This is a genomic window from Serratia sp. AS12 (assembly GCF_000214195.1).
Classification (GTDB): domain Bacteria; phylum Pseudomonadota; class Gammaproteobacteria; order Enterobacterales; family Enterobacteriaceae; genus Serratia; species Serratia plymuthica.
Genome location: NC_015566.1, coordinates 2006273 through 2120474, shown reverse-complemented (window position 1 = coordinate 2120474; position 114202 = coordinate 2006273). Strand labels below are relative to the sequence as shown.

General features: G+C 54.9%; 112 protein-coding genes, 2 tRNA genes and 1 pseudogene (2 of these 115 cut by a window edge). 35 read left to right on the top strand and 80 right to left on the bottom strand.

Translation table 11 applies throughout. The annotated features are described in order from the left end of the window. Positions 1–1056, top strand: the 3' portion of a protein-coding gene (locus SERAS12_RS09900) for a cupin domain-containing protein (RefSeq protein ID WP_013812528.1). Its footprint begins 66 nt before the window's first position; the window shows 1056 of its 1122 coding nt (coding positions 67–1122); the start codon falls outside the window, past its left edge; it ends in the stop codon at positions 1054–1056. 174 nt (positions 1057–1230) lie between these two features. Here SERAS12_RS09900 and SERAS12_RS09895 read toward each other — a convergent pair whose 3' ends face one another. Continuing rightward, a complete protein-coding gene (locus tag SERAS12_RS09895; protein WP_013812527.1) occupies positions 1231–2133 on the bottom strand; it encodes a LysR substrate-binding domain-containing protein in 903 nt (300 codons plus the stop codon). 141 nt (positions 2134–2274) lie between these two features. Here SERAS12_RS09895 and SERAS12_RS09890 point away from each other — a divergent pair, with 141 nt between their 5' ends. Together SERAS12_RS09890 and SERAS12_RS09885 are read left to right on the top strand one after the other, a co-directional pair. Continuing rightward, positions 2275–2820, top strand: a complete 546-nt coding sequence (locus tag SERAS12_RS09890; RefSeq protein ID WP_013812526.1) for a hypothetical protein — start codon at positions 2275–2277, stop codon at positions 2818–2820. Further along, positions 2813–3652, top strand: coding sequence for an MBL fold metallo-hydrolase (locus SERAS12_RS09885; protein ID WP_013812525.1), 840 nt, complete (start codon positions 2813–2815; stop codon positions 3650–3652). Before SERAS12_RS09890 ends, SERAS12_RS09885 begins: the two co-directional genes overlap by 8 nt. 46 nt (positions 3653–3698) lie before the next feature. On the opposite strand, the gene SERAS12_RS09880 is transcribed toward SERAS12_RS09885, so the two are convergent. Beyond that, positions 3699–4787 (bottom strand): malate/lactate/ureidoglycolate dehydrogenase, encoded by a 1089-nt coding sequence (locus tag SERAS12_RS09880; RefSeq protein WP_013812524.1) that lies wholly within the window; start codon positions 4785–4787, stop codon positions 3699–3701. A gap of 81 nt (positions 4788–4868) precedes the next feature. Then, positions 4869–6104, bottom strand: a complete 1236-nt coding sequence (gene pepT, locus SERAS12_RS09875; protein WP_013812523.1) for a peptidase T — start codon at positions 6102–6104, stop codon at positions 4869–4871. Between the two features lie 361 nt (positions 6105–6465). On the opposite strand from pepT, the gene SERAS12_RS09870 reads away from it, so the two are divergent. Together SERAS12_RS09870 and SERAS12_RS09865 are read left to right on the top strand one after the other, a co-directional pair. After that, positions 6466–8025, top strand: a complete 1560-nt coding sequence (locus SERAS12_RS09870; protein WP_013812522.1) for a PTS transporter subunit EIIC — start codon at positions 6466–6468, stop codon at positions 8023–8025. Between the two features lie 25 nt (positions 8026–8050). Then, positions 8051–9436: a glycoside hydrolase gene (locus SERAS12_RS09865; protein WP_013812521.1), complete on the top strand. Its 1386-nt coding sequence runs from the start codon at positions 8051–8053 to the stop codon at positions 9434–9436. Between the two features lie 18 nt (positions 9437–9454). On the opposite strand, the gene SERAS12_RS09860 is transcribed toward SERAS12_RS09865, so the two are convergent. The 7 genes from SERAS12_RS09860 to SERAS12_RS09830 all read right to left on the bottom strand — a co-directional run bounded on the left by SERAS12_RS09860 (position 9455) and on the right by SERAS12_RS09830 (position 15978). Further along, positions 9455–10168, bottom strand: coding sequence for a MurR/RpiR family transcriptional regulator (locus SERAS12_RS09860; RefSeq protein WP_013812520.1), 714 nt, complete (start codon positions 10166–10168; stop codon positions 9455–9457). 83 nt (positions 10169–10251) lie between these two features. Continuing rightward, the gene (gene cobB / locus SERAS12_RS09855) at positions 10252–11088 is read right to left on the bottom strand and encodes a Sir2 family NAD+-dependent deacetylase (RefSeq protein ID WP_013812519.1); all 837 of its coding nucleotides are present in this window, start codon (positions 11086–11088) and stop codon (positions 10252–10254) included. A gap of 11 nt (positions 11089–11099) precedes the next feature. Further along, positions 11100–12017: an N-acetylglucosamine kinase gene (gene nagK, locus SERAS12_RS09850; RefSeq protein WP_013812518.1), complete on the bottom strand. Its 918-nt coding sequence runs from the start codon at positions 12015–12017 to the stop codon at positions 11100–11102. Between the two features lie 55 nt (positions 12018–12072). Continuing rightward, positions 12073–13320 (bottom strand): lipoprotein-releasing ABC transporter permease subunit LolE, encoded by a 1248-nt coding sequence (gene lolE / locus SERAS12_RS09845; protein ID WP_013812517.1) that lies wholly within the window; start codon positions 13318–13320, stop codon positions 12073–12075. Continuing rightward, positions 13320–14024, bottom strand: a complete 705-nt coding sequence (gene lolD / locus SERAS12_RS09840) for a lipoprotein-releasing ABC transporter ATP-binding protein LolD (protein WP_006324815.1) — start codon at positions 14022–14024, stop codon at positions 13320–13322. The genes lolE and lolD overlap by 1 nt, the downstream gene beginning before the upstream one ends. Further along, positions 14017–15219, bottom strand: coding sequence for a lipoprotein-releasing ABC transporter permease subunit LolC (gene lolC, locus SERAS12_RS09835; RefSeq protein ID WP_013812516.1), 1203 nt, complete (start codon positions 15217–15219; stop codon positions 14017–14019). The genes lolD and lolC overlap by 8 nt, the downstream gene beginning before the upstream one ends. A 117-nt stretch (positions 15220–15336) precedes the next feature. Beyond that, positions 15337–15978 (bottom strand): transcriptional regulator, encoded by a 642-nt coding sequence (locus SERAS12_RS09830; protein ID WP_013812515.1) that lies wholly within the window; start codon positions 15976–15978, stop codon positions 15337–15339. Positions 15979–16065: 87 nt separating this feature from the next. Between SERAS12_RS09830 and SERAS12_RS09825 the strand changes: the two genes are divergently transcribed. The 4 genes from SERAS12_RS09825 to dauA all read left to right on the top strand — a co-directional run bounded on the left by SERAS12_RS09825 (position 16066) and on the right by dauA (position 23288). Further along, on the top strand, positions 16066–17049 hold the full coding sequence (locus SERAS12_RS09825) for a threo-3-hydroxy-L-aspartate ammonia-lyase (protein WP_013812514.1): 984 nt from the start codon (positions 16066–16068) through the stop codon (positions 17047–17049). A gap of 234 nt (positions 17050–17283) precedes the next feature. Further along, the gene (mfd, locus tag SERAS12_RS09820; protein WP_013812513.1) at positions 17284–20763 is read left to right on the top strand and encodes a transcription-repair coupling factor; all 3480 of its coding nucleotides are present in this window, start codon (positions 17284–17286) and stop codon (positions 20761–20763) included. A 119-nt stretch (positions 20764–20882) separates the two neighbouring features. After that, positions 20883–21368: a heme-degrading domain-containing protein gene (locus SERAS12_RS09815; protein WP_013812512.1), complete on the top strand. Its 486-nt coding sequence runs from the start codon at positions 20883–20885 to the stop codon at positions 21366–21368. A 231-nt stretch (positions 21369–21599) separates the two neighbouring features. Further along, complete coding sequence (gene dauA / locus SERAS12_RS09810; RefSeq protein ID WP_013812511.1) at positions 21600–23288, top strand: C4-dicarboxylic acid transporter DauA; 1689 nt, start codon at positions 21600–21602, stop codon at positions 23286–23288. Between the two features lie 49 nt (positions 23289–23337). On the opposite strand, the gene kdsA is transcribed toward dauA, so the two are convergent. From kdsA to SERAS12_RS09775, 7 genes are all read right to left on the bottom strand, one after another. After that, positions 23338–24192, bottom strand: coding sequence for a 3-deoxy-8-phosphooctulonate synthase (gene kdsA, locus SERAS12_RS09805; RefSeq protein ID WP_004943235.1), 855 nt, complete (start codon positions 24190–24192; stop codon positions 23338–23340). Positions 24193–24267: 75 nt separating this feature from the next. Continuing rightward, the gene (gene sirB1, locus SERAS12_RS09800; protein WP_004943232.1) at positions 24268–25077 is read right to left on the bottom strand and encodes an invasion regulator SirB1; all 810 of its coding nucleotides are present in this window, start codon (positions 25075–25077) and stop codon (positions 24268–24270) included. Continuing rightward, entirely contained in the window at positions 25074–25472 is a 399-nt protein-coding gene (locus tag SERAS12_RS09795) for a SirB2 family protein (RefSeq protein ID WP_013812510.1), read from the bottom strand. Before SERAS12_RS09795 ends, sirB1 begins: the two co-directional genes overlap by 4 nt. Before the next feature lie 48 nt (positions 25473–25520). Continuing rightward, positions 25521–26354 carry a peptide chain release factor N(5)-glutamine methyltransferase gene (gene prmC, locus SERAS12_RS09790; RefSeq protein ID WP_013812509.1) on the bottom strand — a complete coding sequence of 278 codons (834 nt, stop codon included), beginning with the start codon at positions 26352–26354 and terminating at the stop codon, positions 25521–25523. Beyond that, entirely contained in the window at positions 26354–27439 is a 1086-nt protein-coding gene (prfA, locus tag SERAS12_RS09785) for a peptide chain release factor 1 (protein WP_013812508.1), read from the bottom strand. The genes prmC and prfA overlap by 1 nt, the downstream gene beginning before the upstream one ends. Positions 27440–27470: 31 nt before the next feature. Beyond that, entirely contained in the window at positions 27471–28733 is a 1263-nt protein-coding gene (hemA, locus tag SERAS12_RS09780; protein WP_006324808.1) for a glutamyl-tRNA reductase, read from the bottom strand. A 329-nt stretch (positions 28734–29062) separates the two neighbouring features. After that, complete coding sequence (locus SERAS12_RS09775; protein ID WP_013812507.1) at positions 29063–29815, bottom strand: lytic polysaccharide monooxygenase; 753 nt, start codon at positions 29813–29815, stop codon at positions 29063–29065. 167 nt (positions 29816–29982) lie between these two features. On the opposite strand from SERAS12_RS09775, the gene SERAS12_RS26440 reads away from it, so the two are divergent. From SERAS12_RS26440 to prs, 4 genes are all read left to right on the top strand, one after another. Further along, positions 29983–30216 carry a hypothetical protein gene (locus SERAS12_RS26440; RefSeq protein WP_158307043.1) on the top strand — a complete coding sequence of 78 codons (234 nt, stop codon included), beginning with the start codon at positions 29983–29985 and terminating at the stop codon, positions 30214–30216. Positions 30217–30301: 85 nt separating this feature from the next. Further along, a complete protein-coding gene (lolB, locus tag SERAS12_RS09770; RefSeq protein ID WP_013812506.1) occupies positions 30302–30925 on the top strand; it encodes a lipoprotein insertase outer membrane protein LolB in 624 nt (207 codons plus the stop codon). Continuing rightward, positions 30922–31788: a 4-(cytidine 5'-diphospho)-2-C-methyl-D-erythritol kinase gene (gene ispE, locus SERAS12_RS09765; RefSeq protein ID WP_013812505.1), complete on the top strand. Its 867-nt coding sequence runs from the start codon at positions 30922–30924 to the stop codon at positions 31786–31788. Before lolB ends, ispE begins: the two co-directional genes overlap by 4 nt. A gap of 172 nt (positions 31789–31960) precedes the next feature. Further along, on the top strand, positions 31961–32908 hold the full coding sequence (gene prs, locus SERAS12_RS09760; RefSeq protein ID WP_004943207.1) for a ribose-phosphate diphosphokinase: 948 nt from the start codon (positions 31961–31963) through the stop codon (positions 32906–32908). A gap of 185 nt (positions 32909–33093) precedes the next feature. Here prs and ychH read toward each other — a convergent pair whose 3' ends face one another. Next, a complete protein-coding gene (ychH, locus tag SERAS12_RS09755) occupies positions 33094–33372 on the bottom strand; it encodes a stress-induced protein YchH (protein WP_013812504.1) in 279 nt (92 codons plus the stop codon). 313 nt (positions 33373–33685) lie between these two features. Between ychH and pth the strand changes: the two genes are divergently transcribed. Continuing rightward, entirely contained in the window at positions 33686–34276 is a 591-nt protein-coding gene (pth, locus tag SERAS12_RS09750) for an aminoacyl-tRNA hydrolase (RefSeq protein ID WP_041416052.1), read from the top strand. A 39-nt stretch (positions 34277–34315) separates the two neighbouring features. Here pth and SERAS12_RS09745 read toward each other — a convergent pair whose 3' ends face one another. Further along, entirely contained in the window at positions 34316–35845 is a 1530-nt protein-coding gene (locus tag SERAS12_RS09745; protein ID WP_013812502.1) for a SulP family inorganic anion transporter, read from the bottom strand. A 331-nt stretch (positions 35846–36176) separates the two neighbouring features. Here SERAS12_RS09745 and ychF point away from each other — a divergent pair, with 331 nt between their 5' ends. Beyond that, positions 36177–37268, top strand: coding sequence for a redox-regulated ATPase YchF (gene ychF, locus SERAS12_RS09740; RefSeq protein ID WP_006324802.1), 1092 nt, complete (start codon positions 36177–36179; stop codon positions 37266–37268). A 309-nt stretch (positions 37269–37577) separates the two neighbouring features. Here ychF and SERAS12_RS09735 read toward each other — a convergent pair whose 3' ends face one another. The 10 genes from SERAS12_RS09735 to SERAS12_RS09690 form a co-directional block, all read right to left on the bottom strand. Beyond that, positions 37578–38510 carry a GGDEF domain-containing protein gene (locus tag SERAS12_RS09735; protein WP_013812501.1) on the bottom strand — a complete coding sequence of 311 codons (933 nt, stop codon included), beginning with the start codon at positions 38508–38510 and terminating at the stop codon, positions 37578–37580. Between the two features lie 146 nt (positions 38511–38656). Then, complete coding sequence (locus SERAS12_RS09730) at positions 38657–39250, bottom strand: ATP-dependent Clp protease proteolytic subunit (RefSeq protein WP_013812500.1); 594 nt, start codon at positions 39248–39250, stop codon at positions 38657–38659. Positions 39251–39292: 42 nt separating this feature from the next. Next, positions 39293–39637 (bottom strand): SRPBCC domain-containing protein, encoded by a 345-nt coding sequence (locus SERAS12_RS09725; protein ID WP_013812499.1) that lies wholly within the window; start codon positions 39635–39637, stop codon positions 39293–39295. Next, positions 39634–39948, bottom strand: a complete 315-nt coding sequence (locus SERAS12_RS09720) for a helix-turn-helix transcriptional regulator (RefSeq protein WP_013812498.1) — start codon at positions 39946–39948, stop codon at positions 39634–39636. The genes SERAS12_RS09725 and SERAS12_RS09720 overlap by 4 nt, the downstream gene beginning before the upstream one ends. A gap of 53 nt (positions 39949–40001) precedes the next feature. Further along, on the bottom strand, positions 40002–40475 hold the full coding sequence (locus SERAS12_RS09715; RefSeq protein ID WP_013812497.1) for a DUF1097 domain-containing protein: 474 nt from the start codon (positions 40473–40475) through the stop codon (positions 40002–40004). Continuing rightward, positions 40472–41743, bottom strand: coding sequence for a NupC/NupG family nucleoside CNT transporter (locus SERAS12_RS09710; protein WP_013812496.1), 1272 nt, complete (start codon positions 41741–41743; stop codon positions 40472–40474). The genes SERAS12_RS09715 and SERAS12_RS09710 overlap by 4 nt, the downstream gene beginning before the upstream one ends. Before the next feature lie 184 nt (positions 41744–41927). Beyond that, positions 41928–42866: a pseudouridine-5'-phosphate glycosidase gene (locus SERAS12_RS09705; protein ID WP_004943178.1), complete on the bottom strand. Its 939-nt coding sequence runs from the start codon at positions 42864–42866 to the stop codon at positions 41928–41930. Beyond that, complete coding sequence (locus SERAS12_RS09700) at positions 42863–43981, bottom strand: PfkB family carbohydrate kinase (protein WP_041416049.1); 1119 nt, start codon at positions 43979–43981, stop codon at positions 42863–42865. Before SERAS12_RS09700 ends, SERAS12_RS09705 begins: the two co-directional genes overlap by 4 nt. A gap of 395 nt (positions 43982–44376) precedes the next feature. Further along, positions 44377–44802 carry a universal stress protein gene (locus SERAS12_RS09695; protein WP_013812494.1) on the bottom strand — a complete coding sequence of 142 codons (426 nt, stop codon included), beginning with the start codon at positions 44800–44802 and terminating at the stop codon, positions 44377–44379. A gap of 145 nt (positions 44803–44947) precedes the next feature. Next, a complete protein-coding gene (locus tag SERAS12_RS09690) occupies positions 44948–45478 on the bottom strand; it encodes a hypothetical protein (protein ID WP_013812493.1) in 531 nt (176 codons plus the stop codon). Positions 45479–45753: 275 nt separating this feature from the next. On the opposite strand from SERAS12_RS09690, the gene SERAS12_RS09685 reads away from it, so the two are divergent. Beyond that, positions 45754–46569, top strand: coding sequence for a MetQ/NlpA family lipoprotein (locus SERAS12_RS09685; protein ID WP_013812492.1), 816 nt, complete (start codon positions 45754–45756; stop codon positions 46567–46569). A gap of 55 nt (positions 46570–46624) precedes the next feature. On the opposite strand, the gene SERAS12_RS09680 is transcribed toward SERAS12_RS09685, so the two are convergent. The 5 genes from SERAS12_RS09680 to SERAS12_RS09660 all read right to left on the bottom strand — a co-directional run bounded on the left by SERAS12_RS09680 (position 46625) and on the right by SERAS12_RS09660 (position 53466). Continuing rightward, positions 46625–48727 carry a right-handed parallel beta-helix repeat-containing protein gene (locus SERAS12_RS09680; RefSeq protein ID WP_013812491.1) on the bottom strand — a complete coding sequence of 701 codons (2103 nt, stop codon included), beginning with the start codon at positions 48725–48727 and terminating at the stop codon, positions 46625–46627. A 196-nt stretch (positions 48728–48923) separates the two neighbouring features. Further along, entirely contained in the window at positions 48924–49844 is a 921-nt protein-coding gene (locus SERAS12_RS09675; protein ID WP_013812490.1) for a sugar ABC transporter substrate-binding protein, read from the bottom strand. Positions 49845–49908: 64 nt separating this feature from the next. Continuing rightward, on the bottom strand, positions 49909–50937 hold the full coding sequence (locus tag SERAS12_RS09670) for an ABC transporter permease (RefSeq protein WP_013812489.1): 1029 nt from the start codon (positions 50935–50937) through the stop codon (positions 49909–49911). A gap of 17 nt (positions 50938–50954) precedes the next feature. After that, positions 50955–52439: a sugar ABC transporter ATP-binding protein gene (locus SERAS12_RS09665; protein WP_013812488.1), complete on the bottom strand. Its 1485-nt coding sequence runs from the start codon at positions 52437–52439 to the stop codon at positions 50955–50957. A gap of 97 nt (positions 52440–52536) precedes the next feature. Further along, complete coding sequence (locus SERAS12_RS09660; RefSeq protein ID WP_013812487.1) at positions 52537–53466, bottom strand: sugar ABC transporter substrate-binding protein; 930 nt, start codon at positions 53464–53466, stop codon at positions 52537–52539. A gap of 534 nt (positions 53467–54000) precedes the next feature. Here SERAS12_RS09660 and SERAS12_RS09655 point away from each other — a divergent pair. The 3 genes from SERAS12_RS09655 (at position 54001) to dcuR (ending at position 57292) form a co-directional block, all read left to right on the top strand. Continuing rightward, positions 54001–54843 carry a class I fructose-bisphosphate aldolase gene (locus SERAS12_RS09655; RefSeq protein ID WP_013812486.1) on the top strand — a complete coding sequence of 281 codons (843 nt, stop codon included), beginning with the start codon at positions 54001–54003 and terminating at the stop codon, positions 54841–54843. 123 nt (positions 54844–54966) lie between these two features. Continuing rightward, positions 54967–56568 carry a sensor histidine kinase gene (locus SERAS12_RS09650; protein WP_013812485.1) on the top strand — a complete coding sequence of 534 codons (1602 nt, stop codon included), beginning with the start codon at positions 54967–54969 and terminating at the stop codon, positions 56566–56568. 4 nt (positions 56569–56572) lie between these two features. Beyond that, the gene (dcuR, locus tag SERAS12_RS09645; RefSeq protein WP_004943147.1) at positions 56573–57292 is read left to right on the top strand and encodes a two-component system response regulator DcuR; all 720 of its coding nucleotides are present in this window, start codon (positions 56573–56575) and stop codon (positions 57290–57292) included. Here dcuR and pcaD read toward each other — a convergent pair. After that, positions 57289–58080 (bottom strand): 3-oxoadipate enol-lactonase, encoded by a 792-nt coding sequence (pcaD, locus tag SERAS12_RS09640; RefSeq protein ID WP_013812484.1) that lies wholly within the window; start codon positions 58078–58080, stop codon positions 57289–57291. The two genes, dcuR and pcaD, sit on opposite strands and share 4 nt — an antisense overlap. A gap of 130 nt (positions 58081–58210) precedes the next feature. Between pcaD and SERAS12_RS09635 the strand changes: the two genes are divergently transcribed. After that, the gene (locus tag SERAS12_RS09635) at positions 58211–59131 is read left to right on the top strand and encodes a LysR family transcriptional regulator (protein WP_013812483.1); all 921 of its coding nucleotides are present in this window, start codon (positions 58211–58213) and stop codon (positions 59129–59131) included. Here SERAS12_RS09635 and SERAS12_RS09630 read toward each other — a convergent pair. From SERAS12_RS09630 to fabV, 6 genes are all read right to left on the bottom strand, one after another. Next, positions 59115–59465, bottom strand: a complete 351-nt coding sequence (locus SERAS12_RS09630) for a hypothetical protein (RefSeq protein ID WP_013812482.1) — start codon at positions 59463–59465, stop codon at positions 59115–59117. The two genes, SERAS12_RS09635 and SERAS12_RS09630, sit on opposite strands and share 17 nt — an antisense overlap. A 56-nt stretch (positions 59466–59521) precedes the next feature. Further along, a complete protein-coding gene (locus SERAS12_RS26435) occupies positions 59522–59935 on the bottom strand; it encodes a hypothetical protein (protein ID WP_233527856.1) in 414 nt (137 codons plus the stop codon). A gap of 23 nt (positions 59936–59958) precedes the next feature. Then, entirely contained in the window at positions 59959–60279 is a 321-nt protein-coding gene (locus SERAS12_RS09620; protein ID WP_013812480.1) for a hypothetical protein, read from the bottom strand. A gap of 621 nt (positions 60280–60900) precedes the next feature. Further along, positions 60901–61116, bottom strand: coding sequence for a helix-turn-helix transcriptional regulator (locus SERAS12_RS09610; RefSeq protein WP_013812478.1), 216 nt, complete (start codon positions 61114–61116; stop codon positions 60901–60903). A 7-nt stretch (positions 61117–61123) separates the two neighbouring features. After that, a complete protein-coding gene (locus tag SERAS12_RS09605; RefSeq protein ID WP_013812477.1) occupies positions 61124–61687 on the bottom strand; it encodes a DUF2975 domain-containing protein in 564 nt (187 codons plus the stop codon). Positions 61688–61841: 154 nt separating this feature from the next. Then, on the bottom strand, positions 61842–63041 hold the full coding sequence (fabV, locus tag SERAS12_RS09600) for an enoyl-ACP reductase FabV (protein ID WP_013812476.1): 1200 nt from the start codon (positions 63039–63041) through the stop codon (positions 61842–61844). 149 nt (positions 63042–63190) lie between these two features. Between fabV and SERAS12_RS26590 the strand changes: the two genes are divergently transcribed. The 3 genes from SERAS12_RS26590 (at position 63191) to SERAS12_RS09585 (ending at position 65175) form a co-directional block, all read left to right on the top strand. Further along, positions 63191–63394, top strand: coding sequence for a hypothetical protein (locus tag SERAS12_RS26590; protein ID WP_041416045.1), 204 nt, complete (start codon positions 63191–63193; stop codon positions 63392–63394). A gap of 41 nt (positions 63395–63435) precedes the next feature. After that, positions 63436–63585, top strand: a complete 150-nt coding sequence (locus tag SERAS12_RS26585; protein ID WP_239440992.1) for a phosphotransferase — start codon at positions 63436–63438, stop codon at positions 63583–63585. A gap of 334 nt (positions 63586–63919) precedes the next feature. Then, positions 63920–65175 (top strand): IS3 family transposase gene (locus SERAS12_RS09585; RefSeq protein ID WP_148259213.1). Its coding sequence is split into 2 segments (ribosomal slippage): positions 63920–64271 and positions 64271–65175, totalling 1257 coding nucleotides; the frame shifts between segments, so codons are not numbered across the junction. Positions 65176–65320: 145 nt separating this feature from the next. On the opposite strand, the gene SERAS12_RS09580 is transcribed toward SERAS12_RS09585, so the two are convergent. The 4 genes from SERAS12_RS09580 to SERAS12_RS09565 form a co-directional block, all read right to left on the bottom strand. Beyond that, positions 65321–67819: a DUF4214 domain-containing protein gene (locus tag SERAS12_RS09580; RefSeq protein WP_239440990.1), complete on the bottom strand. Its 2499-nt coding sequence runs from the start codon at positions 67817–67819 to the stop codon at positions 65321–65323. A gap of 777 nt (positions 67820–68596) precedes the next feature. Continuing rightward, positions 68597–68947 (bottom strand): DUF4377 domain-containing protein, encoded by a 351-nt coding sequence (locus SERAS12_RS09575; RefSeq protein ID WP_041416043.1) that lies wholly within the window; start codon positions 68945–68947, stop codon positions 68597–68599. A 115-nt stretch (positions 68948–69062) separates the two neighbouring features. Continuing rightward, positions 69063–69602: a cysteine hydrolase family protein gene (locus tag SERAS12_RS09570; RefSeq protein WP_013812472.1), complete on the bottom strand. Its 540-nt coding sequence runs from the start codon at positions 69600–69602 to the stop codon at positions 69063–69065. 273 nt (positions 69603–69875) lie between these two features. Then, a complete protein-coding gene (locus SERAS12_RS09565) occupies positions 69876–70229 on the bottom strand; it encodes a hypothetical protein (protein WP_013812471.1) in 354 nt (117 codons plus the stop codon). 425 nt (positions 70230–70654) lie between these two features. Here SERAS12_RS09565 and SERAS12_RS09560 point away from each other — a divergent pair, with 425 nt between their 5' ends. Continuing rightward, entirely contained in the window at positions 70655–71395 is a 741-nt protein-coding gene (locus SERAS12_RS09560; protein ID WP_013812470.1) for an alpha/beta fold hydrolase, read from the top strand. 273 nt (positions 71396–71668) lie between these two features. Here the strand turns inward: SERAS12_RS09560 and SERAS12_RS09555 are convergent, their stop codons facing one another. The 5 genes from SERAS12_RS09555 to ftnA all read right to left on the bottom strand — a co-directional run bounded on the left by SERAS12_RS09555 (position 71669) and on the right by ftnA (position 75691). Next, the gene (locus SERAS12_RS09555; RefSeq protein ID WP_013812468.1) at positions 71669–72373 is read right to left on the bottom strand and encodes a hypothetical protein; all 705 of its coding nucleotides are present in this window, start codon (positions 72371–72373) and stop codon (positions 71669–71671) included. Between the two features lie 815 nt (positions 72374–73188). Further along, the gene (locus tag SERAS12_RS09550) at positions 73189–73530 is read right to left on the bottom strand and encodes a YebY family protein (protein WP_013812467.1); all 342 of its coding nucleotides are present in this window, start codon (positions 73528–73530) and stop codon (positions 73189–73191) included. Between the two features lie 69 nt (positions 73531–73599). Continuing rightward, the gene (gene copD, locus SERAS12_RS09545; RefSeq protein ID WP_013812466.1) at positions 73600–74481 is read right to left on the bottom strand and encodes a copper homeostasis membrane protein CopD; all 882 of its coding nucleotides are present in this window, start codon (positions 74479–74481) and stop codon (positions 73600–73602) included. Between the two features lie 3 nt (positions 74482–74484). Then, positions 74485–74868: a CopC domain-containing protein YobA gene (gene yobA, locus SERAS12_RS09540; protein ID WP_013812465.1), complete on the bottom strand. Its 384-nt coding sequence runs from the start codon at positions 74866–74868 to the stop codon at positions 74485–74487. Between the two features lie 304 nt (positions 74869–75172). Beyond that, on the bottom strand, positions 75173–75691 hold the full coding sequence (ftnA, locus tag SERAS12_RS09535) for a non-heme ferritin (RefSeq protein ID WP_013815088.1): 519 nt from the start codon (positions 75689–75691) through the stop codon (positions 75173–75175). A gap of 374 nt (positions 75692–76065) precedes the next feature. Here ftnA and SERAS12_RS09530 point away from each other — a divergent pair, with 374 nt between their 5' ends. After that, positions 76066–76296 carry a DNA polymerase III subunit theta gene (locus SERAS12_RS09530; protein ID WP_013812464.1) on the top strand — a complete coding sequence of 77 codons (231 nt, stop codon included), beginning with the start codon at positions 76066–76068 and terminating at the stop codon, positions 76294–76296. A gap of 28 nt (positions 76297–76324) precedes the next feature. Here the strand turns inward: SERAS12_RS09530 and pip are convergent, their stop codons facing one another. Both pip and SERAS12_RS09520 read right to left on the bottom strand, forming a co-directional pair. Beyond that, positions 76325–77278 (bottom strand): prolyl aminopeptidase, encoded by a 954-nt coding sequence (pip, locus tag SERAS12_RS09525; RefSeq protein ID WP_013812463.1) that lies wholly within the window; start codon positions 77276–77278, stop codon positions 76325–76327. A 168-nt stretch (positions 77279–77446) separates the two neighbouring features. Beyond that, a complete protein-coding gene (locus tag SERAS12_RS09520; protein ID WP_013812462.1) occupies positions 77447–77872 on the bottom strand; it encodes a TraR/DksA C4-type zinc finger protein in 426 nt (141 codons plus the stop codon). A 436-nt stretch (positions 77873–78308) separates the two neighbouring features. Between SERAS12_RS09520 and exoX the strand changes: the two genes are divergently transcribed. Then, positions 78309–78977, top strand: a complete 669-nt coding sequence (gene exoX / locus SERAS12_RS09515) for an exodeoxyribonuclease X (protein WP_004943107.1) — start codon at positions 78309–78311, stop codon at positions 78975–78977. 33 nt (positions 78978–79010) lie between these two features. Here exoX and SERAS12_RS09510 read toward each other — a convergent pair whose 3' ends face one another. The 6 genes from SERAS12_RS09510 to SERAS12_RS09485 all read right to left on the bottom strand — a co-directional run bounded on the left by SERAS12_RS09510 (position 79011) and on the right by SERAS12_RS09485 (position 85911). Continuing rightward, positions 79011–81044, bottom strand: a complete 2034-nt coding sequence (locus SERAS12_RS09510; protein WP_013812461.1) for a S9 family peptidase — start codon at positions 81042–81044, stop codon at positions 79011–79013. A gap of 68 nt (positions 81045–81112) precedes the next feature. Then, a complete protein-coding gene (locus SERAS12_RS09505) occupies positions 81113–81766 on the bottom strand; it encodes a tellurite resistance TerB family protein (protein WP_013812460.1) in 654 nt (217 codons plus the stop codon). Between the two features lie 168 nt (positions 81767–81934). Then, positions 81935–82513: a molecular chaperone gene (locus SERAS12_RS09500; protein ID WP_013812459.1), complete on the bottom strand. Its 579-nt coding sequence runs from the start codon at positions 82511–82513 to the stop codon at positions 81935–81937. 41 nt (positions 82514–82554) lie between these two features. Continuing rightward, positions 82555–83292, bottom strand: a complete 738-nt coding sequence (locus tag SERAS12_RS09495) for a phosphatase (protein WP_004943097.1) — start codon at positions 83290–83292, stop codon at positions 82555–82557. 81 nt (positions 83293–83373) lie between these two features. Beyond that, positions 83374–84315 carry a glyoxylate/hydroxypyruvate reductase GhrA gene (ghrA, locus tag SERAS12_RS09490; protein WP_013812458.1) on the bottom strand — a complete coding sequence of 314 codons (942 nt, stop codon included), beginning with the start codon at positions 84313–84315 and terminating at the stop codon, positions 83374–83376. 129 nt (positions 84316–84444) lie between these two features. Next, positions 84445–85911, bottom strand: a complete 1467-nt coding sequence (locus SERAS12_RS09485) for a peptide MFS transporter (protein WP_013812457.1) — start codon at positions 85909–85911, stop codon at positions 84445–84447. Positions 85912–86420: 509 nt separating this feature from the next. Here SERAS12_RS09485 and SERAS12_RS09480 point away from each other — a divergent pair. Both SERAS12_RS09480 and SERAS12_RS09475 read left to right on the top strand, forming a co-directional pair. Further along, positions 86421–86510 (top strand) — tRNA-Ser (locus SERAS12_RS09480). A 223-nt stretch (positions 86511–86733) separates the two neighbouring features. Further along, positions 86734–86823: transfer RNA gene (locus SERAS12_RS09475), tRNA-Ser, on the top strand. Between the two features lie 56 nt (positions 86824–86879). Here the strand turns inward: SERAS12_RS09475 and SERAS12_RS09470 are convergent. Further along, complete coding sequence (locus tag SERAS12_RS09470) at positions 86880–87236, bottom strand: helix-turn-helix domain-containing protein (protein WP_006324729.1); 357 nt, start codon at positions 87234–87236, stop codon at positions 86880–86882. Between the two features lie 294 nt (positions 87237–87530). Between SERAS12_RS09470 and SERAS12_RS09465 the strand changes: the two genes are divergently transcribed. Then, a complete protein-coding gene (locus SERAS12_RS09465; protein ID WP_013812456.1) occupies positions 87531–88733 on the top strand; it encodes an efflux RND transporter periplasmic adaptor subunit in 1203 nt (400 codons plus the stop codon). A gap of 24 nt (positions 88734–88757) precedes the next feature. Continuing rightward, positions 88758–91901 carry a multidrug efflux RND transporter permease subunit SdeB gene (sdeB, locus tag SERAS12_RS09460; protein WP_013812455.1) on the top strand — a complete coding sequence of 1048 codons (3144 nt, stop codon included), beginning with the start codon at positions 88758–88760 and terminating at the stop codon, positions 91899–91901. Positions 91902–91978: 77 nt separating this feature from the next. Here the strand turns inward: sdeB and SERAS12_RS09455 are convergent, their stop codons facing one another. The 9 genes from SERAS12_RS09455 to hinT all read right to left on the bottom strand — a co-directional run bounded on the left by SERAS12_RS09455 (position 91979) and on the right by hinT (position 99183). Continuing rightward, a complete protein-coding gene (locus SERAS12_RS09455) occupies positions 91979–92464 on the bottom strand; it encodes an Rrf2 family transcriptional regulator (protein ID WP_006322456.1) in 486 nt (161 codons plus the stop codon). 289 nt (positions 92465–92753) lie between these two features. Next, complete coding sequence (locus SERAS12_RS09450) at positions 92754–93290, bottom strand: glycine zipper 2TM domain-containing protein (protein WP_006324726.1); 537 nt, start codon at positions 93288–93290, stop codon at positions 92754–92756. Between the two features lie 361 nt (positions 93291–93651). Beyond that, positions 93652–94956, bottom strand: a complete 1305-nt coding sequence (locus SERAS12_RS09445; RefSeq protein ID WP_013812454.1) for an NAD(P)/FAD-dependent oxidoreductase — start codon at positions 94954–94956, stop codon at positions 93652–93654. Positions 94957–95288: 332 nt separating this feature from the next. Further along, entirely contained in the window at positions 95289–95831 is a 543-nt protein-coding gene (gene ycfP, locus SERAS12_RS09440) for an alpha/beta hydrolase YcfP (protein ID WP_006324724.1), read from the bottom strand. Positions 95832–95906: 75 nt separating this feature from the next. Beyond that, positions 95907–96926 carry a beta-N-acetylhexosaminidase gene (nagZ, locus tag SERAS12_RS09435; RefSeq protein WP_041416041.1) on the bottom strand — a complete coding sequence of 340 codons (1020 nt, stop codon included), beginning with the start codon at positions 96924–96926 and terminating at the stop codon, positions 95907–95909. Positions 96927–96957: 31 nt separating this feature from the next. After that, on the bottom strand, positions 96958–97827 hold the full coding sequence (locus SERAS12_RS09430; protein WP_013812452.1) for a phosphotransferase: 870 nt from the start codon (positions 97825–97827) through the stop codon (positions 96958–96960). Continuing rightward, the gene (gene lpoB, locus SERAS12_RS09425) at positions 97808–98401 is read right to left on the bottom strand and encodes a penicillin-binding protein activator LpoB (RefSeq protein ID WP_013812451.1); all 594 of its coding nucleotides are present in this window, start codon (positions 98399–98401) and stop codon (positions 97808–97810) included. Before lpoB ends, SERAS12_RS09430 begins: the two co-directional genes overlap by 20 nt. 29 nt (positions 98402–98430) lie before the next feature. After that, the gene (locus SERAS12_RS09420; RefSeq protein ID WP_013812450.1) at positions 98431–98820 is read right to left on the bottom strand and encodes a YcfL family protein; all 390 of its coding nucleotides are present in this window, start codon (positions 98818–98820) and stop codon (positions 98431–98433) included. A gap of 12 nt (positions 98821–98832) precedes the next feature. Then, positions 98833–99183 carry a purine nucleoside phosphoramidase gene (hinT, locus tag SERAS12_RS09415; protein WP_004943071.1) on the bottom strand — a complete coding sequence of 117 codons (351 nt, stop codon included), beginning with the start codon at positions 99181–99183 and terminating at the stop codon, positions 98833–98835. Between the two features lie 255 nt (positions 99184–99438). On the opposite strand from hinT, the gene SERAS12_RS09410 reads away from it, so the two are divergent. Next, the gene (locus SERAS12_RS09410; protein WP_013812449.1) at positions 99439–100344 is read left to right on the top strand and encodes a transporter substrate-binding domain-containing protein; all 906 of its coding nucleotides are present in this window, start codon (positions 99439–99441) and stop codon (positions 100342–100344) included. Here SERAS12_RS09410 and SERAS12_RS09405 read toward each other — a convergent pair. Then, entirely contained in the window at positions 100341–100718 is a 378-nt protein-coding gene (locus SERAS12_RS09405) for a helix-turn-helix domain-containing protein (RefSeq protein ID WP_013812448.1), read from the bottom strand. The two genes, SERAS12_RS09410 and SERAS12_RS09405, sit on opposite strands and share 4 nt — an antisense overlap. Positions 100719–100818: 100 nt before the next feature. On the opposite strand from SERAS12_RS09405, the gene SERAS12_RS09400 reads away from it, so the two are divergent. The 3 genes from SERAS12_RS09400 (at position 100819) to SERAS12_RS09395 (ending at position 103048) form a co-directional block, all read left to right on the top strand. Beyond that, complete coding sequence (locus tag SERAS12_RS09400; protein WP_013812447.1) at positions 100819–101565, top strand: SDR family oxidoreductase; 747 nt, start codon at positions 100819–100821, stop codon at positions 101563–101565. A 296-nt stretch (positions 101566–101861) separates the two neighbouring features. Beyond that, the gene (locus SERAS12_RS25495; protein WP_013812446.1) at positions 101862–102434 is read left to right on the top strand and encodes an SH3 domain-containing protein; all 573 of its coding nucleotides are present in this window, start codon (positions 101862–101864) and stop codon (positions 102432–102434) included. A 338-nt stretch (positions 102435–102772) separates the two neighbouring features. Continuing rightward, positions 102773–103048, top strand: a complete 276-nt coding sequence (locus SERAS12_RS09395) for a hypothetical protein (RefSeq protein WP_013812445.1) — start codon at positions 102773–102775, stop codon at positions 103046–103048. A 60-nt stretch (positions 103049–103108) separates the two neighbouring features. On the opposite strand, the gene SERAS12_RS09390 is transcribed toward SERAS12_RS09395, so the two are convergent. Beyond that, entirely contained in the window at positions 103109–104413 is a 1305-nt protein-coding gene (locus SERAS12_RS09390; RefSeq protein ID WP_013812444.1) for an Nramp family divalent metal transporter, read from the bottom strand. Between the two features lie 229 nt (positions 104414–104642). On the opposite strand from SERAS12_RS09390, the gene mntR reads away from it, so the two are divergent. Continuing rightward, positions 104643–105113, top strand: coding sequence for a manganese-binding transcriptional regulator MntR (mntR, locus tag SERAS12_RS09385; RefSeq protein ID WP_013812443.1), 471 nt, complete (start codon positions 104643–104645; stop codon positions 105111–105113). A gap of 56 nt (positions 105114–105169) precedes the next feature. Here mntR and ptsG read toward each other — a convergent pair whose 3' ends face one another. The 10 genes and pseudogenes from ptsG to fabG form a co-directional block, all read right to left on the bottom strand. Continuing rightward, positions 105170–106603, bottom strand: coding sequence for a PTS glucose transporter subunit IIBC (gene ptsG / locus SERAS12_RS09380; RefSeq protein ID WP_013812442.1), 1434 nt, complete (start codon positions 106601–106603; stop codon positions 105170–105172). A 336-nt stretch (positions 106604–106939) separates the two neighbouring features. Continuing rightward, a complete protein-coding gene (locus SERAS12_RS09375; RefSeq protein WP_013812441.1) occupies positions 106940–107716 on the bottom strand; it encodes a metal-dependent hydrolase in 777 nt (258 codons plus the stop codon). 14 nt (positions 107717–107730) lie between these two features. After that, positions 107731–108738 (bottom strand): DNA polymerase III subunit delta', encoded by a 1008-nt coding sequence (holB, locus tag SERAS12_RS09370; protein ID WP_013812440.1) that lies wholly within the window; start codon positions 108736–108738, stop codon positions 107731–107733. Continuing rightward, entirely contained in the window at positions 108738–109373 is a 636-nt protein-coding gene (gene tmk, locus SERAS12_RS09365) for a dTMP kinase (protein ID WP_006324672.1), read from the bottom strand. The genes holB and tmk overlap by 1 nt, the downstream gene beginning before the upstream one ends. Beyond that, positions 109363–110388 carry an endolytic transglycosylase MltG gene (gene mltG / locus SERAS12_RS09360; protein ID WP_013812439.1) on the bottom strand — a complete coding sequence of 342 codons (1026 nt, stop codon included), beginning with the start codon at positions 110386–110388 and terminating at the stop codon, positions 109363–109365. The genes tmk and mltG overlap by 11 nt, the downstream gene beginning before the upstream one ends. Positions 110389–110401: 13 nt before the next feature. Further along, complete coding sequence (gene pabC, locus SERAS12_RS09355; RefSeq protein ID WP_013812438.1) at positions 110402–111199, bottom strand: aminodeoxychorismate lyase; 798 nt, start codon at positions 111197–111199, stop codon at positions 110402–110404. Between the two features lie 30 nt (positions 111200–111229). Continuing rightward, a pseudogene (locus SERAS12_RS09350) lies at positions 111230–111945 on the bottom strand (SDR family oxidoreductase). Between the two features lie 182 nt (positions 111946–112127). After that, entirely contained in the window at positions 112128–113369 is a 1242-nt protein-coding gene (gene fabF / locus SERAS12_RS09345; RefSeq protein ID WP_013812437.1) for a beta-ketoacyl-ACP synthase II, read from the bottom strand. Between the two features lie 82 nt (positions 113370–113451). Beyond that, positions 113452–113688, bottom strand: coding sequence for an acyl carrier protein (gene acpP / locus SERAS12_RS09340; protein ID WP_004719003.1), 237 nt, complete (start codon positions 113686–113688; stop codon positions 113452–113454). Positions 113689–113842: 154 nt separating this feature from the next. Further along, on the bottom strand, positions 113843–114202 hold the 3' portion of the coding sequence (gene fabG, locus SERAS12_RS09335) for a 3-oxoacyl-ACP reductase FabG (protein WP_004943047.1). Its footprint extends 375 nt past the window's final position; only the last 360 of its 735 coding nucleotides appear in the window; the start codon falls outside the window, past its right edge; it ends in the stop codon at positions 113843–113845.

Sequence of the window (114202 nt, the reverse complement as noted above, 5' to 3'; positions counted from 1 at the left end):
ATTCTGAAGCGCGGCTTCAAAAACTTTATCGATCCAATCTCCCCGGATGAGCTGGCCGGGTTGGCGATGGAAAACGAAGTGGATAGCCGCCTGGTCAGCCACCAGGACGGCCGCTGGCAGGTTGCGCACGGTCCCTTCGAGAGCTTTGATCACCTGAGCGAGAACAACTGGTCGCTGCTGGTACAGGCGGTGGACCACTGGCATGAGCCTTCCAGCGCGCTGATGCGTCCGTTCCGCCAACTGCCGGACTGGCGGATGGACGACCTGATGATTTCGTTCTCTGTCCCAGGCGGCGGCGTTGGCCCGCACCTCGATCAGTACGACGTCTTTATCATTCAGGGCACCGGCCGACGCCGCTGGCGCGTAGGCGAGAAGGTGCCGATGAAGCAGCACTGCCCGCATCCGGATCTGCTTCAGGTTGAGCCTTTCGACGCCATTATCGACGAAGAAATGGAACCAGGCGACATTCTGTATATCCCGCCGGGCTTCCCGCATGAAGGCTACGCGCTGGAAAATGCGCTGAATTACTCGGTGGGCTTCCGCGCACCGAACGGCCGCGAGTTGATCAGCGGCTTTGCCGATTACGTGCTGGCACGCGAACTGGGCAGCCAACGTTACAGCGATCCGGACATTCAGTTGCGCGACCAACCGGCGCAGATCTTGCCGCAGGAAGTCGACGCTCTGCGTCAAATGATGTTGGATCTGGTTCAGCAACCGGAACACTTCCAGCACTGGTTTGGTGAGTTTATTTCTCAGACTCGCCACGAGCTGGACGCAGCGCCGCCGGAGCCGCCGTATCAGGCCGGAGAAATCTACGAGCTGCTGCAACAGGGTGAACCCTTGCAACGCCTGGGTGGCCTGCGCGTGCTGCGCGTTGGCGACCGGTGCTTTGTGAATGGCGAGCTGATTGATACCGAACATCTGCAAGCCGCCGACGCGCTGTGTCAGCACTTCAGCGTTAACGCCGCCATGCTGGGCGAAGCCATCGACGATCCGTCGTTCCTGGCCACACTCACCGCGCTGATCAACAGCGGTTACTGGTACTTCAACGACTAAACCCGATAATTGTCGGATAGAGCCACCCGCTTCGGCAGGTGGCTTTTTTTTCATCACGCCTCCAGCACCGAACTGCGTCGAGGGAAATACACAATATTTATCAAAATGTTAATAGCATAAACCTATGCCAGTATTTTCCTGAATTCGAGCTAGTAAAGAGAGGAAAAACATTTCCTACAGCTCAACCTTCGTTCCTTTCTTGGCTTCGCCCAGTATCCATTGAGCAAACGCTTGTATGGGCTCACTGCCTAATCCGATCGACTCAGGAAGAATGAGACAGAAGGTTTTGGCGATCGTTTTCCCCTCGGGCCACGGCGCGACCAGCCTTCCGCGCGCAAGTTCGGTATCAACGTAGAGGCGCGGCACCAACGCAACACCGAGACCGGCCAATGCCGCCTCGATCAACATGGCATGAAGATCGTAGCGTGCCCCCATCGCAGGATGAGTCAAAGGGATCCCCGTCTCCTGAGAGTAGCGTTGCCAAGCCTCGGGGTTCTGTCGACGGTGCAGACGCGGCAGGTTATCCAGTGCGCTTGTCCCCTCGCCTCCCGTCAGAATGTCAGGATGACAAACCGGCACCAGCACCTCATCCAACAGGGGGTAAGTCCGCATTCCCGTCCAGGCCGGATGCTCGAAATGGATTGCAGCATCGAATCCGCTCCCGGCCAGGACAAAGGGTTCCATGCGTTCGGAGAGATGCACAGTGATGTTCGGATGCTGCTGCCGAAAGCGTGACAAGCGAGGAATGAGCCAGCGCATCGCGAAAGTCGGGATGACAGCAATGTCCAGGCTTGCGCCATCGCTCGGCTGTCCTGTCAGGTACTGGCTGTCCCGATCCAGACGGTCAAGCAACTCACGGATTTGGGTCGCATAGCGTGCCCCGTTCGGCAGGAGCCGGACGCGATTGCCGATTCGCTCGAACAGCGTGACGCCAAGGAAGGCTTCCAGGCGACCAATCTGACGGCTGATAGCGCCTTCGGTTAGAGACAGTTCGTTCGCCGCGCGCGCGAAGCTGCCATGACGAGCAGCAGCCTCGAATGCCATCAATGAAGTGTTGCTAGGGATCTTCCGGCGCATAAGCGTTCCTGATTGGGGCCCCGGTGGCTGGCCCACCTTGATTTTCTGTCACTGAAGCATACCGAAAAATCGATTTATTCGCTGCCTTTAGCGCTCTACCATGACTTAACGTCAACAAGGTATCCCGTCGAGAGTGATCTAATGATTTATACAGTCGAATGCGGCTTTGCCGATCCCGCCAGTGAAGCAGAGTGGAATAAGTTTTATAGCCAGGAAAAACTGCCCGCGCTCATTTCGGTGAGCGGGTTCCATACCTCGCAGCGTTTCAAGGCGTTGAGCGCCGGTTGCCCTGCCTACCTCGCCCTTCATTCGATCGACAGTCTCGATGTGCTCCAGGGAGATGAGTATCGTCAGAAAGGCGGCGGCAATTTCGCACGCTGGCAACAGCACATCACCGACTGGCACCGCAATCTTTATGGTGACCTTGATCGTGCCCCGGCCATCGGTGAACACGAACATCTGGTGACGAGTGCAGTCGGCCCGGAACCGCTCGTCGAAATGGGCCTCACGCCTTACCGGATGCAGGCTGTCGCCCTGGAGCGATTCCCTGAAGTTCGGTGGCTGGCGAAGCTGGAACACGCCACTGACCTGGGCTTGGAACCGCTTCCGAAGGGCATCCACCGCTATGTGCCAATGACGAATCAATTGACGAAAGGCAGTATTAGTGAGGAATACGGTGATGAATAACATGACATTTCCAAGCCGGCAGATTGGGGCATTTTCGATCACGGCCATCAGTGACGGATACCTTTCCACGGGTCTCGATTCGCTCTCCAATATCGATCTAAGGGATGCGTCAACATTGCAGCAAGACGCAGGTGTGAAGGATCCCTCTTCTATTCATATTAATTGTTACTTGGTTCGGGGCCGTGGCCGCACGATCTTGATTGACGCGGGGGCTGGGGGATTTAAGCAATGGGGCGGCAAGCTGAAAGCGAATCTTGCACTTGCCGGCGTACAACCCTGCGACATTGACACGATCCTTCTGACTCATGCGCATCCCGATCATGTCGGGGGGCTGGTGGATCCGTCAGGGGAAGCCGCCTTTCCCGATGCAGAGTTAGTGGTCCACCAGCATGAGGTCTCTTTCTGGGAGGACGACAGCAATCTCAGCCGGGCGAGTGAGCGCGCTCGCGGAAATTTTCTGTTTGCGCGCAAGGTATTCGATAAGTATCGGGAGAGGATTCACACGTTTACGGATAATGAAGTTCGCCCTGGCATCAGTGCGATCCCCCTTCTGGGGCATACCGCAGGGCATTCCGGTTATCGCCTCGAATCCGATAGCAGCAGTCTGTTGATTTGGGGGGATATCGTTCATTTCCCCCATATCCAGATTGCTCGCCCCGACGTATCCATTGCATTTGACCAGGATCCGCTGGTTTCCGCCGAAACACGATCAAAGCTGTTGGATGCCGTCAGCTCGGACAAAACGCTTATCGCCGGCATGCACCTGGGGGAGCTCGGCTTTGCACGTATCGAGCGGGCAGGCAAGAGCTACAAAATAGCTTACGAATCTTGAGCGTCATCCCTTCCTCTGCCCGCCGGTGCACGGTCGCGGGCCATTTTTATACCGGCAACGCCTGCGCCAGGTAGCCGTCCAGCTCGTTTTCCGGCATGCCGACCTGTTTCGCTGCCGCGCAAATCTGCCGCCAGGTGTTGTCGTCTATCGGGATCCCCCGCTGCAACCGTGCCTCACGGTTTGCGTCTTCCCATTCGCCCGGTACCTCAATCGGCTTGCCGTCGCTTGGCGGCGAAGCCTTGACCCAGTCGATAAAGGCCTCGGCCTCGGTCTGCATCTCGGGCGCTTCAAAGGCTTCCGGGTTGAGGATGATGGTGGTCATGCAGTTGAAAATGGCGCTGCTGTCGGATTTCAGCCTGGCGTCATGAGTCGTGCGACCGCCGGAGAGCGCACCACCAAGAATTTCGCACAGGGTAGCCAACGCATAGCCTTTATGGGCGCCGAACGGCAGCAGCGATCCGAAAGGTTGTTCGTGCATCACACTGGGTTCCGTGGTCGGCCGGCCTTGTTGATCAATCAGGTAGCCCGGTGCCACGCTCAGGCCTTTGTTGTAGGCTACGCGCGTTTTGCCGTAGGCGATGCCGCTGGTGGCGAAGTCCAGCAGTAGTGGTTTTTTACCCTCACGCGGGAAAATCACGCAAAACGGGTTGGTACCAAAGCGGCGATCGCTGCCGCCGAACGGTGCCACCATAGGATCACCCACCACGTTGACGAAATGAATGGAGATAAAACCGGCGCGCGCGCACTGCTCGGCCCAGTGGCCGATGCGGCCGATATGGTGAGAGTTATGTAAAGCCACCGCCGCCAACCCCAACTGACGGGCGCGTTCGATCCCCGTGTCCATCGCTTCACTGGCCACCACCTGGCCGAATCCCTGGCCGCCGTCAATCGTCAGCACCGCGCCGGCGTCACGCACCACCTGGGCATGAACGTTAAGCTGCAACTGCCCTTCCGCCAGCGACGCCATATAGCTTGGGATCATACCGACGCCATGCGAGTCATGCCCGGCCAGATTGGCCTGCACCAAATGCTCCGCCACCAGCGCGGCCTCCCGCTCCGTGCTGCCGGCATGGCGCCAAATGGCCTGTACAAATTGTTCAAGGCTTTGGCTGTCGATACGGTGTTCGGTGCTCATAATGCAGGTCCTTGCGCTGAAAGATGTTCACAAACACTAGGAGCAAATCGTTGTTGCGGCAAGCAATGATGACAACGGCAATCAACGCTCTCTGGCGCGCTCGGCCGTCAGCGCCGCGATACGCATGATGACTGCTACCGCCTGCTCCATGCCCTCAAGAGAGATGAACTCGTGCTTGCCGTGAAAGTTATAGCCGCCGGTAAACAGGTTCGGGCATGGCAGGCCGCGAAACGACAGCTGCGCCCCGTCGGTGCCGCCGCGAATCGGTTTCATTATCGGTTCGATGTCACAATCACGCATCGCCTGCTGCGCCAACGCGATCACATGCGGATGCTCAGCCACATGCTCGCGCATGTTGTAATAACTGTCTTCGATCGTCACTTCGATGTAGCAATCGCGCGGCAGGCCTTTGCCCACCTGGCGCGCCACTTCAATCATCCGACGTTTGCGCGCTTCAAAACCTTCGCGCTCGAAATCACGCAGGATATAGTGCATTTCGGCACGTTCAACGCTCCCCTTGATGCTGCTGAGGTGGTAGAACCCCTGATAGCCAGCGGTGGTTTCCGGGGTTTCATCCGCCGGTAACGTCTGCTGAATCCGGGTCGCCAGCGACAACGCGTTAACCATCACTCCTTTGGCGCTGCCGGGATGAACGTTGTTGCCGACAATTTTAATGGTCACCGAGGCCGCATTGAAATTTTCGCATTCCAGCTCCCCGACGCCGCCACCGTCGACGGTATAAGCCCACTCGGCGTTGAACTCTTCTACGTCAAACAGCTGTGCCCCTTTACCCACCTCTTCGTCCGGGGTAAAGGCCACGCGTATATCGCCGTGCGGAATGTTGCTCTGTTGCAAGCGCACCATAGCGGTCAGTATTTCGGCAATGCCCGCTTTGTCATCGGCGCCGAGCAGCGTTTTGCCCTCCGCGGTGATCAGCGTCTGCCCCAGCATTTGGTGCAGGATCGGGAACATCACCGGCGACAGCACTTCATCGCCGATGCCCAGGGCAATATCGCCGCCGCGGTAATTTTCGACAATCTGCGGATTAACGTGCTTACCGGTGAAGTCCGGTGAAGTATCCAGATGAGAAATAAATCCAATGGCCGGCACCGGCCAGGCAACGTTGCCTGGTAAAGTCCCCATCACGCAGCCGTGCTCGCTGAGCGACACCCGTTCAAACCCCAGTTCAATCATTTCCTGTTGCAACGCACGCGCCAGCTTCAGTTGCCCGTCGGTACTCGGCACATGTTTGACGTTCGCTTTAGATTGCGTGTCGAAAGAGACGTAGTTAAAAAAGCGATCAAGTAGTTTATTCATGGCATCCGTCCTCAGAATATCGCATTTCATTATGCGGAACCGATCCGGATCAAATATTGAGACAGGTCATTTTTAACCAGAATTAACGGAAATCATTAATTCCCGAGATGTGTGCAATCTCACCGGCAGTCTCCAGCCTGGAGGCCACCGGCGCCCTGATGTGATCCCCTTCACGCCTGGTACCTGTTGTCAGCCGCTGACCACAGGTACCTTTTTCGGGCAACCGATTGCAACGCCAAATCATTCCACCTATAACTAATTCAAGGCAAAGATTACCGCGTTCTTATGCTTTTATTTTCGCCACACCGGGGAGTGTTATCAGCAACGTCGTTATCCACTAAAATATAAAAAAGGAACTGCCATGAAAGGTATTATTGATAATATCTTAAGCAAGCTGCAGACTTTCTCAAAAGCCATGATGGGGCCGATATTCTTTCTGCCGGTGATTGGCTTGATTCTGGCATTAAGTTCTATTCTTACCAACACCACGCTGGTGAATGAAAACTCCGGCGTATTTCATATTGGCAAAATGATCGGGGATACCTTTTGGCCGTTGTTTGGCAACCTCGGGCTCATTTTTTGTATTGGCATCACCTACGGCCTGGCAAAGGATAAAAAAAGCGAAGCGGCGCTGGTTGCCATGATGTGCTTTATTATGTTCCTCGGTGCCAACGCCTCTTATTTGCAGTTGAGCGGCCACGTCGCGCAGAAAATTAACGGGGAATATTACGGCACCGGACAAACCGAGCTACTGGGCTTTACCGTGGTGGATATGGGCATTTTCCTCGGCTTGATCCTCGGTATCACCATCGCCTGGGTGCACAACAAACTGTGCAACGTAGAGCTAAACGGCGTGTTCTCGGTCTACGGCGGTTCCAAACTGGTGCTGATCGCCATGACGCCGGTGATTATGCTCTACGCCGTCGGCTTCAGCTACCTGTGGCCGGCCATTTCACACAGCCTGATCGCCCTGACCGGCTTTATGAAAAGTTCCGGTTCGCTCGGCGTGTTCGTCTACGGTTTCTTCGAGAAATTCCTGATCCCCACCGGGCTGCATCACTTTATCTGGTCGCCGTTTCAGCTCACCAGCATCGGGGGTTCGATAGTTCAGGACGGCCACACGGTGTCCGGTTCACAGGCGATTTTCCTCGCCTATATGCGCGACCCCGGCATCTCTCCGCTGATGAACGAAGCGTTGCGCTTTTCGCAACAGGGCATGGTGACCATCTTCGGTCTGTCCGGCGCGGCGCTGGCCTTCTACCGCACCGCCCGGCCCGAGAAGAAAATGCTGGCCAAAGCCATACTGATCCCGGCCATCACCACCTCTATTCTGGTGGGCATTACCGAACCGATAGAGTTCACCTTTCTGTTCATTTCACCGCTGCTGTGGGTGATCCACGCGGTGCTGACCGCGCTGTCGCAGGTGGCGTGCAATCTGTTCGAAGTACGCCCGTGGGGCGCCAGCGGCCTGATCGAGTTTTTGGTGTATAACCTGCCGCTGCCGGTCGCTCTCACACGCTGGCCACTGTATGTAGTGATTGGTCTGGTGCAGTTCGCCGTGTATTACCTGGTGTTCAAAACCCTGGTGCTGAAACTCAACTTAAAAACCCCGGGGCGTGAGGATGACGATGAGGTCAAACTCTATTCCAAACAGGACTACCAAAATAGCAAAAACCTGCCGAACGAATTAAGCGGCATTATTATTGGCGCCCTCGGCGGCAAGAGCAATATTATTTCCGTCGACAACTGCTTTACCCGGCTGCGGGTAGAATTAAAAGATATGCAACTTATTGACGAGCCCGCATTAAAAAGCACCGGCGCCAAAGGCGTGGTGAAAAATAGAAGTGAAGTCCAGGTGATCTATGGCGTCACCGTCGGCAAGGTAAAGAATCAGGTCGAAAAATATTTAGCGGCATTATAACGTTTTATTCATAGGGAGACGTGTCATGAAATTAACCGTTCTGGGCGGCGGCGGCGTACGTTCGCCGTTCCTGGCCAAATCCATCGCCTATAACGCGCACCGCATTGGCGTGACCGAAGTGGTGTTTATGGATACCGACCGGCAAAAACTCGCCGTTTACGGCGCTATCGCACAGGGAGTGTTCGAGCGCATCCGCAGCGACATCGCCTTCAGCCTGAGCAGCGATGCCCACCAGGCACTGAGCGGTGCCGATTACATCATCACCACGTTGCGCATCGGCGGCGAGGAAGGCCGCATTCATGACGAGCGCATCGCGCTCAACCATCAGGTGTTGGGGCAGGAAACCACCGGCGCGGGCGGTTTCGCCATGGCAATGCGTTCCATTCCAGCCATCATCGATTACTGCCGCCTGATCGAACAGGTGGCATCGCCGAACGCGGTGCTGTTCAACTTCACCAACCCTTCCGGCATGGTGACCGAGGCGATCATCAAATCCGGCTTCAAACGCAAGGTGTACGGCATTTGCGACGCGCCCAGCGAATTTATCCGTGAACTGGCAGCGCTGCTGGGTTGCCGCGAGGCCGAGTTGAGCGTCGACTGTTTTGGGCTGAACCACCTGTCGTGGTTTCGCAACGTGCGGGTCAACGGCCAGGACGTCACAGAGCAATTGCTGGCCGACCCGCGCCTGTACCGCGATACCTGCATGAAATATTTCTCGCCGGAGCTGGTGGCGCTGTCCGACAACCTGATGCTCAACGAGTACCTGTATTATTACTACTACCGCGAACAGGCGATCGCCGCCATCGTCGGTGCCGGGGAAACCCGTGGCGAACAGATTGCGCAGATTAACCGGCAAATGCTGGCGGACCTTGCCGAACTGGACATCCCCCGCCAATTGGATCAGGCCTTCAGCGTGTATTTCAGCCACTATCTGACGCGTGAAAACTCTTATATGCAGCGCGAATCGAGCCAGGGCAAAGTGAAAGAACGTGCGATGCTGACGCTGCAACAGTTTATCGAACAGCCAGACAGCGGCGGTTACGCCGGGGTGGCGATAGACATTCTGGAAGCGGTGAATAACGGCCAGCAAAAACGCGTGGTGGTGTCGATGCAAAACAATGACACGCTCGATTTCCTGCACCCGGAGGACGTGATCGAAATCAGCTGCGAACTGAGCAACGCGGGCATTCACCCGGTGAAAATGCGCGATATCCCCGATACCCAGAAGAACCTGATCGCGCAGGTCAAAGAATACGAGCGCCTGGCGGTCGCGGCCATCCTGGAGGGTAATCGCCAAAAGGCCATCAAAGCGCTGATGGTGCACCCGCTGGTGAATTCCTATTCGCTGGCGAAAACCCTGGTCGAGGAATATCTTCAGGCCCATCACCCGTATGCCAAGCACTGGCGTTAAGCGACGCGGCGCATGCCTTCAGGGGATGCGCCGTTCAAACCAGGCCTTGATCAGGTTTTCAAACCCCAGCAGACAATGGCCGAAAAACGGATTGGGGTAGTAAATATCGTGGTCGTACTTCTGCCGGTCTTCATAAAGAAAGGTCATGTCTGCCTGCCGCGCCAGCGGGCTGTCGCCGTCGCCGCAAAATGCCGCCAGCCGGATGTTGTTGCGCTTTACCGCCTCACTCCAGCTCAGTGCCGAATTGCTGTTGCCTGACTTTGAAATCACAATCACCATATCAAAGCGGAAACGCATCTTCTGATCGAGGATCTCGAAATCCGGCCACAACGACAGATAACTGTCGATCCCCAGCGTCATGAATTTGTTGTACATATACTGCGCCACCAGTTGCGAGAAACCGCTGCCGTGGATCAGGATCTTGCCGCCGTCGAGCATATCGAGAAACTGCGCCTGCTGCTTTTCATCGGCCGGGACAACCTGCTGCAGTTCCCCCTGCAACGCCGGCGCCATCACCAGGTTGAACTTGATGAAATACACCAGTTCCAGATAACCGCGAAAACCGAGTTTCTTTGCCAGCCGCACCAGCGTCGAGGGCGAGCTATGGCAGCGGACGGAAACCGCCCGGATGCCGTCATCGATGCAAGCGTCCGGGTTGTCGAAAATAGCGTTGAGGATGGTGAGATCCGTTTTGCTCAGATCCACCTGGCTGAATACCTGTTTGAAATTCACCGCGCCCCCTGCCCATTCAGTAAAAATAACGGCCGCTCGGCAGGCAAGAGCAGAGCGCAGCGGGCTACGCTCTGAACTGCAGATTAGGGCCGATCGGCCCGTTCGACTTTTCCTACCAGGAATTTATGCACAAAGCGCGGCACCACTTCACTGGCCTGGCCATAGTGTTTTTCATCGAACTGGCTTTCCACCTGGCTGGGTTCCAGATTCAGTTCCATGGTATGCGCCCCGCCCAGCCGGGCCTCGTGCACAAAACCGGCCGCCGGATAAACATGGCCCGAGGTGCCGATAGCGACAAAGAAGTCGGCCTTGGCCAGCGCCTGATAGATTTCGTCCATGCCCAGCGGCATTTCGCCGAACCACACCACGTGCGGGCGCAGCGGGGCCGGGAACTGGCAGCAATGGCAACGATCGTCCACGCTGAGATCTTCCGGCCAATCAAATACTTGCCCGGAACTGGTGCAACGCACTTTCAGCAATTCGCCGTGCATATGCAGCACCCGTTTGCTGCCGGCGCGTTCATGCAGGTTATCGATATTCTGCGTCACCAGCAGGAAGTTATCCCCCAGCCAGGCTTCCAAATCCGCCAGCGCGCGGTGCGCGGCATTAGGCGCGATTTCCGGCGTTTGCAACTGTTGGCGGCGCGCATTGTAAAACGCCTGCACCAGTTGCGGATCGCGCTTATAGCCTTCCGGCGTAGCGACATCCTCCACCTGGTGTTCTTCCCACAGCCCATCCGCAGCGCGGAAGGTGCGGATGCCCGATTCCGCTGAAATCCCAGCCCCGGTCAACACCACCACAAACGGCTTTTTCAGCTCGGCCGCCGCCATGGTGTCGCGATGGAAAATACGTGAACGAAAGCGCTGATGCAGCACATGCTTGCTCTTACGAAACTGACACAACCGATGGCGAGTGTGCATTAACTCTCTCCTTACCTTTCCCTGTTTTCCAAATTGAGGAACGCCGCCCCGCGCACGCCGCCGGCATCGCCATAGCGTGCTTTCTCGATCCGCGGCAGCTTGGCCACGCGCAGCAAGTGCGCCGGCAATCGCTGTGGCAACGCCTGGTAGATCGCTTCAAAATTCGATAACCCGCCGCCGATCACCACCAGATGCGGATCGATAATGGTCAGCAGATTCCCCAGGCATATTGCCAGGACGTCCATAAAACGCTCAACGTGAGCCACCGCCTGCAGCTCGCCTGCCTGATAATGCGCAATGATCTGCTGCGCAGGCAAGTGCTGCTGATAAAAGTGAGCGTACATCCACTCAAAACCGCGGCCCGATATGTAATTTTCGATGCAACCCTGATGACCGCAACCGCAGGCAACGCGAGGTATATCACGCCCCAGTACCTCGAGCGCATCTACCGGCAGGCGGAAGTGGCCAAATTCGCCGGCGATGTAATTGCGCCCGGACACCACTTTGCCCTCCACGATCAGCCCGCCACCCACCCCGGTGCCCAGAATAATGCCCAGCACGGTCGGATAACGGCGGAACTCTTCGTCCCAGGCTTCCGACAGCGCAAAACAGTTGGCATCGTTGTCGACGCGCACGTCGCGGCCAATCAGCGCCGCCAAATCGCGCGGCAGCGGCTGCCCCATCGCCGCCGGTACATTGGAGGTGAACAATGTCCCGTCATCATTGGGCAACCCCGGAATGCCGATACCCACTTTGCCTCGCTGGCCGCAGAACTCATCCGCCTCAAGGGTCAGGTCACGCAGCGTGGTCAGCAATTGCCGGTAATCGTCACGCGGCGTCGGCACCCGTTTTTGCCAGATGCGATTCAGATCCGCATCAAACACGCCCAGCTCAATTTTGGTGCCGCCCATATCGAAACCGTAGTACATAACCCACCCTCAGGCTAAAAAAAGGGGGCGGCGTTTCCGCCACCCCTGATTTTCGTTATTGTCCGCTCAACACGCGCGCCGGATCGATACGGCTGGCGCGCCTGGCCGGATACCAACTGGCCAACAGGCTGAGCACCAATGCGGTCGCCAATACAATCACCACGTCCAGCCAGTGCAGCTCGGAAGGCAGGAAGTCGATGAAGTAGATATCTCCCGACAGGAACGAGTGCCCCATCAGTTTTTCCAATCCTTTGATGATATTGGTCAGTTGCAGCGAGGCGATCACCCCGACCACCACGCCGCTGACGCTGCCCACCAGCCCGGCCAGCAGGCCGTACCAGATGAATATGGCGCGGATAAAACCGTCTTTGGCGCCCAAAGTGCGCAGTACGGCGATATCGCCGCTCTTGTCCTTCACCGCCATCACCAGCGTGGAGACAATGTTGAAACAGGCAACGCCAATCACCAGCACCATCGCCAGATACATAATGGCGCGGATCATCTGGATATCGCGGTACATGTAGCCGTAGGTGCCGATCCAGCTCTTGATGTAGACGTAGGAATTGGTGACTTCGCCCGCGTCGCGCACCAGTTTGTTGGCGGCAAACACGTCGTTAACTTTAATCGCGATACCGGTCACGCTGTCGCCCATGTCCAGATACTGCTGGGCATCGGCCAGCGGTACCATCGCCAGGCTGTGGTCCAGTTGGCCGCTCAGTTGCAGAATGCCGGTGACATGCAGACGGATGCGTTTGGGCTGCAACAGCTTCATTTGCGGATCGCTGTTGGGGATCATTACCGTGACGTAAGCGCCTTGCTTCACGCCCAGCGCATCGGCCACGCCCTTGCCGAGGATCACCTGCTGTTCACCGCTTTTGAAATTGGCCCAGGCATCGCCCTGCACGTATTGCGGCAGTGCGCTGAGCTGGCTTTCCTGTTGCGGATCGACCCCTTTGACGCCAACCGCACGCAGTTGCGCGCCGTTTTCCATCAGGCCGGTAAAGTTGATATAGGGAGCGGCGGCCAGGATACCCGGCACCTTTTCCACCCGCGGCAAGATTGACGACCAGTCTTTGAACGGTTGTTTCACCGGTTCAATCTCACCGTGCGGTACCACCGCCAAAATACGGTTTTTCAGCTCGCGCTCGAAGCCGTTCATCGCGCTCAGCCCGACGATCAACACCGCCACGCCCAGCGCAATGCCAATGGTGGAGATCACCGAAATCAGCGACACCATGCCGCCGCGCTTGCGGCCCCGGCTAAAGCGCAGCGCCGTCAAAAAGGAAAGTGACGCACCCGCCATTACTCGGCTCCCATCAGGGTCAGTTGCGCCTGCAGGTGGCCGTCGGCCATTTCCAGCTGACGGCTGAGACGCTTGGCCAGTTGCAGATCATGGGTCACCACCAGGAAGGCGGTGCCCTGACGCACGTTCAGCTCACCGAGCAGATCAAAGATGCTGTCGGCGGTGCGTTTGTCCAGGTTGCCGGTCGGTTCGTCCGCCAGCACCAGCGACGGGTTATTCACCAACGCACGGGCGATCGCCACGCGTTGACGCTCGCCGCCGGACAGCTCCGAAGGCCGGTGTTTGCTGCGTTTTTCCAGCCCGACCGCCGTCAGCATTTCCAGCGCCTTGTCCTGCGCCTGGGCCGGTTTCATGCCGCCGATCAACAGCGGCATCGCGGCGTTTTCCAACGCGGTAAAGTCCGGTAACAGGTGGTGGAACTGATAGATAAAGCCCAACTGGCGGTTGCGCAGTTCAGCCTTGGCCGCCGACGACAGGGTATTCAGCGACTGGCCTTTGTAGATCACTTCGCCGGAGGTCGGTGAATCCAGCCCGCCCAGCAGGTGCAACAGGGTGCTTTTACCGGAACCCGAGCTGCCGACAATCGCCATCATCTCACCCGGCTGCATGGCAAAGCTGACATTACGCAGTACGTCGGTATGCAGGTTGCCTTCCTGATAGGTCTTGCACAGGTTTTCGCACTGCAGCAAAAGATGGTTACTCATAACGTAGAGCCTCAGCGGGTTGTACGGCGGCAGCGCGCCATGAAGGGTAAAGCGTGGACAACAGGGATACCGCCATCGCCGCCACGGCGATAATCGTCACCTGCAGCGGATCGACCGCCACCGGCAGCGACGCGCCGTCAATCAATGCGCCGAGGATCGGCATCAGGTTATTCAGGTTGGTGGCCAGTAGCACGCCCAGCAGCGTGCCGAGCAGCGAACCGATAATGCCGGCGCTGGCGCCCTGCACCATAAACACCGACATGACCTGTCGGCGCGTCAGGCCCTGGGTTTGCAGAATGGCGACTTCGCCCTGCTTCTCCATCACCAGCAGGCCGAGCGAAGTAATGATGTTAAACGCCGCCACCGCCACGATCAGGCTGAGCAGCAACCCCATCATGTTTTTCTCCATGCGTACCGCCTGGAACAGTTCACCCTTGCGTTCACGCCAGTCTTTCCATTGCGTCCCCTGCGGCAGTTTTTGCTGGCTGAGGGTATCGACCGTCAGCGGCTGTTGCAGGAACAGACGCCAGCCGGTGATATTACCGGCCGGATAGCGCATCAGACGCGAAGCGTCTTGCTGATTGACCAGCATCTGGGTGCCGTCCACTTCACTGTTGGCGTGGAAAGTGCCGACAAGGGTAAACAGGCGCTGGCTGGGGATACGGCCCATCGGCGTGAACTGGCTGGCGCTCGGTACCATCACCCGCAGCTGATCGCCGCGTTTGACGCCCAGTTGCCCGGCAAGCTGCTCGCCGATGATGATGTTGTACTGGCCCGGCTGCAGCTGTTGCTGTTTGACGTTCACCAGATACTGCGTCAGCGGATCGGCTTCGTCCGGGTTCACCCCGAGCATCACGCCGACCGCCACGCTGCGGGCGCTTTGCAGCACCACGTCGCCGGTAGTCAACGGCGCAACGCGGCTGACGCCCTGCAACCCCTGCGCCATCGAGGCCGGGATCTGCTGGGGATTGATCGACCCCTGCGGGCTGGTGATCAACGCCTGCGGCATCAGGCCGAGGATGTTGTTTTCCAGATCTTTTTCAAAACCGTTCATCACCGACAAAACGGTGACCAACGCCATGACCCCCAGCGTAATGCCGATGGTGGACAGCCAGGAGACAAACCGCCCGAAGCGGTCTGAGGCTCGCCCGCGCATGTAGCGCAGGCCAATGAATAACGCGACAGGTTGATACATGAAATCCGTTTTGTTGCCGTAGCTTAAGCAAAGTGATCAAGGATAATAAAGGCTATACCTCGTTTAGGGAACCACCCAGACGCCTTTTATTCCGTCGATCGCGCTTGCGGCAGCACGTCACCCGGCATCCCGCTTTAACAGGTTATAAACCGACACCCGTGAAATACCCAGCGCCTCCGCAGCCATGGTGGCCGCCCCGCGCAGTTGCAGATAGCCCTGCTGCTTCAACAGCTGGATCACCTGAAAACGCTGCTCGGAAGAGAGTGCGCGCGGCGCGGTGGCATGCGAGGCAGCAAAATTGTTGATCACTGAGGCGATGTCCGACAACGAACGCACACCCTCGGCGACCGGTTGAGGCGTGCTCTGCACTACGGCGGTCAATTGCTGCAGGATGGCAGTGACGCTGTTGAAGATCGAGACATCCAGATTCAGGCAAATCGCCGCCACATACGCCCCTTGGCTGTTGCGCAGACCGATCGACGTGCTTTTGGCCGGGCGTCCGTCCGGGAAGGCATTGGCATAGTTTTGCACCACGTCCGGGAAGTCCGGCGAGACAATGCGCTCCAACCCCATTTCACTGGCGGCGTCACCAATGCGGCGGTTCGACAGATTATTGGCGATGGCGACGATAGCATGGTCCGGTTGTGTCAGATCGTGCAATACCACTTCGCAACTGGGGGCAAACATCATGCCCAGCGCCTGGACAATTTTTTCCGCTTCGCGCAGTAACAGCGCATTTTCCTGCCTGAGATCGCTCATTGACTTAACCATTTGACAAAAATTTTACAAAGAGTAAGTTAAAAATTCCGGGTAATCAATCCCCCCTTTCACCAGCGCGAGGTCGCCATGAGTTCAACGCCCCACTGTATCACCGCAGCCGACATCTCTACCGCCGCCGAAATTCTGGCCGGGCATGCCATTCGTACGCCGGTCATGACGTCGCATCAGGCCGACAACCTCACCGGCGCAAAACTGTTCTTCAAATGCGAGAACTTCCAGCGCGTCGGGGCTTTTAAGTTCCGCGGGGCCTACAACGCGATCGCGCAACTGAGCGAGGCGCAGCGCAAGGCCGGAGTGATTGCCTTTTCCTCCGGCAACCACGCGCAGGCCATGGCGCTGGCAGCGCGGGAGCTGGGCGTCAACGTCACCATAGTCATGCCGAACGACGCGCCGGAAACCAAGCTGGCGGCGACACGCGGCTACGGGGCCAACGTGGTGATTTACCAACGCCACAGCGAGAACCGCGAAGAGATTACCCAGCAGCTGGCCGCAGAGCATGGCCTGGCGATCGTCCCCCCCTATGATTACCCGCAGGTGATGGCCGGCCAGGGCACCGCCACCAAAGAGCTGATAGAAGAAGTCGGCCCGCTGGACGTGTTGCTGGTGTCTACCGGTGGCGGCGGCCTGCTTTCCGGCAGTGCGATAGCAGCCCGCCACTGGTCGCCGGGCTGTCGGGTGTACGGCGTGGAGCCGCAGGCAGGCAACGACGTGCAGCAGGCTTTTCGCAGCGGGCAGCCGGTGCGCATTCCGGTGCCGAAAACCATCGCCGATGGCGCGCAAACCCAGCAGGTGGGCACGCTCACCTTCCCGATCATCCAGCAGTACGTAGAGGATATTCTGACGGTCACCGACGCGCAGTTGTGCCGGCAAATGCGCTTCTTTATGGAACGGATGAAAATGGTGGTCGAACCAACCGGGTGCCTGGCCGCAGCGGCGGCAATGAATTCGCTGCTGGATTTGCGCGGTAAAAAAGTCGGGGTGATTGTCAGCGGCGGCAACGTCGATGTGGATAAAATCGCGCAATACCTCGCTATCGGCGCGCAAGAATAATACCTTCAGTGGGTTAACGCTCCCCCTAGCGCCCCGTTCGCCCAAACCCGATAGGGGGGCACGGCATGCTGCGCCCTGGTCATAATGACTCTAACGACGTTGCCGCTTGAAAGACGACGGATATGGCGCTTTTACCTATGTCAGTTTGCTGGCCAGTGGGCTAGTATTACCGGGTAAAGGCGCTTTGTTATTTGTGCCAGGGCGAAATTTAACACATTGATTAAAGATACCTTAATGAGCACCTCCGATAACCGTAACCGTTCTGCATCGCCATCCTCCCGTTATTCCCTGCCCGATCGCGCAGGCGATTTGCGCCAGTTGGGGCAACTAACCGGCGCGGCCTGCGCCGTGGAGTGCGCCGAGATCGTCGAACGTCATAACGGGCCGGTGATGCTGATCGCCCCGGACATGCAGAACGCCCTGCGGCTGCGCGACGAAATCCAGCAGTTTACCGATCAAATGGTGACCACGCTGCCCGACTGGGAAACCCTGCCCTACGACAGTTTCTCGCCGCACCAGGAAATTATCTCCGCCCGTCTGTCGAGCCTGTACCACCTGCCGACCATGGTGCGCGGCGTCATCATTCTGCCGGTCAATACCCTGATGCAGCGCGTTTGTCCGCACGAATTCCTGCACGGCCACGCGCTGGTGATGAAAAAGGGCCAGCGCCTGTCGCGCGAAAAACTGCGCGCCCAGCTGGAACAAGCCGGCTACCGCAGCGTCGATCAGGTGATGGAGCACGGCGAGTTCGCCACCCGCGGCGCGCTGCTCGATCTGTACCCGATGGGCAGCGAAGAGCCTTACCGCATCGATTTCTTCGACGATGAAATCGACAGCCTGCGCATCTTTGACGTCGACACCCAGCGCACGCTGAGCGAAGTCGAGGCCATCAACCTACTGCCGGCCCATGAATTCCCGACCGACAAAACCGCCATCGAGCTGTTCCGCAGCCAGTGGCGCGAACAGTTTGAGGTGCGCCGCGACGCCGAACATATTTACCAGCAGGTGAGCAAAGGCACTTGGCCGGCCGGCATCGAATACTGGCAACCGCTGTTCTTCAGCCAGCCGCTGCCGTCGCTGTTCAGCTACCTGCCGGCCAACACGCTGATCGTCAACACCGGTAACCTGGAGAGCGCCGCCGAGCGCTTCTGGCTGGACGTCAACCAGCGTTACGAAAGCCGCCGCGTCGATCCGATGCGCCCGCTGCTGGCACCGGACAGCCTCTGGCTGCGGGTTGACGCGCTGTTTGGCGAATTGAAAGCCTGGCCGCGCATGGCACTCAAAACCGAAGCGCTGCCAGCCAAAGCCGGCAACACCAATCTGGACTATCGCGCGCTGCCGGATCTGGCTGTGCAAGCCCAGAATAAAGCGCCGCTGGACCAACTGCGCCGCTTTATAGAAAGCTTTGACGGCAGCGTGATTTTCTCGGTCGAGAGCGAGGGCCGCCGCGAAACGCTGCAAGACCTGCTCGGCCGCATCAAACTCGGCACGTCGTTAATTCAACATCTCGATCAGGCGGAACCGGCCGGCCGCTACATGATGGTCGGCGCCTCCGAGCGCGGCTTCCTCGACGGCATGCGCAACCGGGCGCTGATCTGCGAAAGCGATCTGCTCGGCGAACGCGTCAGCCGCCGCCGACAGGACAATCGCCGCACCATCAATACCGATACCCTGATCCGCAACCTGGCGGAGCTGCACCCCGGCCAGCCGGTGGTGCATCTGGAGCACGGCGTCGGGCGTTACGTTGGCCTGACGACGCTGGAAGCCGGCGGCATCAAGGCCGAATACCTGATCTTGTCCTACTCCGGTGAAGACAAACTTTATGTGCCGGTCTCTTCGCTGCACCTGATCAGCCGCTATGCCGGTGGCGCAGATGAAAATGCGCCGCTGCACAAGCTGGGCGGTGACGCCTGGACGCGCGCACGGCAAAAAGCCGCGGAGCGGGTGCGGGACGTGGCGGCCGAGCTGCTGGATATTTACGCCCAGCGCGCCGCCAAATCCGGTTTCGCCTTCAAACACAACCGCGAACAGTATCAGCTGTTCTGCCAGAGCTTCCCGTTTGAAACTACCCCAGACCAGGAACAGGCAATCAACGCTGTGCTGAGCGACATGTGCCAGCCGCTGGCGATGGACAGGCTGGTGTGCGGCGACGTCGGCTTCGGCAAAACCGAAGTGGCGATGCGCGCGGCCTTCCTGGCGGTGGAAAACGGCAAGCAGGTGGCGGTGCTGGTGCCCACTACGCTGTTGGCGCAGCAGCACTTCGACAACTTCCGCGACCGCTTCGCCACCTGGCCGATTCGCATCGAGATGATGTCGCGTTTCCGCAGCGCCAAAGAGCAGCAACAGATCATGGACGACGCCGTCGACGGCAAAGTGGACATTATTATCGGTACCCACAAACTGTTGCAGAGCGATCTGCGCTGGAAAGATCTGGGGCTGCTGATCGTCGATGAAGAACACCGTTTCGGCGTGCGCCACAAAGAACGCATCAAGGCGATGCGCGCCGATGTGGATATCCTGACGCTCACCGCCACGCCGATCCCGCGTACGCTGAATATGGCGATGAGCGGCATGCGCGACCTGTCGATTATCGCGACCCCGCCGGCCCGCCGTCTGGCGGTGAAAACCTTCGTGCGCGAGTACGACAGCCTGGTCATTCGCGAGGCGATCCTGCGTGAAGTGCTGCGCGGCGGCCAGGTTTACTATCTGTACAACGACGTGGAGAACATCGAGAAGGCCGCGGAGAAACTGGCTGAGCTGGTGCCGGAAGCGCGTATCGCCATCGGCCACGGCCAGATGCGCGAGCGCGATCTGGAGCGGGTGATGAACGATTTCCACCACCAGCGTTTTAACGTGCTGGTCTGTACCACCATTATCGAAACCGGCATTGATATTCCCAGCGCCAATACCATTATCATCGAGCGCGCCGATCGCTTCGGGCTGGCGCAGTTGCATCAGTTGCGTGGCCGCGTAGGCCGCTCGCACCATCAGGCCTACGCCTATCTGCTGACGCCGAATCCGAAGGCCATGAGCACCGACGCGCACAAACGGCTGGAAGCCATCGCTTCGCTCGAAGATCTCGGCGCAGGTTTTGCCTTGGCGACCCATGACCTGGAAATCCGCGGCGCGGGCGAGCTGCTGGGTGAAGATCAAAGCGGCCAGATGACCACCGTCGGCTTCTCGCTGTACATGGAACTGCTGGAAAGCGCGGTCGACGCGTTGAAAAACGGCCGCGAGCCGTCGCTGGAAGATCTCACCAGCAACCAAACCGAAGTGGAGCTGCGCATGCCGGCCCTGCTGCCTGACGATTTTATCCCGGACGTAAACACCCGTCTGTCGTTCTATAAACGCATCGCCAGCGCGAAAAACGACGGTGAACTGGAAGAGCTGAAAGTGGAGCTGATTGACCGTTTCGGCCTGCTGCCGGATCCGGCGCGCAACCTGTTGCAAAGCGCGGCGCTGCGCCAACATGCGCAGAAACTGGGGATTAAGCGCATAGAGGGGAACGAGCGCGGTGGGTTTATCGAGTTTGGCGAGAAGAATCGGGTCGATCCGGGTTACCTGATCGGCTTGCTGCAAAGCAATCCGCAAATTTATCGCCTGGATGGACCGACCAAGCTGAAGTTTATGCTGGACCTGACCGATCGACAGAAGCGCCTGAAGTTCACCGAGGAGCTCTTGACCGCATTCCGCGAGCACACGTTGGCGGCCTGACTGTCGGCCCCGGCGGCAGCTATATTGCCCGGCTGCGGTTCTAAGTTATCGCCAAGCTGTCTATCCCGTTTTTTCAGTTCGGGATACTCTGTCCGCAGCCAAGATTAACGGGGGTAGCCATGAATACTGATGATGAGTTGCGTGCGCTCAGCGAACAGGAAGCCACGCTGACCTTTAGCCATTTTGACCATGCGACCGCCTGGGAGCTGGGCACGGCGCTGAAGACCGCCGCAGAGCAACGGCATCTGAGTATCGCCATCGAAATCCAGCTGGCCGGGCAGACGCTGTTCTATTACGCGATGCCCGGCACCACGCCGGATATCGCCGACTGGGTGCGACGCAAACGCAACGTGGTGAATCACTTTCACAAAAGCTCTTACGCGATCGGCCTGCGCTTGCAACAGCGGCAGGCGACGCTGGAGGAGCGCTATGGCCTGAGCGTACGCGACTACTCGGTGCACGGCGGCGCTTTTCCCATCAATCTGGCGGGCATAGGCTGCATCGGCACCCTAAGCATTTCCGGTTCACCGCAGTTGGAGGACCATAATCTGCTGGTCGGCACGCTGGCCCATTTTCTCGGTTTATCCCTGCCCTCGGTGCATTAAGCCGTAAAAGTCTCTTTATATTCTCCCTGTCGGCCGCCTTATCCGCGGCCGGCCTGCTTTTCCCGCTGACCCCACCCAAGCAAAATAGCGCAACTCCGATTTTCTGCGTCCGTTTGATGTATATCTAGGAATCGCCGCCGCAACTGGCGTAGTCTGTCCATCAGCTATTCGAGACGGACCTTACCTGGCCCGCCATTCCGTTCTCTTTTATAGACTTGGTCCGTACCTTAGATGAAAACGCATGAAATTAACGGCATCCGGCCGTTCAGCGCGCTGATTGACGCCTGCTGGCGAGACCCCTATTCCCTGCAACGCCTGCTTAAAGACGCCATCGCCGGCGTCACCGTCGGCATTATCGCCATCCCGCTGGCGATGGCGCTGGCGATCGCCAGCGGCGTGCCCCCTCAGTACGGGCTCTACACCTCGGCGGTCGCCGGCATCGTCATCGCCATCAGCGGCGGTTCGCGCTACAGCGTCTCCGGCCCCACCGCCGCCTTTGTGGTGATCCTCTATCCGGTATCGCAGCAGTTCGGCCTTTCCGGCTTGCTGATCGCTACCCTGCTTTCCGGCGTGTTTCTGGTGATTATGGGGCTGGCTCGCTTCGGCCGTCTGATTGAATATATTCCCCTGTCCGTCACGCTGGGCTTTACCTCCGGGATCGCCATCACCATCGCCACCCTGCAAGTGAAGGATTTCTTCGGCCTGCAACTGGCGACGATGCCGGAAAATTATGTCGGCAAGGTTTACGCCCTGGTGCAGGTGCTGCCGACGCTGGATATCGGCGATACGCTGATCGGCGCAGTCACGCTGCTGATACTGGTGCTCTGGCCGAAGCTCGGCGTGCGAGTGCCCGGCCATCTGCCCGCGCTGCTGGCGGGGATGGCGGTCATGGGCATTCTGGCGCTGTTTGATCACCAGGTGGCGACCATCGGTTCCCGTTTCAGTTACCTGCTGGCCGATGGCAGCCGTGGGCACGGCATCCCGCCGATCTTACCGCAGCTGAGGCTGCCGTGGGATCTGCCGGCCGCTGACGGCAAGCCGATGCCGCTGAGCTGGCAGACTCTCTCTGCCCTGCTGCCGGCGGCGTTTTCCATGGCGATGCTGGGCGCGATTGAATCGCTGCTGTGTGCGGTGGTGCTGGACGGCATGACCGGCAAAAAACACAATTCCAATACCGAACTTATCGGCCAGGGCGCGGGGAATCTCATCGCGCCGTTTTTTGGCGGCATTACCGCCACCGCCGCCATCGCCCGTTCGGCGGCCAACGTGCGCGCCGGTGCTACCTCGCCGGTATCGGCGATTATCCATGCGTTGCTGGTGCTGCTGGCGTTGCTGGTGCTGGCGCCGTGGCTGTCCTGGTTGCCGTTGTCGGCAATGGCGGCGCTGTTGCTGATGGTGGCCTGGAACATGAGCGAAGCGCACAAGGTGGTTTATCTGCTGCGCCGGGCGCCGAAGGACGACATTCTGGTGATGTTGCTGTGCATGTCGCTGACGGTGCTGTTCGATATGGTGATCGCCATTACCGTGGGCATAGTGCTGGCCTCGCTGCTGTTTATGCGCCGCATTGCGCGCATGACCCGGCTGAGCGAACTGAGCGCCGAAAACGGCCGCCTGGTGCTGAGAGTGAACGGCCCGCTGTTCTTCGCTGCCGCCGAGCGCATTTTTAATGAATTGCTGGTGCGCAGTGAAAACTATGACGTGATTGTGCTGCAATGGGACGCGGTGCCGGTGCTGGACGCAGGGGGGTTAACCGCCCTGCAACGTTTTATTGAGGCCTTGCCCGCAGGCAAGCAGTTGGCGATCACCGATATTCCGTTCCAGCCGTTGAAAACGCTGGCGCGGGCGCGGGTGCAACCGATCGAGGGAAAATTGCATTTCTATTCAACGCTGCCGGAAGCGCTGGCAGCGCTGGACGCTTAAAAAAGCAAAAGCCCGACGAGTCGGGCTTTTTTATACGCCGAAAATCGGCTTAGTTGCTGGTATCCAGCTCTGGGAAGCTCTTCACCAGATCGTCGATGGCTTTCATCTGCACCAGGAACGGCTCCAGCTTGTCCAGCGGCAACGCGGATGGGCCGTCGCACTTGGCACTGTTCGGCTCCGGGTGTGCTTCGATAAACAGACCGGCCAGCCCCACCGCCATACCGGCGCGCGCCAGTTCGGCAACCTGCGCACGACGACCGCCGGAAGCGGCGCCAAACGGGTCACGGGTCTGCAGGGCGTGGGTAACGTCGAAGATCACCGGGTGGCCACCGGTCACGTTCTTCATTACGTTGATGCCGAGCATGTCGACCACCAGGTTATCGTAACCAAAGTTGCTGCCGCGATCGCACAGGATCACCTGATCGTTACCGCCTTCCTTGAACTTGTCGACGATGTTGCCCATTTGGCCTGGGCTGACGAACTGTGGCTTCTTGACGTTGATCACCGCGCCGGTTTTCGCCATAGCTTCAACCAGATCGGTCTGGCGCGCCAGGAATGCCGGCAGTTGGATAACATCAACCACTTCGGATACCGGCTGCGCCTGTGACGCTTCGTGCACGTCGGTGATGATTTTCACGCCGAAGGTTTTTTTGATTTCTTCGAAGATTCTCATCCCCTCTTCCAAGCCCGGACCACGGTACGAGTGAATGGAAGAACGGTTGGCTTTATCAAAAGAGGCTTTGAAAACGTAAGGAATGCCCAGTTTTTGCGTCACGGTGACGTAGTGCTCGCAGATGCTCATCGCCAAATCGCGCGATTCCAGCACGTTCATCCCGCCAAACAGCACAAACGGCAGATCGTTCGCTACGTTGATGTCGCCAATGCTAACTACTTTCTGTTTCATGCTTTCGCCTTTGTTGATGTTATACCCGTCGCCTTACAGGCCGCGGCTTGAAATTCACCGGGTATTTTAAATGAATTAATGCAGCGTAACCTGTTTAGGTTCAATCGAGTGGATCTGCACTTTGATCACTTCGCTGACCGGATCTTCAGGACACTGCTCGACAAAATAGTTGAGATCGGAAATCGCGATATGGTTGCATTCCAACTGGGCGTAGATCAGCCCGCGGTCGCGGATCTCGTAAGGATCGTCCGGATCGAAGCACAGCACCGTTTCGCTGGCGCGCAGGGCCAATTCCATCTGTTTTTCTTCCATCAGGGAGGCTTTCAGCGTATCCAGCATTTTACGCACCACCATGACGTTTTCTGATTCATCGAGATCGTCGTCTTCCAGCTCAGCGCCCAGCCCCAGGTTGCCCTTGATCCACACTTCCAACTGATGCTCGTTCAGCGTTTCGCCGTTCAGCGGGTTGATCAGCCACATTTCTTCATCCAGCCAGTCTGCACGCAGGATCAGTTGGGTGGGGAAAATAACCGGCAACAGCGGCAAATCGAGATGATGGGCGATATGCAGGAAAATGGTGCCAAGCGAGACCGGCGTGCCCTGACGCCCCTCCAGCACCTTGTCGAGCCAGATAGCGTCGGACAGGCGATACACGCCGCCTGCGCCACCAAAACCCCAGGTTTTGAAGAACAGCTCAATGAGTGCGTCGAGTTGCTGTTCCTGGTTGAGATCCTGCGGCATGGCCGCGCGCGCGTCGTCGACCAGCTGTTGCAGCTTGCGTTCGACTTCGGCGACGGGGAAATCACGCCGCACCGACTGCGATACCAGGATTACGCCCTCGCTCAGCAGCGAGGTGTTAAATTCAAAATCAGCAATGCTACTCATAAGTATCCCATCAGAAAGGGTAATTTCGTCGTGGCAAGTTTAATTATCAGGTACAGACAGCCCAACGCCAGCACAAACGCCAAAGTGCGCAGGCTCTGGCTTTTGGTCTTCTTGCCCAATGCGACGTAGCCAAGCAGGATATAGATAATAACGCCAAACAGCTTCTCGGTCAGCCATGAGTCCATGCCCAGCAGCGGATACAGCTTGAACATCACCACCAGTGCAATACCGCTGGCGAACAACACCGTATCATTAACGTGCGGCGTTATCTTCACCCAGCGCTTGTTCAGCATGGCCGAATTGCGCCACTTCCAGAAGAAACGCAAAACAAACAAGGTAATACTGAGGGCGACCGTCAACAGATGCAGATTTTTTAACGCCGTGTAGACTGCCATATCGCTTCCTTTTTATTCGCTGTGTGCTTCGTTATTGTTGGTTTTCAGTTACTGCGGCCATTGGCCAAACGTCACGCGATCGTTATCGCCGTAGTCACGGCGGGTAGCGACCGAAATAAAACCGGCAGCCTGCAGCAACGCGCGTACGCTTTCCCCCTGCTGCCAGCCATGTTCAAGCAACAGCCAACCCTGTGGCTGCAGATAATGTGGTGCCTGCTGCACAATGGCGGCCAAATCCGCCAGCCCGTGCCGTTGCGCCACCAGCGCGCTGCTTGGCTCAAAACGCACATCGCCTTGCGCCAGATGCGGGTCAGCGGCGTCGATATAAGGCGGGTTACTGGCGATCAGGGCGAAAGTTTGGCCGGCCAACGGTTCGAACCAACTGCCTTGCAAGAACTGCGCGTTACCGATTGCCAGCTTCTGCGCGTTATGTTGCGCCAGCGCCACCGCTTCCGGCTGTAAATCAACGCCGGTCACCGCGCAATCCGGGCGCTCGCTGGCCAGCGCCAATGCAATGGCGCCGGTGCCGGTGCCCAGATCGAGGATAGTGCAAGGAGAAGGCGGCAAGCGCTCCAGCGCCAGTTCCACCAGGCATTCGGTGTCCGGACGCGGGATCAGGGTTGCGGGTGATACCGACAGCGGCAGCGACCAAAACTCGCGCTCGCCAATCAAATAAGCCACAGGTTCGCCACGTTCGCGGCGCGCCAGCAGCCTTTCCAACTGTTCTTGCTCCTGCAACGTCAAAACGGTTTCACCAAACGCCATCAGGAAGGTCCTGGCCCTGCCGGTCACGAAGCCCAGCAGGATCTCGGCATCACGTCGGGCGCTTTCGCTCTGCGTCAGCCGCGCACTTGCCGCCTTCAGCCAGGATTGATAATCCATTACTCAAGCTCTGCGGACAGCGCAGCGAGCTGATCGGCCTGATATTCCTGCACGATCGGCTGAATCAGCATGTCCAGCTTGCCTTCCATCACCTCGTCCAGACGGTAAATCGTCAGGTTGATGCGGTGATCGGTCACCCTTCCCTGCGGGAAGTTGTAGGTGCGGTTACGGTCGGAACGATCGCCGCTGCCCAACAGGTTGCGACGGGTTGACGCCTCTGCCTGCTGGCGCTTGGCCATTTCGGCAGCACGGATGCGTGCGCCCAGCACCGACATCGCCTTGGCTTTGTTCTTGTGCTGTGAACGCTCATCCTGGCACTCCACCACAATGCCGGTCGGCAAGTGGGTGATACGGATCGCCGAATCGGTGGTGTTGACGTGCTGGCCGCCGGCACCGGAGGAGCGGAAAGTGTCGATTTTTAAATCGCCCGCATTGATCTCCGGTAATTCGGCTTCCGGCACTTCCGGCATCACCGCCACGGTGCAGGCGGAGGTATGAATACGCCCCTGCGACTCGGTTTCGGGTACGCGCTGCACGCGGTGGCCGCCGGACTCAAATTTCAGTTGACCGTAGACGCCGTCGCCGGAGACCTTGGCAATCACTTCTTTATAACCGCCATGTTCGCCTTCGTTGGCGCTCATGATCTCGACGCGCCAGCGGCGCGTTTCAGCATAGCGGCTGTACATGCGGAACAGATCGCCGGCGAAGATCGCCGCTTCGTCACCGCCAGTACCGGCGCGCACTTCCAGGAAGATACCGCGTTCGTCGTCCGGATCTTTCGGCAGCAGCAGCACTTGCAGTTGCTGTTCAAGTTCTTCCGTCGCTGCCTTGGCCTGCTTCATCTCTTCCTGCGCCATCTCGCGCATTTCCGGATCGTCCAGCATCATTTCTGCGGTGGCCAGATCGTCCTGCACCTGACGCCATTCCAGGAAACAGCGGCTGACATCGGTCAGTTGCGAATATTCGCGCGACAGGGCGCGGAACCGATCCTGCTCGGCAATAACGCCGGCATCGCCGAGCAGCGCCTGCACTTCTTCATGGCGCTCTTGTAACGCTTCCAGTTTGGCAACAATAGAAGGCTTCATGCGTGGTATTAAACCCTGTTAAAAGAGAAAACTAATGCTGATCCAGCCCGAGGCTGTCGCGTAATAATTGCAACCGCTCCACGTCGCCATCGCCGGCGGCCTGCTGGAGGGATTTGGTAGGGGCATGAATAAGGCGGTTGGTCAGCCGGTGGGCCAGTTCGTGGATAACCTGTTCCACGTCAGCGCCTTGCGCGATGGCGGCCAGCGCTTTGGCTTCCATTTCGGCACGGATCTGGTCGGCCTGCGAGCGATAGTCGCGGATGGTTTCCACCGCGCCCTGCGAGCGCAGCCAGGCCATAAAGTTGGTGCTTTCCTGCTGAACGATCGTTTCCGCCTGCACCGCCGCGGCTTTGCGCTGCGCCAGGTTGCTTTGAATGATGGCGTGCAGATCGTCCACGCTATACAGATAAGCATTCGCCAGCTTACCCACTTCCGGCTCGATATCGCGCGGCACGGCGATATCCACCAGCAGCATCGGCTGGTTGCGACGCGCTTTCAGGGCACGCTCCACCATCCCTTTACCGATGATCGGCAGCGGGCTGGCGGTAGAACTGATGATGATGTCGGCATCCGCCAGACGTTCGTCGATTTCCGGCAACGTGATCACTTCAGCGCCGACTTCGTCTGCCAGCAACTGGGCGCGTTCGCGGGTACGGTTGGCGATAATCATATGCCGCACTTTATGCTCGCGCAGATGACGCGCCACCAGTTCAATGGTTTCGCCGGCGCCGACCAGCAGCACGTTCAGATCGGCCAGCGATTCGAAGATTTGGCGCGCCAGCGTACAGGCGGCGAAGGCCACGGAAACTGCGCTGGCGCCGATTTCAGTTTCGGTGCGCACGCGTTTGGCGACGGAGAAGGATTTTTGGAACAGACGTTCAAGCTCGCCGGAAAGCGACTGGCCGCGTTGCGACTCGGCGAAGGCTTTTTTCACCTGCCCGAGGATTTGCGGTTCGCCCAATACCAACGAATCCAGCCCGCTGGCTACGCGCATCAGATGGCTCACGGCGTCGTTGCCGTGGTGCCAATACAGGCTTTTGCTCACTTCTTCCGGGCGCAGGTGATGGTATTCACACAGCCAGGCTACCAGCTGTTCGTGAAGGTGTTCCTGTTGCTCCACGCTGAGATAAAGCTCGGTGCGGTTACACGTAGACAACACCACACCGCCCTGCACCAACGGTTGTTGGAGCAAGCTGGTCAGCGCCTGATCGATAGACTCTGGGGAGAAGGTCACCCTTTCACGCAGAGAAACCGGAGCGGTTTTGTGATTTATACCTAACGCCAGCAGGGTCATTGCTTCGAGTAATACTTCTGTTGGTACGGGTTCTCGTTGAACGGCATTCTACTTGATGCGCGGGATCAATAAAAGTAACAACCGCATCTTCCGTTCAATCACTGATATAGCCGAAACCAATCAATGAATAATAATAAATTCAAAAAGTTAAATTATATCCAGATCAATAAGCACACTAAATTTTAGTTTGAAACGCGACGATCCGCACAGTATTCATCAATAAGTTATCCTGATTGAACGGTTATGAACGCCCAAATAGTAAGCAGAGCTCTCTTTATCGCCGGTTAGGGTGCCGGTATGCTGCGCCGGCACCTTAAAGCTGCCGCGGCTTATTTAGCTGCGGAGACCCCGTTGAACCTTACGTCGCTACAGCTGAAAAAGGTTTCTCTCGCTGGGTCCAGCCGCTCCCACTGCACATACAACAGCGCTTGCTTCCCGTCGGCACGATCGGCCGGGATCTTGACGTCAATCTGGTAGACGCCGGCATATTTGACATGGTTGCCTTTGGCCGGCGGCGGAACTATCACTTTAGTCACCTCAAGCGGTGTCAGATCGCTCCATTTCAACTTATCCGTGGCGGCATTGAAACTCGGCTTGGCAAGCGACACCGTCCACTTGCTCGGCTCATGCACCTGGGTGGCGTCGAAGTACAGCGTAGCCTGGCCGTCTTTTACCGAGACGCTGCTCACCTGCCAGTCGGCATGCGGCTGGTCGATGCCTTCAAACCTGGCGATGCCCGCCGAGCAAAGCTGGCCATCGGGGACCTTGTCTGACGGATGCTGGGTACCTTGCAGGTTTTGCGAGTAGGCGGGCCATTCGGTAAACATCTGGCGGCGCTCCCAAATAGGAATGGTTTCCGCTTTGTACAAAAAGGCATTTCTGCAGGCCGCATTAGGAATGTTCGAGCCATCATCCGGGTGGTTGTAGCCGCCGTCCTGCTCACAAATCACCTGACGCGCCTTGGGAATCAAGGTAGCGCCATGCTTTGGCCCGATCGCTTTCGATTCGGTATTCTCGGCGGCATGCGCCGGCATCGTTAATGCAAACAGCATTCCTGCCAACAGAGAAAAACGCTTTTTCATACGAAATACCTTATTTCATTATGTATAGGGGTTGAGATGCCCGCATCGCCTGCGTGACGCAGATGATGCGCAGCAGGATAGCCCTGCTATCCATTTGGCTTTACCAGCATAGACATCCCCTCAGTAAATTGCATAAATAAAATTAATCAATTAGCACGAGCTATCGAATGAAATACACATACATACGCAGTTATTATTCATTAAACATTAATTTAATTGCTAATATATGCTGTTTTGGCACAACGCCGCCGTGGGCTGTAACCGAAGATATTCTTGCGGCCAGCGCAGCACGACCGGGCGATTGTGTTAATCTTATGGCAACCCAAAGCTCAGCCGCCCAGCCGTCAAAGCGCCTGTTATCGCCGCAAAAAGACGGTGATATTCAGAACGGGGCGTGTTGACGCTATCGCGTTCCCCCGCTAGCGTGAACGCTGAAAACAGATTTCGCTGCGCATGCCCGCAAGGACAAAAGGACAAGAGAAAGTTATGCCAATCCGCAAAGTTAGTTTGCTACGTCTGATCCCGCTGGCCAGCCTGGTGCTGGCCGCCTGTACCACCACCAAGCCAAGCGGCCCGGCTACCAGCCCAACCTCACCGCAGTGGCGCGCTCACGAGCAAGCGGTGCAACAGCTCGGGCAATATCAGACCCGTGGATCTTTCGCCTATCTGTCGGACCAGAAAAAAGTCTATGCGCGCTTCTTCTGGCAGCAATATTCGCCGGAACGTTACCGCCTGCTGCTGACCAACCCGCTTGGCAGCACCGAACTTGACCTGAACGTACAGCAAAACGTGGTGCAGTTGACGGACAACCAGGGCAAACGCTATGTCAGCGACAACGCCGAAGAAATGATCCGCAAACTGACCGGCATGGCGATCCCGCTGGATAACCTGCGTCAGTGGATGCTCGGCCTGCCGGGCGAGGCCAATGATTTCACGCTGGATGACCAGTACCGCCTGAGCAAACTGACTTATCAGCAAGGCGGCCAGACCTGGACCGTGGATTACCAGGATTACAACAGCGATCTCAAGCCGCAGCTGCCAAGCCGTCTGGAACTGAAACAGGGCGATCAACGCATCAAACTGAAAATGGATAACTGGACCCTCAAATGATCCGCCAGTGGCCATCTCCCGCTAAACTTAATTTGTTTTTGTACATTACCGGCCGTCGCGAAGACGGCTACCACCTGCTGCAGACGCTGTTCCAGTTTCTGGATTACGGCGATACGCTGACCCTCGACGTGCGGCCCGATGACCGCATCCGCCTGCTGACGCCGGTGGATGGCGTGCCGGACGAGCAAAACCTGATCGTCCGTGCCGCACGCTTGCTGCAACAGCATTGCGATAATCACGGACTGAAAACGCTCCCGCGCGGCGCCGATATCAGTATCGATAAGCGCCTGCCGATGGGCGGAGGACTGGGCGGCGGCTCGTCCAACGCCGCCACAGTGCTGGTGGCGCTGAATGAGCTGTGGCATTGCGGACTGAGCGACGATCAGTTGGCGGAACTGGGGTTGACTCTGGGCGCCGACGTCCCGGTCTTTGTGCGCGGTCATGCGGCGTTTGCCGAAGGCATCGGCGAACGGTTGCAGCCGGCAAACCCGGAGGAAAAGTGGTATCTGGTGGCGCATCCGGGCGTCAGCATCCCTACCCCGGTTATTTTTGGCGACGCGGAATTAAAAAGAAACACCCCGGTTCGCCCGTTAAATGTGCTGTTGCAGGCAACTTACGCAAATGATTGCGAACCAATAGCAAGAAAACGTTTTCGCGAGGTTGAACAGCTTCTTTCTTGGCTGTTAGAATACGCGCCGTCACGCCTGACTGGCACAGGTGCATGTGTGTTTGCTGAATTCGACACAGAAATCGCCGCCCGTCAGGTGTTAAATCAAGCTCCGGAGTGGTTGTGTGGTTTTGTAGCGCGTGGCGTTAACGTCTCTCCACTACATCGCATCCGTTCCGGGCAGATTGAACCGTAGTTCTCGTTTCGCTGCGCAGGGTCATGCACACCTGGCCCTGTAATCCCTGCGCCGCTGCGGTTTCAAGTTAGTTTTTACACACCCGTATGATATTGCGCCGGCATCGTTAACTGCCCCTTAGCGAAGGCCGTACGACAATATCTTCTCTGGACGCATGCCTGAGGTTCTTCTCGTGCCTGATATGAAGCTTTTTGCTGGTAACGCCACCCCGGAACTAGCACAACGTATTGCCAACCGTTTGTACACCAGCCTTGGTGACGCCGCTGTAGGTCGTTTTAGCGACGGCGAAGTGAGCGTGCAAATCAACGAAAATGTACGCGGCGGTGATATTTTCATCATCCAGTCCACCTGTGCCCCTACCAACGACAACCTGATGGAACTGGTTGTTATGGTAGATGCCCTGCGTCGCGCCTCCGCAGGTCGTATTACTGCTGTTATCCCTTACTTCGGTTATGCCCGCCAGGATCGCCGCGTGCGTTCTGCACGTGTGCCAATCACGGCCAAGGTTGTCGCCGATTTCCTCTCCAGCGTAGGGGTTGACCGCGTATTGACGGTGGATCTGCATGCTGAACAGATTCAAGGCTTCTTCGATGTTCCGGTAGATAACGTGTTCGGTAGCCCGATCCTGCTGGAAGACATGCTGCAACAGAATCTGGTGAACCCAATCGTGGTTTCCCCGGACATCGGCGGCGTAGTGCGCGCCCGCGCTATCGCCAAACTGCTGAACGATACCGATATGGCTATCATCGATAAACGCCGCCCGCGTGCGAACGTTTCTCAGGTGATGCACATCATTGGTGACGTGGCAGGCCGTGACTGCGTGCTGGTTGACGACATGATCGACACCGGCGGTACCTTATGTAAAGCGGCTGAAGCGTTGAAAGAACGCGGTGCCAAGCGCGTATTTGCCTACGCGACGCACCCGATCTTCTCCGGCAACGCCGTTGAAAACATCAGGAACTCGGTGATTGATGAAGTGATCGTCTGCGACACCATTCCGTTGTCTGCAGAAATCAAGGCACTGAAAAACGTACGTACTCTGACGCTGTCCGGCATGCTGGCTGAAGCCATCCGCCGTATCAGCAATGAAGAGTCAATCTCTGCGATGTTCGAGCATTAATTCATTTTCTTTTCGGTGCGGCGCCCTGCCGTACCGGAAGAACTTATTGCCCGGCAGCAGATAAAGAAAAACCCGTTGGTGCGCAAGCAGCAACGGGTTTTCTACTCGTAGTCAAACATGACCTTAGACCTGAGTGCGCGGCAGATCTCCTTTGCCGTAATGCCGTTTCCTTTCTGTTTTTTTACTCAATGCGACGAACGATGCTGATTGTCTCGGCAGCGTTTATCGAAGTGTTTTACCCACCAATAACGATCGGCAATCTGCTCGCGGCCGCTGATACGGGCACCGACCAGCCACAACAACGCACCCACGAAAATGCTCATGATGGCGCCATGGGCGAAAAGTTGCGGTAAATCGAGCTGCGATACTTCAGCAAGAATGTTGTATCCGACGCCGCCGATCATCACGACCAACCCCAGCCCCATAAAAAAGTTGCCCATTCTGCACGCGTTTCTACGTTTCATTTGTCACCTCCATTGCGCTCTATGCCAACCGGGATAACTCAGCAAAGGGTTAACCCACTTTGATAAATTAAGTATAGCCCCTGGTCCGACAAGGGGTTTGCGGAGACGATCACAAATGGTAAAGAAAACGTGACAAATCTTTACCTTATCCTGCTTATTAGCCGAGAAATTGAATGGTTTTTCTAATGAATTATTCAATTTTCAGCCTATCTCTGAATCAATACTCAGGGTTGGGCATCAGGATTTTGTCATTCGCGGCGGCGGCAGGTAGACTAATGCCCTTTCCATTATCTCGATCATAGCGAATTTCCCAGTGAGCAGTATTAAATTGATAGTCGGCCTGGCGAATCCGGGCGCTGAATATGCCCAGACGCGGCACAACGCCGGCGCCTGGTACGTAGATTTGCTGGCCCAGCGCCATAACCAGCAGTTGAAGGAAGAGAGCAAGTTCTTCGGCTACACCGCGCGGCTGAACCTTGCAGGTAACGATGTGCGCCTGCTGGTACCGACCACCTTTATGAATCTGAGCGGCAAAGCGGTGCTGGCGATGGCCAATTTCTACCGCATCGAGCCGGACGAAATCCTGGTGGCGCATGATGAGCTGGATATCCCGCCGGGCGTCGCCAAAATCAAACTCGGCGGCGGTAACGGCGGCCACAACGGGCTGAAGGATATTCAGAACAAGTTCGGCAATAATCCGAACTTCTACCGTTTGCGCATTGGCATTGGCCATCCGGGCGATAAAAACAAGGTCGTAGGATTTGTGCTCGGCAAGCCACCGGCCAGCGAGCAAAAAATGATTGATGAAGCGATAGATGAAGCCGCCCGCTGTACCGAAGTTCTGATGACTGACGGGCTGGAGAAAACCGTTCGCCGCCTGCACAGCTTCAAGGCGCAGGCCTGAGGGTTGCCGCAGCGGGCATCGAGCCCGCTGCTAGCGGCGTTACGTCCGCACCTTGAAGGTTTCTTCGCCGACGTTACTGTCATCGGTCTGATACCCTTCTTCTGCCACATAATATTGCGGGTCATCCAGCTCATGGCTGCAAAACGGGCCGGCCCGTTTCAGCAGCCGCACGCAATCGCCGCTCAGATGGCGCAGGCGGATGGATTTGCCCGCCGCCAGATAACGCGCCGTCAGCTTGTCGATCGCCTCCACCCCACTGGAATCCATCACCCGGGTGCCGGCAAAATCCAGCACCACGTTTTCCGGATCGTTTTTCGGTTCAAACAGGTCGGCAAACGCCGCCGTGGAGCCAAAGAACAGCGGACCGTCGAGTTGATACACCGCCACATCGCCCGCCACCTGGCGCTGACGAACGCGGATGCGTGCCTGCTGCCAGGCAAATACCAGCGCCGAGATAATCACCCCGCTGATTACCGCCACCGCCAGATCGGTAAAGATGGTGATCAGGGTAACCAGCAACATCACCAGCGCATCCATCTTCGGCATGCGGCGCAGACGGCGCAGCGAACTCCATTCAAAGGTGTTGTAACAGACCACCAGCATGACCCCGGCCAATGCCGCCACCGGCAGCAGGCCGATATAACCCGACAGGCTGACCACAAACAAGATCAATAGCAACGCCCCCACTATGCCGGAAATACGCCCGCGGCCGCCGGAGGTGAAGTTGATGATCGATTGCCCAATCATCGCGCAGCCGGCAAAACAGCCAAACAGGCCGCAAATCGTGTTGCCTGCGCCCTGAGCGATGCTCTCGCGGTTGCCGTTGCCCTTCTTGCCGCCCATTTCGTCGAGCACCGTCATGGTCAATAGCGATTCAATCAGGCCGACCAGGGCGATCACCAACGCGTACGGCAGCACCACTTTCAACATTTCCAGGCTGAACGGCGCCATCGGCAAGCTGAAATGCGGCAAGGCACCGGAAATATCCGCCAGATCGCCAACCCGCAGCGTAGGCAGATTGAGCCCGACAGCCAATGCGGAAACCACGATCAGCGCCGCCAGCGAAGCCGGGATCGCGCGCGTCAGCCGGGGGAAGAACACCACCACCAGGATCGCCAGCGCCACCAGCCCGTACATCAACGGCCCCTGCCCGGCAATCATATGCAGTTGCGCCAGCATGATGACAATCGCCAGGCCGTTAACAAAACCGTGTATGGCGGGCAGCGGCACCAGCCGAATAAATTTGCCCAACCGGAACACACCGATCAGGATTTGGATAGCGCCGGCGAAAATCGTCGCCCACAGCACGTATCCCATGCCGTGCTGCGCCGCGAGGCTCATCAGTACCACCACGATCGAACCGGCAGCCCCCGACACCATGCCCGGCTTGCCGCCGAACAGCGCCGTCACCAGGCCGATAATAAAAGCGGTGTGTAGCCCGACGATCGGAGAAAGCCCGGCGACCAGCGAAAAGCCGACCGCTTCCGGGATCATCGATACCGCCACCACAAAGCCCGCCAGGACTTCGTTTTTGACGTCCGACAGCCTGATATTGCTCAGGTTAAACATGAGTTATTCACTTCTGACAGATAATAAATACATCCCCGCTGAACGGGAACCAGGGCCGCATGGCGCGGCAAACCACGGCAGAGAGGCAACTCAGGGTGGACTGGGCAAGAAGAACATCCGGCACGTTTCCTGTAGGTTAATCAGAAGCGCAGTATGTGTAAATGTGATCCAAATCTCAACGCAAAGCGGCCCCGCTGCCGCATTTTCCCGCCGTACACAGCCAGATCGAGAAAAACGCCCATTACGTGTATAATGGCCGCATTATTCTGCCATTTATGCAGCGGGTTAACTCTAACCAGCTGATAGTCAAGATATTTAAGGTGATAACAACATGGGATTCAAATGCGGTATCGTCGGCCTGCCTAACGTAGGTAAATCCACCCTGTTCAACGCGTTGACCAAAGCGGGTATCGAAGCAGCCAACTTCCCGTTCTGTACCATTGAACCTAATACCGGTGTGGTGCCGATGCCCGATCCGCGTCTGGACAAGCTGGCCGAGATCGTCAAGCCTCAGCGCATCCTGCCAACCACCATGGAATTCGTCGACATTGCCGGCCTGGTGAAGGGCGCATCCAAAGGCGAAGGCCTGGGCAACCAGTTCCTGACCAACATCCGTGAAACCGAAGCTATCGGCCACGTGGTACGCTGCTTCGAAAACGACAACATCATCCATGTGAATAACAAGGTTGATCCGGCTGACGATATCGAAGTCATCAACACCGAACTGGCGCTGTCGGATCTCGACACCTGCGAACGCGCCATTCACCGCGTGCAGAAGAAAGCCAAAGGCGGCGATAAAGACGCGAAAGCCGAACTGGCCGCGCTGGAAAAATGCCTGCCGCAGCTGGAAAACGCCGGTATGTTGCGCGCGTTGGACCTGACCGAAGAAGACAAAGCGGCCATCCGCTACCTGAGCTTCCTGACGCTGAAACCGACCATGTACATCGCCAACGTCAACGAAGACGGTTACGAGAACAACCCGTACCTGGACAAAGTGCGTGAAATCGCCGCAGCCGAAGGCTCCGTAGTGGTTGCCGTGTGCGCCGCCGTGGAATCCGACATCGCCGAGCTGGAAGACGAAGACCGCGCCGAGTTCATGGCCGAACTGGGCCTGGAAGAGCCGGGTCTGAACCGCGTGATCCGCGCCGGTTACGAGTTGCTGAACCTGCAAACCTACTTCACCGCCGGCGTAAAAGAAGTGCGTGCCTGGACCATCCCGGTGGGCGCTACCGCCCCGCAAGCGGCCGGCAAGATCCACACCGACTTCGAGAAAGGCTTTATCCGCGCTCAAACCATCGCGTTTGAGGACTTCATCACCTACAAGGGTGAGCAAGGCGCCAAAGAAGCCGGCAAGATGCGTTCGGAAGGCAAAGACTACATCGTCAAAGATGGCGACGTGATGAACTTCTTGTTCAACGTTTAAATAAATTTTGTTGCCTCATGAGGTTTCATTGAATCTCATGAAAATCACAAAAACCTATAAAATCCACGCAATTGCGTGGATTTTTCATTTTATAGTGTCTCAGGTAATGTCGTAGGAGCGCAGCTAAAATTGAGTACACCGATGAGTTTACTGGGGTTTTAGAGCGGAAGATTCGGCTCAAAGCGAAGATGGCGTACTACTACGGTTGCTAAATTAAGATCAGTAATGAATTATGCTGACGATTAGAACAGGCATTTAGGGCGCGACATAATGTTGAAAAACCATTTTCTCCAGAACTTCGTACAGAATCTAAAGAGTACAAAATTGGTTTTTACCCCGTTTTTTAGCTATGTAGAGGGCTTTATCGGCTCGGGCCAGTAGTACGTTATGCGGCTGCAGTGGACTAAATTTATGTACTGAAAAACCAACGCTTATCGTTAAATATCCTGTGCTGGAAGCGGAGTGCGGTATTCTCAAATCTCGCACTAATTGACATAGAATTTCGGCGTGTCGAGCTGATTGGCCTTTTGTCATGCCGTTGGAAATAATTACAAATTCTTCGCCGCCATACCTGGCTGCAAAATCAGAGCCTCGCTGGAAAAACTTATTCAAACTATCAGCGACACGTATTAATGCTTCGTCGCCAGCTGGATGTCCATAAATATCATTGAATGACTTGAAGTTATCAACATCAATCATGGCAAGAGTTAATGATTCGCTGTTGCGGCAGGCAATTTTGCATTGAATCTCGAACTGCGTATCAAAAAAACGACGATTATAAATACCTGTCAGTCCATCTTTTATGGATAGTTGTTCGAAGTGCGCCTTCATTTCCTCGAGGGACTGATGCTCCTCACGAAGTTGCTGCTGTATTATCATCCGAGGTGTTACATCTTTTTGTATACCTAAAAAATTGGTTACAACGCCATTTTCATCATGAATTGGAGATATGCTTAACTCATTCCAAAACATCGTTCCATCCTTACGGTAATTTCGCAAGGTTACCAGGCAGTACTCTCCTGTTTTAATGGCGTTGTGAACAATTTCAAGTTCAGGCTGTTCTCGATCGTTTTTTTGCAGGTATCGGCAGTTAATGTTGGTGATTTCTTCAAACGAGTAACCGGTCATGCGCTCAAAAGCTGGATTTACAAAAATCAGCGGATTATCGTCAACGCAATTATCGGAGATGGTGATGCCATCTCGCGAATCCATAACTGCCTGTTTAAGAATTTCAATCTTCATGCAAATTCCGTCAGTAGGATTGAATAGAGAATCGCTGTTTTTAAAGGATATAACATCTAGATAGTACAGTTAATTAACATTGCTTCATCTATAAGTTTAGCCGTTGGAAAAAGACAATGGTTTTTTTATGTTTTCCCTCACCCCGGCTACCGCCGCACCAGCACCCGATCCACCAGCCCCCACTCAACCGCCTCGTCGGCCGTCATAAAACGGTCGCGATCCAGCACGTGTTCAACCTCTTCAGCGCTGTGGCCGCAATGTTCGGCATACAGCCGGACCACCCGCTCCTTGGTGCGCCGCATCTCTTCGGCATGAATAAAAATGTCCGATGCCTGGCCCTGAAAGCCGCCCAACGGCTGATGAACATGCAGGCTGGCATTGGGTAATGCCGCGCGGTGGCCCGGCTCCCCCGCCATCAGCAGAAACGACCCCATAGAGCGGGCGGTTCCCATGCACAGCGTATGCACCTGCGCATTGATGAATCGCATGGTGTCATAAATGGCGAAGCCGCTGGTAATGGCACCGCCGGGTGAGTTGATGTAGAGATGCATGGGTTTTTCCGGGTTCTCCGCCTCGAGGAACAGCAACTGCGCACAGACCAATTCAGCGATGGCGTCGTTGACTTCGCCATTCAGAAAGATGATGCGATCGCGCAACAACCGCGAGTAAATATCAAAGGACCTTTCCCCCTGGCTGGATTGTTCTACCACCGTCGGGACGAGCAGCATCGCTTCACGCATAGGTGAACTCCGTTTTGCAGATACAGTTGATGAATGAAGGGGTCAGGCGGCGCGCATAAGGGGTTGGCCGCTGTCGTTGGCTGCCGTCAGGCGTGCGTCGTCCAATCGATGGATAATGCGCAACAGGCAGCCGCCATCGGCGCCGGGCCGGATTTGCAATGTTACCGTGCTTTCGAGGAATGGCGGTTCGTCATCGCGCATCCGATAGCGGATTTCCTCACCCGGTATCGAAACTACAGGCTCGGCATCGACCAAAACCTGTTGTGGCAACCATTGTTCACGCAACTCAGGGATGCCGATCGCCCGCCAGACTTTCTCCGGCGGTGCGTCGAGCCGGTATTCGAGAACCAAAGGCTCGCCCCGTGTTTCGCAGCCGGTGTCGTTCATTGGTCCATGTCCTTGAGCAAAAGGTTCAACTTGTCTATCTGCGCCGGCCAGAAGGCACGGTATTTATCCAGCCAACGGGCGATCAGCGCCAGACCCTGGGGATCGACTTCGTAATTGACGAAACGCCCTTGCCGCTCTTCGCACACCAGCCCGGCATTGCGCAGCACCGCCAGGTGTTGGGACATGGCCGATTGGCTGATTTGCATGCCTTCGCGCAGCGCACTGGCATTCATGCTGCCAATCGCCAGCTTTTCGAAGATGGCGCGACGGGTGGGATCCGCCAGCGCTTTGAAGATCTCATTTTCATTCATGACTACACATTAGTACTCACTTATCTAATGCGCAAGTTTACAGCACGAAATTCTTATCGACGCGTCTTCGAAGGCCGTCGAAAATTTGCCAGCCACAGGCCGCCCGCTTGCATCAAATACCCCATCACGCCGCCCAGGCATAACGCTTCAATCACCGCCAGCCCGTCGGTCGACGCCCCAAACATGGCACAAGCGCCAATAAAACTGCCAGGCACAAAACCCAGCAGCGGTAAGCGGGACTGCGCGCACAGGGCAAACGAAATCAGGCCGGTCAGAATGCCGCCGTACACTGCGCCCGCCGAGGTCGTTAACAGGATGGCGCCGGCTGCCCACAGCACGCCGCTGATGTTGGCCACCATGCCACGCAGCAAACCGGCCGGGCCTTTATGCGGGATGGCGAAATAGGTCGTGCAGCCTAAAAACCCTATCCAGCCCGCAAGCTGAAGTTGCCCGGCCATCCAGGCCCAGCAACCTGATAAAACCCCGGTGCTTAGCGCCAGGCTGAGCAAGCGTCTGGTATTGCTCATGACGCTATCGTCAACGCGCCCAGGCCGATAAACAACCCGGCGATGGTGGCGCTCATCAGGTTGGACAGCGTCGCCGCCAACAAGGCGCGCATCCCTAAACGGGCGATATCCGAAGCACGCTCCGGCGCAACCGCGCTGAATGCTCCCACCACTACGGCGATCGAACCAAAGTTGGCGAACCCGCACAGGGCAAAGGAAATCACAGCGATGGTTTTGGGATCCAGCGCTGCCGCCGTATCCTTGAGATGCGCCGAGAAGTTCAGGTAAGCGGCGAACTCGTTGATCGCCAATTTTTGGCCAATCAACCCGCCGACCAATCCCGAGTTATCCCAGTTCACGCCCATAATGTAAGCCAGCGGCGAGAACAAATAGCCGAACAGGCTTTCCAGGCTCAGGCTCTGCCAGCCCAACAAACCGCCCACGCCACCGATAAGGCCATTGATCAGGGCAATCAACGCCACAAACGCCATCACCACGGTGGCAACACCAACCGCAATTTTCAGCCCCAGCATGGCACCGCTCGCCGCCGCCTCAATAATGCTCGCCGGGCGTTTGTCACTGAACGACATCTGGCTAAACACCACCTGCGAAGCTTCAGTGGCCGGGCTCAGCATGCGCGCAAACAATATCCCGCCGGGGATCGCCATCAACGAAGCCGCCAGCAAATATTCGATGGGCACGCCCAGCCCGGCATAGCCGACCAACATCGAACCGGCTATCGATGCCATTCCGCTGCAAATCACCGTGAATAGCTCGTTGCGGTTCATCTTGTTGATGAAAGGCTTTAACACCGCCGGCAGTTCGTTTTGCCCCAGAAAGATGGTGGTTACGGCGGCAAAAGCCTCCACCTTGCTGACCCGCAGCATTTTCTGAAAAACATAGCCCAATAGGTTGATCACCCACCCCATCACGCCGAGGTAATAAAGAATCGAGATCAGTGAGGTAATAAATATGATGGCAGGAAGCACATGGAAGGCGAAAACAAACCCGGCGCCATCGAATAAAACGTTCATTTTTGGCCCCACCAATCCGCCAAAAATAAAGGTACTTCCTGCATCACTGTAAGAAATCACTTTATTAACGCCGCTGGCTATCGTATTAACCAGCCATTTCCCCGCCGGGATATAAAGCATAATGGCACCAAGCACTATCTGCAGAAGTAACGCCGCGCCCACTGTTCTTAAACTTATTTTCTTTCGGTTATTGGAAAAAATAAAAGCGATAAGGAGAAGAATACAGATACCCAACAAGCTGCGTAATAAGTCCATAAATCCATCCTTAATTTACCCCTCGTCATTCAAACTGCAGCGCTATTGGCGGCAACTTGAACGTCAAAGGATATAGACAGGTCGATACCTGAAAGGCGTGCGAGACAAAGCGTGCCCCGCCACCTTTCAGGCTGGCTTTTTTATTGATTTATTTACCGGATAAAACTTAAGAAACGGCGAACTCTTATGCCGCAGCCTGCTGGTAGCAACAGGCGATCTGCGCCGCCAGTTTGGCGTTATTGAACACCAATTGAATATTGGCGTTCAGGCTATCGCCGCCGGTCAACTCGGCTACGCGCGCCAGTAAAAATGGCGTGCTGTCTTTGCCATGTACGCCCTGCTCAACGGATTCTTGCACCGCCTGCTCGATGGCGGCATTAATTTTGTCTTCCGGCACCGCATACTGCGCCGGAATAGGGTTGGCGATAACCATGCCGCCGCCCAGGCCAGTCTGCCATTTTGTCGCCATTGCTCGCGCAATTTCCGCCGGTTCATCCAACCGGATGCTCACCGAGAAAGGGCTGGTGCGGCAAAAGAATGCCGGCAGCGTTTGCGTCCGGTAGCCAATCAGCGGCACGCCGTGCGTCTCGAGATATTCGGTAGTCAGCCCTAAATCCAAAATAGACTTGGCGCCGGCGCAGATCACCGCGACATTGGTTCGCGCCAGTTCCTGCAGATCCGCTGAGATATCAAAAGTCTGTTCGGCGCCGCGGTGAACCCCGCCGATACCGCCGGTGGCAAATACGTGGATCCCCGCCATCTCGGCGATAATCATGGTGGAGGCCACGGTCGTGGCGCCGTGCTTGCCGGCGGCGACGATAAACGGCAGATCGCGGCGGCTCACCTTCGCCACGTTATGGCCTTCTTTGCCCAGCAGCTCAATTTCAGCACGCGTTAATCCCGCTTTCATGCGGCCATTTATAATGGCGATCGTGGCGGGCACTGCGCCGTTATCACGGATTTTTTGCTCAACCTCCAACGCGGTTTGCGCGTTCTGCGGATACGGCATGCCATGGGAGATAATGGTGGATTCCAGAGCGACAACCGGGCGCTTATTGGCCAGGGCTTCGGCCACTTCCGCTGAAATATCCAGGTAGTCATGGGTGATAAGGGTCGTTTTCATGATTGAAGCTCCAACAGTTTTTGGACACTGCCATTCGACAGATTAGGGTTATTGGTAAATTCAGATAAAAGCGTTAACGCAGAGCAGCCCTGAGCGAAGCGGACGCTGTCCGCCAGCGTCATGTCCTCCAGCCAACAGTGGGCCAGCCCCGCCATCATGGCATCGCCGGCACCGGTCACATTAACCACGTCGACCATCAGCGGCCGTGACCAGCCGTTTTGCCCGTCGACCTCGCTGTAATAAACGCCTTCAGCCCCCATGCTGAGCGCCAGCCGCTGTACGCCCTGCTGATGGAACCATTGAGCGACCGGTTGCGCATCCTGCGGCCCGCCAATCGTCATGCCGCTGAGGATTTCGGCCTCGAGTCGATTGGGTTTTAAGGTATGAATATGCGAGAGCCAGCTGCGGATTTTTGGCGCTTTAAACGCCGAGACGGTATCGACAAAGATCGGTACGCTGCCGCAATGGCCGAATAACCAGGCCAGCGCCTCCTCGGTGAGGTTGCAGTCAACCACCAGCACGCCCGCATGCTGAATAAGGTCTTTGGACGTCGCTAATAATGCCGGCGTCAGCTTCTCAAGGATCCGCATATCATTAATGGCCACCAGCATTTCACCGCCGGCATCGAGCAACGAGACATAGGTCGACGTATTTTCACCATGCAGCTTGTGGAAACTGTCGATATGCACCCCCGCCAGCTTTGCCTGCTCCAAGAGCGTTTCACCATAAAAATCGTCGCCGACGACGGAAATAAGGTGACATTCACGGCCTAGCAAAGCGACATTCTGTGCAATATTTCTGCCGACGCCGCCGGGGGTACATTTTATTTTTCCGGGGTTAGAGTCTTCATACACTAATTTTGACGAGGAATAACCGCAGACATCCATATTGGTTGAACCTACGGTAACCACGTAGCTGTGCTCCGATAATATGTAGCCCTTTCCTTTTATATATCCTTTATTCATTAAATTCATAATATGTCCTGCAACACCAGAGCGGCTAATACCTAAAACATCGGCAATTTCCTGCTGTGGGATCAAAGGATCGCGTCTCAGAAGCTGCAATATCTGTTTTTCTCTGCTCGTCATATTGGACACTTGTTTGTTTTTAAACATGCGTTTGTTTTATAACGGCCTTAACATTCAGTAAAGCGGCTTTTATATATTCCCATCGAATTTGGGAAGGCGATCGTAATACCGATGAATAAGGTTTCAGCGTGATTTTTGCGATTTACGTCACATCATAAAATCTGCTATTGGCGTTTAACTCAGTCAAAAATAACCATTAGGTATGATGAAGCATTTTATTCTTACAATAATCTCGTAAAAACAAACGGGTAACCGCATTCCTCTCAAAAGCTAACTTTTGTTGGGTTACCTAATTTTTATCGTTTTGAGACGAACGCCCTTTGTTCCGCTTGACGGCAGAAAGAGACCTTTCACGCATTTATCCTGAGAGGTTTGGTCGTCTGAAGGCGACAAACCGCGCAGCCGCGCGGTTTGTTTATGCATTACTGTTTAATCGGGATCACCAGCACGTCGACGTTCAGCTGATTGATGGCATGGCGGGTCGATGAAAACAGGTTGTTCCACAGGTCGTGATGGTGACCGAAGATCGCCAGATCTATCCCTTTATCCACTACCGCGTTCTGCAATTGTTCAATAAAATCCCCGCGCCCGATAATCACCTCGTGGATCGGGTAATTCACATTTTGGGTCATCGGTTCCATCTCTTTCTTGATCTTGTCGGCGAAAGACACGCCGTCGTAGCTTCTCTCCGAGAAACCAATCGCTGCGTGATAGGTATCGTAATGAACGTCCACGTAGATCAGGGAGAGTTTGGCCTTCAGCGCAGCGGCCAGCAACGCGCCTTTTTCAACCAGCCGTTTGCCGTCATCGCTCAGATCGGTGGTAATTAAAATATGTTGATAACACATAGCGCCTCCTGTCATGGACTCGGTAGAGAGCCGAGGCTCCGATATCCCATCAGGGCTATATCGTTATGGTTAATTTTAGTTCAGAAACGCAGCGATCGAACGGGGATATTGGCGGGAATGGCCCCGCTGCCGGGGCCTGAGGGGATCAACGCACGCGCTGCACTTCAAACCACACATTGCAAACCGACAGAATCAGCGTGTTGGCGTCTTTCACCAGCACGTTATCGCCGGGTACGCCTTCGGTGCCTTGATCGGTGATGCCTTTAATCTCGGTGTCGGCGTGCTGGATTGTCACCCGCTCAACCGAAGGCGTGCTGATGCCCAGCATCGGGAAATCAATGTAGGAACTGCTGCCGGAATTGTCCTCGACAAATTCCTGCGCTTCGACCGTGCTGAGGGTAGCGCCCTGATTTTTCAGCGCGGTGCCGTTCCAGCTGAAGCCGTCGGCCTTATAACTGATTTTGCCGCCGACCAGGCTGTTTGCCTGCTTTTCGTCCCAGCAGCCCACGGTTTGCGTCGGCAAAATCTTGCTGACATGCCAGTTGCCCAACAGCGTTTTGGGGATGGGCTCAACTGTCGCCTGCTGGCTCTGATCCGCCGCTTGTACCTGCACCGTCGATACGCAGGCCAACACCACCAGCGGCAGCAGCGCCTTGCTCCAGATGTTAAATCGCATTGTATTTTCCTTTCGTGAATTCTGCCCCTGCCGGGCCTGCGAACATCATAATAACCCGGTGGATCCGCAGTCAAAACAAACCGGAGACCAAGGGCACAAACAGAGCAATCCTATTCCCGTTATTTCACGATCGGCGATACCTGGGCTTGCTCATAGCAAATCGCTATTAATCATAGTGAATCCGTCTTTTGTTTTATCCTGACGTTTACTTAGAGTCATCATCACTGCTTATCCTGCAATAACCAGCAGGCTATTTTGACAAGGACTCTGGGAAAATGACATTTACGCTAAAAAAGCTCGCCGCAACGCTGGCGGTAGCCGGCACCCTTCTGCTCACCGCCTGCGGGCCGGCGGATCAAGACAGCCACCATATTAAGGTCGGCATCAGTTCAGGTATCGATCAATCGATGTGGGCAGTGGTACAGAAGGTCGCCAAACAGAAGTACAACCTGGATGTGGAAGTGGTAACGTTCAATGATTACGTACTGCCCAACGAGGCATTGAACAACGGCGACCTGGATATTAATGCCTTCCAGCACCGGCCTTACCTGGACAAACAAATTCAGGAACGCGGCTACAAACTGGTCGCGGTGGGCAACACCTTCGTTTACCCGATAGCCGGTTATTCGAAAAAAATCGCCTCGCTTAGCCAACTGCCGGACGGCGCGCAGATCGCCGTGCCGAACGATCCCACCAATCTCGGCCGCTCGCTGCTGCTGTTGCAAAAACAGGGGCTGATCGTTCTGAAGGACGGCGTCGGCTTGCTGCCTACCGCGTTGGATATCGTCGGTAACCCGAAGAAATTGAAAATCGTCGAAATCGAAGCGCCACAGTTGCCGCGCGCGCTGGACGATAAACAGGTAGCGCTGGCGATTATCAATACCAACTACGCCAGCCAGATAGGCCTGTCACCGGCCAGGGACGGTCTGTTTGTCGAAGATAAAAACTCGCCTTACGTCAATATCTTCGCCACCCGCATCGATAACAAAGATAGCGAAAACGTGAAGGATTTGGTCAAGGCCTACCAGACCGATGAAGTGGCCGCCAGCGCGGCCGACATCTACAAGGGCGACGCGGTGAAAGGCTGGTAACGCCCTTTATAACGCCAGAGCCAACCAGGGCGCTGCATTAGCAGCGCCCTTCGTATCAGTTACCGTTATTACACCGCGTAGTTAGCTTCAGCCCCGGCAGCGTTACCGCACTGGACGTCGGGTTGGTCAGCGTGAAGGTCACCGTGCCCGCCTCACTGACACAAACCGTACTTTTCACTTTTTTCGGGCTCTGGTTAAACTTCACTCCGTTAGCGACAAACGTGGGCTGCACCGCCGCCAGCTGCGCATCGATATCCAGGCTTGCTCCCGGTGCCAGAGTCACATCCTGAGGCAAGGACGAGACGAGCAGATCGACAAAATCGCCACCGACCCACACCGGATCTTCCCCCACAGATACGCAACTGAACTTGCGCGGCTGCCCCTGCACAGCATTGAAGTTATACACCTCATCGCCCACCCGAACATCAATACCCGTTGGCGGTTGGCTGTCGTAACGAAACTCCCTGCGCCCGTAAGCGGACGCGTCCATCTGTATCCGGCGGATACTGGTGATGCCAATCTGGAACTTGGTTACTGCCGTAAAAGCGGTATCAAACACGTTTTTGCCAATGACGGTGTTAGGGCCGTAGTCACTGCCGATCAGATACAGCCCGGCAAAGGAAGAACTGAGCTGCACAATATTATCGGCGAACACAAAGCTGCCGGGATCGGACAGACGAATATGGCCCTGATTGCTGTCCGTTACCCGATTGCCGACAAAGCTGCCCCCCGCGGCCAGCTTGATATAATTGCTGCCGGAACCGGCACTGGTGAAGGTAGAGCCTTCAAAGAAATTGCCGCTGGTGACGCAGCCGCTGGCGGAAAGGCCAACCTTGCAGTTCAGTACACGGTTGCCGGTAATGGTAGCGCCAGTGGCGGAGATACCGGGGTATTCCGCCGCCGGGCTGGTACCGCAGGTATCCACCTGATTATCGGCAATCAACGTGTATTGCACGAGAATCTCATTCAGCGTGGTGAAGCTGATGCCGTTCTGTACCGTATTGCGCACGGTATTGCCCACGCACTTGCTGCGTTTGATCGGGTTTTTCTGTGGGTTATTGCTCAATTCGCTGTCCACGATGATACCGAAGCGATCGAGAGTATCGACAAAGTTATCCGCCACCTCCCAGTCTTCAATATTGGTGAAGGCGATACCGTAGGAAAGGTTGGTCAGCGAGTTGCCCTGCACCAGCAAATTGCGGAAGAAGGTGGTAGAACCGCCATTTTCGTCATTGAGAGTAATGCCACCACCGCGATGCCCCTGTGCAGTATCGGGTGCGCCAATCGCATCGTACAGGCGGTTATTGAGGATCTTGCCGTCAAAACTGCTGGTCGAAGAGGTCTTCAGTAAAATACCGTCACCGTTATGGTGGTAGATCTCATTGTCGCGCAGCACCCAACGGCGGCTACCGCGCACCGCAATGCCCTCTTCACCCAACTCATGGCATTTATTGCTGACCACCTCGAAGCTTTCCGACTGTCTGATGCTGATCGCATCGGTATGCATAAACAGATCAAGATCGTGCAAACGGAAGCGTTGGCCGCCGTCAACGAACAGCGCGGTGGCCTGTTTCGACCACAGACGGGTCGGATCGCTGCCCTTGCGGGTCAGCGTCAGATCGCCAAACGTAAAGTCGGTTTTATTGACAAACTGCACCATGGTCAATGTGGTTTTATTGTTGTCCAGATAGAGTTGTCCGCCGCCGCCAATCGTGGTGAAACCCGGCGCATCCAAGGGTTCAAACGGCGTTGTCTGATTCTGTTCAACCACATCCGCCAGACGGTAATGTCCTCCCAGCACCATCTTCTGCGGCGATTGTGCGGAAGCGACGCTGTTGGCATAGCTGAACAGCTGCTTCAGTGCGGGATAATCATTGTTGAGGCCATCGCCCACGGCACCGAACATTTCCGGATTCAACACCGAGTCGGCGTCCAGCACCCGCATCCAGCAGTAGGGTGAGCTAGCCGGTTGCGCCACATAAATGCAACCGTCAGGCGTAATGCCGGCGGCAGGAACAGCGACAAAGGTGCCGCCACCCAAAGTGCCCCGGATTTGTTTACCTAGCAGACCTGCTTTGAAAGCAGCAACTTTCATCAGCGATCCGGTGGGTGCCGTTTGTTGGCCCAACGCAATAATATCGATACAGGTGTCAGTCATGATGTGTCTCCTCGCGGTGGCACTATTGCCACTCAATAACTGTATATAAACACAGTCATCAGCGAAATCTCCCCATCGATGACACAACAAAAAAGGAGCTGCAAGCAGCTCCCGAGGTTGATGATAAAATCAGGGCAGGCGCAATACGCAGCGCCCCTGCCAAGGAATCTGGAAAAGGCTTTGGATGGCTACGCCGTCACTGCTTCGCCGCGAATTTTTGCATAGTGGCCGGCGTCACCAGTTCAAACGGGATCCAATAATACGGCTCCAGTTTTTCGCCTTTGATCATCCGCTGCGCTACGTCGACCGAGGCTTTGCCCTGGCCAACGGCGTCCTGGAATACCGTCACCTGCATCTTGCCGGAAGACAGCGCCTTCAGGCCGTCCGGGGTGGCGTCGATGCCGCCGATCAGCACCTTGCTGTCACGCTTGCCGGCCTGCTGCAACGCCATGATCGCGCCAATCGCCATTTCGTCGTTATTGGCGGCGATAATATCGATAGGTTCGCCGTTAGTGACCCAGTTCATCATCAAATCCATGCCTTCGCTACGCGAGTAGTTGGCACTTTGCTTTTGCACGACCTTCATGTTCGGGTACTTCGCGACCACCTGCTCCACGTCTTTGGTACGTTGCAGCGCACCGGCATCGGTCAGGTTACCGATCATGATCGCGACATTGCCCTTGTAGTTCGCCAGGCGCGCCAATTCTTCCATTTGCAGGGTGCCGGACTCTTTCTCGTCGGAACCGACAAACACCACGCCGGAAGGCAACTTGCTGTCGCCCGGCGTGCGGTTCACGTACACCAACGGAATGCCCGCCTTGGTCACCAGTTTGGTGATGGCCGGCGTACCCGCCGAATTAACCGGATCGACAATAATCGCGTCCACGCCGGCACTGATAAAGCTCTGCACCTGATCGGTCTGGCGGCCAACGTCGCCGCGTGCGTCTTCGAACTGCACGGTGATACCGCGTGCCTTGGCTTCTTTGTCTATCGAGTGGCGGATTATGGTCAGGAAGTTCTGGTCAAAATAGGCCATCGACACGCCGATGGTTTCCGCCAGCGCCGAGGTGGAACAGCTGAGCGCCGCCACCAGCACGATTTTTTTTAAGTATTTCATGGTGATTCCCCAGAGATAAAAAAAATACCGCCGGCCAGGCTGCTCCGGCGGAAATTCACGGCAATCAGTGTTTCTTGCGGTTACGGTGCATGTCGATAGACACGGCAGCGACGATAATCACGCCTTTGATAATGTCCTGAATGTAGGAGTCCACACCGATAAAGGTGAAGCCGCTTTTAATCAGCCCGAGGATCACCGCGCCGATCAACGTGCCGGTAATGCGCCCGACGCCGCCCATCAGGCTGCTGCCGCCAATCACCGCCGCGGCGATGGCGTCCAGTTCGTAAGACATCCCCATGCTCGACTGGCCGCTGCTGACGCGTGCCGCCAGCACCACGCCCGCCAACCCCGCCAGACCGCCGGCGATGGTATACACCGTCACCAGGTATTTATTGACGTTGATACCGGATACCCGAGCCGAGGTCATGTTGCCGCCGATGGCGTAGATATACTTGCCGTAACGGGTATGTTTCAGCGCGATATGGAAAATCACCGCAATCACCAGGAAGATGATCACCGGCATCGCACCCTGGCCGATCGAGGTAAAGCCGTCGGACAGGAAGCTGACCGGGTTACCCTGGGTGTAATACTGCGCCAGACCTCGCGCCGACACCATCATGCCCAGAGTGGCGATAAAAGGCGGAATGCCGGTGCGAGTAATCAGAAAACCGTTGATGAAACCGCAAACGATGCCCACCCCTATCCCCGCGCCGATCGGGATCGCCGCAGGTAAATCGAGCAGTGCCGGGTACATCGGTGAAATGCTGTCGGAGGTTTGCGCCAGGCTGGCCGCCACCACCGCCGTCAGCGCAATCAGCGAGCCGGATGAAAGATCGATGCCGGTGGTGATAATGACCTGGGTAACGCCGACGGCGATGATGCCGATAATCGCCACCTGCAGCACGATCAGCAACAGCCGGTTGGGGTTCATCAGGAATGACTGATCGCGGATATACCAGCCGAGAATTTCGAATATCAGCGCGATACCGAGCATCACGATAAAGATGCCGGTATCTTTCGGCATTTTGCCGCTCAGGCCAGAGAACAGTGGCGCTTTACCCGCAAGCGGCTTCTCGATTTTTACATTACTCATGGTGGTTCACCTTTGCGTTATTCAGAGGCCAGCGCCAGGATTTTTTCCTGATCCGCTTCTTCTTTATCCAAAATGCCGGTAATACGGCCACCGTGCATGACCATCACTCGGTCGCTCATGCCGAGGATCTCCGGCAATTCCGAGGACACCAAAATAATGGCGACGCCACGGTTCGCCAGCTCGCTGATCAGGCGATAAATTTCCGCTTTCGCCCCTACGTCGATACCGCGCGTGGGCTCGTCGAGAATCAGTATTTTCGGCTGCGCCAGCAACCAGCGGGCGATAAGCACCTTCTGCTGATTACCGCCGCTCAGGTTATTGATGATTTGATCCATGGTCGGGGTTTTGATGTTGAGCTTTTTGATCTGCTCCATGCAGTCTTTAGCCATTTGCACATGGCTGACAAACCCGTTCTTGCCGATGTATTCCGACAGGTTGACGATACTCATGTTCTCGACCACCGACAGCACCAGAAACAACCCGGACTTTTTGCGATCTTCGGTAAGAAAAGCCAGCCCCAGCTCGATGGCCTTTGAGGGGGAATCAACCTTTGCCGCCTTACCCTCGATAAAGATGTTGCCACCGTCCGCCGGGTGCATGCCGAACAAGCTTTCCATCACCTCGCTGCGGCCTGCGCCCACCAGCCCGGCAACGCCGAGGATCTCGCCGCGTTTAACGCTGAACGAAACATCGTGGAACCAGTCCGAACGCCGCAGCCCTTCGACCCGCAACACTTCCTCGCCGATATTGTTGTTGAACTTGGGAAACATTTGGGTCAGCTCGCGCCCCACCATCATGGTGATCAGCGACTGCTTGGTCAGGTTTTCAGTTTTATCGCAGGCGATAAAGGTGCCGTCGCGGAAAATACTCACCTCATCGGTGATGGCAAAAATCTCGTCCATCTTGTGGCTGATATAAATAATGCCTTTGCCCTGTTCGCGCAGCTCGCGAATGATGGCGAAAAGGTGCCCGACCTCGCTCTCGGTCAGCGCCGAGGTGGGCTCGTCCATAATCAGAATGTCTGCGTTATAGGAAACCGCCTTGGCGATCTCCACCATTTGCTGGCTGGCGATGCTAAGTTCGCCGACCAGGGTCTCCGGTTTTAACTTGATGTTCAGCCGCGCCAGCAGATCGCGGGTTTTCCTGTTCAGCTCGTCATGATTGACGAAGCCAAGCCGCACCGGTTCACGCCCTAGCCAGATGTTTTCCGCCACCGTCATGTAAGGCACCAGGTTAAGCTCCTGGTGAATCATGGAAATACCCGAATGCAGCGCCTGCAGCGTGTCGCTGAAGATCACCGGCTCGCCTTTTATTTTAATGGTGCCTTCATCGGGGTGATAAATGCCGATTAAACATTTCATCAGCGTCGATTTTCCCGCGCCGTTCTCCCCCATTAACGCGTGTACGCTGCCTGGTTTGATTTTAATTGAGACCTTGTCCAGCGCCTTCACGCCGGGAAACTGCTTACTGATGCCTTCAGCCTCAAGAACATAAGGATACATACTGATAACCTCCGCCGTTCGTCAATGCATCCCTGCCGTATTTACCCCCGTGTACCGGGTAAATACGGCCAAGGATATAACCGCGCTGCTTTAACGCTTATTTTCTGTTCTTGTCGGCAAATTCCTGATAATTGGCCTTGGTGATCAGTTGGTAAGGGATCAGCACACTGCTTTCCACCTTCTCGCCTTTCACCAGTTGAATGGCGGTTTGCACCGCGCCCTCACCCTGGCCTTTGGCGTCCTGGAATACGCTCAGCGCCAGATCGCCCTTCTTGATGAATTCCAGCGCGTCCGGAGTGCCGTCAACGCCGGCCACCAGCACGCCGGTTTTCTTCGCCTGCTTCAGCGCCAGGATCGCGCCGATGGCCATTTCGTCGTTGTTGGAGGCAATGGCATCAATCTTCTGACCGGTCAGCACCCAGTCGGTGGTAATGTCGACGGCTTCTTTACGCCCCCACTTGGCGGTTTGTTTGTCGAGGATTTTGATGTCGGGGTATTTGGCCGCCACCTCTTCCACACCGCGAGTACGGTCGCGGGTCGCTTCATTGGACAGTTCCCCCATCAGGATCATCACGTTGCCCTTGCCGTTCATCAGCTTGGCCAACTCTTCCATCTGCAGTTTGCCGGCCAGTTTGGAGTCTGAGCCCACGTAGGCCATGCCCGCCGGCAGCGTGACTTCCGGGCGACGGTTAACGAACACCAATGGGATCTTGGCGCTTTCCGCCAGTTTGATCATCGGTTTCACGCCCTGGGTATCGACCGGGTTGAGGATAATGGCGTCGACACCCTGACTGACAAAGTTTTCGACCTGTTGAATTTGCTGGGCAATATCCCCTTTGGCATCTTCAAACTGACCGCTGACGTTGCCGTCCGCCTTCATTTTGTTCTGCATTGACTGGCGCAGGATGGTGAGGAAGTTGTCATCGAAATAAGCCATTGAAACGCCGATCTTGATGTCTTTTGCCAACACGCTGGCCGGCAACATGCACATCAGTACCGAGGTGACGATCAGTTTCTTCAGCTTCATGTTCTGTACCCTTTAATCGTTAGAATGAAGATGCCTGTTGATTTGACAGCTAATGAAAAATATTTTTTACATTCAAACAACAATCCGGTCGATGTTATCCCTTTGATACGGCAGATTTACCGCTTTTTCTGCGTATTCGGGCGGTGTGTGAAATTTTGATCGATATCTCAAAATAGAATAAAAACAACAGATTGAAATATACACCTTGGCGGTAAATTCAAGTCGCCACGCCATTATCAAATGTTTATTTCATAATTGAGATTATTGAAACTTTTTAACTCAAACAAGCGAAACATGCGTTTTGGAATGACCAAGTAACAAAAACATGACACGGATCTAACAAATGACGCAAAAGCCATCAACCGGCCACGTCCTTTACTGCGCTCTGCCGGAGTTAACGGCCACAGCAATGAAAAATGGCACGGCGGTTTCTCAGCAAATGTGCGAGCGAGCACGCAGTTTGCGGTTTCCCCATTTCATGCTCATGCTTACTCAGCGATACTGGATATATCCCTATTTTCAGGAGGATCTGACATGCAGCTCAGCAGTAAGGTACGGATGAACCGGCTGTTTAATAACGGCAAATGCCTCGATGTGGCGATCGACCACGGCATCGCCAATGAACCGGATTTTTTAATCGGCCTGGAGGATATCGAACGGGTCATGGGCAGCTTGATCGCCGCCCGGCCGGATGCCATTCAGGTTAACTACGGCCAGGCGGATTTGCTGCAACGCTCGCCGCAGCGCGACAAACCGGCGCTGGTAATGCGTACCGACGTCGGCAATGCCTATAACGCCGCCCGCCACCGCGAAATGTGGGCGGTACTGCATAACCCGGACGCCCCGATCCTCGCAGCGCTGCAAATGGATGCCGCAGCGGTGGTGGTTAACCTGTACCTGATCCCCGATGAGCCGGGCATTTTCCGCCAGTGCGTGGAAAACATCGGCCGGCTGCGCCATGCCTGCGATCGCTACGCCATGCCGCTGATGATCGAACCGCTGGTGATGGCCCCGCCCGGCCAGGGCGCCGCTTACGGCTCGCTGGGCGATGTGGAAAAAATGGTGCCTCTGGTACGGCTGGCACGAGAACTGGGCGCCGACATCATCAAGGCCGATCCGACCGAGCGAGTGGAAGATTTTCACCGCATCGTGGAAGCGGCTCGCTGCCCGACGCTGGTGCGCGGCGGCGGCAAAGGCGAACTGGGCGCGGTACTGGAGAAATCCGCCGCACTGATGGCGCAGGGCGCATCCGGCATGGTGTATGGCCGTAACGTTTATCAGCACAGCAACCCGTCAAAAGTGGTCAGTGCGCTAATGGCGATCATCCACCAGGGCGCCAGCGGCCAGCAGGCGCTGGAAATCTACCACCAGCCCTGAATACGGCTTTTGTAACTAAAATAATCCCTCGCCCGGCGGCAGCATGTTATAACCTGCTGCCGGTCACTGCCCTGCAGCCTATTCCCCGCAAGAATCGTTGATATCGCCATTCGGAGAGCCGCCATGCCCAAACAACGGATCCCACTGAAGCTCAGCACCACACTCACGCTGATGGTGTCCGCCATTATCGCTTCGGTGCTGCTGGTGGTGTTCGCACTGTTTTTTGTGCAGATGAACCAAGAGGGGCAGGATCAGTTACAGCAAAAAGCCATGGCGATTGCCAATACGCTGGCGCTCTCTTCTACCGTGGTCGAGGGTCTTGAACGTCAGGATCGCAGCGGCGAAATCCAGCGTTTTGCCGAGCAGGTGCGTAAGCAGAACGAGCTGCTGTTCGTGGTGGTGGTCGATATGAAAGGCATCCGTTACTCACACCCCAAACCCTGGCGCATCGGCCAGCATTTTATCGGCGAAGATCTGGAGCCGGCGCTGCACGGCAAAACCAATAGCGCCATCACTCGTGGCTCGCTGGGGCCATCATTACGGGTTTTTGTTCCTGTCTATGACGCGCAGCGGCAGCAGATCGGCGTGGTGTCGCTCGGCATCGCACTGGATACCGTCCGCCGGGTGCTCGGCGAAAGCCGCTGGATTATTTACTGGACCATCGCCTTCGCCGCGCTGGTCGGCACGCTCGGCACCTTCTTCCTGGTGAGGGCTCTGAAGCGCATCATGCTCGGCTTTGAACCCTACGAAATTTCCAACCTGTTCGAACAACGCAACGCCATGCTGCAGTCCATTAAAGAAGGCGTGATTGCGGTCGATAATCAGTCTCGCATCACCATCGTCAACGACGAAGCCAAACGGCTGCTGCGTCAATGCGGGCCGCTTGAGAATTTGCTGCTGGAATCTGCCAGCAAACATTGGCCGGCCCAGTTGCATCTGGCGGAGGTGCTGGCCAGTGGCAAGCCGCTGCGCGACCGGCAGATCAATTTTAACGGCAGCGAACTGTTAACCAATACCGTACCGGTGATCGTCAAAGGCCAGGTTATCGGCGCCATCGCCACCTTCCGCGATAAAACCGAGGTCAGCCAGTTGGTGCAGCGCCTGAGCGGCATGGCGCACTACGCCGATGCGCTGCGCGTGCAGTCGCATGAGTTTATGAACAAGCTGCACGTGATCCTCGGCATGTTGCATATGAAGGCTTACCAGCAGTTGGAAAACTACATCATCAATACTGCCAGCAACTATCAGGAAGAAATCGGCGCGCTGCTGCGCAAGATCCACTCGCCGGAGGTCGCGGGCTTTTTTATCGGCAAGATCAGCCGCGCCCATGAGGCCGGCATTGAGCTGACCATTGATGAGGCCAGCCTGCTGCCGGAAACCGACGATGCAGAAACCACCCATGTGCTGATCAGCGTGCTGGGCAATCTGATTGAAAACGCCATCGACGCCATTGACGGCGTTGAAGGGCATGAGATCAACCTGAGCTTCCATCACAATGAGGATCACTTACACTGTATTGTCAGTGATGACGGCCCCGGTATCGATCCGGCTATCGGCGCGCGTATTTTTGAACAGGGTTTTTCCACTAAAGGACCGGGGCGCGGTATTGGGCTGGCGCTGATCCGCAGCAGCCTGGAAAAACTGGGCGGCAGTATTGATTTCGACTCTGAACCGGGTGAACTAACCCAATTTTTTGTGCATATCCCCTATCGGGCCAAGGACTGAACCCATGATTAACGTATTGATTATCGATGACGACCCGATGGTCGCGGAGCTCAATAAATACTATCTGAGCCAGGTCAGCGGGTTTCACTGCCAGGCGACGGTCGCCACGCTGGCGCAGGCGCGCGCGTTGCTGGCCGACGCCAACGTCCCGGTCGATCTGGTACTGCTGGACATCTATATGCAGCAGGAAAACGGGCTGGATCTGCTGCCCGGCCTGCGCGAGCTGGGCGAAAAAACCGACGTCATCATCATTTCTTCCGCCAGCGACGTGGACACGGTGCAGCGCGCACTGCACTACGGCGTGGTGGATTATCTGATCAAGCCTTTCCAGTTCACCCGTTTCAAAGAGGCGTTGAACAACTACCAACAGCAGTCGCAAATCCTGGCGCAACGCGAGTTCTCGCAGAGCGACGTCGACAGCCTACTGCGCCGCCAGCCCAGCAGCAGCGAAGGCAAGAAGCTGCCGAAGGGGCTCACCACTATCACGCTAAGTACGGTGTGCGAATGGATTGAGCAGCAGCATGACGGCGAGTTCTCCACCGACAATCTGGCCAACGCTATCGGCATCTCGCGCGTTTCCTGCCGCAAATATCTGATCTATCTCGCAGAAAGCGGCATCCTTGGCACACGTATTCTGTACGGGACTACCGGCAGGCCGGTCTATCTTTACCAACTGAAACCGGACGCCCTTGCCATGCTGAAAGAGTATTGCCGGCCGGCCTAGCCGGTCAGAAAATCCAACAGCGCCGCCAAAAAATCATCGGGCAATTCGACGTTGGACAGATGCACCACCGGCAACACCAGTAACTCTGCGCCCGGCACCGTACGGGCCAGCAATTCACCCTGCGGCAGCGTGGTCACGGTGTCATCCCTGCCGGCGATCACCAGCGTCGGTGCCAGGATCAATGCCGCCGTACGGCGCATATCCAGCTCGCGAACGGCGGCAAAACACCCGGCCAATCCCTGTACGGAAGTGGCCAACAACATAGTGCGAAATCGGGCCACCGTCGCCGCATGTTGCTGCCGGTATGCTGTCGAAAACCAGTTGGCCAGAAACCCTTCTGCAACGTCGTGCATGTCGGCCTGCCGCAGTTCGGCAATCCGCGCATCCCAATGCCCTGCCGGCCCCAAATAAGACGAGGTGTTGGCCAGAACCAGCTTTTCGATCCTCTCCGGCGCGTGTACGCCGAGCCACTGCCCAACCATGCCCCCCAGCGACAGGCCGCAGAAGAACACCTTATCGAGCTGCAACGCATCCAGCAGTTCAATCACGTCACGCCCCAGCCTGGCGACCGAATAGGCTCCCGCCGGGGCGTCTGACGCGCCGTGCCCTCTGCCGTCGTAGCGCAGCAGGCTAAAGTGCGCGGATAACGCCGCAATTTGGTCGTCCCACATCGCCATTGAGGTGCCAATCGAGTTGGATAACACCAGAACCGGTTTATCGGCTGCACCGTCAAACCTGTAGGCAATCTTGCAGCCGTCACCGGCGGTAATAAAAGACAAGCTGTTCATGGTCACCTCAATGGCCCTTGAGTGTGGGAGGATCCCGGCACCCGATATCCACTATGCTATAGGATTAAAGAAGGCTGACGAGCGCCTTAAATGACCGGCTGTGTAGCCTGACAGGAACCCCATCTTGACCATGAACGATCGCCTCACCGGCATTACGACCTTCGTACGGGTGGTCGAGGCCGGCAATTTTGCCCTGGCCGCCGAACGCCTGCACCTGACCCGCTCTGCCGTGGGTAAAAGCATCGCCCGGCTTGAGCAGCGCCTAGGGGTTTTGCTGTTCCATCGCAACGCCCGCGGTCTGAGCCTGACCCACGAGGGCCAGTCCTATTACGACCGCTGTCTGCGCGCGTTAAGCGAACTGGATGCCGCCGACGCCGAACTGGACAGCGGGCGGCGAGAACCACAAGGCACTTTGCGGGTCAGCGCGCCGAAACTGATGGGCCGCCACTGCATCACCCCGGTGCTGATGGCGTTGGTCGGTCGCTACCCTAATCTGCGGGTCGATATCGCCTTCAATGATCGGGTGGCGGATTTGGCTGAGGAAGGTTTTGATCTGGCAATACGTATCGGTCCGCTGAATGACAGCGCGAACATCATCGCCCGTCGGCTGGGCAGCCAACACCTTGCGCTGTGTGCAGCGCCTGCTTATCTGGCTGCGCATGGTAACCCGCAAAGCGTTGCCGCGCTCGATGGCCACAGCGGCGTCGCCTATCATCGGTTTGGCGAGGATGTTGGGTGGCGCCAACTGCAGGCCGATGCCGCTGCGAGTAAACTGAACATCGATATCCGTCTGCGGCTCGACGATCTGCATTCGCTGGCCGATGCCGCCATTGCCGGCGCCGGGCTGGTATGGCTGCCAAACTGGCTGCTGGCGCGCTACCTCCGCTGCGGCGAACTGGTGCCAGTGCTCGGCGATATTCAACTGCTGCCCAGCGATATTCATGCCGTGTGGCCACAGACTCGCTATCTTCCGGCCAAAACCCGCACAGCTATCGACACCTTATTGGAGCGGATGCCGGCGATGTTGCTGGGGATCAGTGACGGCGCTTGAGATTCTGGAAAGCCCTATCGCGGCCCGGTAGGCGGCACGTTCCGTCCTGCTGGGATTTATTGCCGCAACGACGCTCACCGAACATCGTGCTGTTGCGCCGCCGGTTTGCCTGTTCAGTCACCCCTCGCTGCCGTTCCCGTTCAAGCGCCTTTTCATTGGCCAACGCCACGCCTTCGGCGCTCCATATTTTATGCTGTAACCCGCTGCGCTTTTTCTGGTAATCCTCAGAAATTTTGTTATCCAGCGGTTGTGCGGCATGGTATTGCAAATCAACCAGCGCTTGTGAAGAGAAGGAACAACACTGCGCCACGCAGGCCAAAAAAATCCGTTTCATCGATGCACTCCCAACATTAAATTTATCCTACTCCGCACAGGGCTCAGCACCTGCCTTTAGTTGAACCCTGCACGACAAAAAATACCAACATACAAGCGATGCGCCCCCATGACTGGAATTGGCAACCGCCTGACCAGCAGGCAAGGGTTCGCCACAGAGGCCGAGCCGCACAGCAGTTCTTTGCACTGGCGGTGCTCCGCTGTGGGTAACTCGGATTCCAATCGATGGATGGCTGCCTCCAGCGCTTTGCGCTGTACCCGCAAATCGGCAAGCTGCGCCTGTTCCGAGCGGATTTGCTCTACGTACCAGAGATGCTGCAACAGCCCGTTAAACCGCTGCCGATAGTCAACGGCATCGTCTTTCGCATCAGAAGCTGCGTGCTGAGCGTGCCGGTCGACAAATGAATAGCAACAGCAAGACGCCAGCAAGGTGAATGCCGCCGCAATCACAGAGGTCAATTTCAAAAGCATAAACTCCATTAATGCCGTTGGGGCTAGCAGCCGTCGATAAGCAACGGCTGTTCTTCACGTGGCAAGGCCGACGGATGCGGTTCGCCCGTGGCAGAAGCAATTTTTCCTTGGGTCTTGCAGCCTTTACGCCGGGCCAGCATATTGTCTTCGCTTGGCGTCGCCACCAGCGACCGCTGTTTTTCATTGCCCATTTCGTCCCACAGACCGTGGGCCACGTCTTTCAGTTTCTTGCGAAACAACACAGGCGAGACCCCTTCATGCTCCCGATCATAACGGGCGGCGGTGGCCGGGTAGCTCCAGGGAAACAATAAGAATATGAAAATAACGGGAATGCCCTTTTCCACAATAAACTCCTGTAATAAGCCCCATGCAGGCGCTCATTTCCATAAAATCAAGAGAGGCATTATTTGCCATTAAAATAAACGTTGACCGAGAGTAAACACATTAACCGAACAATAATAAACCTTAATTAAATGGTCAGTATTGAGACTTATAATTCGCAGGCATAATATATTTATGCTGATTAACGATCCCATAAACGGGACCAGTCCAGGGTTCCGCCGATACTGGGAGAGCCTTCGTTCAATACGGAATAGGCCGATTCACCGCTGCCGATGCGTTGTTTCTGTTCCTTCGTGGCCCGCACTGACGGCTCCCAGGACGAATAAGATGAATCTGCATGAATAGCGCTACAGCCACTCAGCAATATTATCAGCGCAGGGATCCCATGACGCAATGCCATATATTCTCCTTAAAATAGACTTAACCGTCGGCAATGGTAAATAAAAAAATCACTTTTTTTAGTTTATTAATTAGAATGTGCCCAGCGGCCACGTCAAGGCAAAACGCATTACTGTTAAATAATGTGGCGAGTTATTTAACTTAAAACAAACAAATAAACCGGCCAACCGCAGCGGCAATGACATTTAGCAAAGAGAGTGCGGCGCACAAAATGCGCCGCCGCGTCAACCTTCGCTATCAGGCTTCCAGGCCAGCAGATCGCCCGGTTGGCAATCGAGGATACGGCAGATTTTGTCTAACGTCTCCAATCTGACGCCTTTGACCTTACCGTTCTTCAGCAACGATAAATTTTGCTCCGTGATCCCCACCTGCTCCGCAAGCTCCTTCGATCGCATCTTCCTTTTGGCTAACATGACATCAAGACTTACTATTATCGCCACTCTATTCTCACACGAAAGAAAGCTGTTCTTCATTCAGCCGCAACGCTTCCAGGAATACCCGGCTAAACACCAGGATTGCGCAGCCTACGATCAACGAGCGTACCGACTCGCTGTTGACGCCATAATAAATTATTAACAGCATTTTTTCACTGGCGGTCAGTATCATCACCTGCAACATACCGGCCAATGAAGGGAACAGTACATCGACAATCAGTAAAATGCCGATGACCTGCAGCAACAGCATATTGTTGCGGTGCCAGACATTGCCGCGATAAAACTGATAAAACAGGCCGGCACCGCACAGCAGCGCGCTGTAATAAGGCACGTAGGCGAACATATCCAGCAACAGGGTGGCGAAAATCGCCCAGCGCTGCTGCGGGATGGCGTAGGTATTCAGCTCCGGGTAGTAGTCGCGATAGGCGGCCACAATGCTGTTGAACGCTTCACCCTGCACCCAGCCCTGGATAATCATAAACATCTCCACGCCGGTGCTGATAATCAGCATCGCCATGATCAACAAACACAAGCAACGTACGTAAAGTGGAAGGTGGATCCGTGGCACGGCAGCCATAACAAGTTCATCCCTGGAAAACAGCAATAAGTTATCGTGAAACGATAACTTATTGCTGTCAATGATCAAGTAAACCGATGAGTGTGTACCCGCTAAGGCAGCTATGGGCGTAAAAAAACCGGGATAACCCGGTTTTTTTCAATGCTCGATAGGTTTAGACCAGTTCGACCACGTCGAACTTCACTTCACCGCTGAGATCCGCATCGTAATCAACGCCCTGCAGACCAAAGCCGAACAGACGCAGGAACTCGGCCTTGTAGCCCAGATAATCGGTCAGCTCATTGATGTTGCTGTCGTTGATCTGCGCCCAGATTTCACGGCAGGTGTTCTGCACGTCGTCACGCAGTTCCCAGTCGTCCAGACGCAGACGATGCTTCTCGTCGGTGTCCGGTGCGGTACCGCTGTACAGTTTGGTGGCGAACAGACGTTGGATTTGCTCGATGCAACCTTCGTGGATCCCCTGAGCCTTCATGATTTTGAAGACGATGGAGATGTACAACGGCATTACCGGAATGGCAGAAGAAGCTTGAGTCACTACCGACTTCAGCACCGCAACGTAAGCCGCGCCGCCTTTGGCCTTCAGCTTCTGATCGATGGCCTGAGCCGCGCGATCCAGATCTTCTTTTGCCTTGCCCAGCGTACCGTGCCAGTAGATTGGCCAGGTCAGATCGGTACCGATGTAGGAATAAGCTACAGCCTGTACGTTGTCTGCCAGCACGCCGGCTTCTTCCAGCGCGTCCATCCACAGCTGCCAGTCCTGGCCCCCCATCACTTTGACGGTATCGGCAATTTCTTGCTCGTTGGCAGGTTCAACCACGGCTTCTACCAGCACGTCTTTGTTGGTGTCGAGCGCCACGGATTTGTACGGTTCGCCGATAGGTTTCAGCGCCGAGCGCACTACTTCACCGGTTTCCGGCATTTTACGCACCGGGGAAGCCAGCGAGTAAACCACCATGTCGATCTGACCCAGGTCCTGTTTGATCAGGTCAATAACGGTCTGACGGCATTCGTTGGAGAAAGCGTCGCCGTTAATGCTTTTCGCATACAGGCCTTCTTCTTTAGCTGCCTTATCAAAACCGGCAGAGTTGTACCAACCGGCAGAACCGGTTTTGCCTTCGCTGCCCGGCTTTTCAAAAAATACGCCGATGGTGGCCGCACCGCTGCCGAACGCAGCATTGATACGTGACGCCAGGCCGTAACCGGTAGAGGCACCAATCACCAGCACCTTTTTAGGCCCGTTTTTCAGTTCGCCGCGGGATTTAACGTAAGCAATTTGCTCGCGGACGTTGGCTTCACAGCCTGCCGGATGAGCGGTGGTGCAGATAAAACCACGAATTTTAGGTTTGATAATCATAGTAATTTTGTCTTGGTAGCTAAAAACCGAAGGACAATATACCTGATTTTCACAATATACTTAAGACAGGCGCATTGCAGAATCGCAACAAGCCCAGTGAGCAGACCAGTCTCACACCTTAAATCACAGCCTTAAAGGATAGAGCGCACGTGAATTTTATCGCCAAATTACACGCCGACGAAGTGGATATTGGTCTCAACCTCGTCACCTCAATGCTCGCCGGCCACTTTCCGCAGTGGGCGGCGCTGGCTATAACACCGGTCGCCATTGCCGGCACCGATAATGTGATGCTGCGGCTGGGCGACGAGCTCTATATTCGTCTGCCGCGCACGCCATCGGTCGCAGCGCGATAGCACAATGCGGCGACTATCTCGACACGAATATTCTGCTGCAAGTGTGGGAAATCGTTAGCCAGATACAGGAAAACGGCACTGGCCCAAGCTGGATCCACACCGATATTCAACCAGGCAACCTGTTAGTCAACGAAGGTAAGCTGGCGGCAGTAATCGACTGGGGGGCATGGCTATTGGAGATCCTGCGGTAGATTTGATTGTTGCGTGGAATTTACTGGATAAGAACAGTCGGGAAGTTTTAAACACACCGTGGATACCGATACAGCAACCTGGCTGTGAGGCCGAGCTTGGGCGCTGTCGATTGGGATAATTGCGCATGCCTATTACGTGGAAAAAGAACCTGTGCTGGCGCGCACTTCGCGTTATCAGATTGAGCAGATTGCGGCAGAGATGGGGTTAACGCTTTGAGATTATCAGGTCAGGACATGCTGCCTTGACCTGCATACGGCGATCAGACTTTTTTCTTTTCCCATGACCCGTCCTGAATAGCGTTGACACGTTTTCGACTTAAATCCGGAGAACGTGATAATGGCTGAGTTTAAACGCACACAACGTGACTATCCTTTGTCTTTTAAAATTGCTGTTGTTGAGCAGGTTGAAAAAGGCGAAATGACCTACAAACAGGCTCAACTGCGCTATGGTATTCAGGGACGTTCGACCGTTCTGACCTGGTTGCGCAAGCATGGCCACCTTAACTGGGCCCCAGGTCTTCCCTCTCTCTCCAGCCGGGAGTTGCCCATGAGCCAACCGCCTGCCCCTTTAACTCCTGAGCAAAGGATCAGGGAACTTGAAGAACAGCTTGAGCTGGTCACCCAGAAAGCGGAGTTCCTTGATGCTGTCGTTAACGTGCTGAAAAATGACTATGGGATCAGTGTTATAAAAAAGCGGCCAGGCAAGTCCTCACGCAAAAACAGACCCAAAAAATAACCATTACCCGGGTCTGCCAGTTCCTGGGACACAGCCGACAGGCCTGGTATCAGCACAATACACGGCTTAGTAAGCAGCGGGCTCGTGATGTCCGGATCGTCGATTTCGTTAAAACGATAAGAGTACGTCAGGCGCGTATCGGGACCCGCAAGTTGCATTATCTGCTGAATAAACAATTAGATGATGGATTGCATGTCGGACGTGACCGGTTGTTCTCCCTGCTAAAGGAGCGCAGACTGCTGGTGCCAGTCAGACGGGCGTACCATAAAACAACGGACAGCCATCACCGTTTTCGGCGACATCCCAATTTATTAAAAACGGGGCCGGAACAGGTAGTGGTAAGGCGACCAGAACAGGTATGGGTAGCGGATATTACCTACCTTCCAACCCGGAATGGCATGGTCTATCTGAGCCTGATAACGGATGCCTGCTCAAGGAAAATAATGGGCCATCATGTGCACAGCGATCTGCGTACTGACAATGTCGTGCAGGCTCTGAAACAGGCTTTAAAGCAGAGAAAAACGACTCAGCCGCTGATCCATCACTCGGACCGAGGAATACAATATTGTTCAGCAAGTTACCAGTCAATCCATGAAAGACACAGGCTAATCTGCTCAATGACAGATGGCTATGACTGCTATCAGAACGCATTGGCGGAAAGGGTGAACGGGATATTGAAAACGGAGTTTTTGCTATCACGCCCGGCAGATCTGGAGCAGGCAAGAAAGATGGTGAGGGAATCGATAGAAATTTACAACAGAGAGCGGCCTCACCAGTCGATAAAATACAAAACGCCCGATGCAGTGCATCAGACGTTTTACAGGCATAAAAGTGTCAACCTATGCCAGGACTAGTCACCAGCTGCTCGATCAGTGCAGGTTGGTTCACTGTCGATCCCCTCTGGCTGCAGCCGATTACACTCAGAAAATAACTCTAACCATTTGTATAGAAAGATAGCCCAGATAATTTTACCTATCCGGACTAACTCAATCCAAAACACTATCCCAAACTGGCACTGACACCATTAATTTCAATCACTGAATCATATTTCAGCCCCTGAATCAGCTCTTGATGATTTTGGTTGTCCAACATGAAATAACTATCCTTAGCATCAAACACATGGTTTTTATTTACATCGTTAATAACAAATGAGTTCACTTTTCCATCTTGTCCCTTTAAGGACAAAACACCCACCGCATCTAATGGGCCTGCTAAAGAGATTATGCTGCTAATAATTCTATCATTTGAAAAATCATTATTAACAAAAACCTCAATCCAGGAAGAACCAATTTCATCAAAAGTGTGGATACCATAGTCAGAGACAGGAGTGCTCTCATCTTTAGAGAGATTTACTGTGTCGTCAAACTGAAGGGCATCATGATTTAAATCAAAATCTGTAACCCGAACATATCCATTACTAGCTGAGTTCATGTTAATTAAATCGTCGCCGGATCCACTAGAAATCATAGTCCCGCTAGCAACATAAAACAAGTCGTTATTATTGGTGCCAATAACATTTAATGGTGTTGGTGTATAATGCCCGTCAGTGATGTAGGTATTCACATCATATCCAGAAGCATCTTTTAAATCCGAACCAAGCCAACGTAATTTCAGTCCTTCATTAACCCAATAATCTGAATGTAACGTGAGACCGCCTGAGTTCTCTGAAGCATCAATAACTTTATTCATGCCTACTTTACCAAGACTTACGTCAGATAGAGTTAACTCTAATTTATTATTGCCCAGTATATTTATTTTTGAATCGCCACCTTCATTACCTGATGCCAATGACGAGTTTTCAATTTTTATTTTGTTAACATTCCCTATCAATCCATCTGAATTTATGGTGATGGAACTTAATGACTTATATCCAGGTAAGTCGGATATTTGTGTTGATTCTAATGTTATTGTCCCTCCGTCAATAGATCCAGCGCTTTTACTATTGAAGTGGATTTCGAAGTTACTTTTCCTGCCCATGCTGTCATTTTGAATCCCATCAATAATGAACTTTATATTACTTTGTGAAGTTGCATTCCCGGTTATATCAAGACTCAATGAGCTTTCTTTATTTATTTTTTCAACCACCACATTCTCAGCTTTCTTTGACAGTGAAAATCCATTTTTAATATCAGTCCAATAAAAGTTAAACTCTCCAGCGTAACCACCGAAGTCTATTTTTTCAAAATTTTTGAAATTATCACTATTTGGGCTTTTTGCATAAGGATTATCAGAGGGTTGTGGTTTTATGAAAAAATTTGCTGATAGTTTATCAATACCATCACCTCCATCGGCAATGATAAATTTTGAGGGTTGATGAATATCATCTACTGGGCCAAACCACAAGAGGCTATCGTCTCCAGCCTTTAAATCCAACCACTCATGAGTTGTATCGGTTACATCAGTCAATATTTTTATATCATTACCATCGGTTCCCTCAAAATAATTCGAACTATCAATGACTACCGGATTTATGGATGGATAGAGAACCAATTCGACATCTTGACTCCCAACTATTTTGACTGTGGATAGATTCTTTGCTTGACTCAAGTCTATTTTTGACTTCCCTTCTGAATGAATAGTCAAATTAACCATTGAGGTCATTTCAATAGCTGATAATATATGCGCCTTTCCTGTATTTGCTGATGATAAAAGTCTGCCATCGCTTTGTATTTCAGCGATTACATTCTTATCAAATACCAGGCTATCACCAACATTCTGCGTCAAAAAACCCGTTTCTTTGAGAGTTACGTTTTTTTCAGTCATTACATAATCAATTGCATTCTTTAATGACTCCACTCTACTATTGGAGTTTAATAAAGATAATTCCTGAGCAGTAGCATCTCGATTGATAAATTTGTTAAATATATAGTTTAAAAATTCAACACCATATAGAGATCCAGCTGAATGTGCAGCCTCTTTAGATAGGATGATGTCATTTAATATATAATCAATCCCATGTGCATTACTCTTCAAACTGCCAAGATAAGCATTAAATCCTTGAGCATCAACCCCACGGCCTAATATAGAAATATAAGCCATTGCCAATAGATTCTGATCACTTATAGAAATGTCAATTACTTCTTGGTCTTTATATGTTTTATCTATAGTGTCTATAAAATTGTTTTGAGATTTTATTTTAGATGGATCAAAACCTTGGTAATTAAATAAATCATTGAACAACTCATTTACTTTATATTCTATTGTTGCTTTCGTACCCTCCTTGCTCTGCAAATTTAAATAATGATTCAGACTTTCAACGGCAGGTGTTACCTTGTATATATTTTCATAAACACTAATTATAATTTCATCTTCTTTTTTATCCTGGTACAGTGACACCCCTGATTCGGAATTTAACACTCTTTTTATAAAACTTTCATTTGAAAGGTTTTTTGATTTAAACTCGTGAGCTATATGGCCCAATTCAAACTCATCTGTAATTTTACCTAAAACACTAAACTCTAATGCAGCAGCTAATTGATGAAATTGTAATGCTTGCATACTTTCCCCAGACATTATACTTAGTATAAAGATAACCATCAGATTAGAGCATCCCTCTATACTGATGGATGGTAAAATGGAATTATAATGTATAGTTTATTTTTTGAGAAAAAACCATATAAGAATGAAAAAAAATCACACCAGCTCAAATGGCTGGCATCATCGCTCTGATTGCCAAATGATTCCAATACTGCTTGCAACCTTAAATATTAATAGATAATAATGAGTTATAAACAATAATTTAGCAAGGTTAAAATTAATGCAATTGAAATAAAAAACAATATGAATAATAAACCAATGAGCATAGTCAAGAATAGCAGCCATGTATATTTCATATACTTCACCGGCGTCTATAACACGTCGATTTAAAACCCAAAAACATTGCATCAATTGGTTAATTTTAATTATTTCATGATAACTTAAAAGAACACTATCATCCTAACCTAAGCGTACATTCCTTTGCCACAAAGTGGTATATATAAAGTTTAGCCTCTTATGATATGAAAGCGAAATGAGTTTTTGGTGTTTAATTTTACAAAATAGTTAACAACAATCTAAATATTTCATAGATTCATGCAACTATAAAACCTAAAGATTAACTACGCGGCCGGGCCTGGACGTCGTCGATTGGCATAATTGCGTATGCCTATTACGTGGAAAAAGAACCTGCGCTAGCGCGCACTTCGCGTTATCAGATTGAGCAGATTGCGGCAGAGATGGGGTTAACGCTTTGAGATTATCAGGTCAGGACATGCGGCCCTGACCTGCATAGGGCTATCAGACCTTTCTCTTTTCCAGCTGTTCAACCAGCGTATAGCGCAATGAGGACGCATCGGCCGGTACGTTTTCAGCCTGGGTCACCTTAACCTTCAGACGATAGCGGTAGCCCGGTTCAAAGTTGAAGCCTTCAATCTGGCTATAAAACATTTCCCACTGCCCTTGTATTGAATGGCGCACCTGCATGCATTTCATTGGGGAGACGCCCATGCAATCCACCAGCGCACTGTTAACCAGTAACACTTCCGTATGGTCACCCTTGTTTTTCTTGGGTTGATTCACTGAGGTTCCCTCTTGGCTGCAGCCTGCCAAACCGGCGACAGCAACAAATAATAACGCTTGGATTTTCAATGTAATGCACCATTGACTGTTTGGGTGGGAGGGATAGTACCAAAGCTACGGCTACCGGGGCTAGCGGCGTGTTCCGAATTGATCGGCGAACCGAAACCCTCGGCCCGCCGTTTTTTCAGAACTGTACGTCCGCAGTTTGTATCAACTGGGCAAAAGGACCTGAGAGAGTCAGATTATGATGCCTGATTATCGCCTCGGCGCTCAGCTCCGGCGTATCGCTGCAGGTGTGCGCATCGGTAACCAGTAGCACCTGAAACCCCTGCTCGCCCGCCTGCCGACAGGCGGTATCCACGCAATATTGCGTCTTCATTCCCATTATCGCCAACCGGGTGATGCCACCTTCTTTCAACTGCCCGGCCAGCCCCGTTTGATAGAAACAACTGGGCCGGTTTTTATCTATAACCCTGTCCACTGCCGCATCGATTTCCAGACGCGGATGCAGTTGCCAAAAATGACTGCCTGCTGCGATCGGTGACCCTTCTGGCCCGGCATGGCGCACAAAGAATATGGGGCAGCCCGCATCGCGCGCCCTACCAATCAGCACGTTGATATTAGCCAGAACCCGTTCGCCTTCATAAGGCGGCTCCGGGCCCTCGTACATGCCGAGTTGCATATCAATGATCAAAAGTGCGGTACGGTGATGATGTTGTTGCATGTGAATCTCCGTCGTTACCAGCCAGGACGGAGCATAAAGACGCCCCGGCCATTGCTGGCGGGGCTTTGGGGAACTGCGTTTTTAGCTCACGCACACCCTTACGGCCCGCCAGAAAGAGGCGGTTGTCGTGGTTGTGGTGAAGGCGAGCAAAGTATATTTCATCACTCGATAATGCTTAAGTTCGGCAGAGGAGTCAATGAGGTTTATAGAGGGGAGATATTACCCATTACAACGAGAAAGCCCTGGCAAATTTGCCAGGGCTTTTTTGAGTGCTTAGCTTGGAGAGGATACCGTAAAGTGTTGGGTCGTTATTTCTTCGCCATAACTTTCCTCCATATCAAACGAGTATTTAAATGCCCAACTGACGCCATCTTGAGCAACAACCGGCACACCCACGCCAGAGAAGCAACGCCCCTCCAGGGAGATAGCCAAGTAGTAGGCTGCGGCTGAATGCAGCACTTCGTCGTACACAATCGCCGGATCAATCGGCAGCGGTAAACGGCCTAGATACTTGTTTAGAAGGACGGCACCTTCGAACCCACCCCCTACCGCTACCTTGGTTAACGCTTTCGCCTGCTCCGGGGTTAGCGTCACACAGTTATTCGCATCAATAATCAGATTTGTCATTTTAGTTCCTTTGTCATTGTCACTGTATCCATATACAGCGAGCGGACTTTATCAACTTATTTGCGGAATATCGCATGACTGGCTGTGTGCCCTTGGTGACACATATTAATTCAAAAGATCATGAATATTGATAGCGTCAAAATCCCTAAATAAACAAACCAGGCTATTAATCACAAGCAGAAAAAATCACCAAAAAAAATATTAAATCAAAAATACAGTTATCGTAATAACCATATCTATTGAAGAGTAATATTTTTCGCAAAGTAATATTGTATGATTATTAATATCGATGTATCATCAAAAACAGATCAGTGAATCAAATAGAAAGCCAAGATCATCATAATTGTTACCTTTTATTAAACGGTAGTAGGCACCTTCACGCTTAGGAAAAAACCTTAAAAAAATCGCAAAAGGAAACAATTATTATGTTATATACCAAGACTGGTTCTGGTCATCCGATTATTTTTCTGCCTGGGTTATTTGCCGGGGGTTGGATATGGAACTCAGTTATTGAGGGCATGGTTGATCATGGATATAGTCCTATAGTATTCAATGAATCAATACCTGTAACTTTTGGTAGTGACTATAAAAAGGCAAAAGACTCGCTGGATCAGGTGATCGCCTCTTGTAATGAAGCACCTTATTTAGTGGGTAACTCACTGGGCGCATTAATTGCTTTACACTACACCTCAGCAGCGCCCTCTCAGGTTAAAGGCCTTTTTATGAGTGGAGCGCCAGGCCAGATTGAAGCTGATGCCGGCGTATCATTAAGTGAACTGCGTACGGGCGATACTCAATATGCTCGTTCTTTGATGAGTAATGTTTATTTTGACAAAAGCAAAGTGCCACAACGTGGAATAGATGAAATTTCTCATCTTTTCAGTGATGATCAGATTCATAAAAACATCGTAAGATGGTTATCATTCAGTAGAAAGTATGATGTCCCAGGCACTCTTAATAAAATGGCCACTCCCACCCACTTTATTTGGGGGGAACATGATATGATAACCCCTATAGAGCCATGGATTACGCTATCGCAAAAATTAAAAAACGTTAGTATGACTGTAATCAAAAATTGCGGACATAGCCCAATGCTAGAAGCACCACAAAAATTTATAGCTGAATTATTATCTTTACTAAATATCGAAGTCATCAGTGAAGTATAAGCCATAGTCATTAGATTCCTCTACTCCATCTTTAAACCCCGCGATCCATTGCGGGGTAAAGTTGGTTGGCAGAATTCTCGGAACGATTCGAAAAAACTCGGCATAAAAATACATTAACGACCTGTCATTAAATCACCGACACGCCCGCAAATTCGCACGACCCATTTGGTTATCCTGCATTACGCAGCAGCCTCAGGAAGCCGCTCTGTAGTGCATAAAAAAGGTCGCCAGTGGCGACCTGAAAAAGTATTCCTGGTATTAATAAAAATATAATTATTGAGAATTAAGAATGTTTTTTTGAGCAACCATCATCAATCTATTTGCCATATCGTTTAAAACATATAAATCTCTACGGCGAGTCCAGGCTTGTGAAGATTGTTTATCATACCATACAGGCAGAGTCACCTCCCTCAGTGCATATCCTTTAACATTACGCATTTGACATGTCATCACGCAACGCTTCACATGATCGCCGTGTCCGATAACAGCAGCCGTCCCGACAGAAGCTGAATTACCCCCGAAATGTTTATTGATGATAGCTTGCAGCACACCATCAGTACTAAGGTAAGTCAGATTTCCTTGATCATCCCATTCTGGTTCAATCGAAACGATATCATCGGCTGGGATGTCAGGATACATTTCCTTCAAAGCCAAATACCGTGCAATTTCCCACTGAACATACATTCGCATTGGCTTCATGCGATATGCCTTGGCACAGCAATCAGCAAGATCCTTGTTCATTGGCCCTGGTTGTGCCAACTCATTTTTTGACCCGGAAACATTTTCACGGTTCCCAAATGCAAAAGCAATGAGAATGTCCGTATCGCCTATAGAGATATAGGGGGGATGATTATCAAAAATGGTAATATCTAAATCCTCCGCCAATACAGCAGAAACACATTTATCACCTAACTCCATCGTTAATTTATTGCACAAAGTACTATAAAAAATCTCATCTTTGTTTTTTTCAAACAACATATAGGCTCCTTGATAATGTTATGATTCTCTCTAGAGATAAATTCTCTAGCAAGACGCGTAAACTCGAAAGTTAAACATTACCGGGTATCTATACTACTTTTCACCCCTTCAAAGTTGTGCCACCGCCAACAAAAAAATCACTCTTGACTCACTGTCACAGAGCTCATTGAAAGTAATTATAATGCCATCAATCCAATTGCAGTACACAGTGATATTCCGATTCAGAGTAAGCAATCAGGCTCTTGCACCTGCGTACCACCGTCCACTTCGAACTCCGGGATACTTACAGTCGCCCTCGCCTCACAGTTACGGGAAACGCTGTCATATTGGGTCTGCTCGGCAACTACCATCACGTCATCATCAGAAATCGCCTCGGCGATATACAACCCGTACCATTTCGAGGAAAGATCGATAAATTTCGCGACGCATTGACGGCATTATCGTAAGACGTTGAGACGATATTTCAATACGCGGGGGAAAGAGTACGTGATGTTGTAAAAGACCGAATATCAAAATTCGTGGAAATTTCGTGTATTTTCGTGGGAGTAGATATTTTTATGTTATAAATCAACAAGTTAAAAAAAGACCGAATACGATTCCTATATTCGGTCTAGGGAAATGGCTCTTGGGAGAGAGCCGTGCGCTAAAAGTTGGCATTTTGTGCAGGGCTTGTTCAGCCATGCACTTTAAGAGTAGCTTACCGCGCTAGTTTTGCCAGCCTCGCACACGGGTGGTGACAGTTACGTTTTGAAATTAATTCCGCGCAATTTTTCAGCACCGATTAACCTCTGGCTAAACCATTGTGGAGCAAGCCATTAGTTCGCGCACAGCTTCTCGGCGCGCTCACGATATGGCTCTGTGCTCATTTTTTTTCCGGGATTGGCAGCGTCATCCAACAGGATCACGTCCAGCGGCTGGGCGCGCTGCTGCCCGGCTTTCACCTGAGCTTCTGCTGCGGCGTTAAGCGGGTATTGCATCAGCGTGCTGTTGTTCAGTACAAACAGCGCGCCGCCGCTGCGGCATTGCAACGTCACTTCTTCTTTGGTGAACGCCCACTGCTTGCCGTATTCCAGCTTGGTGATGTTAACCAGTTGGTCTGCCGCCAGCGCGCCGGTCGCGGTGGCCAGCAGCGTAATGCCAAATAATACCGATTTCATGTTATGGCCTTAAGGTTGCTATTTGATTCAATTTTCCCGCAGTTTAGGGGCATCCGGCAAGCCGCAATATTACACCGGCGCATAGGTTGCAAATAAACTGACCAGCAGCAGTACGCATGCGCCCAGCACAACCTCAATCCAGCAGGCCAGCACCAACCCGCGCTGTGCCAGCCTGGGTACGCTGCCCATCGCCGGTACGATAGCGTAACGGTTGGCCAGCGCCACCATGACCATCAGCGCCACCAGCGCAGTTTTGAACAACAACAGGCGTTGATATGGCGAAGCCACATCCAGCGGCCAGTTACCGAGAATAATCAAACTGTTAATTACGCCGGTCAAGATAACCAACGCCACCGCCAGGTGCCCCCAGTGCGAGAAACGTATCAAGGTGATCACCGCGTCGCTGCGCCACTGCGGTTGAGCAAGATAGCGCAGGCAGCTCAACAGCGGAAGCAGGCTGCCAAACCAGTAACCGGCGGCCAACAGGTGCAGCGCATGGTTAAAACGGTGCAGCGCGCCGAGTGCGCCCCCATGCATCGCCGCATGGCCGATAAACGCCATGCTGACCAATAGCAACGTGGAAAGCAGCGCCAAAAGCTGTGTGCGGCGTTGCTCCGGCAGCCACAAGCTCAACAATGCCAGCAGCGACATCCCCAAATGCCAGCGCCAGACCTCGCCAAAGGTGGTGCCCAGCACCGCCCACCAAACATCGGGTTGCCAGGTATCGGCCCAGCCATCCCCCATCTGCCCGGCCTGAATCGCCAGCAGCGCCACGGCAGAAAGCCCGGCAAGCCAGGTGCTGGAGACCAGCAGAGGACGCACATCACGAGAGAGATACGGGGAAAGGCGCTGCGGCGACAATAAGGCGGTGAACAGGCTGGTGCCAAACATCAGCATCACCGCCGCAAAGTGCACAAAGCGACACAGAACAAACAGGGCCGCCAGACTCATGGCTTAGTTGACGGTGAAACTGTACTGGCCTTTGGTTTTATGACCGTCGACCGAAACCACATGCCAGCTGACGTTATATTTGCCGGCAGCCAGATCGTCTTCGATAGGCAAATTGATCTGAGTGTTGTTGTTCGCGTCGAGCTGCAATTTACCGGTTTTCACTTTGGCATCGTTCGGGCCGGTAATTTTCACGCCGCTGAAGTTAGGCTCAATACCTTCGGAGAAATTGAGCGTCAGCACCTTCGGTGCCGGGCTGACGATGGCATCTTCCGCCGGCGTCTGCACTTTCAAATGGGCATGCGCCAGCGCCTGCTGCGAGGATAGCCCGACAAACAACACAAAAATAGTAGAAAGCAGGCGATACGAAGAACGAATTTTACCGATCACAGTGATATCCCTTAAAGCAATAATCGAGGGTGATAAGGGTTAAGGCCGGCAGCCGGAACCCACCGCAGATGATTGCGCCACGGGTAAACAGAAGAACGGGAATAACGGCTAACCCGCTGTTTTGACTCTCTACCCTCCCTGTAGCGTATCGTATTAAATGATAACGAGACTCGATCCGTAAGTCGAGCAGAACGCTGGCATTCTGCGATCTGGCAGCACGTATCGCTGCTAAACCGCGCTAAATGCAGGGTATAAAAAAACCGCGCACCAGGCAAAGCCCGACACGCGGTTATTCAGCGCAGATTTAGCCCTGGCCGTTGCCGTTTTCACCGGCTGCACCCATTTTCTTCAGATCTTTATCAATGAAGAACAGAGCCTTGCCGCTGTTGCCCACCAGCGCCAGTTTATCCAATACGGATTTGAACAGTTTCTCTTCTTCGTGCTGCTCAGCGACATACCACTGCAGGAAGTTGAAGGTAGAGTAGTCATGAGCGATCATTGCCGCGTGCGCCAGTTCGTTGATCTGGCGGGTAATCAGTTGCTCATGTTCGTAAGTCTGTTGGAACACGTCCGCAAGGGATTCGAACTCAACCGGCGGCGCGGCGATGGTGCCCAGCAGCGGCAGGGAGCCGGTATCGCTCAGATAATCGAACAGACGTTGCATGTGCTGCATCTCTTCCTGAGAATGCTCTTTAAGAAATGCGGCCGCGCCTTCAAAGCCTTTATCGCTGCACCATGCGCTCATTTGCAGGTACATGTTGGCGGAATAAAATTCCAGATTCAGTTGCTCATTCAGCTTTTTGGTCATTTCTTGCGTCAGCATCATTATCCCTTTTATTTTGCAGGTATCGATTTAATTTTTCCGCATTATGCCTTGGTAAGAACAAAATAAAAACACCTGATTCACATCATTAATCATTTAATTTTTAATTTATTAAAAATCAACATGTTAAATTGAATATTAATTATTCATTCAAATTATTATGATAACTATTTTCATCTGTATATTTACTAAAAAAGCGAATCATTCTTATTTAAGAAAACAAATAGATTGCATTATCTTCGGAATAATAAATAAGCGCTGATGGCTGGCATTATTCCCACCGCCCTGCTCTCCTTGCGCTTCAGGCTTGCCAAGCGCCGCCCGGTGCATTACCTTCTGCGCTGATCCAATGCGGTGACAGTAAGGAGAATACGGTGGGTTACAATCTGGCAGAGCTTTCCAAAGAAGATATGGACAAAGTGAACGTTGATCTCGCAGCTTCCGGCGTGGCGTTTAAAGAACGCTATAACATGCCGGTGATCCCAGAAATGGTTGAGCGCGAACAGCCGGCACACCTGCGCGACTATTTCCGCGAACGCGTGGCGTTCTATCGCGTCGAATCACACAAGTATTCGCGTCTGCCGTACGAGCCGAAATCCAAGTAAAAAACCCGCCGTCATGGCGGGTTTTGCATCACTTTGCGGCAAATCTGTCGGTGGCTAGCATCAGCTGATGCAGGATACCCGGTTCATCGAAGGAGTGCCCGGCACCCTCGACGATATGCAGCTCCGCCTCCGGCCAGACCTTCGCCAGATCCCAGGCGTTTTGCACCTGGCAAGCCATATCGTAGCGGCCATGGATGATCACCGCCGGGATATGGCGGATCAATGGAACGTTGGTCAGCAGTTGATCGTCGCTGTCCAGAAAACCCAGATGGGTAAAGTAGTGGTTTTCGATACGGGCGAACGCCAGCGCAAAGTCATCCTCACCAAAGGAAGCGGACTCGGTGCTTGGCAACAGCGTTACCGTCTCCCCTTCCCACACGCTCCACAGCTTCGCCGCTTCAAGCTGCACTTGCAGATCCTTTGAAGTCAGGCGCTGGCGGTAGGCCGCGATCACGTCCTTACGCTCTTCTTCTGAAAGAATCGACAGCACGCGCTCCCATTTCTCTGGGAAGAAGCGCGAAGCGCCGTCCTGGTAATACCAGCTCAGTTCCTGCTTACGCAACGTGAAGATGCCGCGCAACACCATTTCGCTAACGCGCTGCGGATGGGTTTGCGCATAGGCCAACGCCAACGTCGATCCCCATGAGCCGCCGAACACCAGCCATTGCTCCACGCCGGCCATTTCGCGCAGACGTTCAATGTCCTGCACCAGATGCCAGGTAGTGTTGTTGTCCAGGCTGGCATGCGGTTTGGAGCGTCCGCAGCCGCGCTGATCGAACAGCAACACCTTATAGCGCTGCGGATCGAACAGTTGGCGGTGATAGGAGGAGATCCCCCCGCCCGGTCCGCCATGAATAAAGACTGCCGGCTTACCCTTCGGGTTGCCGCTCAGCTCCCAGTAGATCCGGTGGCCATCCTCTGTGTCCAGCCAACCGCTGTCATACGCTGCTAACGGCGGGTACAAACCTCGTAATTGTTCCATGGCGCTTCCGTTTCTGTGGTCATACCCTCATAAAAGCCGAAGCGGCCCATCAGGTCAACGGTAAAACCTGAAAACTCCCACACTCCCCGGCAAGTTAGCGTGCGTTTGCTTAAAATGACCGCAAAATACCGGCCGGGTCAGCCCAAACGGGCATACCCAGCGCGCGAGTCAGCCTCTTTTGCGCAAGTGCGGCTCACGCATTTCCTGAGCGGTTTTCGCCTCGATGCCCAGTTCCGCCGTGGGTCGCAGTAGCAGACGCGGCAGGCCAATGGGCTCCCCGGTTTCAAGACAATAGCCGAACTCTCCGTTGTGAAGCCGCAACAACGCCGCAGCGATTTTCGGCAACAAGCGGCTTTCGCGATCCAACTGGCGGAACAGCAATCGCAGGTCTTCTTCACGCGCGGCTTTATCCGCTTCGTCGCCGGAGACTTCACCGCCGTCGATGTCACGTTTCAACGCATCGATGTGCAGCAGCAATTTTTGCTGCTCCTCCAGCAGGCGTTGGCGAAAAAACGCCTGCTGTGCCGGGTTCATATAATCAGACTCCGGCATGGCCAAGAGCTGCTGTGGGTTTAACAAGGAAACGACGGTCATTGCGCTCTCCGGTGATAATTTATTTGTTATATTATAACATATCAAACCAATTAAGCAGCCTTTCACAAAAAACAAAATACTCACGCTTAACAAGCGATTGACTAAAACATACGTTTTCATGCTTGCAACCAACCGGTGTAAGGTGGTTAATGGCTTAGCAAACCACCCACCCATAGGTAACTGAGAGGCCAACATGAGTAAGGGAATGGATAGCAAGAAAAATGCGAAGAAGAAGCCGTTGAAAACCCCTGCTGAGAAACGCGCAGGTAAACGCGCCAAAAAAGGGCAAACGTCCGGCGAGTAAGCGAACTTCTAACCGTAATTAAACCCGCCGAGGCGGGTTTTTTGTTGTCTTAAATTGCTCAAACCGCCCAACGGTTGGCACGGGCGCTACTGCCGGTTAAGCTAACGCTATGCAGTTGCCCCTGAGGAAACCATGATTTTACGCGTAATTGACACTGAAACCTGCGGGCTGGACGGCGGCGTGGTGGAAGTCGCCTCCGTTGACCTGATAGACGACCACATCGCCAATCCGATGAGCGATTTGGTCAGCCCCGATCGGCCCATCAGCATTGATGCGATGGCTATCCATCACATCACCGAACAGATGGTCGAGGGTAAGCCGCGTATCGCGGTGGCGATCGGCCGCTATCTGGGTAGCCCTTACTATGTGGCGCACAACGCAGCGTTTGATCGCGGCGTGCTGCCGGAAATGCGCGGTGCCTGGATATGCACCATGAAGCTGGCGCGCACCCTTTACCCGGACATCAAATACGGCAACCAGTATCTGCGCTATGCGTTGAATCTGGAGGTGCAACTGCCGCAAGACACCACGCTGTACCCGCACCGGGCGCTGTACGATTGCTACGTAACCGCTGCGCTGCTGCAACGCATCGTCAAGGATTCAGGGTGGACGCCGGAACAAATGGCGCAAATCACCGAACAGCCAGTGCTGCTGAAGAAATTCAAATTCGGCAAATATCGTGGGCAGGAAATTGATCGCATTGCGCAGGAAGATCCCGGCTATCTGCGCTGGATGTTGAAGTCCATCGAGGATCTCAGCCCGGACATGAAGCATACGTTGAAATACTATCTGATCGGCTAAAAAAGCGGGCGGCAATCGCCGCCCGCCTGCAAATTACTCCGCCAACGCCAGAATAAAGGCGTATTCCAGCGCAATGTCCTCATAGGCTTTGAAACGCCCGGACTTGCCGCCGTGGCCGGAATCCATATCGGTATACAGCAGCAGCTGACGATCGTCGGTTTTCAACTCGCGCAGCTTCGCCACCCACTTGGCCGGTTCCCAGTACTGCACCTGCGAATCGTGCAGCCCGGTGGTCACCAGCATGTGCGGGTAATCTTGCGCCTTGACCTGATCATATGGGCTGTATTGCTTGATGTAGTCGTAATACGCCGGCTCGTTCGGGTTGCCCCATTCGTCGTATTCGCCGGTGGTCAGCGGAATAGACTCATCCAGCATGGTGGTGACCACGTCGACAAACGGCACCTGCGCCACGATGCCGTTAAACAGCTGCGGCGCCTGATTGATCACCGCCCCCATCAACAGGCCGCCGGCGCTGCCGCCCATGGCGAAGACGCGTTTGGCGTCGCCATAGCCCTGCGCGATCAGCGTTTCGGTCACGTCGATAAAATCGTTGAAAGTATTTTGCTTCTTGAACAGCTTGCCGTCCTCATACCACAGCTGCCCCAGCTCGCCGCCACCGCGAATGTGCGCCAGGACGAAGACAAAACCGCGATCCAGCAGGCTCAAACGGCTGGCGCTGAAGGCCGGATCCATGCTGCTGCCGTAAGAGCCGTAGCCATAAACCATCAACGGATTGCTGCCCCGGATAAAGCGATCCTGGCGGTAAACCAGCGAGACCGGCACCTCGACGCCATCCCGCGCTTTCACCCATACCCGCTCGCTGCGGTAATTTTCCGGTGTGAAGTTTTTCACTTCCTGCTGCTTGAGCATCACGCGCTCGCCGCTGTCGAGATTAAGCTCATACAGCGTGGTCGGGGTGGTCATCGAAGAGTAGCCGTAGCGCAGCAGTTCGGTTTCCGGCTCAGGATTGTAGGCCAGCCAGGTGGTATAGGTCGGATCGTCAAAAGCGATGCGTTTCACTTCGCCGCTCTGCCAGTGGATCTGGCGCAGCTGAGTCAGACCTTCGCTGCGTTCTTCCACCACCAGCCAGTCACGGAACAGGCTGAAGCCTTCAAGCATCACCTCGATACGCGGAGCGATAAGCTCCTGCCACAGCGCTTCATCCGCCTGCTCGCTCTGATACAGGCCGAAGTTCTTGCCGTCCTTGTTGGAACGGATATAGAAATGCTGATGGTAGTGATCGATGCCGTATTCATGATCCTTGCGGCGCGGCACAAACATCTGCGGCGTGCTGTCGGCGCGATCGGCGTCCAACAGCAAAATCTCCGAGGTGGTGGTGCTGCTCAGGTGGATCAGGATAAAGCGTTCGGAGGTGGTTTTTTCCAGCCCGACGTAGAAGGTGTCGTCCAGCTCTTCGTAGATCAATTGGTCGTGCTGCGGATCTGTGCCCACCACGTGGCGGTACACCTGATAGGGCAGCAGCGTTTTGGCATGTTTGCGCACGTAATAAACGGTGGCAGAGTCGTTCGCCCATTCGAAACTGCCGGAGGTATTTTCCAGCACTTCGTCGGCCCAACTGTCGTCGTTCAAATTTTTAAAGCGAATGTCATACTGGCGGCGTGACAGGAAATCCTCCGCTACCGCCAGTTTCTGGTTGTCGGGGCTGACTTCCAAACCGCCCAGAGTGTAAAACTCGCGTTTTTCAGCGCGCTGATTGCCGTCGATCAGCGTATCCCAGCGTTCACTTTCCGCCTGTGGCTGACGAACATAAATCGCGTATTCGTTGCCCGGCTCGAAACGGGTCTGATAACGGTAACCGTGCCTGACATAAGGCACCGAGTGCTCCTGCTGGGGGATCCGCGCCACCATCTCTTCATACAGCGTCTCACGCAACGCCTGCTGCGGTTTCAGCATCGCATCGGTAAAGGCGTTTTCCGCCTGCAGATAGTCCAGCACTTGAGGGTCTGCGCGCTCGTCGTCGCGCAGCCAATAGTAGTCATCCACGCGCGTATCGCCGTGGGTGGTGATGGGATAAGGTCGTTTTTCTGCCTTAGGGGGTGTCATCATTGCTAAATCATCCGCTTACCTTGATTAAAGCAAGAGTGACACGATTCCCCCCAGCTTGCCAAGCGGCGCTACGCCAGCTCGCGTTTTTTCTCGTTGACGTCGTTTTCAATGCCCTGCTTGACGTCCGCAGGGATCTTCAACGACTGCGCCAGCGCATCGAGATAGCCGCGTTCCATAAAGTGATCGACGTCGATCACCATGCAGCTCAGGTAATACACCTCAAGCGCCTCGTCTTCGTTTTTCACGCTCTGGGCGATCAGATCCGGGTTTAAGGGTTGGTCGATCGCCTCCTGTACCCATTTTTGCGCCTCCTCACCCACCTGCAGTTGTTCCAGGCTGTGGTCGATGGCGCGTTTTTCTTCCGCATCGATATGGCCGTCGCTCTTGGCGGCAAACACCAGCGCCTGCACCAACCGTTTGGCGCGCAGATCCACCGGCGTAGTTTGCAAGCCAAACTGCGGTTCGTCCTGATGGGTTTCTTTCACCCGCTGCTTGTATTTATTCCACAACACCGCGCCAACGGCCGCGCTGCCGCCGATAATCAAGGCATTTTTACCGAACTTGCCCACCAGCTTGCGCGAAGATTTGTTCGCCAGCAAAACGCCCACCAGGCCCCCCAACGCGGTCGGGGCCAGCAGTTTGCCAATGCCTTCCGCCCCACCGATGGAACCGGCCTTTTGCCCAATCATCGATTGAATCTGCTGCATCCAGTTATTTTTCATGCTCTACCCTTTTCGTGAGGAAACGAGGCGCGCAGGCACGGAAAAGCCAACCGCCGATGAACCGTCAGATTAGGGGATTTTTTGTCAACTTACGTATGGGGGATGAAAACCTGTGTTTAGCGCAGAGAAAACGATGACGGGCCACGCAAGCCCGTCATTTTTAGTGCTTCAGCCTTCTTCGCCCGGCTGTTCTTCGTCCTGCTCATATTCCGCCAGTTCGTCACGCATCGCCTGAATCGACTCACGGGCCAGCAGCGCCAGGGTACGGTAAAAACCGGTGGTGGCGTGCGCTTCCACTTTACCGAGGAAACGGCCGCACCAAGGCAGCAGGTATTCGTCAAACAGGGTGATTTGCGCCTGCACTTCGTCTTCCTGCGATTGATCTTCCAGCCAGGAGGCAGCCAGCAGCAGAGAGCCGAAGTGATCGGCCGGCGTTTCGCCAAGCGGCATGCCGCGTTGCTGCAGGAAAGTGCGGACTTCCGCCTCCGTTGCTCCTTCCACATAAGCGGAACGGAACGGCGACACGCTGCATTCGCTGCCGACAAACATCGCATTGAAATCGGCGGACAGCAGGTTTACATCGCACCCCTGCTGCAAGCGCACAAGCAGTTCTTCCTGCTCCAGCGGCCAGTGTTGCTGCAGCTTACCTTCTTTAATCAGCGTGAACAGCGGCACCAACAACGGATCTTGCGGCTGACGGTAAAACAGCGTACCCAGCACGCGGCAAACAACGGAAAACTCATTCATGATAATGCCTTATACAATACGGAAAATTTGCCGGGACGATGTCACAAATCGGCTAATTCCGCAATCGCCGGCTTGCCGCGCCGTTCGAGAAAGTCCAGCAGGCGCCGTGGGCTGACGTTGAGGATCCGTTCCTGCGGGAATTCCACTTCAGCGATGATGCGTTCACAGTGCTCGAAGCCACCGAGTGAGAAAGCGATATGTGAATCCGACCCCAGCGCCAACCAACCGCCGGCATCACGCACCGCGGCGGCAATCGCCCGGCAATTGTCCTCGCTGCCCTTGCGTGAATGGGTGAATGACGAGTTATTCAGCTCCAGCGCCACTTCATACTTTGCGGCCGCTGCGGCGACCGCCGCGATGTCGATCGGATACCTTGGGTTGCCGGGATGGCTGATAATGTGCACATCCCCTTGCGCCATCGCGGCGATCATCGCTTCGGTATTGGCCGCCTTGTCCTGCGGCGCAAACACCGGCTCGTGGAAACCGGCGATAATCACGTCGACTTCGTTCAACATCGGCCCGGTGCAGTCGATATCGCCCTGCAGATTTTTGATGTTGGCCTCGATACCGCGCAGGATCCCTACGCCATCCACCAGGCGCGGCCAGACGCGCATGTTCATAAAGTGCCAGTAATGCGGCGCATCGGCCATATCCGGGCCATGATCGGTGATGGCGAACAGTTTGATGCCCTTTTGATGGGCTTCGACGATGTAATCATGCAGCGTGCTGTAGGCGTGGGTGCTGGCAACGGTGTGCATATGCAAATCAACAGGGTACATTATTTCTCCTTCTGGCGGCCTGCCAAAGGGACGGGGGCAGACCGGGTTTCTTATTAGCTTAGCAGGTGAGTCACCGAAAGGTCAGTAGCCAAGTTGCACATCCACCACCCCTGCCGGCGTTTGCCCGGCCTCTAGAGTGCGGATGTTGGCGGCTATCTGGTCCATCGCCTGTTCCGGCAAGGTGATGGCAGCAATATGCGGGGTAATGGTGACACGCGGATGACGCCAGAACGGATGTGCCTGCGGCAGCGGCTCGTTGACGAACACATCCAAGGTGGCGGCGGCAATCTGCCCCTGATCCAGCGCCTGCAAGAGATCGTCCTCAACCAGATGCGCGCCGCGGGCGATGTTGATCAGATAGGATCCCGGCACCAAATGCGCGAACAAATGGCGATTGAGGATACCGGCGGTTTCCGGCGTGTTGGGCAGCAAGTTGATCAGCAACCGAGTGCCCTCGATAAACGCAGTGCGCTGCTCTGCGCCGGCAAAACTCTCCACGCCATCGATCTGCTTGGGGCTGCGGCTCCAGCAACGTACGTTAAAACCGAACTCCACCAGCTTTTGCGCCACGCTTTTCCCCAGAACGCCTGCCCCGAGAATGCCAATGGTGAAATTATCCTGTTGATGGGGATCGAGCGGCTGCCATTTTTGCTGCTGTTGCAGCAAGTGATACTCGTCGAAACGACGAAAGTAACGCAGCACGTAGCTCAACGCATATTCCTGCATCTGCTGCGCCATGCCCGTGTCCTCCAGGCGCAGCAGCGGGACGCCCGCCGGCAGCGTGCCGGGATGTTGGCGCTCTTGCTCGAGAATGGCATCGACGCCCGCCCCCAGGGCGAACACCCCTTTCAGTTGCCGGCGGTTAGCCAGCATCTCCTGCGGCGGACGCCATGCCAGCGCATAATCCGCCGGGCGATCGTCGCCGGGTTGCCATTCGCGAACGTTGGCCTGCGGCAGACGCTGTTTGATGCCTGCCAACCAATCCTGGGCGTTAAATAAAGGGTGGTAATAAATGATGTTCATCAGTCAGACTCCGTCTGTTTTTTATGCATTTTCATCCAGATTTCCGCGATTCGCCGACAGATGCAAGCGCTAAAGCCAAAAACGCAAACAGCCCCGACCAGTGGGGCTGTTTTTTATCCTGCAGGGATCTCAAGCGGCGACGGGGGCGTCGTGCCTTATCAACCGGCGCAACAGCGGGATCAGGATCAACATCACCACGCCAACACCCGCCGCCCCCCAGCCCAGCGCACTGAATATTTCGCTGTAGCCGGGGTTGGTCAGCGCCGGAGTGCTGCCGCTGTTTTCCGGCATCAGGCCGGAGACATAGCCCGCCAACACCGAAGCGACGCCGGTAACCATCATCCAGCAGCCCATCATGACGCCCTGATAACGCGGTGGCGCCAGCTTGCCGATCATCGCGTAGCCGATCGGGGAAATCATCAGTTCGCCAATGCTCTGCAGTATGTAGCTGATTGCGATCCATTTAAACGCCACCAGCCCGTCGCCGCCGGCCAGGCTGATGCCCAACGGCAACACCAGCATGCCCAAACCGATGCAAAACAACGAGCCGGAGAATTGCAACGGGATATCGATATTACAACCACGGGCTCGCAAGCGGTTAAACCACCAGGCCATCAGCGGCCCGCCCACGACGATCACCAGCGTATTGATATTCTGGATCCACTGCGGAGCGACCTGAATACCGTAGACGTTCAGGTTGATATTGTGCTCGGAAAACAGCATCAGCCCCATAGGCGCCAACTGGTACAACGCCCAGAATACTAATGAGCCCAGCGCCAGAATCAGATAGGCCGCCATGCGGCGGCGCTCTGTACGCGGGTGGTGACGCAGTGTGACCACGCACAGCATCAGGAAAATCAGTACGCCGAGGCCAATCACAAAGTGGCCGCTGAATTCCGCATGGGTCAGCATCACCCGGATAATGGGCACCAGCGCCACCAATACTGCCAGCCCGACCAGCATACGCCAACGGTATTGCGCGCGGCTGGCGTCATGCAACGGCGTGTTGAGATCGGCCAGAATGCGCCAACGGCTGACGGCGACGATAATCGCCGCCGCATTGCCCAGCGTGGCGAACAGGAACAGCGCGCGATAATTTTCGCTCAACTGGAAATAGCCGGCCACGGTAAAACCGACAAAGAAACCGAGGTTCATCCCGGCGTAGTTCCACAAAAACGCCGATTCGCGCCGATCGTCATCCGGCTTGAAGCGCTGGGTGAGCATCATATTGATGCAGGTGACGTTCAGCCCGCTACCGGTCAGGAACATCGCCAGTCCCCAGTACAGGCCCCAAACGCCCGCCACGGCAATCAGCGCGCAGCCGATCACCTGCAGCAACATACCTAGTACGAACAGGTTGCGGTTACTCAGAAAGCGTCCGCCCAGGTAACCGCCAAACATATGCAGCCCATAGTTGAAGGCGCCGAACACGCCCATCATGGCGTTTGCACTGCCCTCGCTGAAGCCCAGGCGTTTGGTGGCGTAGAGCACCAACGTGGAGTACAGCACGGCAAAACCCAACGTGGCGAAGATTTGGATAAAAAACAGTGCCCCGGCGCCCGGGGGGATGGCGTGACGCTGATGCGCCGCCGGCATGGAGTCCGATGGAGTCAAAGTGAACCTCTGCAGCATGGTGCCCGTCGTATTTCAAGCCGCAGCGCCACTGGCTGCCCGTTGAAATTCGTCGAGTCCGTTATTTTAATTGATCAATCCCTGTCTTCGTTATCACCGGCGTACGGCCCGGCAACCGGCGCGGCGGTGTGATATTCCTTGCCAAATCCTCCGCGTCAGCAGCGATCTATTTAGCGACACATATGACTAATAATCCAGTATTAATGCATATAACAGCACAGTGTAATACTTCATTGCTGGTATATTGAGCTAATGTATACCAATACACTCAAACATTAGTCTGCGAGATAATTTAGTGCCGTTACTGTCCCTCGGGTACACATTGGACAGCAGTTTATCGCTCGGGAAATCAGCAAATTGCTGCAACTTTAGCTAAACAGTCATTGTTATGTCACAAGAGGGTTGACGCTGGGATCAGATTCTCCTACATTAGCGCCCGTCGACAGCGCAATGCGTTAGCGATGCTACAAAACGGTGAGGTGTCTGAGTGGCTGAAGGAGCACGCCTGGAAAGTGTGTATACGCGTAAGTGTATCGAGGGTTCGAACCCCTCTCTCACCGCCATTTTCTAAAGAGAAAGCCTGAACGCAAGTTCAGGCTTTTTTTTGTCTGCAATACAGGGAAAATGCCGGCAAGTCTAAGGATCCACAGGGTTCGCCGCAGTTTTCGACAAACTGAGCAGCACGTGAGCGGACGCGCCGAAACGCAGAAATTCTGCTTGACCGGTTCGCCCCCACTCCCTATAGTAGCGCCCCGTTGCACCAGAGAGTACGCAACGAAAAAATACGGTGAGGTGTCTGAGTGGCTGAAGGAGCACGCCTGGAAAGTGTGTATACGCGTAAGTGTATCGAGGGTTCGAACCCCTCCCTCACCGCCATATTTTAAAGAGAAAGCCTGAACGCAAGTTCAGGCTTTTTTTGTCTGCAATCCGCCTCAGTGTGCGCGACTAGCGGCGATATGCGGCTGCATCACGGCGCGGCGCCAGTCGCCCGGAGTCTGGCCGAATTGCCGTTTAAAACTGCGATTGAAGGATTGCTGCGAGTCAAAGCCCAGTGATATCGCCACGCTGACGATAGGCTCGCCGCTGTTGGCCAGGCGCTCTGCGGAAACCTTCAGTTTCTGCATGCGGATATACTCCCCCAACGCGTAGCCGGTCTGGCGTTTGAACATACGCTGCAGGTGCCATTTGGAATATCCCGCGCGGTCCGCCACGGTATTGATATCCAGCTTCTCTTCCAGATTGTTGTCAATCCACTCAATCAAATCAGTAATAAAACCCGTGCTGTTCATGCTGACGCTCCCATGACATTGGCAGGTAAGTCCGCTGCCCGATGTCACTACGTTGCAGCAGTTTCGCATTAAATGCAATTTTTATTATTGCATTTATCCGATAGGCGCTTCTATAATCCACCCTGTTAATGTAACCGATATTAATACATTAATGTGACAACAATGTGTTTCAAAAACTAACGTTGTGCCGATGAACGACACAACCGCTCTGCCGCCGGTCACAGGCCAGGGACGTTACCCGGATAACAGGGCCGGGTGTATGGCCTGACCGCGCTCACCCATGGAATAAAAATAATGCCAAGCCAGCCAAACTCATTGTTTAACGCTCACAGCATCGGTTTCAGCGCGCGCCTTTCAGCGGTAGCGCTGCTGGTCGCCCTGCTTGCTGGGTGCGACAACAGCGTCGCTCAAAATGCAGCTCCTCCGCCACCGGCCGTTAGCGCCGCTAACGTGGTAATAAAACCCATCAGCCAGTGGGATGCCTTTAACGGCCGGATCGAAGCGGTGCAAAGCGTTCAGCTACGCCCACGGGTTTCCGGCTATATCGATAAGGTGAATTACACCGAAGGCGATGAGGTTAAAAAAGGCCAGGTGCTGTTCACCATCGACGATCGCACCTACCGCGCCGCCCGCGAACAGGCGCAAGCCGAGCTGGTGCGGGCACGTAATCAGGCGGCATTGGCCCGCAGTGAATCCAGCCGTACCGAGAAACTGATCGGCACCCAGGCGATCTCGACCGAGGTATGGGAACAGCGCCGCTCCTCCGCCGCACAGGCGCAGAGCAACGTGCTGGCGGCTCAGGCCCAGCTCGATATCGCACAGCTGAATCTCGATTTTACCCGAGTGACCGCCCCGATCGACGGGCGTGCCAGCCGCGCCATGATCACCGCAGGTAACCTTGTCACCACCGGGGACGGCGCCAGTGTGCTCACTACGCTGGTGTCGCTCGATAAGGTCTATGTTTATTTCGACGTCGATGAAGCCACTTTCCTGCGTTACCAGAACATGGCGCGCGATGGCCAACGCAGCCAGGATCCGCAGGCGAAATTACCGGTCAAGGTCGCCCTGGTGGGTGAAGAGGGGTATCCGCATCAGGGCGTCGTCGATTTCACCGATAACCAGCTGAATGCCGGCACCGGTACCATTCGCATGCGCGCCCAGCTCAAAAATCACGAGCGCCGTTTCACTCCTGGGCTGTTTGCGCGGGTACAGATGCCCGGCAGCGCCGAGTTCAACGCCATGCTGATCGACGATAAATCGGTGATGACCGATCAGGACCGCAAATTCGTTTATGTCGTCGACAAGGACGGCAAGGCGCAGCGGCGCGATATCGAAGTGGGCCGCGTGGCGGATGGATTGCGCATCGTGCAGAAAGGCCTGTCGGCGGGCGATCGGGTGATCGTCGACGGCATGCAGAAAGTGTTTATGTCAGGGATGCCGGTCAATGCGAAAACCGTCGTGATGGCAGCCAACGCTCCCGTTTCCGCAGTCAACTAAGCCACCAGCAGAGAACCCTGACCCATGGATTTTTCCCGCTTTTTCATCGACCGGCCGATCTTTGCCGCGGTGCTGTCGATCCTGATTTTCGTCGGTGGCGTTATTGCGATCCCGCTATTGCCGATCAGCGAATACCCCGACGTGGTGCCCCCAAGCGTGCAAGTGCGCGCCCAATACCCAGGCGCCAACCCGAAAGAGATTGCCGAAACGGTGGCTACGCCGCTGGAAGAGGCAATCAACGGCGTCGAACACATGATGTACATGAAATCGGTGGCCGGCTCTGACGGCGTGCTGGTAACCACCGTGACCTTCCGCCCGGGTACCGATCCCGACCAGGCGCAGGTGCAGGTGCAAAACCGCGTGGCGCAAGCCGAGGCGCGTCTGCCTGAAGACGTGCGCCGACAAGGGGTAACCACGCAGAAGCAATCCCCAGCCCTGACGCTGGTGGTGCATCTGGTTTCCCCTTCCGGTAAATACGATTCACTGTATCTGCGTAACTACGCCACCCTGAAGGTCAAAGATGAGCTGGCCCGCCTGCCGGGCGTCGGCCAGGTGCAGATTTTCGGCGCCGGCGAATATGCCATGCGCGTCTGGCTGGATCCGAATAAGGTCGCCTCGCGCGGGCTGACCGCCTCTGACGTGGTCACCGCCATGCAGGAGCAGAACGTGCAGGTGTCCGCCGGCCAACTGGGCGCAGAGCCGATGCCGAACCGCAGCGATTATCTGCTTTCCATTAACGCCCAGGGCCGCCTGCAAACCGAGGAAGAGTTCGGCAATATTATCCTCAAGAGCGGCGACAACGGCGAGATAGTGCGTCTGCGCGACGTGGCGCGCATTGAAATGGGGTCCGGCAGCTATGCGTTGCGCGCCCAGCTCAATAATAAGGATGCCGTCGGGATCGGTATCTTCCAGGCGCCAGGCGCTAACGCCATCGAGCTGTCCGATGCGGTACGGGCCAAAATGGCCGAACTGTCGACCCGCTTCCCGGATGGCATGAGCTGGAAATCGCCATACGACCCAACGGTGTTCGTCCGCGATTCGATCCGCGCGGTGGTAGATACCCTGCTCGAAGCGGTGCTGCTGGTGGTGCTGGTAGTCATCCTGTTCCTGCAAACCTGGCGCGCCTCGATCATCCCGCTGCTGGCGGTGCCTATTTCCATCGTCGGTACCTTCGCCGCGCTATACCTGCTGGGCTTCTCGCTCAATACGCTTAGTCTATTCGGGCTGGTGCTGGCGATCGGTATCGTGGTCGATGACGCCATCGTGGTAGTGGAAAACGTCGAACGTAATATCGAGGAAGGTTTATCGCCGCTGGCGGCGGCGCACCAGGCGATGCGCGAAGTGTCCGGGCCGATCATCGCCATCGCGGTGGTGCTGTGCGCGGTGTTCGTGCCGATGGCATTTTTGTCCGGCGTCACCGGCCAGTTTTATAAGCAGTTCGCCGTCACCATCGCCATTTCGACCGTGATTTCGGCCATCAACTCGCTGACCCTGTCGCCGGCGCTGGCGGCATTGCTGCTGAAACCGCACGGCGCGCCGAAGGACATGCCATCACGCCTGATCGACCGGCTGTTCGGTTGGCTGTTCCGCCCGTTCAACCGCTTCTTTGCCAGCAGCTCACAGCGTTATCAGCGCGGGGTTTCCCGTGCGCTCGGCAAGCGCGGCGCGGTGTTCGTGGTGTACGTGCTGTTATTGTGCGCCGCGGGCGTAATGTTTAAAACCGTGCCAGGCGGATTTATCCCGACGCAGGATAAGCTTTACCTGATTGGCGGGGTGAAAATGCCGGAGGGTGCGTCGCTGGAGCGTACCGATGCGGTGATCCGTAAAATGAGCGCCATCGGTCTGAGCGTCGACGGGGTGACGGACGCGGTAGCCTTCCCGGGGCTGAATGCATTGCAATTTACCAATACGCCCAATACCGGCACCGTGTTCTTCGCGCTTGAATCTTTAAGCACCCGCACCCGTAGCGCGGCGCAGATCAACGCCGAGATCAATGCACGCATCTCGCAGATCCAGGAAGGGTTCGCCTTCTCGATCATGCCGCCGCCAATCCTCGGTATCGGACAGGGTTCCGGTTATTCGCTGTATGTCCAGGATCGTGCCGGTCTCGGATATGGCGCACTGCAAACCGCGATCAATACCCTGTCGGGCAGCATCATGCAAACGCCGGGCATGAGTTTCCCGATCTCGTCTTATCAGGCCAACGTGCCGCAGCTGGAAGCGAAAATCGACCGCGACAAGGCCAAGGCGCAGGGCGTGCCGCTCAACGCGCTGTTCGGCACGCTGCAGACTTATTTGGGTTCGTCTTACATCAATGACTTCAACCGCTATGGCCGCACCTGGCAAGTCATCGCGCAGGCCGACGGCCAATTCCGCGACAGCGTGGAGGATATCGCCAACCTGCGCACTCGCAACGACAAGGGTGAAATGGTGCCGATTGGCAGCATGGTCAACATCAGTACCACCTACGGGCCAGACCCGGTGATCCGTTATAACGGCTTCCCGGCGGCGGACCTGATTGGCGATGCCGATCCGCGCATTCTGTCGTCTACGCAGGCCATGAGCGAACTGACGGCGATGGCCGCCAAGCTGTTGCCGAACGGCATGAACATCCAGTGGACCGATCTGAGCTACCAGCAGTCGACCCAGGGCAATGCGGCGATTATCGTGTTCCCGGTAGCGGTGCTGCTGGCGTTCCTGGCGCTGGCCGCGCTGTATGAAAGCTGGACGCTGCCACTGGCGGTGATCCTCATCGTACCGATGACCATGCTGTCGGCGCTGTTTGGCGTCTGGCTGACCGGCGGTGACAACAACGTGTTCGTGCAGGTGGGGCTGGTGGTGTTGATGGGGCTGGCCTGTAAGAACGCCATTTTGATCGTCGAGTTCGCCCGTGAGCTTGAGTTGCAGGGCAAAGGCATTATGGAGGCGGCATTGGAAGCTTGCCGCCTGCGGTTACGGCCGATCGTAATGACCTCCATCGCCTTTATTGCCGGTACTATCCCGTTGATTCTGGGCCACGGCGCCGGTGCCGAAGTGCGTGGAGTGACCGGTATCACGGTGTTTGCCGGCATGCTGGGCGTGACGTTGTTCGGGTTATTCCTGACGCCGGTGTTCTACGTCACCCTGCGCCGTATGGTGACACGTAAAGCACAGCAGCAACCGGCATAAAAGTTCGCCTGCCGCAACGGCAGGCATAAAAAAGGTCGGGCTCAGCCCGACCTTTTTCTTCGCATCAACACCGCAGATTATTTATCCGCAGCCTCCGCGAGTTTCGCCGTTTCCGCCACGTACTCCGCGCAGCTACGCTTATCGCCACGCTCCAGTTCGGCCAACGCATCCGCAACCGTATGGCGCTCCAGCACCGCCAGCGATGCCTCTTCCGCCTCATTCACTACCGACTTGAAATACCAGCAGGCATTGGCGCTGACCAGACAACGCGCAGGCCCTTCCGGCCGCGCAGCCCAGATGCGCTTATCGTCAATGACGGACAAATAGATATCGCGCAAGGTGATCTCTTCCACTGGACGGCCAAGGTGAATCGAGCCATTACGGCCCAGAGTGGAAACGATAATGCCATTTTTGGTCAAGGGCACCATCAGCTTGCGGATGAAACTGGGGTTGGCTTCCAGACCGGCGGCAAGGATCGCGCTGGTCGAACGCAAGCCCTGCTTTTCAGCCAAGGCTACGCTAAGTACCATTTGCAATGCTGTCGGAAAGCGGAAATCTAGCATGTCTTTATCTCTGTCTCCAGGAGACCAAAATCTCAGGCTTGGCCGGTGTGGCATCGCGCCATAACACCCACTCAATTGCACAATAATATAACAAATATTGCCGCATTATTGAAGTTATGCCCTGGGAAATCGCACGGATACATTAGCGTAAAAGATGCCGTTGGTGCCGACTCGACGTAAAGCGGCGGCGGAATAAAACAGAAACCCGCGTCAATATTAATGCCGCTCGCTTAACTGCGTTAAACGATCAGAACTAACACTGTCCGCGGGTTTAATTCTTAAACTGTGATCAGGCTTTATTCAGCACCAGTTGGCCGCTTTTATCCAGCGGGATCTGGGTGCCGGGATCGTGATCCATACGGATCTTGCCCTGCTGATTGCCAATCTTGTAGGTCACATCGTAACCCAGCATTTTCTGTGATTTGTCGTAAACCGTTTTGCAACGCTGTTGTGTGCTGGTGGTGGTATCGTTACTTTGCATTGCCCCCTGCACCTGATTGCCGGCATAACCGCCGCCCAACGCGCCAACCACTGTCGCAACGTCACGACCGCGACCACCGCCAAACTGATGACCAATCACGCCACCGGCTACCGCACCCAACACGGAACCGGCAATGCGGTTTTCATCCTGCACGGGCGCACGGTGAGTGACGGTCACATTGCGGCATTCCTGACGCGGGGTTTTGATGGTTTCTTTGATCGGCGTGGCAGCGAGCACCTGCGCAAATTGCGGACCAGAAGAAAACACATCCATGCTGGCAACCGCGGCAATACCCAGAGCGGCTGCAACACCAATCCCAACACCGGCTAACATTGACTTGTTCACAGGAAATCCTCCTGAAAGTGTTACCACGCATTTGTACCGGGAACGCTACCGACATTGCGTCGCGCTTATTATTTTGCGCATGGGCGGCAAAGGGTATCCCGGTTTACGGCGTGCGCGATGCGCCGTCTGTAAACGAGGTAAAGTCTGCACAATGTTCCAGATCCCCGCAATAAGACAATGTGACCAAAGATGCTGGAAACCCCGCTTCTCACCGGTGTTTAGGAGGAATCTTAAGAATTTTACCCATGCCGACGAAATTTTGTGCTGGCCATTAACCCCGCAACCACCGATGCTGCCTGTGCGCCGGCATAAAAAAACCCACGCGGGCGAACCGGCGTGGGTGAGTCGATAACTGCGGCTGTCAGTGCATTTTCAAACGCGGGCGGATCACCCGGTTGATGCCGCCAACCAGCATCATCAGGCCGGTTTTGATGTAGCCATGCAGTGCGACCTGATGCATGCGGTACAGCGAGATATAGACGAAGCGCGCGATGCGCCCTTCTATCATCATCGAACCGCGCATCAGGTTACCCATCAGGCTACCGACGGTGCTGAAGCGGGACAGCGAGACCAGAGAACCGTGGTCTTTATACACGTACGGCTTCAACGTCTGGCCGCTCATCAACGCCAGAATGTTGGTGAAGCAGCGTGACGCCATCTGGTGGGCCGATTGGGCGCGTGGCGGTACAAAACCACCGCCTTCTTTCGGGCAGGAGGCGCAGTCGCCGATGGCGAAAATGTTCGGATCACGCGTGGTCTGCAGCGTCGGCTCCACCACCAGTTGATTAATGCGGTTGGTTTCCAGTCCGGCGATGTCCTTCATAAAGTCCGGTGCCTTGATGCCGGCAGCCCATACCATCAGATCGGCATCGATAAATTCGCCGCCCTTGGTATTCAGGCCCTTGGCATCCGCACTGGTGACCATGGTGTTGGTCAGTACGCGCACGCCCAGTTTGTTCAGTTCCTGGTGCGCAGCGGCGGAAATACGCGGCGGCAACGCAGGCAGAATGCGCTCGCCCGCCTCGACCAGAGTCACGTTCAACGCGCTGTTGTCCAGGCCTTCGAAACCATAGCTGTGCAGCTGTTTCACCGCATTGTGCAGCTCGGCGGACAGTTCCACGCCAGTGGCACCGCCGCCGACGATGGCGATGTTCACCCGATCTTTCTGCCCCGGTTGCGCCGAGAATTTCAGGAACAGGTTCAGCATTTCATTGTGGAAACGGCGTGCCTGATGCGGATTATCCAGGAAGATGCAGTGATCTTTTACGCCTGCGGTGCCGAAATCGTTCGAGGTACTGCCCAGCGCCATGACCAGAATGTCATAAGACAACTCGCGCTCTGGCACCAGTTCTTCACCCTGCTCGTCGCAGATTTGCGCCAACTGCAGCGTTTGCGTTTCACGGTTAATGTTGGTCAGCGATCCCAGCTGGAAGCTGAAATTGTGATTACGTGCATGCGCCAGGTAGCTCAGCGCGTCCACGCCGTCATCAAGGGAACCGGTTGCTACTTCATGCAGCAAGGGTTTCCACAGATGGCTGTGGTTACGGTCCACCAGCGTGATCTCGGCTTTGTGCTTGCGGCCGAGCTTATGGCCCAGACTGGTCGCCAGTTCCAGGCCACCGGCGCCACCGCCGACAATAACGATTTTTTTCTTTGGCGTTGTCAAAATAACCCCCTAAATGTGAACCAATTGTTATCCAAGGGTAAATAAATAATATCCTTAGATTACATAGGGTTCGCGTAAAATAAACCTGCTATCTAAAGCCAGAATAGCATGTGAGGTTATTTGGTCATACCAAAATTGATGTGCATCAAACTTTTTTGGTTAAAGGCTGGACGAGGGGAATTTTTGAGGATTGTGATTCAAATAGTTAGCGCTGCGTCACAGTTTTAAATTTTACCGCCAGGCGGGCAAAACAGGGCTTTTTTGACAAAAAATGCCGCAATTCTTGCCGGTAAAAAGCAATCATTGCGGCAGCGTCAGGCGTTATGAAACTGTTAAAGCAGGCTCTTGAACGCCTTGATGCGTTGCAGGTGCGGCGAGATATTTTTGAACTTGTGGGTCTGTTGCTCATCCCAGACGATTTCATAGTACTTGTGCAGCAGTTCCGCACTGCGCTGGCTGTCCAGCACCTCATCCTGACGGGAAAGCACGACCAGGCAGCGATCGCGGTTTTTTTCGCGGAAATCCTCGACACACTTGGTGGCGATATCGCGGTACTCTTCCGGCCGGTCGATTTTGCCGTGCATATGTTCTTCAGGATACAGATTAGGGTTGAAAATCGCCTGCCGGATACCGCACAGGAAACCGATACGTTCGGCCCAGAAACCGCCCAGCCCCACCCCGCAGATCAGCGGATGCTTATCGCCTTCCTGCTGAACCGCCTTGTCCACCTCTTTCAACAGATGCTGCATATCATGGCGTGGGTGCAAGGTGCTGTAGCTGATAAAACGCACGTCCGGATCAATGAACTGCAGTTGTAAAACCTTTTCATGATTGCCGGGACTGGTGGAATCGAAGCCATGCAAATAGATAATCATGTGGATCCTCGCAACAAGCCGAGGGCCGCGCCGCAGCCCTCATCATTTACTACGCCGCATTACGACGCCCTGGGTTCACCCGGCACTTTGCTGCTTATGCTCTTCCCAGCGTTCGCTGAGCGCGCTCAGCTCTTTATGCGCCTGCTGCCAGCGCGCAGAATCACGCAATTCCTGACGGGTGAACTGACCGCGATGATATAACTGCTTCACCCGGTCTGCTTTGACCGGGGACAGGTTATCCAGCACGCTGACCGCACCCTGGCGGTTATTGCACACCAGGATCATGTCACAGCCGGCATCCAGCGATGCCTGGCCGCGCTCAGCATAACTGCCCATGATGGCGGCCCCTTCCATCGACAGATCGTCGGAGAAGATAACGCCGTCAAAGCCCAGCTCCTGACGCAGGATTTGTTGCAACCAGTATGGCGAACCACTGGCCGGACGCGGGTCCGCTTCAGTATAGATGACGTGCGCCGGCATCACGGCGTCCAGCAACTGACGGTTGATCAATTCACGGAAGATCGCCATATCATGCTCACGGATCTGCGCCAGTGGGCGTGGATCGCGCGGGGTTTCTTTATGTGAATCTGCACTGACGGCGCCATGGCCAGGGAAATGCTTGCCGGTGGTTTTCATCCCGGCGCTGTGCATACCCAGGATAAAACGCTCGGCCATCGCCAGCGCCTGTTGCGGATCGCTGTGGAATGAGCGTTCGCCAATCGCCGCGCTGACGTGGCCGATATCCAGCACCGGCGCGAAGCTGATGTCGATATCCTGCGCGATCATTTCCGCCGCCATCAGCCAGCCGGCCTCTTGCGCCAGACGCCCGCCCTCATGGGCTTCGTTCAATGCAGCGAACGACTGCGCCGCCGGCAGGCGGGTGAACCCTTCGCGGAAACGCTGGACGCGCCCGCCTTCCTGATCCACCGCCACCACCAGCCGATCGTGTGAAGCCTCGCGGATTTGGCGCACCAGTTCACGCAACTGCTGCGCATCGTGGAAGTTGCGGGTGAACAGGATAAGTCCGCCCACCAGCGGGTGTTTTAAAATCTCACGTTCTTCGGCATCCAGCTCATAGCTGGCGACATCTAACATTACTGGGCCCACGGCCACCTCACTTCATTATTCATTCAGAACATGGGGATGATAAACAAAAACGCCGGCGCTGCACTGCGCCCCAGCGTAAAAATTCGCTATCGCCGGTTTGTTGCCAGCGCACTTCAAACCATAACAGCATCAGGTAATCCACCCACGGCAACCAGCGCTGCACCTGAGTGCTCAGCAGCGGCAAGTCGTTGTAGCCCTCTTGGGAGTAGTGCTGCAAAAAATGCTGCTGATTGGCCTCAGACCACGCGTTGCTGCGAAACAGCGCAGCAATCTCCAGCGCGATGTCACCGTCGGCGGCGTACTCCCAGTCAATCAGCCGAACTCTTTCTCCCTGTGCAATCAGATTACCCGGATGGATATCCATATGCAGCGGGGCTATTTTCAGCGGAGACGGCAGGCGGGTTTGCAAGAAGCGCTGATGCAGCCGCAGCCAGGCAGGTGTCAAACGCCGACGATCCAACTGCTGCCAGTAACGGGCAAACTGCCTATGCAGGTTCAACGGATAACCGCTGAGCGGCCGCTGGTGCAAACGGGCAACCCATCGCGCCAGCTCGCCGTGCTGATTCAGACGCGTAAAATGCGTCTCAGTGACAACGTCACCAGTCAGCCATTCCAGGATAATCCACTGATTACTCTGCGCTAAAACCTGCGGACCCAAGCCTACGCCTGCGCGGCGCAACACACGCGCCTCTCGCTGTCGGCTCACGCCGAGCGCCGTTTTCTCTGCGCTTTGCTGGCGCGCCAACAGTTGCACGCCCTCACCTTCAATGCGCCAACTTTCGCCGGTCAGCCCCTGCACCGGGCTGAAACGACAACCGGCGGTTTTCACCGCCGGCAGTTCGCTCTCAATCAGCCTTCGCAGCGCGACCTCAGCGGGTAACGGCGCCATTGCCTGACCAGACGATTTCACCGGTTTGCACCAGCATCAACTGCATATCCAGCGTCGGAGACTTCACGTCGCCGCTAACATCGCTGTACAACACATACTGTGCGCTAACGATACGCGCCAGGCCAATGGCCTTGCTGCGCGACCCCAGGCTGTCATCCGCCGACAGGCCCAACGTCTGCTTGGCGGTCGCCAGTTGCGCTTCCGGCACGATGGAGAAGGTTTGGTTCGATGCCAGCGCCTTGTGCAACGCGGAGGTGGCTTTAGCGGTTTGCAATGAACCGTTGGTGTTATTCTTCACGCTGTCCAGCAGCAGCACGCTGCCCGGATTGACGCCATCGGCTTTCAGCATCTGGTTTACCAGCGGTTGCACGCTGCTCAGCCAGTCAAGTTGCTGAATTTTTGGCGGTTGCGGTACCTGCTCGCCAATGGGCGGCTGGGGTTGTGGCTGCGGCTCTACCACCACCGGCGGCTTGGCCGGCTCAACGGTGGCCGGTGGCTGTTCAGGCTCTGGGGGACGTGACAAACAGCCGCTTAACGTCAACGCGGCCAATGCGACAACTAGATACTTTTTCATTATCCCTCTCCAACAACTAAAGCAAGAGCTTACAAGAATAGATACAGACGCACGCGCTTGGCATCGAGGTTGCCGTTAATCGAGTAAATTTCAGCGTCTGAATTTGGCGCAACGGTAACGGTGCGCGGCTCTTCAAAGGGCCGAATATCCAGCCCCTGATTGTCATACCAGTAGAAGCGGTAATGCACCGTTACCGGTGTCGGTTGGTTGTTGCTGAGCACCGAAGTGGCCCTCACGCGCCCGGAGGCATCCGTAATCGACGGGTTATCGGCCACGATACCTGCGGTAAGCACCGGCGAATCCATCACCACCGCCTGCCGTTCGTTAACCGCAATGCCGGGCCGATTGCTGCAGCCCATCAGTATTGCGGCGGGTAACGCCAGCGCCATCAGACAACGCAGGGTTTTGCTATAGCGCATGATTGACCTCGGTTAGCGTGACAGCAGCGGCCCCAACGAACGGCCACCGACCAGGTGCATATGAATATGATAGACCTCCTGGCCCGCATGGCGATTGCAATTAACAATCAGGCGATAGCCATCTTCGGCGATGCCTTCCTGTTCGGCAATTTTCGCCGCAGCGGTGATCATGCGACCCAGCGCCGCTTCGTGCTCTGCGGTTACGTCGTTTACCGTTGGGATCAAGACATTGGGGATGATCAGAATATGGGTCGGAGCCTGAGGTGAAATATCACGGAACGCGGTGACCAGTTCGTCCTGGTAGACCACATCAGCAGGGATTTCGCGGCGGATAATTTTACTGAAAATCGTTTCTTCGGCCATCTGGCATTCCTTGTTGAGGAAAATAATCTGTACGCAGTATGAGTGACAAATTCTACTGCTTTCAACCTGATTGCGCACTTTCCGCGTCGAGTGATGCAGAATCAGGCAACCCACCAGGCTACCGACGCCTCTGTCATGGGATTGCCGCGGCAATCATCTGATTTTTTTTCACTTTGGTTATTCACTATTGTTGCTTTACTTGCCAGTTGCCACCGCCAATAGTAACTCCATGATTAACAACGGATAGAGAACATGATGCCACTCAAAACCCTGGTGCTGGGCGCGCTGCTGCTGTGCGGTGCCGCCCAGGCGGAAAGCAAAAGCATTATCGATTTGCAGGCCAATCAGCAACATATACGCGCGCTCAAAAACCCGGCTGCCGTCGCCTTGATCCCGGCGAATTACCATTTTGCCGTACCAGGCAAGTTAACCGTAGCGGTGGCGTCTGAAAATTCCCCGCCGCTGGCGCTGTTTGCCGAAGACAATAAAACCTTGATCGGCAGCGACCCGGATATCGCGCAACTGGTGGCGGACAGCCTGGGACTGGAGCTGAATCTTGTGCCCACCTCCTGGGAGGACTGGCCCCTTGGCATTACTTCCGGCAAGTACGATGTCGCCATTTTTAATATTGCCGTCACCAAGCTGCGGAAAACCAAATTTGATTTCGCCACTTACCGCGTAGATACGCTGGGTTTCTATGTGAAATCCACCAGCAAGATCGCCTCAATCAACCAGCCGGCGGACGTCGCCGGGCTGCGGATTATTGTCGGCTCAGGTACGAATCAGGAAAATATCCTGCTCGGTTGGGATAAACAGAACCGCGCCAACGGTCTGGCGCCGGTGCAACCGATTTATGTCACCGATGACGCCGCCGCCAACCTGAGCATTCAGTCCGGGCGCGCCGACGCTTTCTTTGGCCCCCACTCTACCGGCGCCTATAAAGCGGCGCTAACCGGCAGAACCAAAATGGTCGGCATCGGACCCAACGTCGCCTATGTAGCGGTGACCACCAAAAAAGATAATGGCCTGGTCGCCGCCATTAACGCTGCCATTAATGGGGTGATCGTCAGCGGCGAATACGCGCAGGTGCTGGACCGTTGGGGCGAACATGATGAAAAGGTCGAGCGTTCCACCATCAACCCGCCTGGGATCGGCGATTAGTCAGCGTTCAATTGCGGTGCATGCGCACGCATCCACTCGGCCAGTGAGTCCAGCGTCGGGCGCAGGGATGTGCCCAGCGCCGTGATCCGGTATTCAACACGCGGCGGGACTTCCGGAAATACCTGCCGCGTAACCAGGCCGCGCTGTTCGAACTGCCGCAGTTGACGCGTCAGCTCTTTCTGGGCGATCGGCGCCACCGCGCGCTGCAACTCACTGAAGCGCACCGGGCCGTCGATCATGATCAGCCTGTAGAGGATCGGGATCGCCCATTTCCCCGCCACCAGATTCACAAACCCCACCATGGGGCAAGGTGCGTCCGCTGCCGGCAACGCCGTTAAATTTTTTTCCGCTGTCGAAAGCGCCACTGTCGTCATTTCATCCCACCTCGCCCCTTGGTATCCAAACGGTGCCTACTATGCAAAAGATACTATAGCGCAAATAATGGCGATACCAACGGGAAACAGAGGGTAGGTTATGTCACGACTTAAAGGTAAATACGCATTGATCACCGGCGGCACCAGCGGAATTGGTCTGGAAACCGCGCGCCAGTTTATTGCCGAGGGCGCCACCGTGGCGATCACCGGCCGCAGCCAAAGCGGCCTGGCCGCTGCGGGGAAAGCGCTGGGCGACGTGCTGCTGTTGCGCAGTGACGCTGGGGATATCCGCCAGCAGCAAGCTTTAGCGCAGCAGTTGACCAGCCACTGGCCGCGCCTTGACGTGCTGTATATCAACGCCGGTGACGTCACCCACCTTCCGTTGCAGCAATGGGATGAGCAGAGCTATCAGCGGCTGATGGACATCAACCTCAAAGGGCCATTTTTCTTAATTCAGGCGCTGCTGCCGCTATTAGCGAATCCGGCTTCGATTATTCTGTGCGGCTCGGTCAGCGCGCATATCGGCCTGCCGCTAAGCAGCGTTTACGCCGCCAGCAAGGCCGGCCTGCTGTCGCTGGCCAGAACGCTTTCCGGTGAATTGCACCCGCGCGGTATTCGGGTCAATGGCCTGAGCCCTGGCCCGACCGAAACACCGGCATTAGGCAAGCTTGGCTTGAAAGACGAGGATGAACAGGCGCTGCGCGATGACATTCGTGCCCTGGTGCCGATCGGCCGCATGGGCACGCCGCTGGAACTGGCGAAAGCGGCCGTGTTCCTCGCGTCTGACGAATCCGCGTTTATGGTTGGGGCCGAGTTGCAGATTGATGGTGGAGTGGGCAATTTGTAATATCGTTATATACCCGTCATCTTTCAAGCTGCAGCGTTGTTACCTGCTCGCGCTCACCCCCAGTGACTTACTCAAGTCAGCGCCTGAGGATGAGCGAGCTGGGCACCTGACTGTAATTTGAAAACTATAGGTTATCATTCACCGTTGGGTGAGCCCGACGGTGAAATTAAGTTGCGGAACAAACAGTGAGTTAAATAATAATATTATTAGATGATAATAATAAAATATCCTTTCATTGATGCGTTCTGAAACTGCGTCTAGCCTTAGTATTTACCCAATTTGGATGGTGAAGACTGATGGCAAGCAAAAAGAACAATCAAGGCGTAGGAATACTGGTAATCGCCGCCATCGTTCTTTGGTTTGCATTCAAATCTGACAATAAATCAGAAAAAAACACATCGATGTCGCAGTCCGGCACCTCAACGGCCCATGTTTATACGCCACCGGCCAATCAGGCATTAGATATCAGCGAACAGCCTCCTCAACCACAAAATGATGCCCCTTTGCCCACTAAATATGTAGCGGCCGATCGGCTCAACGTCCGAAACGCACCGAACGGTAAAGTCATTACGTCCTTAAAACGTGGGCAAAGTATCACCATTTACCAAGAGAGCGATAATTGGGCAAAAATCACACCAGGTAATCAATCGAGCCAATGGGTTTCTATAAAATCATTGTGTCATGGTGATAAATGCTATCAAAAAAGCCGCCAGGCACCTGCGCCAAAGCAGCCAGTATATCGGCCAACGCCAAAGCGCAACGTGGAAAGTGATGCCGGATGCCCCTGTTCGTCAGGAAGAATATGTATAGGCCCACGAGGCGGGCGTTACTGTATTACTTCGGGAGGAAACAAACGCTACGGCGTGTAATAAACCGCTGGCGACTGTTATTGAGTCATTCCGGCCAGGGAAGTGAAGGATGGCTGTCGACTTAGGTATCCTGAAAAGGCCCATATAATAAGCGTGAAAATTATTTCCCAGGCAACATTTTTACATACACTGATGTAAATGATGGGCTTTATTTACATCCGCCTCCTGATGGTCACTGACAACCCGTCCTACACTGAATAGACAGGGCGTAGTGCGGATCCCCAGACCGCCAGCCGCAATCAGACTGACCTTAGGTTATCCCCCACCCTCAATTGCTTTTCCCTGAATCGCTATGGCACGGATTTACCGTACCCTATGCATCAACGGACATTGAGATCATGAAAATCAAAATCTTCATTCATGCCGCGCTGCTGGTGATACCGATGGCGTTTAGCGGCATCGCCCAAGCCAGCGATCAAACCATCCCTTGGGCAAAAAATACCGGCGACGTCGAGTCCAACCATATCGCCGCCGTCGGCCAGAACCTGAATGCCGGCCACCAGCAGGTGACCAAAACACAGGAAGGCGTATGGGCGGCTAATACCGGCAGCATTTCCAACGATGAGAAGGCCCTGACCGGTGGTCAAAACTCGGCACCGAAAACGATGCCTTAACGCGAGTTGAGTTATAGAAAGGAGACAAGCCGTGACCGTAGCAAGCGCACGGCTTATCAATCAGCCCAGACCGGGAATGGCAACGCCGAACGTCTGCAGCAGCAGCACCATGTTGAGCAGGATGATAATCACCGTACCGATGATCGATACCAGACTGGTGAGGCGGCTGTTCACAAACTCGCCCATGATGTCGCGGCGGCGGGTAAACATTACCAGAGCAATCATCGGCGCCGGCAGCGCCAGGCTCAGCACCACCTGGCTGTAGACCAACGCGTCCGTCGCATTAACCCCTAACGCCACCACGATAAACGCCGGGATCATGGTTACCAGCCGACGCACCCATACCGGGATGCGAAAACCGACAAACCCCTGCATAATCATCTGGCCCGCCATGGTGCCCACCACCGAGCTTGAAATACCGGATGCTATCAGTGACATCAGGAAGATCCCGGCGGCGGCGGCGCCAAACAGCGGAGTCAACGTATGGTACGCCGTGCCGATCTCCGCCACGTCACTGTTACCGGCATGAAAGGCGCTGGAAGCCATAATCACCATGGCGATATTCACCAGCCCGGCAATCGCCAGCGCGATCACCACCTCGATATTGGAAAAACGCAGCAGTTTGCGCCGTTCGCCGCTGTTGCTGGCCGGCGTACGGTGCTGGGTCAGGCCCGAATGCAGGAAAATGGCGTGCGGCATTACGGTGGCACCGATAATGCCGACGGCAATGGTCAGCGCCTGCGCATCCGGCAACTGCGGCGTTACCATGCCGGACCCCGCCGCCAGCCAGTCGACCGGCACGATAAACATCTCGGCGAGATAGCACAAGGCAATGACCGCCACCAGCCCGCCAATCATCAGTTCAACCGGGCGAAAACCTTTCTTTTCTACCATCAATAATGCATAGGTGAGCACCGCCGTTACGCCCATCCCCGCCAACAGCGGCATATGGAACAGCAAGGCGAGCGCGATTGCCCCACCCAGAAACTCCGCCAGATCGGTGGCCATTGCCGCCACCTCGCTGAGCAGCCACATGCCGATCACCACCGGGCGCGAGAATTGATCGCGGCACATTTCCGCCAGGTTACGGTTGGTGACGATGCCCAGCTTGGCCGACAGCGCCTGGAACAACATGGCAATCAGGTTGGCCATCACCACTACCCACAACAGGCTGTAACCGTATTTTGAACCGGCCTGAATATTGGTGGCGAAATTACCGGGGTCCATGTAGGCAATGGAGGCAATCACCGCCGGCCCGGCGAACAATAGCGGCGTAAACGCGCCGCGCTTGCGCCCGGCTAAAGCGTTACCAATCGCCGTATTGGTCCGTTCGGTTAACGATGTGGTGGTTGCCGCCTCACGCATGTTTTATCCCCAATATTATTCTGGTTATTTTTCACCCAACACTCAGAACAATGTAGCATCGGCTACACTTTATGCAAAATGGAAGATACTTTACCTTTGTGTACAAATATTTCTTATTGTCATTGAATGCGGCGGCCGAATTGATAATGCGTCGCCATTAGACTAACGTAAGGCAGAATTCCAGTAGTCTGGAACTCACTGGTTTAACCTATAAAGGACGTCCCAGAATATGGTAACAAGCGCGCCAGATAACGCCGAACGCCCCACACTGGCTGAAATGCCGGATGAGGCTGAGCACGCCCTGCGTTTTACCCGCGCCCGTGAAGCGCAGTCGAATGCGTTGATCGAAGATTACGTTGAGCTGATTGCCGATCTGCTGCTGACCACTCGCGAAGCCAGAACCACCGACATCGCCCGCCGCTTTGGCGTTTCCCACCCTACTGCGATCAAGAACATTGCGCGGCTGAAGAGTGCCGGATTGGTAGAGTCACGCCCGTATCGCGGGGTCTTTCTGACTGAAGAAGGTGAACAACTGGCGCAGCAAGTGCGCCGCCGGCACCGTATTGTGGTCGACCTGCTGGTGTGCCTCGGGGTGCCAACTGAAACGGCGGAGCTGGACAGCGAAGGGATTGAGCATCACATTTCGAGCGACACCCTGGCGGTGTTTGAACATTTTCTGCAAAACCACGCCAAGAAATAAATTCTCGCCAATAAAAAAGGGAGGCTTTCGCCTCCCTCAAAGCTCCCCAGCCTGAATTAGTGATTACGGATGTATTCGTCCATATCGGTTTTCAGGTTGTCAGATTTGGTACCAAAGATAGCCTGAACGCCAGAGCCTGCGACAACAACGCCGGCAGCACCCAGTTTTTTCAGACCAGGCTGGTCAACCTTGCTCACGTCCGCCACGCTAACGCGCAGACGGGTGATGCAGGCATCCAGATTGGTGATGTTATCTTTACCGCCAAAAGCCTGAACCAAAGCCGCAGACATCTCAGAACCGCCCTGAGCGACCTGCTCGGAAACGGTGTCTTCACGACCAGGAGTCTTCAGATCCAGTTTGGCAATCAGCACGCGGAAGATGGTGTAGTACACCAGACCGTAGATGATACCCACGATTGGGAACAACCAGATCTTGCTGCTGTTACCGCTCAGCACGATAAAGTCGATCAGACCGTGTGAGAAGCTGGTGCCATCACGCATACCCAACAGGATACAGATCGGGAACGCCAGGCCAGCCAGAATGGCGTGGATTGCGTACAAGATCGGCGCAACAAACATGAAGGAGAACTCGATCGGCTCGGTGATACCGGTCAGGAACGAGGTCAACGCAGCGGAGATCATGATACCGCCGACTTTAGCGCGGTTTTCCGGCTTGGCTGAATGCCAGATGGCAATAGCGGCAGCAGGCAGACCGTACATTTTGAACAGGAAGCCACCGGACAGTTTACCCGCAGTCGGGTCACCCGCCATGTAACGCGGGATATCGCCGTGGAATACCTGGCCGGCCGCGTTGGTGAACTCACCGATCTGCATTTGGAACGGTACGTTCCAGATATGGTGCAGACCAAACGGCACCAGCGCACGTTCAACCACGCCGTAGATACCAAACGCCACTACCGGGTTCTGATAAGCAGCCCACTGGGAGAAGGTCTGGATAGCCGTACCGATTGGCGGCCAGATGAAGGACAGAACTACGCCCAGAACGATCGCCGCCAGGCCGGAGATAATCGGCACAAACCGCTTACCGGCAAAGAAGCCCAGGTATTCAGGCAACTGAATACGGAAGAAGCGGTTAAACATATAGGCAGCGATGGAGCCGGAGATAATCCCCCCGAGCACACCGGTATCCGCCAGGTGTTTAGCCGCAATTTCTTCAGCCGGCAGGTGCAGAACCAAAGGCGCAACCACCGCCATGGTTTTCACCATGATGCCGTAAGCCACGACCGCAGCTAACGCAGATACACCATCGTTATTGGTGAAGCCCAGGGCAACACCGATAGCGAAAATCAGCGGCATGTTGGCGAAAACTGAACCGCCGGCTTCCGCCATCACGTGAGAAACTACCGTAGGTAGCCAGCTAAAGTTAGCGGAACCGACGCCCAGCAGAATACCTGCGATAGGCAATACGGAAACCGGCAGCATTAGCGACTTACCTACTTTTTGCAGGTTTGCAAATGCGTTCTTGAACATAGTTGAGTGTGCTCCTGAGTAATAGTGCTTTGCTACTTCTCGCGATTCTTCGCGCTGCAAGGGGGGGAGAAAAACCCCTGCAATTCAGGGTGTCTGAGCACCCCTTGAATTTTTACGCAGAGTAAAATAAATAGCCTGCGCAATGTTTGATGGCAGTCACGTTTCGATGAACAAAGCCGGGTATTTTTCTTAAATCGGCCATTTTTTATCAAAAAAGACAAAAAAACGCCCAGCCACCGCCATAAAACGGGTGGGAACATTACCCGTTTCAGCGATTAATTACGAGCTTAAAAAAAATCCCAACATCAATGACTACAGCTAAGCCTAGGCCAAGGATTATAGTTCGATGTGAAATAAGCGTGAAAAGTTGGCGGTGGTGGTTTCGGCCAGCGTTTCCAGGCTCACGCCCTTCAATACCGCCATGTATTCAGCCACATCACGCACGTAGGCAGGTTGGTTTTCTTTGCCGCGATGCGGCACCGGGGCAAGGTACGGCGAATCGGTCTCCACCAGAATGCGATCAAGCGGCACGTAGCGCGCCACCTCGCGCAGTTGCTCCGCATTGCGGAAGGTCAGGATGCCGGAGAAGGAAATATAGAACCCCAGATCCAGCAGCGCTTCTGCGGTGGCGATATCTTCGGTAAAACAGTGCAGCACGCCTCCGCAGTCTTGCGAATTCTCCTCACGCAGGATCGCCAGCGTATCTTCACGCGCGTCGCGGGTATGCACGATCACCGGTTTGTTCAGCGCACGACCAATGCGGATATGCTCACGGAATGACGCTTGCTGCAGCTCGAGATTGTCTTTCTGATAGAAGTAATCCAGCCCGGTTTCTCCCAGCGCCACCACCTGCTCTGCCGCAGCCAAACGACGCAGCTCTGCGTAATCGTAACCGCCCTCAAGATTGAGCGGGTGGACGCCGCAGGAAAACGCCACGTCATCGCGCGGGCCGATCAACTGCGTCATGGCCTGATAACCCGGCAAAGTGGTGGCGACTGCCAGTACGTAACCGACATCGCGCGCCTTGGCTTTTGCCAGGGCGTCATCCACGTTTTGATGCAGCGTTTGGTAATCCAGGCCATCAAGATGACAATGCGAATCTACTAACAACATAATAGTTAACTCTTTTACAACGAATGAGGATGAGAATAGCCGGTAGCGCCGAGCATCTGCTCCCAACTGAGTAATCGTTCGGTCAGCAGCAGCTCGCGATTGACGCCGGCTACGTTAAGCAACTGATGGCGACAGTTAAGCCATTGCTGTACCACTTGCTGCAGCGAGGTGCCGCTCAGTTGGCTGGCCAATTGCTGTACCAGCGGTTGCTGATCCTGATTAAGCGCAAAGCTCGCTGCGCCCTGCTGCCACTTCATGGCATCCACCAGCAATGCGCATAGCCAGTGCAGCCGCTCCGCCACGTCTTCGTGATTCAGCACCGGCAACAGCGACAGCATGTCATGCTGCGGCAAGGCGGCATTCAGTGCAGCGCACAGAGCGCCGCGCTGCTGCCAACGCTCGGGTTGCAGCAGTTGTTCGGCCGCCAGCGGCGCACCGTCATGCAGCCGCAGCGCAGTGAGGAGATCCACCGGGTTGCCCGGCACTTGCCGGTTTAACCACTGCAAACTGAGCTGTTCATCCGGGCTGGCAAGATGCCAATAGAAACAGCGACTGCGCAACGTCGCCAGCAGCCGTGAAGGCTCGTGACAGCTCAACAGGAAATAGGTTTTTTCCGGCGGCTCTTCCAGCGTTTTCAACAGGGCATTGGCTGCCGCTTCAGTCAGCAGCTCCGCCTGCGGCAACCAGATAACTTTGGCGCCCCCCTGCTGGGCGTGGGAATAAAGGGTTTCGATCACCTGGCGGATAGGCTCAATACCCAGGCTGCTTTTGCCCTTCTCCGGCGTCAATACGTGATAGTCCGGATGGTTGCCCGCCAGCATAAGCCGGCAGCTATGGCACTCGCCGCAGCTTTTCTCGCCGTTATGCCGTTGACAAATCAACCAGCGGCTCAGGCCATAGGCCAGCGCCTCGTCGCCATTGCCGGCGGCAGCATGCAGCAGCAGCGCATGGTGACCACGGCCTGCGGCATATTGCCCGACCAACTGACGGTAAGGCGTATTCAGCCACGGGTACCAGTTCATTACACGCCTTCCTGCTGTAGCCATTGACTGAGGCAACGACGAATAGCCGCCGTCACCTGTTCCAGCGATTGAGAAGCGTCGACGGTGACGATAGAATCGTCCTGCGCCGCCAGCTCCAGATAGCGCGAGCGGGTGCGTTCAAAGAACGGCAGCGCTTCCTGCTCAATACGATCCAGCTCACCGCGAGCACGGGCGCGTTGCAGGCCAACCAGCGGCGGCAGATCCAGATAAACCGTCAGGTCCGGGCGAAAATCCCCCAAGACGGTGTCACGCAGTGAAGCCATCAGTTGTTGATCTACACCACGACCGCCGCCCTGATAGGCCTGTGATGACAAATCGTGACGATCGCCGACCACCCAGGCACCGCGCGCCAACGCCGGTTTGATGACAGTTTCTACCAGTTGCACGCGGGCTGCATACAGCATCAGCACTTCGGCTTTGATAGTCGGCAGCTCGCCGTCTATGCCGCGTTTAAACAGATCCCGCAGCTTTTCCGCCAACGGAGTGCCGCCGGGCTCGCGAGTAAAGACAATGTCGTTAATGCCGTGCTCGCGCAGTACGTTGACCACGGTATCGCGCGCGGTGGTTTTCCCCGCGCCCTCAAGCCCTTCGATAACCACGAATTTACTTTTCATTCTTTTCCTTAAGCACCTGGCGATAGGCGCGCACCGCCTGATTATGGCTTGCCAGGTTAGTGGTAAACTGGTGGCCACCCTTGCCATCGGCGACAAAGTACAAATAAGGCGTCTTCGCCGGATTGGCGGCGGCTTCCAAAGAAGCCTGGCCCGGCATGGCAATCGGTGTCGGCGGCAGGCCGCTGATCACATACGTGTTGTACTGCGTCGGCGTTTCCAGATCTTTACGGGTAATATTGCCATTATAGGCGTCGCCCATGCCGTAGATCACCGTTGGGTCAGTTTGCAGGCGCATGCCAATACGCAGGCGGTTGATAAATACCGAAGCCACCTTGGTGCGCTCTTCCGGCACGGCGGTTTCCTTTTCGACTATTGAGGCCATAGTCAGCAAATCCTCCGGCGTCTTGTAGGGCAAACTGGTATCGCGGCTTTGCCAGGCGGCTTCCAGCGCCTTGATCATGCGCAGATGAGCACGCTTAAGCAACGCGATATCGCTCATGCCGGCCGTATACAGATAGGTATCCGGGTACAGGCGCCCTTCCGGATGAGTGTCCTCCGGCAGGCCCAGCGCCACGGCGATTTCCGCTTCGCTTTTGCCCGCCAGCGTATGTTTGAGGTATTTCGACTGCTGCAGCACCAGCAGCCAGTCACGCAGGCGCGAACCTTCGATAAAACGCGCGCTGAACTGTGCCTCTTTACCGCTGGCCAACAGTTTAAGCATCTGACGCACCGTCATTCCCGGCGTAAAGCGGTAAGTGCCGGCCTTGAACTCTGCCAGTTGCGGCTCCAGGCGCAGCAGCCATGGAAACCAGGCACCGTTGCGGATCAGCTTGTCGCGTACCAGCAACCCTTCCAGCGCTACCCGTCCGGTACCCGCCGGCAGTTTAAAAATGGCTTCCTGCTGGATCGCCAATGGCGTATCAGCAAAGCGTTCAACTTTCTGGTAACCCCAGCACAGCAGGGCCAATACCAGAACAACAATAATCGAAACGACCTTCAGCTTTCTTTTCTTCATCAATCAGCCATCGTTAACAGTGTGGACGCAAAAAATCATAGAGTTGGCGAGAGTGATAACGCCATGATTGCGCTGTATTTACCGGCAGCAACGGCATCAACGCGTTGCTCACTAGCACTTCTTCGGCGTCGGCAAGAGTGGCCAGCGGCTCGCTGACGTAATGCAGCGAATATTCACTGCCCGCCAGCAGCTCAATCACCCTGCGACGCATCAACCCAGCCACGCCGGCCTGGCTCAGATCGGGCGTAAATACCGCTTTTCCTTTACGCCAGAATAAATTAGCCGCACAGCATTCCACCAGCATACCCGTAGTGTCAAGCACCAGCGCCTCGTCGGCGGCCGTCTGGTCAAGATGCGCGCGGATCAACACTTGCTCCAGACGGTTCAGATGCTTAAGCCCTGCAAGCAACGGATTACGCGCCAAAGCCACCGGGCTGAGCACCAGGCTGATGCCCTGTTCGCGCCACGACAGGTAGTGCGCGGGATAAGCGCTGCGCGAGACAATGCGCGTAGGATCTTCACACCCCGTTGGGCTGTAACCTCGTCCGCCGCTGCCGCGCGTCAGTATCGCTTTGACCACGCCGAGCGGGATAGATTCTGCCGCGCACGCCATTTCACTTTCAAGAGCGCCCCAATCAGTGAGCGGCATCATCAGCCGCTGCGCCGCCTGTTGCAGGCGCTCAATATGCCAGGGAAGCAACTCGATTTTGCCGTCGATAACCCGGGCAGTGGTGAAACAGCCATCACCGAACTGCAAACCGCGATCGCTTGGCGCTAACGCATCGTGCTGTTGTCCGTTAATCCAGTACATATTTCCACACTCTCCTCGTTATGCCGGCGCTTAGCGGCAAGGCCCCTGGAAGTGGATGGCGTTAATGTGGCAACTGCGCGGCTGCTGCAACACAAAACGCATCGTTTCCCAGATCGAACGTGCGTTCAGCACGGGTTGCTCCGATTGTTCTGGTGGCTCTTCATCCAGACCACCCATTTCAAAATCCGGCGGATAGAAACCCGTCACCCGCATGTTTTCTGCTGCCAGGTGGTGCGCGATGTTGTGGCAAAAGCCCCCAATCCCCTGCTTGGCTGCAAAAAATGCCGGGTGGGCACTCGACTCGGTGAACTGAGGTATGCCGCACACCGATACCATCACCATAATATCAGCCCCGGCCGAAAGCCGCAGGCTGGGCAACAGTGCGCGGGTCAGTAAAATATTCCCCGTCAGCCCGGAGTTGATGGTACTGATGACATCGGCATCGTCTTTGCTCTCCAGCGCCCCCTCCAGCCATTGAGCGGCGCTCAAAACCAGAATGTCGACGGCCTGTCGTCCTGCAACAGCTGATCGACAAACGCCGTAAGTGAAGCCGGATCGGCCATATCACACTGGTAGGCCTGCGCCCGTCCACCTTCGGCTCGTATGATGTTTTGAGTTTCCCTTGCGCTGCTGAGTTGTCGGGCGCAGATGTCCACGTCAACGCCCTCACGCGCCAGCCAGACCGACACGGCTTGCCCAAAATCACGCCCGCCCCCCGTAACCAACGCACGTTTTCCGCTCAACATACACTTTCTCCTGCTTGTCTAACCATGGATTTACTCCGACTTTTGCCGGCAACCTGTCACCAGTAAAGCCTACTCCATTAATTTTTCAGCCAAAAAAGTGCGGAACTCATCTTTTCACTTGTAAACAGCCCATAAAAAAACCCGCTCGAAAGCGGGTTTTTTACAGTCTGCCAGCAGACACATCACACCTTGCGGAAGATCAGCGAACCGTTAGTACCGCCGAAACCAAAGGAGTTACACAGCGTATACTGCAAATCGCTTACCTGGCGCGCTTCGTGCGGAACGAAGTCCAGATCGCAACCTTCATCCGGGTTATCCAGGTTGATGGTTGGTGGAACCGCTTGATCACGCAATGCCAGCACGGTGAAGATCGATTCAATCGCGCCTGCCGCACCTAACAGGTGGCCGGTCATCGATTTGGTCGAGCTGACCATCACGCGCTTCGCATCGCTGCCAAATACCGACTTCACTGCCTGAGTTTCGGCGGTATCACCGGCCGGCGTGGAAGTACCGTGCGCATTGATATACCCGATTTGTGACGTAGTCACACCTGCGTCAAGCAAAGCATTTTCCATTGCCAGCGCCGCGCCCGCACCGTTTTCCGGTGGCGACGTCATGTGATAGGCATCGCTGCTCATCCCAAAGCCGACAATCTCAGCGTAAATCTTGGCGCCGCGTTTCTTGGCGTGTTCGTACTCTTCCAGCACCATCATGCCGGCACCGTCACCCAGGACGAAACCGTCGCGGTCTTTATCCCATGGGCGGCTGGCCGCTTGCGGGTTTTCGTTGCGGGTCGACAGCGCGCGCGCTGCGCCGAAACCGCCAACGCCCAAAGGAGTACTGGCTTTCTCTGCCCCACCGGCCAGCATAACGTCAGCATCATTGTAAGCAATGATACGCGCGGCATGGCCAATGTTGTGCACACCGGACGTACAGGCGGTAGCGATGGAAATACTCGGGCCACGCATACCGAACATAATAGTCAGGTGGCCTGCAATCATGTTCACGATGGTTGACGGCACAAAGAACGGACTGATTTTCCGTGGGCCACCGTTAACCAGTGAACTGTGGTTTTCTTCAATCAAACCCAGGCCGCCGATACCGGAGCCGATAGCGGCGCCAATGCGGCTGGCGTTAGCCTCGGTGATATCCAGCCCCGCATCCTGCATGGCTTGCATGCCGGCAGCGATTCCGTACTGGATGAAGGCATCCATCTTGCGCGCATCTTTGCGAGAGATGAAATCCTCTGAATTAAAATTCTTTACCAGGCCAGCAAACTTGGTCGCATAGGCAGTGGTATCGAAATGGTCGATCAGGCTGATGCCACTCTGACCGGCAAGAAGAGCGTTCCACGTGGACTCTACAGTATTGCCGACAGGAGACAACATGCCCAGTCCGGTCACAACTACTCGACGCTTAGACACGTTTGTCCTCCAAGGAGGGAAAAATATGACACTAGGGATAGAAAAAACTTAGGCGGTCGAGTGACCGCCTAGATATGTTCTCTTACTGCTGGCTAGCGTTGATGAAATCAATAGCTGCCTGAACAGTAGTGATCTTCTCAGCTTCTTCGTCTGGAATCTCGGTATCGAATTCTTCTTCCAGTGCCATTACCAGTTCAACGGTGTCAAGAGAATCAGCGCCCAGATCTTCAACGAAAGAAGCGTTATTTAAAACTTCTTCCTGTTTAACACCCAGTTGCTCAACAATGATTTTCTTAACGCGTTCTTCGATAGTGCTCATACTCTTAAATTTCCTATCAAAACTCGCTTTCGCGATGGTTTTCGTAGTGTATAAAATGTTGAAAAAGATGCAACTAAATCCCGGCTGGTCAAACCACGATTTTACGCTATTTTGCGGTTTTTACCCCAAATAACGCAAATAGTTTTCGCATTTTTTAAATCATGTACATGCCGCCATTGACATGTAACGTTTCACCGGTGATGTAGCCAGCCTCATCAGAGGCTAAAAAAGCAACAGCGCTGGCGATTTCTTTAGCATCCCCCAGCCGATTGGCTGGAACTGATGACAAAATGCCTGCACGTTGATCATCTGTCAACGCCCGTGTCATGTCCGTCTCAATAAAACCAGGTGCCACGACGTTGACCGTAATGCCACGCGAAGCAACTTCACGTGCCAAAGACTTACTAAAACCAATCAAACCGGCTTTAGCCGCCGCGTAATTAGCCTGCCCTGCGTTGCCCATGGTACCAACTACGGAACCGATGGTGATGATCCGGCCAAACCGCTTTTTCAT

Coding starts and splice junctions, on each gene's coding strand:
- SERAS12_RS09895 (WP_013812527.1), bottom strand. CDS start 2,133: ATGCGCCGGAAGATCCCTAGCAACACTTCATTGATGGCATTCGAGGCT.
- SERAS12_RS09890 (WP_013812526.1), top strand. CDS start 2,275: ATGATTTATACAGTCGAATGCGGCTTTGCCGATCCCGCCAGTGAAGCA.
- SERAS12_RS09885 (WP_013812525.1), top strand. CDS start 2,813: ATGAATAACATGACATTTCCAAGCCGGCAGATTGGGGCATTTTCGATC.
- SERAS12_RS09880 (WP_013812524.1), bottom strand. CDS start 4,787: ATGAGCACCGAACACCGTATCGACAGCCAAAGCCTTGAACAATTTGTA.
- pepT (WP_013812523.1), bottom strand. CDS start 6,104: ATGAATAAACTACTTGATCGCTTTTTTAACTACGTCTCTTTCGACACG.
- SERAS12_RS09870 (WP_013812522.1), top strand. CDS start 6,466: ATGAAAGGTATTATTGATAATATCTTAAGCAAGCTGCAGACTTTCTCA.
- SERAS12_RS09865 (WP_013812521.1), top strand. CDS start 8,051: ATGAAATTAACCGTTCTGGGCGGCGGCGGCGTACGTTCGCCGTTCCTG.
- cobB (WP_013812519.1), bottom strand. CDS start 11,088: ATGCACACTCGCCATCGGTTGTGTCAGTTTCGTAAGAGCAAGCATGTG.
- nagK (WP_013812518.1), bottom strand. CDS start 12,017: ATGTACTACGGTTTCGATATGGGCGGCACCAAAATTGAGCTGGGCGTG.
- lolE (WP_013812517.1), bottom strand. CDS start 13,320: ATGGCGGGTGCGTCACTTTCCTTTTTGACGGCGCTGCGCTTTAGCCGG.
- lolD (WP_006324815.1), bottom strand. CDS start 14,024: ATGAGTAACCATCTTTTGCTGCAGTGCGAAAACCTGTGCAAGACCTAT.
- lolC (WP_013812516.1), bottom strand. CDS start 15,219: ATGTATCAACCTGTCGCGTTATTCATTGGCCTGCGCTACATGCGCGGG.
- SERAS12_RS09830 (WP_013812515.1), bottom strand. CDS start 15,978: ATGAGCGATCTCAGGCAGGAAAATGCGCTGTTACTGCGCGAAGCGGAA.
- SERAS12_RS09825 (WP_013812514.1), top strand. CDS start 16,066: ATGAGTTCAACGCCCCACTGTATCACCGCAGCCGACATCTCTACCGCC.
- mfd (WP_013812513.1), top strand. CDS start 17,284: ATGAGCACCTCCGATAACCGTAACCGTTCTGCATCGCCATCCTCCCGT.
- SERAS12_RS09815 (WP_013812512.1), top strand. CDS start 20,883: ATGAATACTGATGATGAGTTGCGTGCGCTCAGCGAACAGGAAGCCACG.
- dauA (WP_013812511.1), top strand. CDS start 21,600: ATGAAAACGCATGAAATTAACGGCATCCGGCCGTTCAGCGCGCTGATT.
- kdsA (WP_004943235.1), bottom strand. CDS start 24,192: ATGAAACAGAAAGTAGTTAGCATTGGCGACATCAACGTAGCGAACGAT.
- sirB1 (WP_004943232.1), bottom strand. CDS start 25,077: ATGAGTAGCATTGCTGATTTTGAATTTAACACCTCGCTGCTGAGCGAG.
- SERAS12_RS09795 (WP_013812510.1), bottom strand. CDS start 25,472: ATGGCAGTCTACACGGCGTTAAAAAATCTGCATCTGTTGACGGTCGCC.
- prmC (WP_013812509.1), bottom strand. CDS start 26,354: ATGGATTATCAATCCTGGCTGAAGGCGGCAAGTGCGCGGCTGACGCAG.
- prfA (WP_013812508.1), bottom strand. CDS start 27,439: ATGAAGCCTTCTATTGTTGCCAAACTGGAAGCGTTACAAGAGCGCCAT.
- hemA (WP_006324808.1), bottom strand. CDS start 28,733: ATGACCCTGCTGGCGTTAGGTATAAATCACAAAACCGCTCCGGTTTCT.
- SERAS12_RS09775 (WP_013812507.1), bottom strand. CDS start 29,815: ATGAAAAAGCGTTTTTCTCTGTTGGCAGGAATGCTGTTTGCATTAACG.
- SERAS12_RS26440 (WP_158307043.1), top strand. CDS start 29,983: ATGAAATACACATACATACGCAGTTATTATTCATTAAACATTAATTTA.
- lolB (WP_013812506.1), top strand. CDS start 30,302: ATGCCAATCCGCAAAGTTAGTTTGCTACGTCTGATCCCGCTGGCCAGC.
- ispE (WP_013812505.1), top strand. CDS start 30,922: ATGATCCGCCAGTGGCCATCTCCCGCTAAACTTAATTTGTTTTTGTAC.
- ychH (WP_013812504.1), bottom strand. CDS start 33,372: ATGAAACGTAGAAACGCGTGCAGAATGGGCAACTTTTTTATGGGGCTG.
- SERAS12_RS09745 (WP_013812502.1), bottom strand. CDS start 35,845: ATGTTTAACCTGAGCAATATCAGGCTGTCGGACGTCAAAAACGAAGTC.
- ychF (WP_006324802.1), top strand. CDS start 36,177: ATGGGATTCAAATGCGGTATCGTCGGCCTGCCTAACGTAGGTAAATCC.
- SERAS12_RS09735 (WP_013812501.1), bottom strand. CDS start 38,510: ATGAAGATTGAAATTCTTAAACAGGCAGTTATGGATTCGCGAGATGGC.
- SERAS12_RS09730 (WP_013812500.1), bottom strand. CDS start 39,250: ATGCGTGAAGCGATGCTGCTCGTCCCGACGGTGGTAGAACAATCCAGC.
- SERAS12_RS09725 (WP_013812499.1), bottom strand. CDS start 39,637: ATGAACGACACCGGCTGCGAAACACGGGGCGAGCCTTTGGTTCTCGAA.
- SERAS12_RS09720 (WP_013812498.1), bottom strand. CDS start 39,948: ATGAATGAAAATGAGATCTTCAAAGCGCTGGCGGATCCCACCCGTCGC.
- SERAS12_RS09715 (WP_013812497.1), bottom strand. CDS start 40,475: ATGAGCAATACCAGACGCTTGCTCAGCCTGGCGCTAAGCACCGGGGTT.
- SERAS12_RS09710 (WP_013812496.1), bottom strand. CDS start 41,743: ATGGACTTATTACGCAGCTTGTTGGGTATCTGTATTCTTCTCCTTATC.
- SERAS12_RS09705 (WP_004943178.1), bottom strand. CDS start 42,866: ATGAAAACGACCCTTATCACCCATGACTACCTGGATATTTCAGCGGAA.
- SERAS12_RS09700 (WP_041416049.1), bottom strand. CDS start 43,981: ATGTTTAAAAACAAACAAGTGTCCAATATGACGAGCAGAGAAAAACAG.
- SERAS12_RS09695 (WP_013812494.1), bottom strand. CDS start 44,802: ATGTGTTATCAACATATTTTAATTACCACCGATCTGAGCGATGACGGC.
- SERAS12_RS09690 (WP_013812493.1), bottom strand. CDS start 45,478: ATGCGATTTAACATCTGGAGCAAGGCGCTGCTGCCGCTGGTGGTGTTG.
- SERAS12_RS09685 (WP_013812492.1), top strand. CDS start 45,754: ATGACATTTACGCTAAAAAAGCTCGCCGCAACGCTGGCGGTAGCCGGC.
- SERAS12_RS09680 (WP_013812491.1), bottom strand. CDS start 48,727: ATGACTGACACCTGTATCGATATTATTGCGTTGGGCCAACAAACGGCA.
- SERAS12_RS09675 (WP_013812490.1), bottom strand. CDS start 49,844: ATGAAATACTTAAAAAAAATCGTGCTGGTGGCGGCGCTCAGCTGTTCC.
- SERAS12_RS09670 (WP_013812489.1), bottom strand. CDS start 50,937: ATGAGTAATGTAAAAATCGAGAAGCCGCTTGCGGGTAAAGCGCCACTG.
- SERAS12_RS09665 (WP_013812488.1), bottom strand. CDS start 52,439: ATGTATCCTTATGTTCTTGAGGCTGAAGGCATCAGTAAGCAGTTTCCC.
- SERAS12_RS09660 (WP_013812487.1), bottom strand. CDS start 53,466: ATGAAGCTGAAGAAACTGATCGTCACCTCGGTACTGATGTGCATGTTG.
- SERAS12_RS09655 (WP_013812486.1), top strand. CDS start 54,001: ATGCAGCTCAGCAGTAAGGTACGGATGAACCGGCTGTTTAATAACGGC.
- SERAS12_RS09650 (WP_013812485.1), top strand. CDS start 54,967: ATGCCCAAACAACGGATCCCACTGAAGCTCAGCACCACACTCACGCTG.
- dcuR (WP_004943147.1), top strand. CDS start 56,573: ATGATTAACGTATTGATTATCGATGACGACCCGATGGTCGCGGAGCTC.
- pcaD (WP_013812484.1), bottom strand. CDS start 58,080: ATGAACAGCTTGTCTTTTATTACCGCCGGTGACGGCTGCAAGATTGCC.
- SERAS12_RS09635 (WP_013812483.1), top strand. CDS start 58,211: ATGAACGATCGCCTCACCGGCATTACGACCTTCGTACGGGTGGTCGAG.
- SERAS12_RS09630 (WP_013812482.1), bottom strand. CDS start 59,465: ATGAAACGGATTTTTTTGGCCTGCGTGGCGCAGTGTTGTTCCTTCTCT.
- SERAS12_RS26435 (WP_233527856.1), bottom strand. CDS start 59,935: ATGCTTTTGAAATTGACCTCTGTGATTGCGGCGGCATTCACCTTGCTG.
- SERAS12_RS09605 (WP_013812477.1), bottom strand. CDS start 61,687: ATGGCTGCCGTGCCACGGATCCACCTTCCACTTTACGTACGTTGCTTG.
- fabV (WP_013812476.1), bottom strand. CDS start 63,041: ATGATTATCAAACCTAAAATTCGTGGTTTTATCTGCACCACCGCTCAT.
- SERAS12_RS09580 (WP_239440990.1), bottom strand. CDS start 67,819: ATGCAAGCATTACAATTTCATCAATTAGCTGCTGCATTAGAGTTTAGT.
- SERAS12_RS09570 (WP_013812472.1), bottom strand. CDS start 69,602: ATGCAACAACATCATCACCGTACCGCACTTTTGATCATTGATATGCAA.
- SERAS12_RS09565 (WP_013812471.1), bottom strand. CDS start 70,229: ATGACAAATCTGATTATTGATGCGAATAACTGTGTGACGCTAACCCCG.
- SERAS12_RS09560 (WP_013812470.1), top strand. CDS start 70,655: ATGTTATATACCAAGACTGGTTCTGGTCATCCGATTATTTTTCTGCCT.
- SERAS12_RS09555 (WP_013812468.1), bottom strand. CDS start 72,373: ATGTTGTTTGAAAAAAACAAAGATGAGATTTTTTATAGTACTTTGTGC.
- SERAS12_RS09550 (WP_013812467.1), bottom strand. CDS start 73,530: ATGAAATCGGTATTATTTGGCATTACGCTGCTGGCCACCGCGACCGGC.
- copD (WP_013812466.1), bottom strand. CDS start 74,481: ATGAGTCTGGCGGCCCTGTTTGTTCTGTGTCGCTTTGTGCACTTTGCG.
- ftnA (WP_013815088.1), bottom strand. CDS start 75,691: ATGCTGACGCAAGAAATGACCAAAAAGCTGAATGAGCAACTGAATCTG.
- pip (WP_013812463.1), bottom strand. CDS start 77,278: ATGGAACAATTACGAGGTTTGTACCCGCCGTTAGCAGCGTATGACAGC.
- SERAS12_RS09520 (WP_013812462.1), bottom strand. CDS start 77,872: ATGACCGTCGTTTCCTTGTTAAACCCACAGCAGCTCTTGGCCATGCCG.
- exoX (WP_004943107.1), top strand. CDS start 78,309: ATGATTTTACGCGTAATTGACACTGAAACCTGCGGGCTGGACGGCGGC.
- SERAS12_RS09510 (WP_013812461.1), bottom strand. CDS start 81,044: ATGATGACACCCCCTAAGGCAGAAAAACGACCTTATCCCATCACCACC.
- SERAS12_RS09505 (WP_013812460.1), bottom strand. CDS start 81,766: ATGAAAAATAACTGGATGCAGCAGATTCAATCGATGATTGGGCAAAAG.
- SERAS12_RS09500 (WP_013812459.1), bottom strand. CDS start 82,513: ATGAATGAGTTTTCCGTTGTTTGCCGCGTGCTGGGTACGCTGTTTTAC.
- SERAS12_RS09495 (WP_004943097.1), bottom strand. CDS start 83,292: ATGTACCCTGTTGATTTGCATATGCACACCGTTGCCAGCACCCACGCC.
- ghrA (WP_013812458.1), bottom strand. CDS start 84,315: ATGAACATCATTTATTACCACCCTTTATTTAACGCCCAGGATTGGTTG.
- SERAS12_RS09485 (WP_013812457.1), bottom strand. CDS start 85,911: ATGCCGGCGGCGCATCAGCGTCACGCCATCCCCCCGGGCGCCGGGGCA.
- SERAS12_RS09470 (WP_006324729.1), bottom strand. CDS start 87,236: ATGAACAGCACGGGTTTTATTACTGATTTGATTGAGTGGATTGACAAC.
- SERAS12_RS09465 (WP_013812456.1), top strand. CDS start 87,531: ATGCCAAGCCAGCCAAACTCATTGTTTAACGCTCACAGCATCGGTTTC.
- sdeB (WP_013812455.1), top strand. CDS start 88,758: ATGGATTTTTCCCGCTTTTTCATCGACCGGCCGATCTTTGCCGCGGTG.
- SERAS12_RS09455 (WP_006322456.1), bottom strand. CDS start 92,464: ATGCTAGATTTCCGCTTTCCGACAGCATTGCAAATGGTACTTAGCGTA.
- ycfP (WP_006324724.1), bottom strand. CDS start 95,831: ATGATTATCTATTTGCATGGCTTCGATTCCACCAGTCCCGGCAATCAT.
- nagZ (WP_041416041.1), bottom strand. CDS start 96,926: ATGTTAGATGTCGCCAGCTATGAGCTGGATGCCGAAGAACGTGAGATT.
- SERAS12_RS09430 (WP_013812452.1), bottom strand. CDS start 97,827: ATGGCGCCGTTACCCGCTGAGGTCGCGCTGCGAAGGCTGATTGAGAGC.
- lpoB (WP_013812451.1), bottom strand. CDS start 98,401: ATGAAAAAGTATCTAGTTGTCGCATTGGCCGCGTTGACGTTAAGCGGC.
- SERAS12_RS09420 (WP_013812450.1), bottom strand. CDS start 98,820: ATGCGCTATAGCAAAACCCTGCGTTGTCTGATGGCGCTGGCGTTACCC.
- hinT (WP_004943071.1), bottom strand. CDS start 99,183: ATGGCCGAAGAAACGATTTTCAGTAAAATTATCCGCCGCGAAATCCCT.
- SERAS12_RS09410 (WP_013812449.1), top strand. CDS start 99,439: ATGCCACTCAAAACCCTGGTGCTGGGCGCGCTGCTGCTGTGCGGTGCC.
- SERAS12_RS09405 (WP_013812448.1), bottom strand. CDS start 100,718: ATGACGACAGTGGCGCTTTCGACAGCGGAAAAAAATTTAACGGCGTTG.
- SERAS12_RS09400 (WP_013812447.1), top strand. CDS start 100,819: ATGTCACGACTTAAAGGTAAATACGCATTGATCACCGGCGGCACCAGC.
- SERAS12_RS25495 (WP_013812446.1), top strand. CDS start 101,862: ATGGCAAGCAAAAAGAACAATCAAGGCGTAGGAATACTGGTAATCGCC.
- SERAS12_RS09395 (WP_013812445.1), top strand. CDS start 102,773: ATGAAAATCAAAATCTTCATTCATGCCGCGCTGCTGGTGATACCGATG.
- SERAS12_RS09390 (WP_013812444.1), bottom strand. CDS start 104,413: ATGCGTGAGGCGGCAACCACCACATCGTTAACCGAACGGACCAATACG.
- mntR (WP_013812443.1), top strand. CDS start 104,643: ATGGTAACAAGCGCGCCAGATAACGCCGAACGCCCCACACTGGCTGAA.
- ptsG (WP_013812442.1), bottom strand. CDS start 106,603: ATGTTCAAGAACGCATTTGCAAACCTGCAAAAAGTAGGTAAGTCGCTA.
- SERAS12_RS09375 (WP_013812441.1), bottom strand. CDS start 107,716: ATGTTGTTAGTAGATTCGCATTGTCATCTTGATGGCCTGGATTACCAA.
- holB (WP_013812440.1), bottom strand. CDS start 108,738: ATGAACTGGTACCCGTGGCTGAATACGCCTTACCGTCAGTTGGTCGGG.
- tmk (WP_006324672.1), bottom strand. CDS start 109,373: ATGAAAAGTAAATTCGTGGTTATCGAAGGGCTTGAGGGCGCGGGGAAA.
- mltG (WP_013812439.1), bottom strand. CDS start 110,388: ATGAAGAAAAGAAAGCTGAAGGTCGTTTCGATTATTGTTGTTCTGGTA.
- pabC (WP_013812438.1), bottom strand. CDS start 111,199: ATGTACTGGATTAACGGACAACAGCACGATGCGTTAGCGCCAAGCGAT.
- acpP (WP_004719003.1), bottom strand. CDS start 113,688: ATGAGCACTATCGAAGAACGCGTTAAGAAAATCATTGTTGAGCAACTG.